Below are 111,967 nucleotides of genomic sequence, written 5' to 3'. Positions count from 1 at the left end.
GCCGGCCGTACACCACGTCGTACCCGGCGTCGGTGAGTCGTTCGTGCGTCGCCGGAACGTCGGTCACCTTGAACAGGACCATCCGGTCCGGGCCGGTCGGGGCGGCGCCGCGCGCCGCTTCGTGAAGCGCGACGCTCGATCCGGACGAGATCTCGACGCCGAGGGCGGTCGTGAAGGCGGTCACGGCGCTCACTCCGGGGACGACGTCGAGTTCGACCTCCGGGTGGAACGCCGAGAGCGTCCGCCGGAGGTGACCGAACGTCGAGTAGACGTTCGGGTCGCCGAGCGTGACGAACGCGGCGGTCCCCTCGCGCGCACGCGGTGCGATTTCCGCGGCGGCCTCCTTCCACGCCCGCCGGAGTTCGTCCTCGTCGCGGGTCATCGGGAAGTCGACGTCCCCGATTCGGTCCTCGGGGACGTGTTCGGTCGCCACCGACCGCGAGAGGCGTCCGGGCGAGTACACCACGTCCGCTTCTTCGAGTACGCGACGCCCGCGAACCGTCACGAGGTCGGCGTCGCCGGGGCCGAGTCCGACGCCGTAGAGCGTCATCGCCGTCTCCCGTCGGGGCGTCGCGCCGATTGCGGTCCGGAGCGTCGCCGTCCGCCGTCGGTCGCGACTTCGGCGGTTCCCCCGACAAGCATGTACACCGGGTTCTCCGAGTCGAAACTCGTCGCGCCGGCGAGTTCGTAGCCGTGACTCACCTGAAACTGGATCACCTCGTCGAGGAGGCCCCGTTCGCGGAACGCTTCGGTGGCGGCCCCGGCGACTTCGAGGCGCGAGACGTTCATCACGACGCGGTCGACGCCCGCTTCGACCGCGCGGTCGAGGACCGCCTCATAGTTCCGACTCCCGCCGAGGAACAGGACGTTCGCGTCCTCCGGGAGGCCCTCCGGCGCCTCGGCCTCTCGGAGGTCTACCTCGGCGGTCACATCGTTGGCGGCGAGGTTCTTTCGGGTGGTTTCGAGCCGATTCGGCTTTCGTTCGAGCGCGGTGACCCGGCCGGCGCGCCGCGCCGCCTCGATGGTGACGGCACCGGTACAGGAGCCGACTTCCGCGAAGTGGTCGGCCGGACCGAGGTCGAGTTTGTCGAGAAGGACGGCCCTGACCTCCGGTTTCGTCGGGCCGGCCTTCGCGTCGTGGGGGAGCGATACGTGCGCCATCGACGGAAACAACTATCGTGGAGCGTAAAACAATTTTGGTTGTTTTAGAGAAAACTGACTTGCTTAACCGGCCGCTGCGAGCTTCTCTCCTCAATCTAACGCGAACTAAGGCAAAATTACTTTAGTTTTCGACTCGAAGAAAGCGCAATGGCGAAGAATGGAGACGACGCCGAGGAGTTCGGCGTTCTCCGGAGCAAGCGGAACGCGACCAGATATCAGATTCTGGTACAGATCGCGAAGCGGCAGCCCGCGGTGAACCAAAAGGAGATCGCCGACGCGATCGGCATCACCGCCCAAGCCGTAAGCGACTACCTACAGGACCTGATCGAACACGAGTACGTCAACAAGCACGGTCGCGGTCGGTACGAGGTGACCAAAGAGGGCGTCGACTGGCTGATATCGCAGACGGACGAACTGCGCCACTTCGTCCAGCACGTCTCCGAGGACGTCATCGGACAGGTCGAAATCGAGACTGCCCTCGCCACGACGGACATCGAGGAGGGACAGACCGTCTCGCTGACGATGCGGGACGGCGTTCTGCGCGCCATGTCCGGGAGTACGGGGAGCGCAACCGCGGTTGCGGTGACCGACGCCGACCCGGGTCGGGACGTGGGGATTACGAACTTCGACGGCGTCGTCGACTACGACCTCGGGACCGTGACGGTGGTCGCGATTCCGAACGTCCGGGACGGAGGCAGTTCGGCGGTGTCGACCGAGCGAATCGTGGAGATGGCCGACGACCACGATATGGTCGCCGTCGCCGGCGTCGAAGCGATCGCCGCGGCCGATACCGCGAATCTCGACCCCGACATCCGATTCGGGAGCGCCGCCGCCGTTCAGGAGGCGGCCGCGAAGGGACTCAGCGTCCTGTTGCTGGCCGCGACGGACGTGCTCTCGTCGCACACGGACAAACTCCGCGAACAGAACGTCAGCTACGAGGTCGTAGACGTCGCCGAAGAGTAGCGTTTCGAAGGATACGGAGGACCGTCTCGCGTCTTCGTTACGTCGTTCGGAAAATGCTCTGTCGAGGATGGGTGTATTTATAGTCGTTCGTCGTGATTTGTGGTCGCTCCCGACGACACTACTGGTAGCGAGGTGAGCGAACAGCCGATTGAGAAGGAGGGCTACAACCGATACGTAGCGAAGTCTTCCCCGAGTTCACCGTCCACGTCCATCTCGCCTAGCGCGTCACGTAGTTCGTCGGTCGTCATCCGCTGGAGGTGTTCGTTGAGATTGAGAAGCACGGTCTGATCCGCGTCAGCGCTCCGGAGCGCCGACCGGAGATCGGACTCCGCTCCGTGGCCGAACGTCCGGAAGAGTGCCGCACCTTCGGCGAAAAGAACATCTGCACCTTCGTGTTCCTTGTCGTCCGCGAACTCCCACATATCCGGCGCGTAGACGACCTTTGCGCCCTCGTGGTAGACGGCGAACCCGAGGGTGTCGAACGCCGGGCGTGCGTGCCGCACGGGGAACGGGACGACTCGGATATCCCCTACTTCGACTGACTCTCCGTGTTCCATCGTCCGTAGTTCGAGCGAATCCACGAGATGAGCGGACGAGCTCTCGAAGATATCGAGTCCGCGCTCGGAGAAGTAGACCGCGAATGTAGGGTCGTCCGGCTTTTCCGAGTCGGTGAACGTCTCCGAGTCGAGGTATCCGCCTTCGATACCGACGTGTTCGTCGAACGTCATCGCGGCGTGGTGGAGTTCGTTCATCCCGCCCACGTGGTCGAAGTGATTGTGGGTGACGAAGAAGGCGTCTACGTTTGTCGTATTCGTGGCATGGAGTTGGTCTTTGATGTCCGGAGAAACATCGAGGACGACGGTTGCCTGTTCGCTTTCCACTAACAGTCCGGGGCGTCGCCGCGTGGGACTCTCATCGCAGTATCGGCACTCGCAGAGCGGAGCAGGAACACCGACAGCCTCTCCCGAGCCGAGGAGTGTGACTTTCACAGTGTCATTACGGAAACAAATGGGATAAAAGAGTATTCTCACCCGAAGAGGAGAGCGGCAAAGCCCCGTCTACGACACTCTCCTCAGAAGCAGTATAGCGATATTTTGGCGGTGAACTACAATATAGACGAACTAGTAGAGCACGAAGCCAGAAAATGCTCCGTCAGGGATTCGAACCCTGGTCCTTGCCGTGAGAGGGCAAGATGATTGGCCGGACTACACCAACGGAGCGTCTTGCAATTCTGGATATTGGTGGGACGTGTAAAACGGTTCCGTTTCGAGACGACCGTGCCGTTCCGTGACGAGCGACGAACCGGCATTCGACGGGCAGAGACGGAGGCGCTTACGAGGAGAGTTCCGCTCGGTCCAGCGGAGACGCCGACTTCCAGTACTCGTCGAAGGCGTCCTGCGCCCACGACCGAACCGTCTCGTCGTCGGTGTCCACCGACGCGCGCAGGACGCCGTTCTCGTCGCGCACCAACAGGTGTACCACGTCGTCGACGATAGTCACGGCGAGCGGGATGTCCTCGCTCCGGGTGCGAATCTCCGCGGCGTCGGCGTCGAGGAGGGATTCGAGCCGTCGCCGGAGCGTCGAGTCCTCCGCGAGGGCCGAAACGGCGTGTTTCGAGAGGACTGCCTCGAACGTCTGCTCGCCCGCTGTGGTCCGCTCTTGGACGACGGTGAGGCTCTGTTCGTTGAACGCGTGGGAGAACGCCCGCACCTCGTCGGCGTCGTCCAACAGGTCGAGGACGCGTTGGACCGGCGCGTTCGGCCGCGTCTCGCTGGGGACGGTGATGGTGGCGTCCGCGAGGTGTCTGAGGTCGAAGTCCATCGCCTGCGTCGGCAGGTAGCGGACGATACCGCGCAGTTCCCCCTCCGTCTCTAAAATCTCCAAGAGGTCGGTGAACCCCCGCGAGACGAGTCGTCCCGTCGCCGTCGCCTCGTACTCGCCCCCGTCGCGTCGCACCCACGACCGCTCCTCGAAGTCGCCGAGAATCCGGCCGAGCGTCGCCTGCGACGCGCCGGTCTCCGACGCGAGTTCGTTCCGCGTCCGCGGCCCCTCGGAGAGCAGACGAAGCACCTCGACCCGGTTCGACGAGAGCGCGAGAAACTCTATCTCCTCCAGCGCGGATTCCATACCGCCTCTGGTGGCCGTCGCGGTAAACCACTTTCGCACCGTGAAAACGTTTCACCCCCCGAAGCGCTGTCGCGCGTCCGCGATATTTCTTGCCGTGAAAGGATTTCTGAATTAAACTATAAGCGTGAGGCCCCTATCGAAGAGTAAGATGATTCTTCCCTCTCACGAGCCGTTCTCTGCGGACACGGCGCACGCGTTCGGAATCGACGGGGGGTGGGCGTAAGTGGTCGAACGCCGCACGCTCGCCTTCTTCGCCCTGACGAGCGTCTTCTTCGGCGGGACGTTCGTCGCGGCGAAGGCCGGACTCGGCTACTTCCCGCCGCTTCTGTTCGTCGCGCTCCGGTTCGACGTGGCGGCCGTCGTACTCGCGAGTTACGCGATTCTCACGACGTCGCGAGACGGACTGCTCCCCCGGACGCGCGGCGACGTGGTGGGCATCCTCTCGACGGGCATCCTCGCCATCGGCCTGACGAACGCGCTCCTGTTCGTCGGCCAGCAGTACGCCACGAGCGCCGTCGCCTCCATCGTCTTCAGCCTCAACCCGGTCCTGACGCCGGTGTTCGCGGCGGCTCTCCTCTCGGACGAACGCCTCTCGGCCCGCGGCGTCGCCGGGATGATTCTCGCGCTCGTCGGCGTCGGACTCGTCGTCAACCCCGACCCGGCGAACCTCCTCGCCGGCGGGTTCGGCAAGGTGATTCTGCTCACCGGCGCCGTCGCCGGCGCACTCGGGAGCGTCCTCATCCGCTGGGCCGACGGCGGCCTGTCGAGTACGGTCCGCACCGCGTGGGGCCTCCCGTTCGCCGCGGCGCTCTGTCACCTCCTCAGTTGGTCGGCGGGCGAGTCGGCGGCGGCCATCGCGTGGACGCCGACGGCGGTGCTCGCGCTCGCGTACGTCGGCATCTTCGCTGGCGCGGTGGCGTACATCACCTACTTCGGACTCATCGACGACACCGGGGCCATCCGGGCGAACTTGGTGTTCTACGTCGTGCCCGTCGTGGCGACGCTCGGCGGGGCGGCGTTCCTCGGCGAGACCATCCCGCTCTCGGCGCTGGTCGGGTTCGGCGTCATCTTCGCCGGGTTCGCGGTGCTCGGAAGCGAGTCCGTGGACGTGGACGGCCTCCGCGCGAAGGCGCGCCGGACCGTCTCCGTCTCCTCGCGGCGGCACCTCCCCGCGACGTTCGTCAACCGCGCCCCGTCGGACGACTCGCGGGACGTGACCGAAGAACGCCGGGGCAGAGTGTTCGACTCCGACTGAACGCGTTCGGTTCTCTTCTCACCGCCGCCGACACCGGCGGAGCACGTCCGCGACCTCCTTCGCGTCGTCGGCCACCGACCGGTCGAACCGGTAGGTGACGAATCGCGGGAACGCCCGACGGACGAGGACGGTGTCGCCGTCCACGTCGACGGCGCGGACGCGATGCCACGGAACGAGGGAGTTGCCCTTCGAACCGCGCCGACTGACGACGAGTCCCGAGTCGATGACCGTCGCCTCGAACGACTGGTCGCCGCTGGCGAAGGCGAAGGCGACGAGGGAACCGAGAACGGTCCCGGCGGTGACCGTGTCGTCGAAGGCCAAGTGAACGAGGACGCCGAGGGCGACGCTGAAAACCATCTCCGCGAGGTGGTACCGGCGAGAAATCGTCCCCCTGAGAGCGAGGTGTTCCGTCTCCGCCGAGAGGAACTGCTCCGCCCGCCGGGACGACCCGGTTCCGACGACGAGCAACCCGACGAGGGCCAGCCCGAGGGTCGGCAGGACGAACGGTTCGACTCGCTCCGGCCGCCCGGCGAGACGGGCGGCGACGACGCCGAGGACGGGGAGAACCGCGAGGGCACCGACGGCGAGATACCCCCGCGCGAGGACGAACTCGTCCACGAGATTCGGAATCTGTTCGACCGCTCCCCACGCGAGGAGTCCGAGGAGAACCGCCGCGGGGAGTTCGTCTGCGGGAGCGACGGCGAAATCGAACGTGGAGAGCCCGAAGTACGTCGTGGCGACGGTGAAGACGCCGACGGAGATGGCGAACCCGTCGCCGGAGGGGAAGCGGGGACGCATCGCCCCTAACTTTCGCTCAGTTGATACAAAAACGTACGCATCCGGCCGAACTGTCGCTCCGACACACAGTCACTTCGGCGGCCACTATCCATTTTACCGTCTGCTCGGACTGTTGTAATATGGTTGATTGGAAGAAATACTGGGCCGCGATAGGTGTCGGCGAACTGATTGTCATCGGCGCGTTGCTGTTCTTCTTCCCGGAACCGACCACGTCGGTCATCGGAATCGCCCTCATAGCGACGGCCGTCGTCGTGTGGCTGGCGGGATGGCTCAGGGGCGGCGACGACAACGACGGCGACGAATACGACGACGAGTACGCGGAGACGGAAACGACGTACTGAGCGTCGCGCGTCTGCATCGCCGACGCCGAGCGATGCCCACCGGCGACGCTCGGCGAACCGATTCGAACTCGTTCTCGCCGCACGTGTAGTCTCCACCGATAGTCTCTCCGGCGGCCACTATCCATTTCACCGTCTGCCGGATTAGTTGTAATATGGTTGACTGGACAAAGTACTGGGGTGCGGTAGGCGTCGCGGAACTGCTAGTCATCGGCGCGTTGTTGTTCTTCTTCCCGGAACCGACCACGTCGTTCATCGGGATGGTGCTGATTCTGGTCGCCGCAGTCACGTGGTTGGCGGGTTGGTACGGCACCCGCGAGAAGGAGACGGGACGCGAGGAGACGGACAGAGAGACGACGTACTGACCGCCTCGGAACCGTCGCTTTTTTAGACGATTCGTTCGCCCGCGGCGAAGACGGCCTCCGACTCGCGCCACGCGGAGGCGTCTTCGGTCGGGTCGGCGTCGAGGACGACCACGTCGGCGCGGTAGCCCGGTTCGACGAGGCCGGCATCGTCGAGTCCGAGCAACTCCGCGCCGGTCACCGTCGCCGCCTCCAACGCCGCCTCCGGCGACATGCCGTACTCGCACATCAGTTCCATCTCCCGGAGGGCGTTCTCGCCGTGGAAGTTGAACGGCGTCCCCGCGTCGGTTCCCATCGCCACGGTGACGCCCGCATCGAGGGCGTGTTCCCACGCGCGTTCGAACCTGTCTCGGGCGTCTTCGGCCTTCTCGACGGCCTCCTCGGGGATTCCCCCCTCGACGCCGTTCTCGACGATACCTTCCAGAGCGCTCGCGGTCGGCACCCAGTAGGTCCCCTCCTCGGCCAGCAACTCGGCCGTCTCGCGGTCCATGAACGTCGCGTGTTCGACGCTCGATATGCCCGCGCGGACGGCGTTCTGAATCCCTCGCTGGCCGTGGGCGTGCGCCGCCGTCGGGACGTTCTTCGCCGCCGCCGTCTCGACGACCGTTTCGAGTTCCTCGGGCGTGAGTTCCGGCGCGCCGGTCTGTGCGCCCTCGGTGAGGACGCCGCCGGTCGCCATGCACTTCACCACGTCCGCGCCGCGTTTCAGTTGCTCTCGGACCGCCTTCCGAACCTCGGCTCTGCCGTCGGCCTCCCGGCCGAACCAGTGTCCGTGCCCGCCGGTCATCACCACGTTCTCGCCGCAGGCGACGACCCGCGGACCGTCCAACACGCCCGTCTCGACGGCGGTTCCGGCGTCGAGTGCGAGCGTTCCCGGCGCGCCCAAGTCGCGGACGGCGGTGACGCCCGCCTCGACGTTCGCGCGGAGGTTCGCGGCGGCGCGGTAACTCAGAAGCTCTCGGCTCTCGGCGTTCGCCGTCGTCACGTCCGGGCGGCCGTCCATCATCAGGTGGACGTGCGCGTCCACCAGACCGGGCGCGACTACCTTCCCCGAGACGTCGACGGTCTCCGCGTCGTCGGCGTCGGCGGCCGCGTCCTCCGCGTCGTCGCCGACGGCGACGATTCGACCCTCCGCCGGCGAGAGAGCGACGTCGGCGTCGCGCGTTCCGTTCGCGTCTGCGACGCGGCCTCCGGCCAGTACGTACAGGCTACTCATACTGCCGGCGGTTCGCCACCGGCCGGCCTAAACCTCCGGGTAGCGGTAGCGCGGGTCGCAGAAGAGAGTCGTCGTCGGACTCTGTCCGACCGACCGAAACCTCCGTCGCCGTCGGCGGAGTCCCGCCGTCGGTCGCGGTTACTCCTCTTCGTCGTCGTCGGAACCGCCGAACTCCTCGACGATGGCCGCCACGTCGTCCTCTTCGACTTCGTGGTAGCCTTCGCCGGAGATGGTGGCGATGGCGATTTCGCCGGCCGCCAGTTCCTCCTCGCCGACGAGGAGGGCGCGGATGGCCAGCGTGACGCCGTCGTCGACGGAGAGGTTGTCGTCCCACTCCTCTTCGAGGAACTCTTGGATGTCTCCGCGGTTCGCGCCGATGGCGACGGCCTTCCACTCTTGGGGCGCGCCGGAGGGGTCCGTCTGGAACAGTCGGGCCCGGACCTCTCCTCGGTCGGTGTCCGCCTCGCGGCCCGGCGGACTCGGCTGGCCGAGGTCGCCCTCGACGCCGCCGATGAGAAGCGACGCGCCGAACGGGCGCGTCCCGCCGATCTGCGTGCTCTCTTGAATCTGGTCGGAGAGCGACTTCGTCAGCGTCTCGACGCCGAGCGGTTCGCCGTAGCGGAGTCGGTTCCGCTGGGCCTCCGTCCGGGCGTCGTCGACGAGTTGCCGGGCGTCGGCGACGTGACCCGCGCTCGCCGCGCCGAGGTAGTCGTCGAGTTTGTGTAACTTCTCGATGCTCTCGGTCTCCATGAGGCTCGAACTCGTCCGTCGCTGTGCGGCGAGGACCACGCCGTCCGTCGTCCGCACGCCGACGCTCGATGCGCCACGCTTGACCGCCTCGCGGGCGTACTCGACCTGATAGATACGTCCGTCGGGGGAGAACAGAGACGTCCCTCGGTCGTACGCCTGCTGGTCGTTACGGTTCATCGCTTACCCATCCGGCCCGAGTACTGATAAAGCCACCACCGGAGCACGATATTACCGCATCTCGCCGAAAACCGCCGCTTCAGATATCACCGCGACGACTCACCCCGCTACGCGACCGTCACAGCTCTTCGATGGTCGCCTCCGGCGCGTTCGACTTCACGCTCCGGATGCCCTGTTTCGCCTTCTGCTTCGAGGCGTACCCCTCTCCGCTGTCGGCGATGACGTTTCCGTTGTCGTGGACGAGCCGCCATCGGTACTGTCCGACCGTGTCCTCGTAGAGCTCGAACGTCGCTGACACGCCTCGCTGTTGGGCGCGGGCGAACTAAAACGTCGGCGGCGGTGACGACGCGAGGCGACTCCGGACGGCACCGCCACCTTAGATGCGAGGGCGACGGCTTTTACCCGTCCGTCGCCGGACTCCTCAGAGAAATTATGGCAGCGTACGAAATCGGTCTCCTGTTCGTCGGCATCGCACTGTTAGGGACCGCCGTCCTGCCGCGACTGCTCGAACACCAACCCCTGTCGTTTCCCCTCGTGTACGTCGCCGTCGGAACGCTCCTCTTCGCAGTCGTCCCCGGCGCACCAGCCCTCGACCCGGTCGCGAACTCCTATCTGACCGAACGGCTCACCGAACTCGTCGTCCTGATATCGCTCATGGGCGCGGGGTTGAAGATAGACCGCCCCTTCTCCCTGTGGTCGTGGTCCGCGACGTGGCGGCTACTCGGCGTCGCACTGCCGCTTACGGCCGCGGCGGTGGCGGTTCTCGCGTGGGGACTCCTCGGCCTCCTGCCGGCCACGGCCATCCTACTGGGGGCCGTCCTCGCGCCGACGGACCCGGTGCTCGCGTCCGGAATCGAGGCCGGCGCACCGCTGACGGAGTTAGAGGAGGAGGCCGACCCGCGCTACAGGTGGGGGTCGGTTCGGTTCGCGCTCACCTCGGAAGCCGGCCTCAACGACGGGCTGGCGTTCCCGCTGACGAACTTGGCCATCGTCGTCGCCGGGGCTACTGTCGCCGGGGGGTCGCCGGCCGACGGGCAGTCGTGGCTGTTGGAGTGGTTCCTCGTCGACGTCCTCTACAAAATCGGCGCGGGACTCGTCCTCGGGTACGTGATCGGACAGGTCATGGCCCGGTTCCTGTTTCGCCTGCCGATTCCGGAGAGCGTCGCCGAGATGATGCACGGACAGGACGTGATGGCGGGCGTCGAGGCGTTGGCGACGACGCTCATCGCGTACGGCGTGACCGAACTGCTCGGCGGGTACGGCTTCATCGCCGTCTTCGTGGCCGCACTGGCGCTTCGACGCTTCGAGTGGGAGCACGACTACTACGTGGAGCTTCACGACTTCGCCGTGCTCACGGAGCGAGTGTTGATGGCGACGGTGCTCCTCCTGTTCGGGGGTGCCATCGCCGGCGGACTGCTCTGGCCGCTGACCGTCCCGCAGGCGGTCGTGGGTCTGGCTCTCCTGTTTCTCGTCCGACCGCTCGCCGGCGCTCTCAGCTTCGTAGGAACTCCCGCCTCGTGGCCGGAACGGGCCATCATCTCCTTTTTCGGCATCCGGGGCATCGGGTCGTTCTACTACCTCTCGCACGCGTTGGCGGAAGCGTCGTTTCGGGAACGGGAACTCGCCGTCGCGGCCGAGGAACTGTGGGCGTTGGTCGGGTTCGTCGTCCTGCTGTCGATAATCCTGCACGGCGTGAGTTCGAGCCCGGTGATGGACGCGTTCGACCGGTGGGCACAACGGGGCGAAAACGCCGTCGTCGAGGGCGACCCTCGACCGTAACGGCCTCGAAACGTCGGTATCCGGTCGGACGCGTCGGCAGAAGCGCGCGACCGAGTCGGCCCCTTACTGCCGTCGGAACGCCCGGAACGTGTCTCTCTCCAGCGAGACGGTTTCGACCTCCGCGAGGCCGAGGTCGGTGAATATCTTCCGCCAGTTCCGGTAGTACAGCGGCATCTGCTCGTCGACGTAGTTCACCGCCGGGCCGTCACCGTCGCCGGATGTGGACGCGCCGTCGCGTTCGCTTCCGCCGCCCTCGTTCTCCACGGTGACGACGAGTTCGTCCGCGATTCGGGCTATCTCCTCGAACACCCACTCCTCGTCGGGGTGGACGTGTTGGAGCGTCTCCACCGAGTAGACGACGTCGAACTCCCCGTCTTCGAACTCGCCGACGCGTCCGGCTATCGAGTCGGCGTAGAACGTCCCCTCCGCTTCGAGTTCGGGGTACTCCTCGGCCATCACGTCGAAGGAGTCCTCGTTCAGGTCGATGCCCGAGAGGTTCCGGTAGCCGCCCTCGCGGAGGTGCGCGAGGTGCCGCCCCGCGCTACAGCCGAGTTCCAAGACGGACCCGTCGGGACCGACGACCGAATCGATAACCTCGCGGAGGCGTTCGCTCGTCTCGTTCGGGCCGTAGTACGCGTAGTAGTCCGGAGAGTACTCCCCGGAGAGCGTTTCCCACCGCCGCCGAACGTCGTCGGCATCCATTCGTACCCGGTTGGACCCCAGACGTAAAGAATCGTCGCCGGTCGGCGGGGGAACGCGAACCGCGGAGACGCGAGGCGGTTCGGAGCGCCGGGGACCGCGAACGCTACTCCGGCGTCGCCCACCCGCCGACGGGCATCGCCCGCCGCCGGGCGGTGACGACGCGGTTCTTCGCGTCGTACGCGACGATTCCCGCGCGGTCCAGTCGGGGGAGGTGGTCGTGGTGGAGCGACAGTTCCAGCGCCGTCCTGTCCGCCTCGCTCAACGGTCCGTCGGCCGTCGCGCCTTCGAGGGCGGCGACGCCGAACGCGAGTTCGGTAAGCGAGAGGGGCGGCGTCGCCCGACGCAGGACGGCGAGCGCGTTCCGTTGCCGCGACTCGGCGGGACGATACCGCGGTGTACCGGCGTCTCGGGCGGACGACGAGTTGGACATACCGCCCGACACGTCGCTCTCGGACCTGAACGTAGCGCCTCCATAGTTTGGTCGCGCGGCGGCGTCGCCCCGCGGCGAACGCCCGAAGAGAATCCCGTTCTCGCTCCATTCGGCTCCGAATCGGCGTCAGCCGTCCGGTTTCGGGCGCTTGAACACGAGCGCCGTCGCGCCGTTCGCTCCCGCCGACGGGCGGCCGTCCGAGAGGGTGGCGACGAGTTCCCACTCGGCGTCGCCCAGTTCGTTGAGTGCGTGCTCCATCGGCCCGGTGTCGCCGCTGAACAGGCCGCCGTCGGAGGTTCGGATTATCTTGTACTCCCACTTCATCGATTCTCACCCCCCGAAGCGTCGGAGTCGGCGTCGGCGTCCGCCGCCCGTTCGTAGGTGACGAAGTCGAACGCCTCGCGTCCGTCGCGTTCGACTTCCTCCCACGCGCTCTCGTCGAACTCGGGGAACGTCGTCTCGCCCTCGTAGTCGTCGTGCAGTTCCGTGAGCACCATGCGGTCGGCGCGCGGGAGGAACGCCTCGTAGACGGTCGCGCCGCCGACGACGTACGCCGTCTCGACGCCCATCTCCGCGGCGGCCGCCTCCGCGCGCGCAGTCGCCTCCGCGACGGAGTTCGCCAGCACCGCGCCCTCCGGCAAGTCGAGGTCCCGCGTCGAGAGGACGACGCTCGTCCGCCCGGGGAACGGTTCGCCGAGGGCCTCGACGACGTTCTCGTACGTCTTCCGCCCGAGGACGACCGGATGGCCCGTCGTCGTCCGCTTGAACTGCTTCATGTCCTCGGGGAGGTACCACGGCATCTCGCCGTCGCGCCCGATGACGCCGTTTCTCGCCACCGCGGCGACGAGGACGTACTCGATTTCGCCGGCGTCGGACCCCTCGGCGTCCGTCCCGGCGGAGTCGTCGGCCATCACTCCGCCACCGCGAATCGGATACCCTCCGCGGGGTCGTAGTCGCGGAGTTCGATGTCGTCGTACGTCAGTTCGTCGAGGGGCTTGTCCGCCACCTCGATGGTGGGACGTTCGCGGGGCGTCCGCGAGCACTGTTCGAGGAGGCCGGGGACGTGGTCGTAGTCCTGCGCGTCCTCGGATTCGGCGGGCGCGGACTCGACCAACCACTCGCGAACGTCGAGGTACTCCGAACGCTCTTCGACGTCGGCCAGACGCGACTGGAGTTCGGAGAGGTTCTCGGCGTACCACGCGCCGCGTTCGCCCTCGCCGCAGTAGATGTGGGCGTCCACGACGGTGTGGGCGAACGTCCCGGGTTCGAAGCCGGTTCGCTGGGCGACGGCGGTGAGCAGAAGCGAGTAGGCGGCGATGTTGAACGGGATTCCCAGCGCGGTGTCGCCCGAACGCTGGGTGAGGTGGAGGTTCAACCGGTCGCCCTGCACGTTGAACACGAACGAGTAGTGACAGGGAGGCAGGGTAGAGACGGCGGCGTTGGCGGGGTGCCACGCGTTGACGACGAGGCGGCGCGAGGAGGGGTTCTCGCGCAGTTGGTCGATAATATACTGAATCTGGTCGAACGTGCGTTCGTCGTCGTTCATCCAGCGGTGGTCGTCCTCGGGCCACGCCTCGCCGGGCAGGCCCTCCTCGGGGACGGGGAAGCGCCGCCAGAACCGCCCGTAGGCGGTGTCGAGGCGACCCTCCTCGTCGGCCCACGCGTCCCAGATGCCCGTCTCCTCGCGGAGCGTCCGGATGTGCTCCTCTCCGGAGAGGTACCAGACGAACTCGTGGATGAGCGAGTTCCAGCGGAACCCCGAGAGGTCCTTCGTCGTCAGGAGCGGAAAGCCCTCCGCGAGGTCGATTTCGTAGTGCTGGCTGAACGCCGAGATGGTGTCCACGCCCGTTCGGTTCGGTTTGTGCTGCCCCTCCGCGAGGATGTCCGTCACTAAGTCGAGATACTGGCGCATGGTGGACTCGGGTTACGGTGTTCTCCAGCGTACTGGTCTAAGAGGATGACGTTTCTGCCCCTCCCTTACCGGTGTCCCCGTCCGTAGGTTTATGTTCCTCTCTAGGAATATCTCGCCGATGCCTTCCCGCCGCCACGTACTCGCCCTTCTCGCGGCCGCGCCGTTCGCCGGATGCGGTGCAGAATCGGACGAGTCCGAGCGAACGACCGACGCTCCGCTCTCCGGCCGAACCGTCGGCGTCGCCGGAGACGTGTCGTTCCCGCCGGTGTCCGGCGTCTCGGTGACCTCCCGTCCCGCGGACGCCGACGCGTTCGTCCTCCCGGCGTCGGACGCCCACTACGAGTCCGCGCTCGACGCCCTCGAACGGGGGACGCCCGCAATCGTCGCCGGAGACGACGCCCCTCTGTACGCCCGACGCGTCTGCGAACGGAGTGGGCGTCGGTACGGTCTCCCGAGCGACAGTTGGTCGCCGATAGACCGAATCGCCGCCGTCGTCCCGGTCGAGGACCGACTCGACGTGCAGTATCTGCGACCGCGCCGCGACGCCGCCCTCGAAGCGCGACTGCCGTGGGCCGTCGGCGAGATTCTCGACGGTCGACCGCCCGAGTTCTCGATTTCCGACCCGCCGCGCCCGGACGGGGGCGTCGAACTCGGCGAGGTGCGGACGCGCGGCCGCGTGAAGGCGGGCGACTACGACCGGTGGGACCGCGTGACGCTCCTGCCGGACCGGTCGCAGGCCGTCGTGGAGACGACGGCGACGGTGACCACCGTTGACGCGTCGTTCCCCGACGGGTATCTCGTCGACGACGTGTCGATTCAGACCGCGTTCGAGGGGGTGCCCGTCGACGCGACCGGTCCCGCGGGGAAGACCACGGACGCGTACGCGGTCACCGAAGAGACGAACGAGGAGGAGAACAGGGTGACGCACACGTTCTCCGCCGAGAACGCGGACGCGCGCCGGTCCCTGACGGTCGGCGCGCGAACCGTCGTCTCCCTCGAAGACCGCCCGTCGTCGTTCGGGTACGTCGGTAACGCCCGCTTTCGGTGGCGACGGCGGACGCTACTCGGCGACGACCCGTGGGTCGCTCACACGCCGGGACGGTCCGTCTGGCGAACTCTCCCTTCGTCGTAGCGACTCCCGTCCCGTCCGGCATGGAAAGAGGAAAGGCCCGTTCCCGCCTACCTCCGCCCGTGATAACCAACCTCGCCCGCGGCGTCGACGCCTTCACCAGCAACGCCTTCCTCGTCACCGGCGAGACGACCGCTCTCGTCGATACCGGCGCGAACTTCGACGTCGTCGCCGCGATTCGAGAGCACGCGGACGAACTCGACCGAATCTACCTCACCCACACGCACGACGACCACGTCGGCAACGTCGATGCCGTCCGCGACGCGTTCGGCGTCGAGACGTGGGGGTTCGACGCGGACAACCCCCTCGTCGATAACGAAATCGAGGACGGCGAGACGGTCGAAATCGGCGACGACGACTACCTCGCGATGCACACGCCGGGTCACAAGGACGACCACCTCTGCTTTTACTCCCGCGAGGCGGGGACGCTGTTCGCGGGCGACCTGATATTCGCGAACGGAAGCTTCGGCCGGACCGATTTAGCGGAGGGACACCGCCCGACGCTGATAGAGAGCATCGACCGCGTCCGCGAGACGGTCGGGTCCGACCTCGGGGCGATGCACACCGGCCACGGCCCGAGCGTCGAGGACCGCCCCGCCGAGGACATCGAGTTCGCCGGCCGCGCGGCGCGGATGGGGTGACTACTCGTCTGCGCCCTCGGGAATCTCGTCGGGTTCGCGGTCCTCGGAGACGACGCCGAAGTAACCGGGTTCGTCGCCGACGGGGTCGTTGATGACGAGTTCGTCCGCGTGCTTCATCAGCCACGGAATCGTCCACGCGACGACCCGTTCCTCCGTGTCGGCGTCTAACTCCGCGTCCGCGGGAAGGCCCTGAAGCAGGCGCGCAATCTCGGACACCGTGTACATCATCTCCTCTTCGAGGATTTCGCGGGGTTCGTAGAGGCGGTACGGGTAGAGCGTCTCGAAGTCGTCTTTCGGTCTGGGCATGACCGCTCTTTCTCCGCCCGCGCGGAAAATCCCGCCGCTCCACCCCGGAGAATCACAACCGTTAACAGGAGTCGATAGAGTCCTGTTGCCATGACCCGTCCGAAAGAGCGCCTCGTCTCGGTGTTCGAGCAGTTCGCCGGTGACGCCCTCAGGGACGTGTGGGCGTTCGACGAACGCGACTTCGACGAACTGTACGTCCGCCCGGACGTGGCCGAACGGCTCGAATCGGACGGCCTCGACGTCGCCCGCTTCGTGGACAACGAACGCTACGGGTTCGTCACCCGCCAGACGTACGAGTCCCTCTACTACGCCGACTACGGCTACACGGTCCGCGGCCTCTCGGCGTTCGAGCAGTTCCGGACGTTCCTCGGCGACGAACCCGTGGGCGTGTTCGCCAGTTTCGACCCGGCCGACGACTGTTACGACTACGCCGCCCTGCACGAGTCGATACAGTCGGTCGCCCGGGAGTTCGACGCCGGCGCGTTCGCGCCCTCGGAGGACTGACGCTCCCGTCCTCGCGCTTCCGCCTCCGCCTTCGTCTTCTCGAACCGCTCTCGGACGACGGAGCCGACGCTTCCGGGCGAGTCGCGAAGAAAAAATCGGGGTGTACGAAGTCGTCTACTCGAAGAGTTCGACGGCCTGCTCGTAGCGCGCGGACGGCTCCTCCCAGTCGACGACCTCGAAGAAGTTCGAGACGAAGTCGCCGCGGGCCGGGCCGTAGTCGTGGTAGTAGGAGTGTTCCCACACGTCGAGCGCGAGGATGGGGTGGGTGCCCCAGAGCGCGCCCTGGTCGTGCTTGTCGACGACGACGTTGCGCAGTTGGTTCGAGAACGAGTCGTAGACTAAGAGCGCCCAGCCGCCGGCGTTGCCCGCGGCGGCCTCGAACTCACCCTTCCAGGCGTCGTAGGAGCCGAAGTCCTCCTCGATTCGGTCGCGGAGTTCGCCCGAGGGTTCGTCGCCGCCCTCCGGCGACATCGAGTTCCAGAACAGGTCGTGGAGGATGTGCCCCGACCCGTTGTGGGTGACGTTCCGAATCGCGCCGGGCGAGGAGGAGAAATCGCCGTCCTCGCGGTTGGCTTCGAGCGTCTCCTCGGCGGAGTTCCAGCCGTTGACGTAGCCCTGGTGGTGGGTGTCGTGGTGCCACGTCAGCACCTGCTCGGAGATGTGCGGTTCCAGCGCGTCGTAATCGTACGGAAGGGGGTCGAGTTCGTAGCTCATAGTAATACCTCGCCCTATTGTACGTTGACAATTCTGATAAAGTTTGAGAAGTCGTATGGTAACGTATGGCGTAATATGGTCCGAACCGCCGGTGATCGCCGCGCCACGGTACAGGCTGGAAGGCGGTTCGGGAATCCGTCCGTCGGGCTACACTTAGCGGTCGCGGTGTAATGTCACAAACGCCACACTTCGGGGTGACCCATTCAGCCGCAACCGGTCGCAAAAAAGCGGAGCGCGGAGGTGTTAGTGGGTGTGCTGGCCGACGACGTCGGCGTTCTGGGCTTGTTCGTACCGCTGAGCTACGTCGTCCCAGTTGACGACGTCCCAGAAGCTATCGACGTACTCGCCGCGGTTGTTCTCGTACTGGAGGTAGTACGCGTGCTCCCAGACGTCGAGGACGAGAATCGGCGTCGAACCGGACGCCTGCTGGTTCTGGTGGTTCTCGACGGCGGTGACGATGAGTCTGTCGGCGGCGTGGTCGTAGACGAGCTGTCCCCATCCGGACCCTTCGACGCCCTTCGAGGCGGCCGCGAAGTCGGATTTGAACTGCTCGAACCCGCCGAACTGCTCGTCGAACGCGTCGGCGAGTTCGCCGCCGGGTTCGCCGCCGCCGTCGGGACTCATGTTCTCCCAGAAGACGGTGTGGTTCACGTGCCCCGAGAGGTTGAACGCGAGATTCCGCTTTACCGCCTTGATGTTGCCCATGTCGCCGCTTTCGCGCATCTGTTCGAGCTGCTCCAGCGCCGAGTTCGCACCGTCCACGTATCCTTGGTGGTGCTTGTCGTGGTGCAGCTCCATGATTCGCTCGTCGATGACCGGTTCGAGCGCGTCGTAGTCGTACGGAAGCTCCGGAAGTTCGTAGGTGGCCATGGGTACTTCGAACGAACCCACGACGGACACCCGGTTAAATGTTAACCAAATTATACTTTCGGGCCACTTTCACCGTCGGGGAACAGTCGTCTCAGTCGTCGCTTCGATCGACTTCGACCGCGTCCGACGACGACTTGCGGCGGTCGTACTCTATCTCCCGGGCCACCTCGGCGGCGATGTCGCTTCCGAACTCCCGTTCGACGACGTGAAGCGCCAAGTCGATGCCCGAGGTGACGCCCCCGGCGGTGAGAACGTCGCCGTCGTCGACGAACCGGGCGTCGCGCACCTTCGCCCCGGCGTCTTCGAGGTCAGAGAGCGCGGAGTGGTGCGTCACCGCCGGCCGGTCCTCGAGGAGGCCCGCGCGGGCCAGAAGCATCCCGCCGGTGCAGACGCCCGCGACGGTCATCCCGAACTCCGAGAACGCCGCGAGTGCGCCGGGGATATCGCCCTTCTTCGCCTCCATCCCCGCGCCGGGTTTCGTGGCGTCGCTCCACCCGCCCCCGGGGACGAGGATGAGGTCGGTCGACACCGAGGATTCGGGGTCCAGTTGGCCGCCGACGACCACCTCCATCCCGTGATTCGCGGTGACCGTCTCCCGTTCGTCGAGGGTGACGAGTCGTACGTCGCAGTCCGCGCCGAACCCGGCTGCCGTCCGAAACACCTCGTACGGCCCTATGGCGTCCAGTTCGTCGAACCCGTCGTAGAGCAGGATGCTAACGTTGTACACGATAGGTAGTGGCCGCGCAGCGGTAAATTCGTTCGCCTACCCGTCGCCGCGGGCCGCCTCGAACGTCGCAATTCCCTCCTCGCGGCTTCCGCGTGGTCCGCGGTGGGCCGGGGTACGACTCGGCTAACTCCTCGCGCCGCGTCTGCGACAGTCCGGGTCACCGGTGAATCTCCTCGGCGTGACGCCGCGCAGTTCCGGCACGTACTCGTTGATGTACTCCGCGTTCGGGTCGTACCGCTCCCCCCGCGTTCGTCGTTATCGAACCCTGTTCGTGGACGACGGCGTCGCGGAACGACCGCCCGCAGGTCGCGGCGGCGCCGGTGAACCTGCCTCGTCGCCTGAAACAGTTCGGATATCCTTACCGTCCGGCGGCCGTCTCCGCGACGCCGTCGTTCGTATCGCGGGCCTGTCAAGTTTCGTGAGCTTTACGGCCCCGCTAGCGAGAGATTAGCGGCCGGTCTCTCGGTTCGGTCGCCGTTAAGAACCGATAGGGGCGGACAAAAATCCGACGACATGTCGGGAATCGTGGGTATGCGGTCCATACCTATCGGCGGGAAACGCTTCTGGGGGAGACGTAGTGGACAGAACTATCGACGACGTGGCGCGGCGCATCGCGTCTCTGTTCGGGTCGATTCGGTCGACAGCGACGGCGATGAGGCGTCGCAAAGATCCGCGCGTCATCGTACTCGCGACGGCGACGCTCGCCGTCGTCGCGGGCGTCACCGTGGGACTCGTCGCGCGGTGGCCTCTCGCGGGCGTCGTCCTCGCGTTCGTCATCGCGGCGACGCTCGCGGCGGTGTACGCGGCCCCCGGCGCATCGGAGTTCCGGAACGGGACGCTCCGGGCGTTCTCGGCGACGTTCCGGCGACGGGTCGGCGGCCGGACGGCAGGCGAGCCGACCTCCCCTTCCGAGTCGGAGGGGAGCGACACCTCGGCCGAACGACTCCTACACGAGGCGGGACTGCTCGCGGACGACGCGAGCGAACGAGGCTCGTCGGCCCCCCTGTCGGCGGCGGGCGACATCGCGGAGCGACTCTCTTCGGACCGCGGGGTGCAGTCTCGCGACACAGCCGAGGCCGCCGCGGCCGACCGAACGTCGTCGGAGGACACCGACTCCCTGCCCCGTCTCGCGCGGGACTTCGAGTCGGCGTGGCGGCGTCGAATCGTCGAGATGGACGGGCGGGAAGGCGACACCGCGGCGCTGGCGTCCCTGCTTCAAGTCCCCGAGGAGGACGTGGAACTTGAGTGGGACCCCGCCGAATCGGCGCTCGTCGCCTTCGTCCGCGGCGAACGCGCCGGAAACTGGCCCTCGCGGGCGGCGTTCGTCGCAGACGTGACCGCCGTCGCGGAGTTCCGGTCCGCGTTTCCGAAGTGGTGGTCGCTCTCTCCGTCGATGCGGACGCGCGTCCTCGCGGCGCTCAGACTCTGTCTCGACTGGTGTCCCGTCTGCGACGGGTCGCTCAGAATCGACCGCCGACCCGCGCGAACCGGCGACGTGGACGAGACGCGACGCATCTCGTCTGCCAACCGGAACGCTTCGCGTTCCGGCGACGCCGACGGGCGTCGTCCGTCGGGCCGCCGAGGTTCCCTCGGCGACGCCATCGTCCTCGCCTCGACGTGTCAGGCCTGCGGCGCGGACGTGTTCGCGGCAGAGATAGCCGACGGACGCGTCGACCCGCAGAGCCGACACGCCGACGCGGATATCGAACTGTAGGTTACGGTCGCGGGAGGGGGTCGATGGCGTCGCGCCGTCCGTCGAGAACCCCGAACCGTTCTCCCCGGAGACGCTCCAACAGGTGGAGCAGACGCTCCGCCCACCGCAACTTCTGCGCCTTCGACTCCGAGACGGCGGCGTCGTCGAACTCCCACCCGACGAACCGGAGTTCGTCCGCGCCGAAGGCGTCGGCGGCGAACGCCGCGCGGTCGCCGTCGGTGAATCCGCCGAAGTTGTAGACCGCATCGACGGGTGCCGCCTGCGTCGTCGCGAGGACGTGTTCGGACTCGAACCGCGGGACCCACTCGCGCACCGCGGGCACGTTGTCGCCGTGGGCGTGGGCCGCGACGGGCGTCCCCTCGCGCGTCAGTTCACGCGCCGTCTCGGGATTTTTGTCCAAGTCCGTCACCATCAGGTCCACGTCGAACCCGGCGTCTCGAACCGCGTCCGCGGCGGTGGAGGCGGCGAACACCCGGTCGGCGTCGCCGACGCGTTCGACTTCCTCGGAGAGGGACGGGGCCGCGCCGACGACGGCGACGGTCCGGCCGGTACAGTCGAGTCGCTCGACGTCGAACGGCGTCGCGTACTCCGCGAGGACGTCTCTGGCGCGTTCGTCGCCGCTCCGGGGGTAGCCGAACGCCGCGAGGATCGACTCGTACACCGGTTCCCAGTCTTCGAACCGCACGGCTACTGCTCTCCCAAGATAATACGGTGTGGGCCGGAATGGCACCAAGTACCCCTACCCGTATGCCCTTCCGGCGTCCAGTGGTGCGTTTTAGGTCCGTCCGACATAAGTTTTCTCTTAACTGAGTCCTCGTATCCGGGACGAACGCCCGTTTGGCGGGGGTTATCCGCGGTAACCCCTGACACGCGTCTGACACGCCCCGGCGGCCCCCGGCCGGTGTCGTTCGCGCCCCGGCGTCGTCCGCATCGTTCGGTCACCTCGTCTCCGAGACGACGGCGTCGAGTGCGGCCGCCGCCGCGTCCGAGGGCGAGTCCGCCGCCGCGCGCGTCGCCCGCAGGGCGTCCGGCGTCCCGAACAGGAGTGCGCCGCCGTCGCTCCCGCGAACGAACGTCGCGCCGCCGTCCGACGCCGCCGCGGCCACGGTCCGTTCGTCGGCGGCGGAGAGGCCGTCGAGTTCGAAGACCCTGACGACGGCGTCGCCCGTCACGTCGTCCTCGACGCCGAGGCGTTCGAGGTGGCGTTCGACCTCTCGGGGCGTCGTCGCGTCGAGTTCCTCCACGGAGACGCCGCCGCCGGTGCGCACCCTGTCGCGGGCGAACGCCTCGCCGATGAGGGCGGCGTCGCGCGTCTCCCGAACGTCGTGGGTCCGAATCACGTGCGCGCCGCGTTCGACGGCCATCGACGTGGCCGCGAGCGACACCGGCAACGCCTCCTCGGTCGAACGCCCGGCGAACTCCCGGAGGAAGTTCTTCCGGTTGATGGAGACGAGAATCGGCCGGTCGAGGCCGCGGAACTCCCGGAGGCGGCGGAACGTCTCCCGGTCGTCTTCGAGCGTCTTCGCCTCGGACCACCCGCCGAAGGCGGGGTCGACGATGGTCTTGTCCGTGAGGCCGTTCATCTGCAACGCCTCGTAGATGTCGTCTACGTCCTCGACGGCCCCCGGTCGCTCTAAGTCCGGCGGACTCGCCATCTTCGCCACCGCGGCGTCGAACTCCTCGCAGACGCGCGGCATCTCCGGGTCGGCGAACCCGCAGATGTCGTTCACCATGTCGAACCCACGCGAGAGGGCCTCCTCGGCGACTTCGTGGTAGCGCGTCTCGATGGAGAAGACGGCGTCGCCGGAGACGCTCTCTACGACGTCGAGGGCCGTGTCGAGTCGGTCGAGTTCCTCCTCGGCCGACAGCACCTCGAACCGCTTGTTCGCCGACTCCAAGCCCACGTCGACGATGTCTGCGCCCTCGTCGATGAGTTCGGCGTCGACGTACTCGGCGGCGTCGCCGGCGTCGTTGAACACGCTCGGGTCGTACGGCGACTCCTCGGAGACGTTCAGGACGCCCATGATTCGGGGCGGGTAGTCGTCGCCGATGCCGAGTCCGGCCGCGTCGACGTTCTGCATATCGGGGCGGAAGGACGGCGGTTACATAGTCCGCACGGTCCCGGTCGCTCCGCGAGGCCGCCGAGTCGCGGACCCGCGAACGCCCCGCGGAAGCGGTCTCTGATGCGGCCCGAGGCGGGGAAGTCACGCTCTTTTTATCCGTCCGTCGGTTACGGTCGGCCAATGGCGAAGGTCAGTATCGGACTCCGCGGGTGGCGCTTCGAGGAGTCCGAGGTGTTCACCGAGAGCGAGGAGTTCAAACCGCTCGACGAGGTGCCGGAGGACGCGCGGCGGCGACTCATCCGCCTCAGCTATCTCGTGGGGAAACCGTGCGACGCCTGCTATCTCGTCCACGGCGAGGCGGAGAAACGCCGGTGTAATCAGGCGGCTATCGTCTACGGCGAACCGATGGAGGAAGTGCTCCTCTGTGCGGACCACGAGGCGGACTTCCTCTACTGGTACCGCGAGGCGGGGGGCCGCGAGTTTCGCGGAGAAGAGGAGTTCCGCGACGAGTTCCACGAGTGGTTCGCCGACGGCGGCCGCGCCCCGGAGGGGTACGGCGGACTCGAACACGTCGAGACGGACCCGAGCGAACTCCCGTCGCCGCCGGACCCCGACGAGTTGAACCGCCGACTCAACGAGAACTACGGCGGGAAGCGAAAGCGCATCGACTTCGAGTCGGGAACCGTCACCTACGACGAACCCGGCGCGGAGGCCGACGACGAAGACGACTCCGCCGAGGCGATGGACGACGTGGACATCGACTTCGACCGAGAGTACCCCACGAAGTAGATGCCGCCGAGACAACGGAAACCCGTCGTCGTCGTCGTCGAACCGAAGACGCCCGGCAACATCGGGACCATCGCCCGCGCGATGAAGAACTTCGGGCTCACGGACCTGAAACTCGTGGACCCGCCGGAGATGGACCGCGACAGCGAGGCGTACGGCTTCGCCGGCCACGCCCGCGAGGACGTCCTCCCGAACGCAGAAGAGGTCACCTTCGAGGAAGTCGTCGAGAACTACCACACCGTCGGGACGACGGCGATAACGAACGAGGACAGTCGCCGGCACGTCCGCTTCCCGTACAAGACGCCCGTCGAGGTGCGCGAGAGCCTCGAAACCGTCGAGACGAAGACCGCGCTCGTCTTCGGACGCGAGGGGAAGGGCCTCAACAACGAGGAACTGGCGCAACTGGACGAGGTGTGTTCCATCCCCGCGAGTTCGGAGTACCCCGTCCTGAACCTCGGGCAGGCCGCGACCGTACTCATGTACGAACTGCGGAGCCTCACCGTCGAGGAGACGCAACTGCCCGACGTGGAACGCGAACGCGCCGACGAGGCGGACATCGACCGCTTCTACGACTTCTTCTCGGAGTTCCTCGACTCCGTGGAACACCGCGACCACAAGCGCCCGAAGACGATGCGGATGATGCGCCGACTGCTCGGCCGCGCCCACCCGACCGAACGGGAGGTACACACCCTCATCGGCATCTTCCGCCGGGCGAACCGATACCTCGGCGAACGCGCCTACCCGGACGACTCGGACGCCGCCGATTCGGACGCCGCCGACGCGACGCCGGACGCCGGGACGAACGCCGAACCGCGACCGGACGACGACTGACCGCGGCGTCCTCGATTCGCCGCACCGTCGCCGACTCAGTTCTCGCCGTCGCTCCGGTCGCCGTTCCCGCCGTCGCGCCGGGCGAACATCGTCAGCGCCACCATCGAGCACGCCTCCTCGCCGTCCCCGTTCAGGGTCGTGATCCGCACGCGAACGAGTCCGCGACTCGGCGTCTCCTCGACTTTTTCGAGCACCTCCGTCCGGACCGAGAGCGTGTCGCCCGGTTCGACGGGTCGCCGCCAGCGGAGTTCGTCGACGCCCTTCGCGCCGAGCGACGCCGACTCCGAGAGGAACTCCTCGACGAGCATCCGCATCGTCATCGCGGCGGTGTGCCACCCGCTGGCGATGAGGCCGCCGTACATCGACTCCGCTTCGGCCCGTTCGGGGTCGGTGTGGAACCACTGCGGGTCGTACTTCTCCGCGAACTCCAGAATCTCCTCCTCCGTCGCCTCGTACTCGCCGAACTCCTCTTCGTCGCCGACGGAGAGGTCCTCGAAGAACGTCGTCATGCGAGACGCGTCGTCCGCCGCCGGCAAGTACGTGCGGGTGACGAACGGCGACGCCGGATGTCCGCCCCACCGAGGGCAGAAGTCCGCACCGCCGACGGTGCGACGGACGGAATCCCCGCCAGAAGCGCCTCTCGGTAACCGTTTTGCACGTCCCGACCCTACCGAGCGAGTATGAGCAGGCGTCCGCCCCGGCGACTCCGCCCCTTGATGCTGTTGGTGGGCGTGTCGATTCTGGCGTTCTACTCGCTCCTCTCGTACGGGAGTTACGTCCTCATCGTCACCGTCTGGCGGTTGCGCCCCGACCCGGTGACGACCGGACTCGTCGTCGGCGCGACGGCCGTCCTCTTCGGGTACGCGAGTCTCCGGTTCGGAACGCGCCGCCTCCTCTCGCGCCTCGACGCGCGCGAACTCCCGAGGGTGCGGTATCCGGGCGTCTACGGCATCTTGGACCGCTTGACGGCGGAGATGTCCGTCGATACGCCCCGGCTTCTGGTGACGCGGCTCTCCGTCCCCAACGCGTTCGCACTCGACACCGCGGGGCGCGACACCGTCGTCCTCGACGCCGCCCTGTTCCGACTGTTGGACCGCGAGGAGTTCGAGGGACTGTTGGCGCACGAACTCGCACACTTAGAGAGCAGAGACAGTCTCGTGCAGACGCTCGCGTTCACGACGCTCCAGACGGCCGTTGGAATCCTCTCGCTCCTCGTCGCCCCGCCCGTCTTCCTCGTGACGGGACTCGCCCTCGCGGCGGCGTGGGTTCGCGGCGACCCCTCGTCGTGGCCGCGGACGCTTCCGGGTCGCCTCAGGAGGCGAATCGAGGAGGCCGTCTCCGTCCTCATGCTCGGTATCACGCTTTTCACGCGTGCGCACTCGCGTCGCCGCGAGTTCGCCGCCGACGACAGGGCTGCCGAGGTGACGGGGCGACCGTTGGCGTTGGCCCGCGCCCTCCGGAAGATAGAGCACACCGCCGAACCGCAGTTCGGCCTCCTCTCTCCCCTGTGGGTGTACGGCGACGTCGAGTCCGAGGAGGAACACAGATTGCGCGACCTGTTCTCGACGCACCCCCGGACCGAGGAACGCGTCGAACGGTTGCGCTCGCGCGCCGACTCCGGCCGCGTCGGGGTGGATGTGCGGTAGCGAACACTATCGGGAGAACACCCAATACCGTCCTCGTCCGACGTTCGGCCATGTCCGACGCAACCGACGCCACCGCTCGAACCCTCGACGTCAGAGAGATAGACGGCGAACCGTTCTCTCACGTCACCGACGCCCTCGACGAACTCGGCGAACGGGAGACGCTCCTGTTGGTGAACAGTTTCGAGCCGGAACCGCTGTACGCCGTCCTCGAACGCCGCGGCTTCCACTACGAGACGACCGAAGTCGCACCCGACGAGTGGCACGTGGAAATCACGCCCGCCTGAACATATTCGGGGTAATCGACTCCCCGCCCGGCGCGGAATCTCCGACCGCATGTCGGACCGAAAACTCGACTTACGCGACGTTCCCCCGCCGGAGCGGCACCCGAAAATCTTCGAGGCGTTCGAGGGCCTCGACAGCGGCGAGCGTCTCACCATCGTCAACGACCACGACCCGAAACCGCTGTACTACCAGATGGACGCCGAGGTGGAGGCGTTCGACGCCGAGGCGTACGAGGTGGACCGAGTCGGCCCCGACGAGTTCGTGGCGACGATTCCGAAGAAGTAGCGCGGGTCAGGCGCGCTTTTGAATCTCCTCGCGGAGCACGTCGCTGACGATTTCGCCGTCCGCGCGCCCGCGAAGCGCGCCCATCGCTTCGCCCATGAGGGCGGAGAACGCGCCCATCCCCTCTTCTTTCACCTGCCCCTCGTTCCGTTCGACGACGCCGGAGACGGCCTCGCGGACCTCCTCCTCGGAGACGCCAGAGAGTCCGGCCTCCTCGATTGCCTCCTCGGCGGTGAGCGTCGGGTCCTCGGCGACCGTTTCGAGGACGTCGTTGACGCCCTCCTTGGCGAGTTCGTCGTCCTCTACGAGGCGCATCACGTCGAGCAGGTGGTCCTCGGTGACGTTTTCGACGGGCACGTCGTCGCGCCGCAACTCCGTCATCGTGGACTCCAACAACCCGGCCGCGAACGTGGCGTCGATGCCCTCCGAAACCGCCTGCTCGAACAGCGGCATCCGCCGGCCGTAGGCGACCTGTTCGGCCAGTCCCGGGCCGAGGCCGAACTCGGATTGGTAGCGTTCGACCTTCTCGGTGAGCAGTTCGGGCGTCTCCACCTCGCTCTCGTCGAGTTCGACCGGCGGCACGTCCGTCTCGGGGTACATCCGCGCCGCGCCCGGCAGGGGACGGAGGTAGCGCGTCGTGCCGTCCTCGTTCGCGCCGCGCGTCTCCTCGGGGACGCCGTCGAGGGCCGTCTCCGCGCGTTCGGCGACGGCCTCGATGGCGAGTTCGGCCGTCTCGGCGTCGGCGGCGACGATGGCGACGGCGTCGTCGTCGCCCGCGCCGACGGCCTCTTTCAGGTCCGCGACTTCCGCCTCGGTGACGCCGTAGGCGGGGAGTTCGTCCGTGTGGAAGATGCCGCCCGCGCCGTGACGCTTCGCGTGGTCGGAAAACTCCGTGCCGAGGCGACGGTCGGGCTGAATCTCCCGGCCGACGAGTCCGTCGAAGCCGTAGAGGGGGACGGCCGTCACCTTCCCGCCGGAGTTCACCGCGCCGCCGACGACGCCGCTTTCGGTGTCCTCGAACACGTCGGTCACGTCCGTCGTCTCGCCGACCGAGGCGTCACGCGAGTCGAGTTCGTCGCGGATGTCGAGCAGTTCGACCTGCCGGCCGACTTCGAGGCGGACGATTTCGTCTATCTGATCCAGCGCCTGCACGCCCTTGATTTCGACGCGTGCGCCGTCTTCGATGGAGACGTTCACGTCCTGCCGGATGGTGCCGAGTCCGCGCTTGACCGTCCCGGTCGAACGGAGGAGCATGCCGATGGTTTCTGCGGCCTCGCGGGCCTGTTCTGGCGAGGAGATGTCGGGTCGGGTGCCGATTTCGACGAGGGGGATGCCGAGGCGGTCGAGCGAGTAGACGACGCCCTCCTCGGTCTCCTCGACGCGTTGGGCCGACTCCTCTTCGAGCATCAGGTCCTCGACGCCGACGGGACCGTCGCTCGTGGAGATTTCGCCGTCCTGCGCGACGAGCGACGTGCGCTGGAAGCCCGAGGTGTTCGACCCGTCGATGACGAGTTTCCGCATGACGTGGGCTTGGTCTACGGTCTCCATGTCCAGAAGCGAAGCAATCTGGAGGACCACCTCGCGCGCCTCCTCGTCGAGGCGGTGCGGCGGTTCCTCGTCCTCCTCGACCAGACAGGTCGTGTCGTACGCGAGGTACTCGAACTCGCGTTCGACGCGGCTCTCTTCGAGGGCGGCCTCGTCGAGTTCGCCCAGTTCGCTCTTCGTCGGGTGCAGAAAGCGGGTGAACCGATGCTCGGACTCCGAGGGCTCTCGAATCTCCGTCGGGCACTCACAGAACAGCTTCGTCTCGGTGTCGAGTTGCTGGTGTATCTCCAACCCCGCGACGAGCCCCAAACTCTCGTAGTCGTACTCGCTCATTGGTGCCAACTGCGAGTGCGGGGAGTAAAAAAGGATTCAGTCCGCGACGCGGGCCGCGCGGGAGGGCCGGCGGGAAGGACCCGACGGGAGTTCCGTCGGACCGTCGCACCGTGGGGGGCGAACTCGTGCGAGCCGTGTCGTTCGATTCCGGGTCGTCGGCCGACGATTCAGACGCGACGCAGCCCTTGACCGATTCCTCGGCCTTCGTCGCACTCGGGACACTCGAAGTGCCATCCGTCGTTCGTCGCTCGCCCCTCCGGGAACGTGGCTCCGCAGCTTCGACATTCGAGCATGTCTCGGCCGCTTTCCCGCCGGTACTGAAGGCTCGGCATGATTCCAATTTTGAGTGATTGTATCTTGAAAATATCGGTTCTTCGCCGGATGTGTGACTGATTCTCTCTCCCGGACATTCGCTCGCCGACGAACTCTCAGGCCGGTTCGAAAAACGGGGGTCGTCGTCCCCCCGGCGGGCGATTCTCCGACGGCAGACGGACGACAACCGGCGGACGCGAGGGGTCGGCGAGGTTCGGATCGTCGTTCAGTCGTCGCCGAGGATGCCGCGGTGGGTCATCTTCTCGGGGTCGAGCACCTCGTCGGCCTCCGCCTCGGTGAGGTAGCCCTCGTCCACGGCGACTTCCTTGACCGTCTTGTCCTCCGCGAGCGCCTTCTTCGCGACTTTCGACGCCTTGTCGTAGCCGATGGCGGGGTTGAGCGCCGTCGCCAGCGCCATGCTCTGTTCGACCTGCGTCTCGCAGTGCTCCTCGTTGGCCTCTAACTTCGCGACGAACCGCTCTGCGAACACCTCCGCGGAGTTCGAGAGCAGTTCCGCCGACTGCAGGAAGTTGTGCGCGAGGACGGGCTTGTAGAGGTTGAGGTCTATCTGCCCCTCGGCGGCCCCGGCGGAGACGGCGGCGTCGTTACCGACGACCTGCTTGTGGACCTGATTGACCGCCTCGGCGACGACGGGGTTTATCTTGCCGGGCATGATGGACGACCCGGGCTGGTTCTCGGGCTGTTCTATCTCGCCGAGGCCGTTACGGGGGCCCGAAGCGAGGAGTCGCAGGTCGTTCGCGATCTTGTTCAGCGAACCCGCGACGGTCCGAAGCGCGCCGTGGGCCTCGCTCATCGCGTCGTGGGCCGCCTGCGCCTCGAAGTGGTCGTCGGCTTCGCAGAACTCCACGCCCGTCTCCTCGGACATGTACTCGGCGGCCTTCGCGGGGAACTCGGGGTGGGTGTTGAGGCCCGTCCCGACGGCGGTGCCGCCGAGTGCGAGTTCCGAGAGGTGCGGTTGGACGTTCTCGGCGCGTTCGATACCCTTCTCGACCTGCGTGCGGTAGCCGCCGAACTCCTGCCCGAGGCGGACTGGCGTGGCGTCCTGCAGGTGGGTCCGACCCGTCTTGACGACGCCGTCGAACTCGTCTTCCTTCTCTTCTAACGCGTTCCGAAGCGTCTCCAAGGCGGGCACGAGGTCCTTTTCGACCGCTTCGAGGGCGGCGACGTGCATCGCCGTCGGAATCACGTCGTTGGAGGACTGCCCGTAGTTGACGTGGTCGTTCGGGTGGACCACCCGGTCGCCGATGCCCTCGCCCATGAGTTCGGCGGCGCGGTTGGCGATGACCTCGTTCGCGTTCATGTTCGAGGAGGTGCCGGACCCCGTCTGGAACACGTCCACCGGGAACTCCTCGTCGTGTTCCCCGGCGATGACCTCGTCGGCCGCCTCCACGATGGCGTCGGCCACGTCGTCCTCGACGAGGCCCAAGTCGCGGTTCGCCTGCGCGGCGGCCTTCTTCACCACGCCGAGTGCGCGGACGAACCGCCGCCCGAACGTGATTCCGGAGATGGGGAAGTTCTCCACCGCACGCTGGGTCTGTGCGCCCCAGTACGCGTCCGCCGGCACTTCCATCTCGCCGAGACTGTCCCGTTCGATGCGATAGTCGTCGTCGCTCATGTCCGGGGGCACGACGGGCGGGCGCGTAAAACCCATTGATACGAATCTATCGTCAGGGTACGACCCCCGCCCGAGTCGGCCCGGCGACGAAGGCACAGAGAGGCGGTGAACGGTCCCCTCACGGATTCGACGCGCGGGTGCAAAAACTGTACGAGGATTTATAATGGGACGAATCGTTACTCGGCCGTGCGCTCGCTGGGCGGACGACCCTAAATACGCCGTAAAACCGTCTCTATACCCACAATATTCCCTTCTCGGAGCCGGAACTAAAAACTGACTCACAAATAAGTAAACTAGTAGAAATCTTTAAGTTAATCGTGTGGAATGGTAGAGTGAAACTCCTACAGAGGAACGATTATGAAGGACAATCACGATGCGGACGACGGCGTCTCCCGTCGGACGTACATCAAGCTGAGCGGTATCGCGGGTGCCACAGGAATCGTCGCAGGCTGTGCGGGCGGCGGTAACGAAGGCTCCAGCCCGACCGAGGGCGAGAACACGCAGGGCGGCGGCGAACAGACGACCGAAGGCGAGAACACGCAGGGCGGCAGCGGCAACGCCCTCGAAATCGTCCACTGGTGGACGGCGGGCGGCGAGCAGGACGCTCTCAACGCCCTCCTCGAAGGATTCAAAGAGAAGCACCCCGACGCGCAGGTCAACAACAACCCCGCGCCCGGCGGTGCGGGCTCCGCGCTGGACACGGTCATCAAGAACCGCGTCCTCAACCAGAACCCTCCGAGCACCTTCCAGATTTGGCCCGGCAAGGCGCTGACCGAGTACGTCGACGGCGACGTGCTCCGCGACATCAGCGATTCGGTGTGGAACGACGACATGCGCAACGCCTACCGGCAGGGCGTACAGGACCTCTCGAAGCCCGGCGGTAACTTCGTCGCGGTTCCCATCAACATCCACCGGCTCAACAACCTGTTCTACAACGTCTCCGTCCTCGAAGAGGCGGGCGTGGACCCCTCGAGCATCTCCGACCCCGGAGCGTTCACGGACGCCCTCAAGAAGGTCTCCGAGAACACGGACGCCGTGCCTCTGGCCCACCAGACGCAGTCCCCGTGGTCGTCGGTCCAGCTGTGGGAGAACATCTTCCTCGGCTACAACGGACTCGACGCCTACACGTCGTTCACCGAGGGGAACGTCTCCAAACAGGAGGACGCCGTCAGGGAGTCCCTGCAGACGCTGAAGGACTACAGCCAGTACTTCAACGAGGACGCCGGGTCCATCGCGTGGGACCAGGCGAACGGCAAGGTCGTCAACGGCAACGCCGCGTTCATCCACCAGGGCGACTGGGCCGCGGGACAGTACCAGTCCGCCGACGGCTTCGAGTACGACTCCGACTGGAGCATGGTGCCGTTCCCCGGAACCGAGGGGATGTACTCCGTCGTCACGGACTCGTTCGTCTTCCCGAAGAACAACCCGTCGCCGGAGACGACGAAGAAGTTCCTCCAGTACTGCGGCACCGTGGACGCCCAGAAGCGCTTCAACCCCATCAAGGGGTCCATCCCGCCGCGAACCGACGTGCCGACGGACCCGTTCGGTCCGTTCCTGCAGTCGCAGATTGAAGCGTTCAAGAACTCCGAATCGCAACCGCCGACCATCGCTCACGGGACGGCCGTCACGCCCGAAGTCCACGGCAACATCGACGAGGTGTTCGCCAGCTTCAACGGGCAGTGGAACGTCGACTCCGCGTACAACGGCCTCGTGAACGCGTTCTCCGAATAGAGGACGGGTCACGCAATGTCCAACTCACTATTTAAAAGGCTCGTGAGCGACCGGTGGGGGGACGACAGTGACGAGAACGGCGTGCGAACCGACGGCGGAACCGTGACCGAATCACCCGCGACGGGCGCGACTACCACACAGTCCGACCGGTCGTGGCGCGACAGCGAGTTCGTCCGGTCGCTTCCGTTTTGGCTACCGCCCGCGCTTCTGATGGGACTGTTCGTCTACGGAGCCATCGGCTGGAACGCCATCATCTCCCTCACGGAGTGGGAGGGCTTCGGGACGCCCGACTACGGTTCCCTCGACTTTTCGATGTACACGCGGATGCTCGCGGACCCGTCGTTCATGGCGGCCGCGCGCAACACCGTCGTGTTGCTCGTGGTGTTTACGGTCGTCTCACTCGTCGCCGGCCTCCTCATCGCCATCCTCATCGACCGGGGGATACGGTTCGAGAACACGCTCCGGACCATCTATCTCCTGCCGATGAGCCTCTCGTTCGTCGTGACGGCCATCTTCTGGGCGTGGATGTACAACCCGGAGATAGGCCTCGTCAACGTCGTCCTCCGAGGAATCGGACTCGACTTCGTCACGACGGCGTGGATAAGCAACCCGCAGACCAAACTGGCGGCGGTCATCTTCGCGCTGATGTGGCAGTTCAGTGGCTACTGCATGGTCGTCTACCTCGCCGGTCTGCGCGCCATCCCGAACGACCAGTTCGAGGCGGCCCGCATCGACGGCGCCTCGACCGTGCGGATGTACTGGCGCGTCATCATCCCGCAACTGCGGGCCTCGACGATGAGCGCCGCCGTCGTGCTGATGGTGTTCGCGCTCAAGGCGTTCGACTTCCTGTACGTCATGTTCGGCGACACGCCCGGCCCGGCGGCCGACATTCTCGCGACGATGATGTTCAGACAAGCATTCAGCAACTCAAACTGGGCGTACGGTGCGGCGATAGCCACGGTCCTGTTCGGATTGGCGCTGGTCGTCATCGGACCGTACCTGTACGTGCAGTACAAGCGGGGTGACCTATGAGCGTCCGCGACAGCGTTCGGTCCGTCGCCGCGTCGAGGGCGGCGCTGTACACCGTCCTCCTCGCGATGGCGGCGTTCTACCTCGCGCCCTTGGAGAGCGGTCTCATGACCGCCATCAAGACGCAGGACGCGTTCTTCTCGACGACGCCGTTCGTCCCGCCCCTCGGGGAGGGCTTCACCCTCGACCCGTGGTTCGAGGCGTGGGCGCGCATGCAGGGACCGCTGACGAACTTCTCCGGCGCGATGTACAACAGCATGTTCGTCGCCGTTCCGGCGACGGTGCTTTCGGGGTTCATCGGGTCCGTCGCGGCGTACGGCCTCACGAACCTCAACTGGCGCGGACAGGCCGGCGTGCTGATGCTGTTCGTCGCGGGGATGTTCGTCCCCTACCAGTCCGTGCTCGTTCCGCTGACCCGGTTCTGGAGCATCGTCGGTCTCAGGGACATCCTCGCCGGCGTCCCGTTCCTCAGCACGCGCGTCGGACTCATCCAACTCGTCGTCACTCACACCGCCTACGGGATTCCCATCTGTACCATCCTGTTCCGGTCGTACTACTCCGGCTTCGACAACTCGATGCTGGAGGCGGCCCGGATAGACGGCGCGACGTTCACGAGCATCTACCGTCGCATCATCTTCCCGCTGTCGAAGCCGATGTTCGCGGTGGTGCTCATCTACCAGTTCACGCAGGTGTGGAACGACTTCCTGTTCGCACTCGTCCTCGTATCGTCGCCGAGCAACGAAGTCGCGACCATCGCCCTGAACAAACTGCAGGGGTCGATGGTCCAGCAGTACAACATCCAGATGGCCGCCGCGTTCGTCGCGGCGCTTCCGACGCTTCTGGTGTACGTCCTGTTCGGTGAACAGTTCGCAGAAGGAGTCGCAGGTAACACATAATGTCAGAACTCGTACTAGACAACGTAACGAAGGTGTTCGACGACGGCGGGGAGGACATCGTCGCGGTCGACGAAGTCTCCGTCGACATCGCGGACGGTGAGTTCCTCGTCCTCGTCGGCCCCTCGGGGTGTGGTAAGTCGACTACCCTCCGCATGATTGCGGGGTTGGAAACGGTGTCGCGCGGCGAGATTCGTCTCGACGGCCAAGTCATCAACGGACGGCCGCCGCGGGAACGGGACATCGCGATGGTGTTCCAGTCGTACGCGCTGTACCCGCACATGACCGTCCGGCAGAACATGTCCTTCGGGCTCGAAGAGTCCACGGAGAAGTCGGACGACGAAATCGAGTCGCTCGTCACGGAGACGGGCGAGATGCTCGGTATCTCGCCGCTCTTGGACCGGAAGCCCGGCGAACTCTCCGGCGGGCAACAGCAGCGTGTCGCCCTCGGGCGCGCCATCGTCCGCGACCCGAAGGTGTTCCTGATGGACGAACCGCTCTCGAACTTAGACGCGAAGCTCCGCTCGCAGATGCGGACGGAACTGCAGCGTCTGCAGGAGGATTTGGACGTCACCACCGTCTACGTCACGCACGACCAGACGGAGGCGATGACGATGGGCGACCGCATCGCCATCCTCAACGACGGCGTCCTCCAGCAGGTGGCGACGCCGTTGGAGGCGTACCACCAACCCGCGAACCTGTTCGTCGCGGGCTTCATCGGCGAACCGTCGATGAACTTCTTCGAGACGGAACTGCAGGGCGACAGACTCGTCGCGGAGAACTTCGACTACCCGCTCTCGCAGGAGACGCGGGAGGCCGTCGGCGACTCGACGCACGTCACCCTCGGCGTCCGACCCGAGGACATCGAACTCCTCGATTCGGGGTCGGCTTCGGGCGACCACGACTTCGAGACGGTCGTCGACGTGGTCGAACCGATGGGCAACGAGAACAACGTCTACCTCTCGTTCGAGTCCGGCGGCGACGCCGACTTCGTCGCGACGATAACCGGGATGCGTTCGATGGAGGGCGGCCAGCCCGCCGTCGCGCGTTTCCCCGAGTCGGCGATTCACCTCTTCGATACGGACAGCGGCCACGCGCTGAAGAACCGGTCGCTCGACGAACTCGAAGAGACCGAACCGCGACTCTGAACTAGCGTTTACGCCCCCTCGTACTCTTCGGGCGTGAACGTCTTCATCTCTAAGGCGTGGATGTCCGTCGTCATCGCGTCGCCGACGGCGTCGTACACCATCTGGTGCTGTTGCACGAGGCTCTTACCCTCGAACGCCGGCGAGACGACGACGGCGGCGAAGTGAGCGTCCTCGTGTTCCTCGTCGGGCGCGCGGGGCAACGTCACCGTCGCCTCCGCGTCCTCGATACCTTCCTCGATGAGACGTTCGACGTCCGCGGTGTCCATGTCCGTACCGTACGTCGCTCTCGGATAAAACCCTCCGGAGTCGACGACGACGGCGGCGACGGAACGCCCGCCCGTCTACATCTGGTAGCGGCGTTCGTCGTCGCGTTGCGGGTACTGGTTCTGGCCGGTCATCTCGTCGTACGTCATCCCCGAGAGGTACTCGTCGTACGTCACGTCGTACCCCTGTCGGAGGTGGAAATCTAGGTTTCCGCGGTCCACGGTGGTCTGAAACAGCAGGTGGACCGCCCGGCGGACGAGTTCGTCGGTGCCGTCGGTGTCGAAGACGGCCGCGAGCATCGCCAACTCGTGTCGCGTCTCCCGGTCGAGTCCGACGGCTTCCTCGTCGTCTATCTCCTTGAACGCGGTTTCCACGTCGGCGGTGAGTTCGTCGAGTCCCATGTCGCGGCCCGAGGGCCGGTCGGCGGATACCGTTTTCGCCTCGCGCCCGGCCTCGGCGGTTCGCGCGCCGCGCGTCCGGTCGAACCGAGGGGGATAAACCGCCTCGCGCCCACGAACCGACGATGACCGACGACGACGAACGCCGTTCGTCGGGCCGCCGGACTACGTCCGGCGACGCCTCCGACGCTCTCGAAGACGGCGACGCCCCCGCCCTCCCCGAAGACGTGGATGCCGTCCGCGAGGCACTCGTCGAGTGGTACGAGGCGGACCACCGCAAGTTCCCGTGGCGGCGGACCGAGGACCCCTACGAGATTCTCGTCTCCGAGGTGATGAGCCAACAGACGCAACTAGGCCGCGTCGTCTCCGCGTGGGAGGACTTCCTCGATCGGTGGCCGACCGTCTCGGAGTTGGCGGCCGCCGACAGAAGCGAGGTGGTCTCCTTCTGGACGGACCACTCGCTCGGATACAACAACCGCGCGAAGTACCTCCACGAGGCGGCCCGACAGGTCCGCGACGATTACGGCGGCGAGTTCCCCGAGACGCCCGAGGAACTGTCGGAACTGATGGGCGTCGGCCCATACACCGCAAACGCCGTCGCCTCGTTCGCGTTCAACAACGGCGACGCGGTGGTGGACACGAACGTAAAGCGCGTCCTCCACCGCGCCTTCGACGCCCCCGATGACGACGCCGCCTTCGAACGAGTCGCGTCGTTCCTCATGCCCGAGGGCGAGTCCCGCGTGTGGAACAACGCCGTCATGGAACTCGGCGGCGTCGCCTGCGGGAAGACGCCGACGTGCGACGAGTCGGGGTGTCCGTGGCGTCGGTGGTGTCACGCCTACGAGACGGGCGACTTCACCGCGCCGGACGTGCCCGAACAGCCGAGTTTCGAGGGGAGCCGGCGGCAGTTCCGGGGGCGCGTCGTCCGAACCCTCGGCGAGTACGACGAACTGCCGTTGGACGAACTGGGGCCGCGGATTCGGGTCGATTACGGCGGGGAGTACGGCCGAGAGTGGCTTCGCGAACTGGTGGCGGATCTAGACGACGACGGACTGGTCGAAATCGAGGACCGCGACGGCGAGACGTTCGCTAAACTCCGCCGGTGAGAGACGGAGACGGCGGCGTTCGAGTCACTTCCCGTCCTCGCCGTCGGCGGGGAGCGTGAACGTGAACGTCGCTCCCTCGCCCGGTTCGGACTCGACCCGGATGTCGCCGCCGTGTCGTTCGAGTATCCGCTCCGAGAGGGCGAGGCCGATTCCCGTCCCCGAGTGTTCGTCGGGGGCGTGGAGGCTCTCGAACACCTCGAAGACGCGGTCGGCGTCCTCCGGGTCGATGCCGATTCCCTCGTCAGCGACCGAGATTTCCCACCGCTGGCCGTCCCGTTCGGCCGAGACGTGCACCCGCGGCGGTTCGTCGCCGCTGTACTCGAGAGCGTTGTCGAGCAGGTTCTGAAACACTTGGCGCAACTGCCCGCCGTCGCCCTCGACGCGGGGGAGCGACTCGGCGGTAATCTCGGCGTCGGTCTCCTCGATCCGAACCTGTAGGTCGTCGCGAACGTCCGCGAGAACGGCGTCCAACTCGACCGGTTCGAGGGGGTTTCCGCGGGAGTCGACCCGGGAGTACTGGAGCAACCCCTCTATCATCTCGCGCATCCGGTCGGCCCCGTCGACGGCGAACTCGACGAACTCCCGGCCGTCCTCGTCGAGTTCGTCGGCGTACCGTCGCTCCACGAGTCGGAGGTAGCTCGACACCATCCGCAGGGGTTCCTGCAGGTCGTGGGAGGCGGCGTAGGCGAACTGCTCTAACCGCTCGTTGGACTCCTCCAACCGCTCTATCAGCTCTTCGAGTCGCCGTTCGCGCTGTTTGCGATCGGTGACGTCTTGGGCCGCCCCGCGGAGGGAGACCACGTCGCCGTCCACCGTCTGCGGAACGCCCTGAAGCCGGAGCCAGCGCACCTCGCCGCTGGCCGCCGTTCGGAGTCGAACCTCGGCGTCGAACGGCTCGCCGGAGGCTAACGCCTCCTCGACGGCGTCCTCGACTATCGGCCGGTCCTCCTCGTGGTACATGTCGAGGGCCTCCTCGAGCGGCGGTTCCTCGTCGGCGTCCACCTCCAGGAGGGAGAAGATGTGGTCGGTCCAGAACACGTCCCTCGTCTCGGGGTCTATCTCCCACCCGCCCACGTCCGCTATCTGTTCGGTCCGCCCGAGCAAGTCGAGCGCCCGTTCGAGTTCGGCCTCGCGTTCGACCCGTTCGGTGATGTCCTGCGACATCCCCATCGCGCCGAAGACGGTACCGTCGTCGTCTCGGACGGGGAACGTGCGGAACTCGGTGTACCTCCCGTCCTCGTGCGCGTACTCGAACGTGTTCGCCTCGCCGTCGAGCGCAGCCTGGTACCGCGGCGCGAGGTGGTCGGCCAACACCGGCGACAGCACCTCCCGCACCGGCCGCCCTTCGAGGTCGTCGGCCGTCAGGTCGGACTCGGTGAGCGGGTTCCCGCCGATGGTCACGTACCGCATCTCCTCGTCGACGAGGCCCACGGCACCGTTCGGGAAGTTCTCGACGACCGTCCGGTAGCGACGCTCGCTCCGTTCGAGTTCGCGTTCGCGCTCGACTCGCTCAGTGACGTCCTCGCCGATGCCCACGATGCGGGACATCTCCCCGCTCTCGTCGTACACGCGGGCTCCCCGCGCGTGGACCCACCTGACCTCGCCGTCGGGCCGGACGACCCGGAACTCCTCGTCGTAATCCGTCTCGGGGAGCGCGGTGAACCCCTCTCGGACGCGGCTGCGGTCGTCGGGGTGGACGGCGTCGAGGAAGGAGAGCGGCTCGTCGTACAGGGTCTCCCTGTCGATCCCCCACACCTCCTCGAACGCGGGGTTGATGTAGACGAACTCCTCGCCGTCCTCGGTCGCCATCCAGACGATTTCGTCGAGGTTCTCGGCGAGCATCCGGAACTTCGCTTCGCTCTCGCGGAGTTCCCGTTCGGCCTCCCGGCGTTCGGTGACGTCTTGGACGACGAGCATCCCCGCGTTCACCTCGTCGTCGGCGTTCCTGACGGGCAGGGTGTACGCGAAGAGCTGGCGGTCGTGGAACTGGACCTCGAACGAGTTCGTCTCGCCGTCGAGCGCGGCCCGGAAGTACGGCTTGATGTCCTCGAGGAGTTCGTCCGGATATATCTCGTAGACGCTACGTCCGATTCGGTCCGACTTCGGAACTCCGACCTCGTCCAAGAGCTGTCCGCCGACGGCGGTGTACCGGAACTCCTCGTCGAACAGTCCCACCGCGCCGTTCGGGAAGTTCTCCACGAGCGCCCGGTAGCGCCGTTCGGACTCCTCGATTCTGCGTTCGGCCTCCTTGCGCTCGGTGATGTCGGTGAGCGCACCGGGGAACACCGCCGGGAATCCGTCCTCGTCGCACTCGACGTGACCGCGGGCGACGACCCACCGAATCTCGCCGTCGGCGTTGCGGACGCGGTACTCCGACTCGTACTCGCCGCAGGACTCGATCGCCTCCGCTATCTCCCGTTCGACGCGCTCACGGTCGGCCTCGTGGATAGACGAGAGGAGGCGGTCGAGCGAGACGCCCTCGCGCGCCGCCTCGGGGTCGACGCCGAACGTCCGCGCGAGCGAGGCGTTCGTGACGAACTCGTCGTCGGGGATGTACCACTCCCACGTTCCGACCGCACCGGCCTCGGCCGCGGCTTCCAGTTGCGACTTCGCGTCGCGCAGATACCGCTCGCGTTCCTTCTGCTCCGTGACGTCCCGAACGGTTCCCACGGCGCGGACGGGTTCGCCGCCGTCGTCGTCGTAGAACTCCCCGTCCGCCGATATCCACCGTCGCTCGCCGTCGGTCCGGACGATTCGGCACTCGAACCGCCACTCGCCCGTCTCGTGGGCCTCCTCGAAGGTCCGGGCCACCCGCTCTCGGTCGTCCGGGTGGACGTGGTCGAGGAACCGCTCGAACCCCCAGTCGTCGATCGGTTCCTCGTAGCCGAAGAGACGGTCGTGCTGCGGCGACCGGACGGGCGACTCGCCGGTCCGAAGGTCGAGCTCCCACATCCCCATCTCCCCGGCTTCGAGGGCTATCTGCAACCGCGTCTCGCTCTCGCGTAACTCGCGGACCGTCTCGTCGAGTTCGCGTTCGCGTTCCTTGCGTTCGGTGATGTCTTGGGCCATCGTCATGCCCGCGAAGACGTCGCCGCGTTCGCCGGTGACCGGGACGGCGTGGACCACCCACTCGCGGTCCGCGTAACTCACCTCGACCGTCCCCTCCTCGCCGTCGAGCGCCCCGCGGAACAGGGGTTCGAGCGCGTCGGCGGCGGCCCCCTCCCAGACTTCGCCGACCCGGCTGCCCTCGACCGCTTCGGGTTCGAGGGGAATCCGCTCGAACCCCCGGCCCGCCGCCAGCGTGTACTCCAAGTCGTCGTCGAACAGCGTCACGAACCCGTTCGGGAAGTGCTCGGCGAGCGTTCGGTACCGACGCTCCGACCGCCGGAGTCGACGCTCGCGCTCTCTCCGTTCGGTGATATCCCGGACGAGGCAGATGAGTTCGCCCTCCCCGGTGGAGACGAGCGAATGCTGACTGCGGAACGTACTCCCGTCGCTCCGGACGCAGGTCGTCGTCCCCGTCCACTGGCCCTCCTCCGAGATAGTCGGCAGAATCCGGCCGTAGAACCGCTCGGGGTCGGCCTCGATGCCGAGTTCGTCCCAGTGTTCGCCGACCATCTCCTCGGGGTCGTATCCGAACGTCTCGGCGTAGGCGTCGTTCACGTAGACGAACTCGCCGTCGGCGTCGAGCAGGCTGATACCTTCGCGTGCGGCTTCGAGCGCTTCGACCATGCGCTTTCGGTCTATCCCTCCCTCGTCGGTCTCGCGTCCCTCGCGGCCGGCCCGTTCCCGGACGATGCCGACGGCGCCTTCCACGGTACCGTCGGATTCGAGCGCGCTCATCCGCACGTCGCAGGGAACTCGTTCGCCCTCCGCGGTCCGGGCTGTGAGTTCGAGACGGGCGCTTCGCTCGCCGGGGGTCGTCCGGAGGCGGTCGAGTTCGCGTTCGACGGCCGACCCGCCACCGTCGCCGAAGACGACGGAGGCGCGTTCGCCGAGTAGTTCCTCGCGCGTCCGTCCCGTCAACTCCGCGAGAGAGTCGTTGGCCGCGACGACGGTCCCCTCGGCGTCGAGTTGGTAGATACCGTCGTCCACCGCGTTCACGAGGGTCCGATAGCGTTCGCAGGCCCCTCCGTCGTCTCCGTCTCCCCAAAACGCCGACCCGGTGCCACCAGCCCGGTTGCTCATACCAGCGGTAAAGAGCACCGAACAGGATAAATTCACGGTCCTAACACCGTCGTTCGTGGTGTAAGAAAACGATATAGTTCCGTCTGACTACAGTATCGTCCGTTTCGACTCCCTCTTCGCTCTGCCGAAGCGGATACGCCCCACCTCGGTCCGACGGACGACGCGTCCCGACTCATCCTCTTAGTACGTTCCCGTTTTTCCGAACGACACGAAAACTTGCTAGTGGTTTCTCATTCTCAGATATTGCCATTTCATTGCCACTAGTTGCCGATTTCAGCCCACAATTTGAAATGGCGCCGGGGTTTATGGAACTAATCCATGGGGGCGGCTACTCGATGATCGTCGCGGCGGGAGTGACAGTTCTCGGTCTCTTCGCCGTCGCGGTGACCACGCAGGTGTTCGGCTATCGTCTCTCGGGGACCATCACCATCCCCGTACTCGCAGTGTACACGCTCAAGAACGTCGTCACGCTCCCGGTGTTCGTTCTGAGCACACTCATCGCGTACTTCGGGCTCGACCTCCTGAAGAAGCGAACGCTCATCTACGGGCGCGACGAACTCCTCGCCGCGATACTCATCGGGAGTGCGATACCGTTGGGGCTGTTGCTCCTCCTCGAGGCGTTCGTCGCGGAACGTATGCGAACGGTGCTCTTCATCGGGAGCATCCTCCCGGGCTTAGCGGCGTTCAACTTCCACCAACTCAAACCGAAGTACCGAAAGGCCGACATCGTCACGTCTGTCGCGCTCTTCGCCGTCCTCACGGCCCTCGGAGTACTTCTCGTGTCGCCGGAACTCCGACCCGTCGTGGGGTCGCTGACGCCGCCGGTGTTGTACAGCGAAACCGCGGACGTGGCGCGTTGGCGCGGCGCAGTCGTCTCCGAGCAGTTACAGCCCATCATCCTGCCCCGGGAACTCCTCGTCGGCATCTTCGGTGGCGCGCTGGCCGCCTCGGAGGGAATTCGTCGACGGTACGACGTCCGAATCGGCGTCATCGCCGTCGGACTTCTCGCCGTGTACGCGCTGGCGTCCGTCTGGCTCGTCGTCCTCTACGTCGTCATCTTCGCGCTGACGTACGTCGCCATCTCGGCGATACACCGATCTACGATGCTGTACGGCCGAGTTCTCATCGGCATCTCGGCCGGTCTCGGACTCGTCGCCGCCGTTCCGTTAGTCCTGCAGATTCCGATAGTCCGCGGCCTCTCGGCGTACTTCGTCGCCATTCTGGCGGGGATAAACGCCTACAGCGCACACGTGACGGCACCGAAGTACCGGGTGTTGATTCCGCCTCTGCAACTGGCGGCGTTCCTCCCGATGCTCGCCGCCTCGCGGTATCTCGGGACGGTCCTTCCGAACGGCATCCCGCAGCGACTGAGTGTCGCGGAACTCGCCGTCGGTGCCGGTATCGTGGTGGTCTGCGTGGCGTTCGCAGAACTGTACACCGTCCACCGCCCGTCCGACGAGGACGTCTTCGAGGCGTCGATTCTCTCCGGAGGTGGGGACGCGTGATACAGCAGGCCGCCTTCGAAATCGTCGGGCAAGAGGGCTGGTGGCGGTGGCGACTCCGCGACGGCGAGACGTATCTCGCTCACTCGGCGGAGACGTTCGACTCGCCGGAGGAGGCCCGCGAACACGTCGAGCGGACTCGGCTCTACGCTTCGAAACTGAACCGGCGCTCCCTGCGCAGTCGGCACATACAGGTCGAGAAGCCGGTATCGCTCCCCATCGTGGAGACGGACGGCGTCTTCCGCTGGCAGTTGCGGGCGGGCAACGACGTCGTCGCCATCCCCCCGGCCACCTACGAGTCCGAAGCGCACACGCGGGCGGTCGCGGAACGCGTCACGCAACTCGCCGTCGGGACGGTACCCGTCCTCTACGGCGGAAGCGACGAGACGACCGAACGCCACCCGTTCGCCATCGACACGGACCGACTGAAACGCTCCGTGAGGTCGATTCTGAACCGGGGACGACGCCACGACGAGTTCTTAGACCAACTCGACGCGCGAATCGTCGTGATGGGCATCCGCGGGAAGTCCTCGACGACGCGCCGCATCGCGGACGTGTTCGACCGCCGGGGGTACGACACGCTGGTGAAGATAACGGGGAACCGACCGCACGTCCTCCACAACGGCGATTACATCCCCATCGAGCGAAAAGGCCCGCGCGTCACGCTGTACGAGAACATCAAGACGTTCTGGCGGTTCATCCCCGTCCTCGATTCGTACTCGCCGGAGGGCGTCGGCGTGTTCGAGAATCAGGGGATAACGGAGTACACGACTCGGATGTTCAATCAACGGTTCGTCGACCCCGACGTCATCCTCCTGACGAACGTCCGGCAGGACCACCAAGATACGATGGGGAAGACGCGCCAAGACATCGCGCGCAGTTTCGCGCGGTCGGTCCCGGAGGGCGCACACGTCGTCAGCGGAGAACAGCACCCGGTCCTGCACGAATACCTGAAGCAGGAAGTCGAGCGGGTCGGCGGAACGCTCAAACAGGTCGACATCCCCGAGAAGAACGCCTCTCTCATCGGGGCCGAGACGGTCCACGCCGTCAACGAAGTGTTGGAGTACCTCGGACAGGACCCGCTTCCGGAGGAGGAAGTAGCGGGGTATCTCGACGCGATTCAGCCCGAGTGGACGCCGCTTCCCGGCGGCGGGCGGATATTCAACGCGGCGGAGGTCAACGACATAGAGAGCACCGAGGCCGTCCGTCGGGCCCTCGTCGGCGACGACCCGATAGTCCCGTTCGTCTACCTCCGCGGGGACCGCCGGAGTCGGACCGCCTCGTTCGCCGACTACGTGAACACGCTCGTAGAGCGAGGGTTGGTCGAAACCGTCGTCGCCGCCGGCGACTACACGAACGTCTTCGCGGCGAACGTGAACGCGCCGGTGACGCGGTACGGCCCGGACGCCGACCCCGAAGAGGTACTCGACCACCTCCTCTCGACCGGACTGCCGATAGTGTCGATGGGCAACACCGTCGCGGAGTTCATGCGACAGTTCGAGGAGGAGGTAGACCGCCGGGCGCGGCGGGCCATCCACCTGTCCGATACCGAACCCGCGGCCCTCCCGTGGGAGACGGAAGCGGCGGAGGCCGAATCGGCCGCGACGGCGGTCAAAGCGGAGGCGACTGCGGTTGGAACGGAGGAAACGGCTGTCGAATCGGAAGCGAACGCGGGGGTGAACGCACCGGTAGCGACGCTGGAGGGGACGACAATGCACGACGATTCCGAGAACACCGACGAGACGACGGAGGTATCGACGCGCCGTTCGACGGCCGCGTCCGACTCTGCGAACGGGCGAGAAACCGCGGATGCGGCCGTCGAGAGCAACCCGCGGATAGAGAACAGAGGCGACGTGTTACCGGTGTTGCTCCACGAACTCGACGAGTACGACCTCTCTGAGTCGGAGACGGAGATACTGGCCGACAGCGTGGGCGCGGTTCCCGTCCACGAACGGGCGAAGATGCGCCACCTCCAGTCGCAGGTCGCCGACCTCACGGCGTACATCGACGCGTTGGAGGAGTTCCTCGACGAGGAGGGGACGGCGGGGGAGATACTCGGTTCTCTCGAATCCGACGTGGCGGCCCTCCGAAGCCGCGTCGAGAACCTCGAATCCGAGGTGGGCGAGGCGGCCGAGGCGGCCGAGACGGACGCGATACGCGAGGAACTGTCCGGCGTTCGGTCGGACGCGGAGACGAACGCGGACCGACTGGACGACGTTCGCGACGAGTTGGCGGAGATTCGGGAGCGAACGTCCGAGCGAGTCGGGAAACTCGAAGCGACCGTCTCCGAGAACAGCGATCGAATCGCGTCCTTGCAGGAGGTCCAACGCGAGCGACTCCTCCGAGAGATACGCGAGGAGTCGAAGCGGATAGACGACGTGGAGTCGCTGAACGCCGCGCTCTCGGAGATACGCCGGAAGCGTCCGGAAGGAGAGGTGTCAGCCGAGAAGTGACGAGAGGCGTTACAGGCGCGGTTCGTACACCTCGGCCACGGCGTCCGCGATAGTATCCCAGTCGTCCGACCGCGCGTCGCTCGATTGCTCTATCTGAACGCCGTTCCCGTCGGCGGTGAGCCAGTTGACGAAGTTCTCCGGGGAGTCGCCGCCGTAGGGGCCGTCCTCGTCGGCCAGACGGACGTCGTACCGCCCGCCGGTGGCCTCGTCGATCGCGTCGCGGACCGCCAGTCGGAGAGGCTCCGGTGCGCCGCCGCCGACGGCTATCGCGTCCGTCGAGAAGCCGTGGAAACTCACTGCGTGGTCGAACCCCCTGTCGGCTATCTCGTCTAACTTCGGGAACGACCGCCGGTCGATGTCGGTCGAACCGACGTGCCAGCGGTCGTACGCGCCGCCGCCGTCGTTGTAACCGACGCAGGACCACTCCGTCGCGTCCAGCGTCTCGGCGACGCGCGCCGCCTGCCGGTCGGTTCTGTACTCGATGTACCCGCCGTGGGGCGCACAGGCGACCAGACCGGACCCGCCGTCGCGGAGGAGTTCGACGTACTCGTCGTTCGCCCTCGCCTCCGCCCTCGTCTCGTAGGCGGGGTGCGGCGCGCCGGCGCGGACGCTCACCGCCGCCCCTCGGTCGAACGCCATCCGACGGAGGCCGTCCGTCCCCATCTCGACGGTGTCGGCCCGCCGGCAGTTCCCGGCGACGGTGTAGAGGCCGGAGGTGTACTTCGACGCGCCGCCCTCGTCCCGGACGCGAATCTGCTCGCCCGTCGAGACGCCCGCCTCGTCGAGGACGGCGTCGCTGACGTTGCACCGTTCCTCGTCGCTCCGCACGACGGCGTCGCCGTTGTTCTTCTCGACCGTGATTCCGGAACGGTCCATCTTCGCTTCACTCACTCCCGCCGCGCTCGCGCCGACTGCGAGACTCGCGGCGACGGCGGACAGTACGCTCCGCCTCCCGACACATTCGTTCGTATATTTATAGAACTTCACGGATCAGTACCGTTCGATGGGTTCTCTGGGCGAATATATGCCTTTTGGAGAATGTATGAGAAGGAACAGTACGTCCTCTCGGAGCGACGACGCGACGACGGGCGACGGACGGGACGGGCGGCGGACCGTCGGCTTCGCCGACATCCGACCCGACCCGGCGACGTTCTCCGCGCTTTCGAACGTCGGGACCGAAGGGGAGTAGTCCGACCGAGGCCAGAGGGTGTGTCACGGACACTCGAACGCCGACTCCAAGAGACAATCGTTTTGACCTTCCTTCACGCCCGAAGGAGATATGCACGCCATCACGAACAGTGGGTGGATAGAGGTCATCTCGGGGTCGATGTTCTCGGGGAAGACGGAGGAACTGCTCCGCCGTCTCCGACGGGCCGAAATCGCGGGGCAGGACGTCGCCGCGTTCAAGCCCGAACTCGACGACCGGTACGGCGAGACCATCGTCGGGTCCCACGTGGGTCGGGAGTGGGAGGCGACGGTCATCCCCGCCGAGGGCGAGGGAATCTGGGACGCCCTCGACGCGCTGAACGGCGAGGAAGTCGTGGCGGTAGACGAGGCGAACTTCTTCTCGAACGAACTCGTCGAACTGTGCGAACACCTCGCAGACGACGGCCGGCGCGTCCTCGTCTCCGGCACCGACCAGACGTACCGCGGCGAACCGTTCGAACCCCTGCCGCAACTGATGGCGGTGGCGGAGTACGTCGACAAACTGCAGGCCATCTGTACCGTCTGCGGCGAACCCGCGACGCGGAACCAGCGACTCATCGACGGCGAACCCGCCCACGCCGACGAACCGACCTACCTCGTCGGCGCCGAGGAGTCCTACGAGGCGCGGTGTCGGAACTGTCATACGTTCCGACGCGAATAGTCCGACGACGTGACCACGTGGGTCCAGAGTCCGGAGGGCGGGCGCGAACGCGGACCGCGCGGTGTCGCGCGGGCGTGGGTCGAGGTGTTGGTCCGCCCCCGCCGGTTCTTCCGAAACGGCGTCGCGCCGGGCGATCAAGCCCCCGGCCTCGTCTTCGCCGTCGCCGTCGCCGTCGCGTACGCGGCGGGTCTGTTCGCGTTCGTCCCCGGCAGACTCCCCGCCCTCGGCGGCGGCCCGGCCGTCTCGGCGTTCGTCGCCCTCGCCGTCGTCGCCCTCCTCGTCGCGCCCGCCGTCCTCCACCTGACCGCCGCGTTGCAGACGGTGCTTCTCATCGCACTCGTGCGGGACCGCGGGGGCGTCAGCGAGACGGTGCAGGTCCTCGCCTACGCCGCCGCGCCGTGCGTCTTCGCCGGACTCCCCGTCGCCGGACTCCGGGTCGTCTGTACCGTCTACGGCGCGGCGTTGCTCGTCCTCGGCGTCGCCGAGGTTCACGGGACGACGCTCCCCCGGGCGGCCGCCGCCGCGGCCGTCCCCGCCGCACTCCTCTTCGGATACGGATTCGGAGGGTTCGCCGCACTCGAAGCGGTCCTGCGGGCGGCCGGCGTTCTCTGACGGCTGAAAGTACGGCGACGGAACCGGTTCCGTCCGAGACGACGGCTCTCGCTGACGGAGATGTCGCACGTATGACGCTGTTACCGGCAATATACGAGGTTTTCGGGAAAATCGGTCGCGCCTCGGTACGAGGGCGTAGTTTTCGCAGATGTTTCGACAATCGTTTTAGGCCGCGGACTTTTGTAGCACTCAATGGATTGGATAACGCACGAAGAAGACGTGTGGTTCGATTTCAGGGGCGACTCCCCACAGCAACTCACTCCCGGGCGGTACTACAAGGGTACCGTCGACGGCTTCGCCGAATTCGGTGTGTTCGTCGACCTCTCTCCCGGCGTCACCGGTCTCCTCCACCGGAGCGAACTCGACCGCAGACTCGAGAGCCTCGATTGGGAACCCGGCGACACGGTGTTCGTGCAGGTGAAGAACATCCGAGACAACGGTAACATCGACCTCGGGTGGTCCATCCGCCAGAGCGAACGCGAGTTCCGCGGCGCGCGCGTTCACGACCCGAACAGCGACGCCGACGGCGAGAAGATAACCTCCACCGACGACGACGACGGCCCGGTGAAGACGAAGCCGAAGGGGATGTCCTCCTCCTCGTCTTCCTCTTCCCGTTCGCAGAACGGCGAAGACGAGGCGACCGAAGGCGACGAAACCGTCTCCGCCTCCGCTTCCGCCTCCGCGTCGGCCGAAGACGACGAGTCGGCGTCCGACTCCGACTCCTCGACCGCCGAGACGCCCGGCCGGTCCGCGGAACAGGTCTCCGAGTCCGAATCTGACTCCGACTCCGACGCGGACGCCGAATCCGATTCGGAGCCCGAATCCGACGCTGCGTCCGACTCCGAGGAGGTCCCCGAACGCGTCGGCATCGACTCCCTCTCGGACCGCGTGGGCGACACCGTCACCGTCGAGGGCATCATCGAGAGCGCTCGCCAGACCGGCGGACCGACCATCTTCGAACTGCGCGACGAGACGGGGACCGTCGACTGCGCCGCCTTCGTCGAGGCGGGCGTCCGCGCCTACCCCGAGGCGGGCGAGGGCGACGTCGTCCGACTCACCGGCGAAGTCGAACGCCGCCGCGGCGAACTGCAGGTCGAAACCGAGGACCTCACCGTCCTCTCGAGCGAGGAGGCCGACGAGGTCGAACAGCGACTCGACGACGCCCTCTCCGCGAAGGCCCGTCCCGACGGCGTGACCCCCCTCGCGGCGCACGACCCCGTCGACGCCGTCTCGGAGCAACTCCTCGACGCCGCGGAGGCCGTCCGCCGCGCCGTCCTCCAGTCGCGTCCCATCGTCGTCCGCCACGCCGCCACCGCCGACGGCTACGTCGCCGGTGCCGCGGTCGAACGCGCGGTTCTCCCCCTCATCGAGGACGAACACGCGCGCGACGACGCGCAGTACCACTACTTCGTCCGTCGTCCCCTCGACGAGTCCGTCTACGGCATGGACGCCGCGACGAACGACGTGACCCGGATGCTGCAGGACCGCGACCGTCACGACGAGAAGCTCCCCCTCGTCTTGCTCGTGGGCACCGGCGGCACCACCGAATCGCTCGACGGCCTCGGTCTCCTCGGCGTCTACGACGCCGAACGCGTCGTGGTCGAGGCGGCCGACGCCGACGAGGAAGTCGCAGAAGAGGCGGAAGTGCTCGTCAACCCCGGCCTGGCCGGCGCGGACGCCCACGACCTCTCGACGGGCGCACTCGGCGCGAACCTCGCGGCGACCGTCAACGACGAGGTGGCCGACGAACTCGCGCACCTGCCCGCGGCGAGCTACTGGGAGGACGCGCCCGAATCGTACGTCGAACTGGCCGAGAACGCCGGATACGACGCAGAGCGGGTCCGCGAACTCCGCGAGGCCGTCGCCTTGGAAGCGTACTACCAGTCCTACGAGGACAAGCGCGAACTCGTCACCGACCTCCTGTTCGAGGACGGCGTCGCGCCCGGCGCGCAACGCTCGGAGGGCGACGCCGTCGATAGCGACGGACTCGCCGGCCACATCGCCGAGCAGTTCCGCATCAAGCTGGACGACGAAGTCGAGACGGCGCAGGCGAACTTAGAGACGCGCGACGTGGAGGGCGTCACCGTCGCCGTCCTCGACGCCGACTCCTACACGCACCGGTACGACTTCCCGCCGACGTCGCTCCTCGTGGACGAACTCCACCGTCGCAACCGCGAGGGCGACCGGTACGTCACCGTCGCCGCCTCGATGGACGAACTGTTCGTCCGTTCGACGGCCGACATCGACGTGCGCACCGCCGCGGAGGCCGCCCGCGACGCCGTCCCCGAGGGCGGCGTGACCGCCGTCGGCGTCCGCGAGAACCGCATCGAGTTCCTCTCCGGCGCACGCGACGACGTCATCGACGCGGTCATCGACGCCGTCGTCGACCAGTTCTAACGCACGGACATCGCGTCCTCCGTCCGTTCGTCCTCTCTCCTTCCCAGCGACGGCTCCGCGACCCTCTCCGTCTTCGCTCTCAGTCTCCGCTCTCGGTCCACCGCGAGCGACACCCTTAACCCCGAAACGCGTCGATTCCCCGGTAATGAAACACGTCTCTCTGCTTGCCCCGTCCGCGGAGGTGAGTCGGCCGTGAGCGCCGACGCCGAACCCGAAGCGGACGACCCCACCGAGACGGAAGCGTTCCGCCGGACGTGCGAGGAACTCGTCGAACGCATCCTCGACGGCGAGATAGAGCGCGACGACCTCGAATCGGCGAAACTGAACGCCTGTTCGAACCACTCCTCGCCGAAGGTGCCGAAGAACTCGGACATCCTCGAATACGCGCCCGAGGCGCGCCGCGAGGAGGTCAAAGAGGTGGTCATGCGAAAGCCCGTCCGCACGGCGTCGGGCGTCTCGCCGGTGGCCATCATGACGTCGCCGCACATGTGCCCGCACGGGAAATGTCTCTACTGTCCCGGCGGCCCCGCCTCGGAGTTCTCCTCCTCGCAGTCGTACACGGGTCACGAACCCGCCGCCGCCCGCGGCGTCCAGAACGACTACGACCCCTACGGGCAGGTGACGCTCCGCCTCGAACAGTTGCGGAACATCGGCCACCCCGTCGACAAGGTTGAACTCATCCTGATGGGCGGGACGATGACCGCGCGCAGTCACGACTACCAAGAGTGGTTCGTCAAGCGCGCGTTGGAGGCGATGAACGACTACGACGTAGACTCCGAACCGACTCCGGCCGAGGACCAGTCGTTCAAGCCCGACCCCGAGGACGTCGAGTTCAAATACCTCGAAGACGTCATCGCGGAGAACGAGACGGCCGATGTGCGCAACATCGGGACGACGTTCGAGACGAAGCCCGACTGGTGCGACCCCGAGCAGATAGACCGGATGCTCGATTTGGGCGCGACGAAGGTGGAGGTGGGCGTCCAGACGACGTACGAACGCGTCAACCGCGAGATGCACCGCGGCCACGGCGTACAGGCCTCAATCGACGCGAACCGCCGCCTCCGCGACGCCGCGTTCAAGGTGGGCTTCCACATGATGCCGGGGCAACCCGGGATGACGAAGGAGATGATCCTCGAAGACTTCCGGCAGATATTCGAGAACGAGGACTACCGGCCGGACTACCTGAAGATATACCCGACGCTCGTCGTCCGCGGGACGCGCATCTACGACCAGTGGCGGCGCGACGAGTTCGAACCCCTCGGCAACGAGGAGGCCGCGGAGATAGTCGCGGAGGTGATGGGGATGATTCCGAAGTACACCCGCCTCCAACGCGTCCAGCGAGACATCCCCGCGGACTTCATCGACGCGGGCGTCTGGAAGTCGAACCTCCGGCAACTGGCCGCACAGAAAGCCGAGGAGAAGGGCATCGAGATAAACGACATCCGCGCCCGCGAGGTGGGGATGAACGACGAGGACCCCGACCCCGAGAACGTCGAACTCGACGTGATGGAGTACGAGGTGGCCGGCGGCACCGAACGGTTCGTCTCCTTCGAGGACCGACAGAAGGACCTTCTGGTCGGCTTCTGTCGCCTCCGGTTCCCGAACGACCCGGTTCGGAGGGAGTTAGAGAACGCCGCCCTCGTCCGCGAACTCCACGTCTACGGGAGCGAAGTCGGTATCGGTGGAGAAGGGGATTGGCAGCACAAGGGGTACGGCCGCAGACTCGTCGAACGCGCCGAAGAGATGTCCAGAGACGCCGGCTACGACAAACTCAGCATCATCAGCGGTATCGGCGTCCGCGAGTACTACAAGAACAAACTCGGCTACCACCAAGACGGCCCGTACGTCTCGAAGCGTCTGTAGAACGGGTAGCGTTTTTCCACCAGGTTTTCCGGCCGAGCGGAGTGAGGCCGGAAAAAGTGGGTTCGTACGTCTCGAAGCGTCTCTAAGACGGGTAGCGAGCGTTCCGTCGCTTTTTCTCGGGGCGCTACGCGCTCCCGCCAAGTCCCGGCAGAAAAATACCGCAACCGCGAACGTGGAGTACGCGCCTTCGAGGCGGCCCGTTCTCGTCCGACCGGAGAATTTCCGAACATCGGTAGTTTCTAGAGACTGTCTCTTTATGCAGAAAAAGGTAATACCGTAGACGTTTTGTAACCGCTCAAGAGGAGTACTGACGATGAAGGGGACGGGGGAAGCGGTACGTATCGGCAGCGAAACGGAGTGTGAAGCGTGAACCTTTCGACGTGGCTGACGTCGGTTCGGTCGGCGTTGGCGCAGTTCGCGTCCACGGAGGCGCGTCTGGCGGCGACGGCGGCGCTACTGGCGGTGGCGGTGTTGGCCAGCCTGCTGGTCGCGCCCAGAGTCGTCTCCCGGGTGGCGCGGGAACTCCGCGAACGGGTGATTTCGCACCCGAACGTTCCGGCCGTCATAGACGAGGTGACGTGGATGTTCCCGCCGACGGCCGTCATCCGCCTCCTGCAGGGCGGCGTCCTCGCGGCGACGAGTCTGGCCCTCCTCGTCGTCTGGGGGTTCGAGGAAGTCGCGTTCGGCGGCGCGGTGATTCTCGCGACGTTGGCGCCGTACCTCGCCCGCGCGGCGGTGACGTTGGTGCTTCTGGCCGCCGCCGTCGTCGTCATCGACCTCCTCGAATCGTGGCTCGAAGACTACGCCTCCGACTCCGAGCAGATAAACGAACACCAGGAGGGTATCGTCTTCCGCGTCCTCCAACTGGTCGTCCTGTTGACGGTCGGTCTCAGCACGATGGCCGTCTGGGGCGTCGAAATCGGCGGACTGCTCGTCGGGGCCGGGTTCCTCGGCATCGTCGTCGGGATGGCCGCCAGACAGACGCTCGGGTCGCTCATCGCCGGGTTCGTCCTCATGTTCTCCCGGCCGTTCGAGATCGGAGACTGGGTCGAGATAGACGGCGAGGAGGGCATCGTCTCGGACATCACCATCGTCAACACCCGCCTGCGGAACTTCGACGGCGAGGAGATCGTGTTCCCGAACGACCGGGTGACGAACGCGACGGTGACGAACCGGACGCGCCGGGGCCAACTCCGCCTGACCGTAGACGTCGGCGTGGACTACGGAACCGACCTCGAACGCGCGGAGGAAATCGCGGAGGCGGCGATCGAGGGCGCGGACATGGTCGCGGAGGTGCCCTCGCCGAAAGTCCTGCCCGCGACGTTCGACGACTCGGCCGTGGGGCTCAAAGTCCGGTTCTGGATACAGAACCCCTCCGCGCCGCGGCGCGCCCGCGCCCGCGCCGCCGTCGTCCGCGCGGTGAAGACGGCGTTCGACAGCGAGGGGATCAAGATCCCCTACCCGCAGCGAGAACTACAGGGCCGCGCGGAGACCGGCGGGTTCCGCGTCCGACGCTCGGAGGGGGCCTTCGAGGAACGACCCGACCGCGACGGCGAACGAGTGTCGAAGACGATCGACGACTGACCGCAGTTCTCAGAGCGGTTTTCGCATCTCGACGTGCGGAATGTCGGCCTCGACGAACTCCTCGCCGACCGATTCGTAGTTCAGCGACTCGTAGAACCCCTCGACGCGCGTCTGGGCGTGGAGTTTCAGTTTCTCGTATCCCTGCTCTCGGGCCGTCGCCTCTACGGCCTCCATCACGCGCTTGCCCCAGTCCTCGCCGCGCCGACGTTCGGCGACGACGACGCGTTCGACCTTTCCGACGCCGGGGTCGGCCTCGCGGAGTCGCGCCGCGCCGACGATTTCGCCGTCGTCGTAGGCGACGAAGTGGGTGGCGTCCGCTCCGGGTTCGTCGTACTCGTCGTACTCCAGTTCCTCGTCTACGCCCTGTTCCTCGACGAACACGTCCCGCCGGACGGCGAAGGCGTCCTCGCGTTCCGCGTCGGTGGTCACGACGCGCACGCCCGTCTCATTCATGCCCGCCCGTTTCGCGTCGGAGCACCTGACGGTTGCGGACCGAGATACGGGGCGATCCGACCGCCCGAAGCGACACCCCTTTTCCCCCGCCGCCGAAAAGCCAGTCCATGGACCCGAAGCGGGAGTTGACGAGCATCGACCTCGCGGCCCTCGTCACCGAACTGAATCGGTACGAGGGCGCGAAGGTCGACAAGGCCTACCTGTACGGCGACGACCTGCTTCGTCTCCGCATGCGCGACTTCGACAGGGGTCGCGTCGAACTCCTCGTCGAAGTCGGCGAGATAAAGCGCGCGCACGCGGCGAAACCCGAGAACGTCCCGGACGCGCCGGGGCGGCCGCCGAACTTCGCGATGATGCTGCGGAACCGCCTGTCGGGGGCGGACTTCGCGGGCGTCGAACAGTACGAGTTCGACCGCATCCTCACGTTCGAGTTCGAACGCGGCGACGAGAACACGAAGATAGTCGCCGAACTGTTCGGACAGGGCAACATCGCCGTCTTAGACGAGACCGGCGAAGTCGTCCGGAGTCTCGAAACCGTCCGCCTGAAGTCGCGGACCGTCGCGCCGGGCGCGCAGTACGAGTTCCCCTCCTCGCGGCTGAATCCGCTCACGGTGAGTTACGACGCGTTCAAACGGCAGATGGAGGAGTCGGACACCGACGTGGTGCGGACGCTGGCGACGCAACTGAACCTCGGCGGTCTGTACGCCGAGGAACTCTGCACGCGCGCGGGCGTCGAGAAGACCATCCCCATCGAGGAGGCGGGCGACGACGAGTACCGCGACGTCTACGGCGCGATGGAGGAGTTGCGCGCGACGGTCAAGTCCGGCGACTTCGACCCCCGCCTCTACGTCGAGGACGACTCCGTGGTGGACGTGACGCCGTTCCCCCTCGAAGAGCACGAACGCGAGGAACTGAACAGCGAGGCGTTCGACACGTTCAACGACGCCGTAGACGAGTACTTCCACCGCTTGGACCTCTCGGACGACGAACCCGAGGAGAACGACAACCGCCCGGACTTCGAGGCGGAGATAGCGAAGAAACAGCGCATCATCGAACAGCAGGAGGGCGCGATAGAGGGCTTCGAGGAACAGGCCCAACAGGAACGTCGCCGCGCCGAACTGCTCTACGCCAACTACGAACTCGTAGACGAGGTGCTTTCGACGGTCCGCGGCGCGCGCGAGGAGGGCGTCCCGTGGGACGAGATACGCGAGACGCTCGAATCCGGGGCGGAGCGCGGCATCCCCGCCGCGGAGGCGGTCAGAGGCGTCGACGGCGCGGAGGGCACCGTCACCGTCGAGATAGAGGACGCGACGGTCGAACTCGACGTCTCGACGGGCGTCGAGAAGAACGCCGACCGCCTGTACACGGAGGCGAAGCGAATCGAGGAGAAGAAGGAGGGCGCACTCGCGGCCATCGAGGACACCCGCGAGGACTTAGCCGACGTGAAGCGCCGCCGCGACGAGTGGGAGCAAGAGGACGAAGACGACGAGGAGGAAGAGGAGGAGGAACCCGCCGACATCGACTGGCTGAACCGCGAGTCGATACCGCTCCGAACCGAGGAGTACTGGTACGAGCGGTTCCGCTGGTTCCACACCTCCGACGGCTTCCTCGTCATCGGCGGGCGCAACGCCGACCAAAACGAGGAGATAGTCAAGAAGTACACCAACAAGCACGACCTGTTCTTCCACACGCAGGCCCACGGCGGCCCGGTCACCGTCGTGAAGGCGACGGGGCCCTCCGAACCGTCGAAGGAGGTGGAGTTCCCCGACTCCACGAAGCAGGAAGCCGCGCAGTTCGCCGTCTCGTACTCCTCCATCTGGAAGGAGGGGCGCTTCGCCGACGACGCCTACATGGTGTCGCCCGACCAGGTGTCGAAGACGCCCGAGTCCGGCGAGTACATCGAGAAGGGGTCGTTCGTGATCCGCGGCGACCGGACGTACTTCCGCGACGTGGCCGCCGAGGTGGCCGTCGGCGTCCAGTGCGAGGGCGAGACGCGCGTTATCGGCGGGCCGCCGTCGGCCATCGAGGGGCGGGCGGAGACGACTATCCGACTCCAGCCCGGCCAGTACGCACAGAACGACGCCGCGATGATGTGCTACCGGAAGTTCCGCGAACGCTTCGCGGACACCTCCTTCGTCCGCAAGATAGCGAGCGCCGACAAGATACAGGAGTTCCTCCCGCCGGGCGGGAGCCAGTTAGTCGAGGACTGAGACGAACCGCCGGCCGCTCTCCGGCGTAATCGTCCGTTATTTCATCGTTTCGTGCTCTATATTTATCACTCCGGACTGCGTATCTGAGTGGCAGAGCGCGTACGAAACCCAGTACGCAGCGTCGAACGCGGCAGTCCCGGTCAGGACCGAGAAGCCGAGGCGACGCCGTCGTGGGGCGACGCGAGCGCTCGGTGACACACCATGATTAGCGATTCACTCAACTACCTGCGCACCAGCGAAGACTGGGTCGAGACGGTCCTCATCGGCGGTATCCTCTCCCTCCTCGGCGTCTTCGTCGTCCCGGTCGTCTTCGTCCTCGGGTACTTCGTTCGCGTCATCCGCGCGACGATGCACGGCGACGAAACCGCCCCGTCGTTCGACGACTGGGGCGAACTCGGGATGGACGGCCTGAAGGCGGCGGCTATCTCCCTCGTCTACGCTATCGTCCCCACCGCCGTCGCGGGCCTCCTCATCGTCGGGGGCGTCCTGACCTTCAGCGTCGGCGGAAACGGCCCCTCGGGCGGCCTCGCGGCCCTCGGCGGCGTCGCCCTGTTCGTCGGCGTCCTCGCGCTGTTCGTCCTCGGACTCCTCGCGATGTACGCGATTCCCGCGGCCATCGCCAACTTCGCGGAGACGGGTGAGGTCGGTGCCGGGTTCCGCTTCGGCGAACTCCGGCCCGTGTTGACCTCCGGGAAGTACTTCACCGCGTGGGTGACCGGAGTCGCCATCGTCGTGGCGGGAAGTCTCGTCTCGGGCGCGTTAAACGTCGTGCCCTTCCTCGGCGTCGTCGTCGGCGGGTTCGTCGGCTTCTACGCCTCCGTCGCGGCGTACTACCTCGTCGGACGCGCGTGGGGCGACCTGCGCGAAATCGAACTGCGCGAGACGGGCGGCACGCCCGAGGAACGCCCCGCTATCTGAACGGCGGACGGCGGAGCGATACGGTATCTTTTGACAAGAGTTAACCCCGTTTGAAGAGTCATTTCTGTTGATGTTACGCCACGCCCTCTCGTACCCGCTGAACAGCGACGACCGAATCCCCACGATACTCATCGGCGGCGTTCTGACGGTGCTGAGTTTCGTCATCCCGATTCTCCCGCAAGCGATACTCCAAGGGTACGGCGTGCGCGTCCTCCGTTCGTCGGCGAAAGACGAGTCCGCCGCCCCCTCGTTCATCGACTGGGTGACCCTCATCGTGGACGGTATCAAACTGCTTTTGATCAACTTGGCGTACACCTTCGTCTTCCTCGTGCCCATCGTCGTCGCGTTGTTCGCGTTCGGACTCGGCGAACAACTCCTCTCCGGCGGTCCCACCCCCTCGGCAGTCGGGAGTGCGGTCGACAGTGCCCTCGCGGCGGCGTTCGTCCTGTTCATCGTCGTCCTCTCTGTGGCCGTCGCGTACATCGTCCCCGCCGCTTACGCCAACTTCGCCATCGAGGGGTCGATGGGTTCCGCGTTCGATTTCTCGACGATCAAGGAGGCGACGACGACGTCCGAGTACTTCACGGCGTGGGTACTCGCTGCGGTCATCGGTCTCCTCCTCGGTGCTCTCGGAATCGTACTGTCCGTGGTTCTGGTCGGGGTGCTCGTACTGTTCTACGTACAGGTGGTAGCGTTCTATCTGGTCGGCAGGGGGTTCTCGAAGGGCCTCGCGAAGAAGCGCCGCGCCGTCGCGGAGACGACCTTCTGACGGGGCGGGGCGAGTCGGCCGTTCTCTCTCGGATAGCAGGACACTTACCCGCGGGCGTCGCACCCGAACGTATGCGAATCTCGAGTCGCGGACGCGGCGAGGAGGGCCGCGAACGCATCACGCTCGTCCCCGAGAACGTGGACGACCTCTGGCACCTCTCGCACGTCCTCGAATCGGGCGATTCCGTCTCCGGCGACACCACCAGACGAATCCAACGGAACGAGGAGAACCTCCGCGACACCGGCGGGGAACGCGAACACCTGTTTCTCACCATCGAAGTCGAGGACGTGGAGTTCGCGCGGTTCGCCAACCGCCTGCGCGTCGGCGGCGAAATCGTCTCCTGTTCCCGCGAGGACCAACTCGGCCACCACCACACGCTGAACGTCGAGGAACACGACGAGATAACCATCGAGAAGCACTTCAAGCCGGACCAACTCGACCGCATCGAGGAGGCAGAGGAGGCGGCGGAGAACCCCGACGTGGCCATCGCCACCGTCGAGGAGGGCGAAGCGCACATCCACACCGTCGCGCAGTACGGCACCGAGGAGCGCTTCTCCTTCACCGCGCCGACGGGCAAAGGCGAGTACGCCCGCCCCCGGTCGGAGTTGTTCGCCGAACTCGGGCAGGCCCTCGGCCGGATGGACGTCGACGCCGTCATCCTCGCCGGTCCGGGGTTCACGAAGCAGGACGCCCGCGACTACATCCAAGAGAACCACCCGGACGTGGCAGACCGGATGACCGTCGTGGACACCGCCGGCGTCGGCGACAGGGGCGTCCACGAGGTGCTGAAACGCGGCGCGGTGGACGAGGTGCAGACGCAGACGCGCATCTCCCGGGAGGCGGACCTGATAGACGACCTGATGGCGGGCATCTCCAAGGGCGAGAAGGTCGCCTACGGCATCGAGGAGGTCCAAGAGGCCGCCGAGTTCGGGGCCGTCGAGACGCTTCTGGTCGTGGACGAACGCCTCCGCGAGGAACGGCAGGGCGAGGGCGACTGGGACGTGGACGTCAACGACGTCATCCAGAACGTCGAACGGCAGGGCGGGGAAGTGACCGTCTTCTCCGGCGAGTTCGACCCCGGCCGCCAACTCAGCAACCTCGGCGGCATCGCGGCGCTTCTCAGGTATCGGCTTCAGTAACCGTCGGCGGCGTCGCTGTTCACCCCGAGACCGCCGCCCGAGTCGGCGTCTCAGCCACTTCGAGCCATCCGGCGGCGACGGCGAACAGCAGGATACTGATCGAATCCCACGGCGAACTCCCGTGAGCGGCGAGTCCGACGCTCGACCCGACGAGCAGAAGGAGCGGCAGTACCGGCGCGCCGTTTCGCCGCCGGACGGCGGCTATGGCGACGACTGCGACGAGGTACCCGACGGTGCCGACGAGGGCAAACAGCCCCGCGAGGCCGTTCACCGGGTCCCCGTATATGACGCCGACGACCGTTTCGATACCGGCTCGCTGTTCCGCAGGGAGGCGGTGTGCCTCCCGAATGAGCACTCCCGTCGCGACGCCGGCGATAGATTCGAAGGCGATGTAGAAGACGAGGTAGACGGCGACCCCGATTCGGCCGACCGTCGGGAGAACGCCGCGAAAGTCCATCAGGAGCACGTAGAGACAGACTCCGAGCAGACCGAACAGCAGTAAGAGAAGGACGTGGACCGCGAGCCACGTATCGACGACCGGACCGAGATTACCGTAGACGTCGTCGCCGGCGGCGGGGTGAAACCACAGCGACGCCGCCAGGGCGAGCGGTGTCAGCAGAAGTATCAGTTGGCGACCCCTCTCTCCGAGGGTACGGCTCAGCGAGCCGCCCCTCTCCGGACCGTCTGATAACTCAGTTGTCACGTCTCCCGCTTCCCGCTCTATGTCAGTAATATTGCCGGAGGGGCGTCCGCCTCGTCACGGGGGCGCGTCCGTCGCTCCAGAGACGACCTAGCGGGGAACTACTCCCCGGTGAGCGATTCGCTGGCGGGCGAGAAGTCGATGGTCGTCCCGAGGCCCTCTTCGACGGCTTTCTCGTAGAGGAGGTACGCTCCGGCGACGGTTTCGATGCCGGTACCGCCGCTATCGAAGACGGTTATCTCGTCGTCGTCCGTGCGGCCCGGTTCGGCCCCCGCGACGACGTCGCCGAGTTCGGCGTGGACGTGGCCTTCGTCTACGACGCCCTCCTCCATCGCGTGCAGGAACGACCCGGCGTCCTGCGTGACGCGGTCCCGCAGGTCGGGGACGTACGTCGCCTTCCGGATGGTCTCTGTGTCGAGTTCGCGCTTCTTCGGGTTGTACTGTCCCACCGCCGTGACGTGCGCGCCGGGTTCGAGGTTGTCGCCGTCGAACACCGGTTCCGACGCCTTCGTCGCGGTGATGACGATGTCCGCGCCTTCGACCGCCGCGGCCGACGAGGCGACGGCGGCGACGCTGGCGTCGAGCGTCCGGTCCATCTCGTCGGCGAACTCCTCTCTACTCTCTTTCGTCGGCGAGTACACCCGGACGGTGTCTACGTCTCTGACGGTGACCGCCGCGCGGAGTTGGCCGCGGGCCTGCGACCCGCTTCCGATGAGCGCTATCGAGGAGGCGTCCTCGCGGGCGAGTGCGTCCACGCCGACGGCCCCCGCCGCGCCCGTCTTGAAGGGGTTCATGCTCGCCCCGTCGATGAGCGCCAGCGGTTCGCCCGACTCGGCGTCGAAGAGCGGCGTCATGAACCACGCGTCCTTCGCACCGAACCCCGCCGAGTAGGTGTACCCGCCCATAGCCCCCGTCTCCGGGAGGACGGCGGCGTACGTCGTCAGAAAGCCCGGCGGGTCGGCGTTCGTCAGTTTCGTCCGGGGTTCCGCGGGCGCGCCTTCCCCTCGCTGACGGTACCCATCGCGGACGGCGTCGACGAACTCAGCGGGCGTTGCGAGTCCGGCGACGTCGTCGCTCGTCAGAAACAGCGTCTCCGTCATGTACGGAAAGTGGTCGCCCAGCGTGAAAACCGTGCGGAAGTTCGGTCGGCGGCCGTCCTGTAACGCGGTCCTGACCGGTCGGGTCGAGAGTCGAAGTGAGGAAACGAGACGCGCGTGGCGCGCGTAGACAGGGTAGGTAGTTCAGTCCGCGTCGACGGGTGCACCGGAACTCGCGCGGGAGCGCGGTTCGGCGGTGGCGGTGGATTCGACGGTGCGAACGGGAGTTTTCGAGACGGGCCCGTTCACGAAGAGTGCGTGGCCGACGATGCCCGCCGCGACGCCTGCGGCGATGGGCACGGCCTGCGTCACGCCCAGTCCGGCGACGTAGAGCGTTCCGGTGAGGCCGAACAGTGCGAGCGGAATGAGACCGAGGACGTAGTCGTAATACCCTGTCATAATACATGAATATATACGGATCGGGGTCATATAATTCTTTCCCGTGGGGGATGGATATCCCCTGCATCCGTACTCCAAAGGATTTCTATAACTTATGAGACGCAGATGGCCGACTGAAGGGAATAAACAGCCCGATTTCAGCACTTTCGGGATTTCGAGGAACGTTTACGAAATCCTATACTATCGACGAGTCGGTTCGTCGCCGCGCACCGCGCCGCAAAGCGGAAGTGGGACGCGCGGCCCGGGTCGGCGTTCGCGCGTTCGCTCTCGTCCGCCGCGTTCACCCGCGCCGACTGCCCCCACCGGTGGGTTGAATTGGCCGCTCGTGCGTACAACGCACGTGAACCGGAACGACCGCGCCATCGTGGCTCTCGTGATGCTCGCGCACGGGATGGTGCACACGTACGAACTGTCCATCCCCATCTTCGTCTCCATCTGGCTGACGGAGTTCGACGTGGTGAACCTCGGGTTGACCCAGTTGGAGGTGACCGCCGCGACGCTCGGACTGGTCGTCACCGCCGGCTACGGCCTGTTCGGCGTCGGCGCGCTTCCCGGCGGTATCCTCGTCGATAGGGTCGGCTCGCGGCGACTCATCGGCCTCTGTCTGTTCGGGATGTCGGCGTCGTTCCTGCTCCTCGGACTCGCCCCCAGCGTGGTGGTCATCACGCTCGCGCTCCTGCTTTGGGGTGCCGCCGCGAGCGTCTACCACCCCGCCGGGTTGGCGCTCATATCGAAGGGCGTCGAAGAACGCGGCACGGGCTTCGCCTACCACGGCATCGCGGGCAACGTCGGCATCGGACTCGGACCGCTCCTGACCGCGATACTGCTTCTCTTCTTCGAGTGGCAACTCGTCGCAGGCTTGCTTGCCGTCCCCGCCCTCGTCGCCGGTGCGTACGCCACGCGCGCGCAGTTCGACGAGACGGCCGCCGTCGCCGCCGACGGAGGCGGCGGCGACTCGAAGGCCGACAGCGGCGTCGATTCGCTGGCGGAGTTCCTCGGCGAATCGAAGCGCATGTTCGCGGGCGGGTTCGCCGTCGTCTTCCTCGTCGTGATGTGCTCGGGGCTGTACTACCGCGGCGTCCTCACCTTCCTGCCGAACCTCTTGGAGGGTATCCCGACGTTCGAGCCGATTCCGCTGGCCACGCTCCTGCCGGCGGGCGTGGCGGACGCCCTCGGCGTCGAAGCCGGCTCCGGTCGGACGCTCAAACCGGAGCGGTACTTCTATTCGGGGCTGCTCATGGTCGGCGTCGTCGGTCAGTACGTCGGCGGCAAACTCACCGACCGCATCCCCGTCGAGTGGGGCATCGTCGGCTCCTTCGCCGTCCTCGCCGCTCTCGCCGTCGTCTTCCTCCCCGTGGCGAACGCCGGACTGGTTCCGCTGTTGGCCCTCGGCGCGGTGCTGGGCTGTTTCCTCTTCGTCATCCAGCCGTTCTATCAGGCCACCGTCGCCGAGTACACGCCCGCCGGGACGCGCGGCCTCTCCTACGGCTTCACGTACCTCGGCGTGTTCGGCGTCGGCGCTCTCGGCGGCGCAGTCGCGGGAACTATTCTGACGTACAGCACGCCCGCCGTGCTGTTTCTGACGCTGGCGGGGTTCGCCGCCGTCGGCGCGGGACTCGGTCTCTACCTCGTCCGCCAGCGCGGGACGCGGGCCGAGGCGGGCGCGACGGCGGACTGAGCGGAATCGAGCGCGAGCGACGGGTCGGAAGAAGAGTCGGGTCGGTTCGGCCGGTCAGCCGGCGATTTTGAAGTACACCCACCGCCAGACGCCGAGCGCGACTGCGCCGGTGACGAGGGTGATGAGCGCGAACACGAGGGCGACGCCGCCCTCGAAAAGCGGCGTCCACCGCAGTCCGAGTCCGATGACGGCGGCGAGAATCCACCCGCGCACCGCCAGTGGAACCGCGGCCTTCGCTGACTCCGCGGCACCGGCGGAGTACGCGCCGATGAGCGGTCCCGCCAGCGCCCACCCGATGAGGAACGGGACGAGCGTCAGGAGCCACGCGACGGTGAACTTCGTGAGGTAGCCCACCCCGTTGTGTTGGACGACGCCGACGGTGAGAATCGCCGACAGCGCTACCACGTCACCCACCGCGAGTGGAAGCGCCCCGGGATCGATACGGCGGTCGATGAACGACGCGACCGAAGTTGCCATATCGGAGGGAATTACCCGGACCCTAATGTCTCTCCCGCTTTCGTCCGTCGTCGGTCGGCCGCCCGGGTGACCGACGCCCTCTTTCCGCCGCCGGGCGTACGTCCGGGCATGGAGTTCGCCCTCCTCGGGTGGCCCCCCGACGGACCGACGCTCCGCCTCGACTACCGTCGGTTCGCCTACGCCGGGAAGTTCGTGATGTCGAACACCGGCAAGGCCGTCGTCGCCGACCGAACGGAGCGGACGGCCCCCCTCCCGAGCGAGGAGTACGAGGCGGACGCGGACGTTCTCGCTGCCGTCGCGTTCAACGAGGACCGCACCGACGAGGGGGTGTTGTGGCTCCGGTACGTCACGGTTCGCGACGACCGGAAGGGCGAGAACCTCGGCCCGCGACTCTGCGCGTTCGTCGTCGCCCGCGCGGCCGAACGGGGCTACGACCGCCTCCGCATCGCCGTGAACAACCCCTTCGCCTACGAGGCCCTCCACGAGGCGGGGTTCGCGTGGACCGGAGAGACGACGGGCATCGCCGAACTCGTCCTCGAACGCCCCGCGGACGCCAACGCCGACCGGAGCGGTGACCGCTACCGGCGCGGACTCGACGAGTTCCGCGCGCGCGACCTGAGCGACGCAGAGGTGGCGTTTCTCGCCGACCGCCGCGACGCCGACCCGCCGGAACCGGTCGGGGGGCCGGCCGGCGGCGACGACCCCAACGCGGGATATTAAAGCGAACCGGGTCCCAACGGGGGGTAATGGGAAACGCAGACCTCCGGAGTCTGGCCTCGCTCTCGGACGCGTCGTTCGACGACGTATCGGGGAGCGTCGTCGCCGTCGACGCGCACAACTGGCTGTACCGCTATCTCACGACGACCGTCAAGTTCACGCGCGAGGAGGCGTACACGACCGACGACGGAACCGAGGTGGCGAACCTCATCGGCGTCGTGCAGGGCCTCCCGAAGTTCCTCGACCACGACATCGTGCCCGTCTTCGTCTTCGACGGCGGCGTCACCGACCTGAAGGACGACGAGGTGGAGTCGCGACGCGAGCAACGCGAGAAGGCCAAGGAGTTGCGGAAGGCGGCGGAGGAACGCGGCGACTCCGTGGCGGCGGCGCGCCTCGAAGCGCGCACCCAACGCCTCACCGCGACGATTCACGAGACGACCCGCGGCCTCCTCGAACGACTCGACGTGCCGATGGTCGAAGCGCCCGCCGAGGGGGAGGCGCAGGCGTCCTACATGGCAAAGCGGGGTGACGCCGACTACGTGGGGAGCGAGGACTACGACACTCTGCTCTTCGGCGCGCCGTACACCCTCCGGCAGATAACCTCGAAGGGCGACCCGGAACTGATGGACCTCGAGGCGACGCTCTCGAATCTCGACGTGACCCAAGAGCAACTGATAGACGTGGCCATCCTCTGCGGGACGGACTTCAACGAGGGCCTCTCGGGCGTCGGCCCGAAGACGGCGCTGAAGGAGGTCAAAGAGCACGGCGACCTCTGGGGCGTCCTCGAAGCCCGGGAGGCGTACATCGAGAACGCCGACAGGGTAAGGGGCCTGTTCGTCGACCCGCCTGTCACCGACGAGTACGAGTTCGACACCGACATCGACCCGGACATCGACGCCGCGCGGGCGTACGTCACCGAAGAGTGGGGCGTCGCCGCCGACGAAGTCGAACGCGGGTTCGAGCGAATCGAGGAGGCGGCGGTCCAGACCGGCCTCGACCGCTGGACCTGAACCGGGACGAAAACCTACTTGTCACCGCGGGGGAGAGTCCGTGCTATGGTCCCCGACACGGATTTCACGCGCCGGCGACTGCTCGTCGGCGCGGGCGCGACGGCGGGTGCCGCCCTCCTCGGTGCGGGCGTCTTCGCCCCCGAGTGGCTTCCGAACGCCCTGACCGACCCGCTCGTCGTCCACTACCCCGAACCGCCGAACCACCTCTGGCGACAGTCCGTCACCGACGACCACGCCGACGAAGCCGTCTCCGCCCTCGAATCAGCAGTCGCCCGCGCCGAGGAACTGCGCTCCCGCGTGGACGACTCCGAACTGTCCGACGACATGCGACACCGCCTCGGCCACGACCCCTCCGGCGGGTGGATAGACGACGCGCGGTCCGAGTCGGACAACTGGACGCGCCTGTTCAACGCGACGTACGGCCTCCAGTTCGCCGGCGAGGCCATCGGCTACGCCCGCGTCGCACTCGGCGAAGAGGACCCGGGAGCGTTGGTCGAACGCGGGCGGCGGTTCCGGACGGCGGCCGAGGAGATACGCGACTCCGTCGGCGACTACCTCGTCTCCGACCCCGGACGCGACCTGGCGGCCCTGTACGCCGTCGAGCGCAACCTCTCGTTCGCGAAACTGAACTCCCACCGCGACGGGGTGTACACCGGCGGGGAAGCCGACGCGTCCGAGTACTCGGACCACTCCGTCGCCTCGACGTGGGGCGCGCACCTGCAAGCCGAACAGTACCTCAGGAACGCCAGACACTTCCGCGAACGCTACCGCGAGGCCCTCGGCGACGACGCGCGATCGTCCGCCGACGAACTCGAAACCGCGCTGAACTCGCTCCGAAGCGACGTCGAGGAGTTCCCGACGCGACGGGAGATGCGGGGCCGGTTAGAGACCGACGATTTGGGGCAGTCGACGCCGTACGGGGTGGTCCGGTGGAAACTGACGACCTACTGTTTCGACGACGACTTCCGGTTCGACGCCGACGGGGTCCGCGCGGACCACACCGTCGAACGCGCCGTCCGCCTCGCGCGGGCGCTTTTGGCCCGCCGAGCCCACGGATACGCCCTCGACGAACTGAGCGTCACGCCGGACGACGCGGACTACGACGCCGGACGGACGCTGACGGCGAAGCGCGACGCGATGCGGACGTTTCGGCGGGTGCGCCGGACGCGCGACTCGCCGTTCGAGAGCGTCCTCGCGGAGGCGGCGGCGAGTCGAATCCGCGCGGGCGACGTCGGACTCGACTCGGCGTTCCGGGACGGCGACAGGCCGGCGTGGCGGCCCCGCGTCGAGGCGTCCGTCTCCTTCCTCGTCGGCGAGGGGGAGATGCGCGAACTCGGCGGCGTCGCCGACCGGTTCTCGGCGGTCCGCGGGACGTAGTTTCGCGATATCGCGGAGACGGTGCCGGAGCGAAACCTCTCGCTTACTCCCCGAACCCGTGCTCTGCTTCGATGAACCGGAGCCAGTTTTCGATTCGCTCGCTCGGGCGGTAGCGGAACTCGCCGGCGTCGGCGTCGAAGGCGACGAGTCCCGCCTCTTCAAGCTTCGGCAGGTGGGCGTGGAGCAGCGTAATCTGGAGGTGGTCGCGACTCGGCGTCTCGCCGGGCCGCCGTCGCTCCCGTTCCAGCAGGTACTCGACGGCTTCGTCGGAGTCGACGGCGCGCGTCGATCGGTCCCGAAAGAGACGTAACAGGGTGCGTCTGTGCCGGTGGCCGAGCGTCTCCAACACGGCGTCCAGCGTCAACGCCGCTTCCTTCCCGCCCGAACCGCCGCCGTCTCCACCACCGTCACGAAAACCCATGGTTACAACTGACACAGGCGGGTGAGCCGCATAAGTGTACGGGAGAGATGACAGTAAAAAACGTCAGACGATCGTCGGGAATCGGACGTACGCCGGGGTACTCGCGGTTTTTCGCATCGTCTCCACCGTGCCGCACCGGTCGTCGGGTTCGGATTCGAGCGTTCGGTTCGGCGCTCAGGCGCACTCCTCGATGGAGTCGAGAAGCAGGGTCGCGCCGAGTTCTATCTCCCGTTCGGTCACGTCGAGGGGCGGGAGGATTCGGAGCACCTTGTAGCCGCAGGAGAGGGTGAGAAGTCCGTTCTGGAGGCACGCCTCTTGGACGGCGTCTCTGCGCTCTTTGGTGTCGAACTCGACGCCGAGCATGAGTCCCTTCCCGCGCACGTCCTCGACGGGTTCGAGGGCGGCGTCTTCGACCGTCTCTTTGAACTGGCGGCCCCGGACGACGGCGTTCTCCATCAGATCGTACTCGCGGATGGCGTCGATGGTGAGCGCACCCTGTAGCGAGGAGATGATGTCGCCGGCCCCCCACGTCGAGGAGAGGCGGGACTTCTGTTCGGGGAACACCTCCTCGCGGGAGACGGTCGCGCCGACGCGAAGCGCCTTCGCGGAGGTGATGACGTCCGGTTCGATGGCGAAGTGGTCCGACCCCCACATCTCCCCCGTCCGGCCGACGCCCGACTGAATCTCGTCGGCGACGAGCGTGATGTCGTACTCCTCGACGACGGCGGCGAGTTCGTCCATGAACGCCTCCGAGGGGATTCTGTAGCCCCCTTCGCCCTGAATCGGCTCCAAGATTATGTACGCCACGTCCGCGGGGTCCACGTGGCCCGTCTCGGGGTTCAGTTTCTTCCGGAGGCGGGAGGTGCCGTCGGCGAAGAAGCCGCAGGAACACGTCTCCGCAGAGCAGGTCCGGTCGTCGCAGAACGGCAGGTCGATGATGCCCGATATCTCCGGGAACTTCCGGCGGTACACCGGCTTCGAGCGGTTGAGCGAAAGCGCGCCGAGGGTGCGGCCGTGGAACGCCCCCTCGAACGTGATGCCGTACTTCGCGCCGCCGGAGTGGTCGTAGGATATCTTGATGGCGTTCTCCACCGCCTCCGCGCCGGAGTTCGAGAGGAAGACGGTGTCCATGTCGTAGTGGTCGGTGATGTCGACCAGTCGCTGCATCAGACCGGCCGGGCCGGGGAGTTCCTCCTCCCCGGGGTCGTCGCCGCCGGAGACGTAGAAGTCCTGTCCGGCGATTTTCAGCGGGTCCACCAGGTCGAACTCCCGCATCCGGTCCATTATCTTCGGGTTGTTGTACCCGAGGGGGGCGGCGGCGACGTGGCTGGTGAAATCGAGGAGGACGTTCCCGTCGGCGTCGGTGCAGAAGGGACCCTCCGCCTCGGCGGTGATATCCCAGACGAAGTCGTAGACGTAGGTGCTCGGGGCCGCCGTCTCGTGGTGGTAATCGACCCACTCGCGCGCGCGTTCGCCGGGGAGGGACTCGACCCGCGGAACGGCCGTATCTCGGTCCATGGCCCGGCGTACGTCTACTCCCGGGTTAAACGGTTCGTTCCCCGAACTGTCGGGCGTTCGTCGCTACACCACGCCCGCCCAGACGACGAGTCCGGTGAGTGCACCCGCCCCCGCGAGGAGTCCGGCCGACCACCCCGTCACGCTCCGGGCGAACTCTCTGGGACCGGTCGCGGCGAGAAACACCTTCACGCCGACGCTGGCCGCCGTCGCCAGCAGGATGGACACCACCGCCGGGGCGGTGCCGATGGTTCCGCCCCGGTAGAGAAGCACCGCCGTCGTCGTCGCGCCCGCCGAGGAGACGAACCCCGAGAGGAGGGCGCTGACGTACAGGCCGTACGTGCCGAACTCGCTCTGTGCGGCCGTCCCCACGACGAGGATGAACAGAAACACCAGCCCGAACGCGAGGGCGTTCCTGAGCGAGAAGGGGCTCTCCAGCGGGATATCGACTTTCTCCCGCCAGTCCGTGACGTACCACGCGGCGGCGACGCTCCCGACGACGAGAGCGCCGAGGGGGACGACGACGCCGACGAGCGTCTGGTCGGGGAACGTGAACGCCAGCGCGATAGCGAGGTTGCGAAGCGCCATCGCGGCGTCCGCGAGGAGGACGGCGGCGACGCCGTACATCCGGGCGTCGGGTTGCTGTTTGACGTGGTCGAGCATCGTCCCGACGACGGCCGACGAGGAGGCGAGTCCGCCGAAGAAGCCGGTGACGGCGACGCCGCGGCCCCCGTACTGCTGGACGACGGCGTAGTTGACGATGCCGATGCCGGCGACGGTGACGACCATCAACCACGCGACGCGGGGTTCGAAATCGACGCCGAGAACGGTGACCGACCCCGCCGGAAGCAACGGGTACGCGACGAACGCGAGGATGGCGAACTCCGTCGTCGAGCGGAGTTCCTGCCGGTCGAGACGCCCGGCGAGACTGTGGAGTTCTCGCTTCAACACCAGAAGCATCGACGAGACGACGGCGACGGTCACGCCCGCGAGCACCTCCCCCGAGGCGACGAGAGCGCCGACGCCGTACGCCGCCATGAGCGAGACGGCCGTCGTAAGCGAGAGGGAGTCCTTGCCCTCCCGTCTGAGTCCCTGCACGGCGAGGAGGATGCCCTGCACGATGACGAGGACGCCCCCGACGCCGAGGAGGACGCCGCCGAAGGGGTACTCCACCGCGACGAGGGTGAAGACGGCGGCGACGAGACTCGTCAGCGAGAACGTCCGAATCCCGGCCGTCTTCTCCGACCACTCGCGTTCGAGTCCGAGGAACAACCCCAAAAGCGCCGCGAGGACGAGGCGCACGACGGGGTTCGTGAGGGGTCTCGCGCCGATGCCGTCGAGTTGGAGAACGTCGCCGAGGGGAGCCGACACGGAGACGGCGAGGAGAGACATGTGGGTTCGTTGAACGAATCGGCACTTGAACCCGCTGGCTGGTCGAGTGACTGGTCAGTTGCGCGATAGACTTTTGCACTGCGGGGGTTCGTACTGAAACATGACACTCTTGGAGATGGAACGGTCCCGGCTGGCGTGGTGGTCGTTCGGGACGCTCCTCGCCGCCGCCCTCCTCTACGTCTTCTACTCGTTCGTCGGAACCGTGGTGTTCGGGGTGTTCATCTACTACGCCACGCGGCCCATCTACCGGCGCTTGCGGCGGCGCGTCCGCCCGCCGAGTCTCGCCGCCGCCGTCGCCCTGTTCGCACTCGCGTTGCCCGTCCTCTCGTTGGTCGCCTACGCGCTGGCGATTGCGGCCGGTGAGGCGCTGAAACTCACCGACAGCGGCGTGTTCGACCTCTCGAACTATCCCATCACCGCCGACCAGTTCTACCGGTTCGCCGACCCCTCCATCCTCCTTTCGCTCGAACCGACGGACCTCTCGCCGGAGCAACTCCGCTCCGTCTTCGAGTCGTTGAACTCCGCCGCCGGAACCGTCGCCTTCCTCGGCGTCGGCGCGGTGCACCTGTTCGTCATGATCGCGATGGCGTTCTACCTCCTCCGCGACGACCACCGCCTCGCGAAGTGGACGCGCGTTCGCTTCGCGGACGACCGGGGGGTCTTCGAGGCGTACGCGAAGGCCGTCGACCGCGACTTCCACAGCATCTTCTTCGGAAACATCCTCAACGCCGTCCTCACCGGCACCATCGGCGTCATCGCCTACACGGGGTTGAACATGGTCGCCCCGCCGGGCATCGCGATTCCGGCGGCCGCCCTCGTCGGCTTGCTCGCGGGCGCGGCGAGTCTCGTCCCCGTCGTCGGCATGAAACTCGTCTACGTCCCCGTCGCGGCGTACCTCGGCATCACCACCTACCTCTCGGACCCTGGGACGCTCTGGTTCGTCGTCACCTTCGTCGCCGTCTCGTTCGTCGTCGTCGATACCATCCCGGACCTCGTTCTGCGACCGTACGTCTCGGGTCGGTCGCTCCACGTCGGCGCGGTGATGATAGCGTACACGCTCGGCCCTCTCCTCTTCGGGTGGTACGGCATCTTCCTCATGCCGATGGCTCTCGTCCTCCTCGTGAACTTCGCGAAGTACGTGCTCCCGGAACTTCTCAGCGGAACGCCCGTCGAACCGTACGCGGTGGACCCCGCGACGATCGAACTCGACGAACCGGCGAAGTCGGACGCCGAACCGGCGGCCGCCGTCGGTAGCGACGGTGCGGCGGCGGCCGGAGGAGAAGAGACGGAGGCGGTATCCGACGCCGGCCTCGGCGCGGACGCCGAGGCGGACGACGGCGCCCACACGCCGGAGACGGCCGGAAACGCGGAACGAATCGGACAGACGGACGACGACGGCCCGACGCCGTCGTGAACGGCGATTGGAGGTGTCATTCCAGCAGAGACGTCGCTCCGGGACGCTCTCGTTCGGACGAACCGCTCGCCGCTTAAACGGAAGCGGGCGGTCTCACCGCGAACGGTCGGTTACGCGCTGATGCCGTCGTACTCGATGTCGATGTAGTCGCCCTCCCACTCCTTTCGGGCCTTTATCTCGCGACGGCCGCGGCGGGTGAGCGTGTAGTAGTTGGTTCGCCGGTCGCGCTGACCTTTGTCTACGAGTCCCTTCTCGACGAGGGTGTCGAGGTTGGGGTAGAGACGCCCGTGGTGGATCTCCTTCTCGTAGTACTCCTCTAGCTCCTCTTTGATAGCGAGTCCGTGCGGTTCGTCCAGTCCCGCAATAACGTACAGCAAGTCCCGCTGGAACCCTGTCAGGTCGTACATCGGTAAATTCAGATGTTGTGTTACTGTGTGGTTGAAATAAACATATCGGACTAGACGTCGCCAATCGGACCGAGTACCGCCGCCTCGTTCGGGATAGATGTCGTCACCGGCGTGACAACTGCTAACTTTCTATTCGGCGAGCGAGCGGCGTGCGCGCTGAAGTGTCTCCGAACTAACTACACTGTCCGGTTCGGCGACCGGTGTACGACTTATGCCCTCCCGGTACGTGTACGTCGGTATGCCGGAAGAAGTACTCTTCGAGACGGAGTCGACGCACAGTCGCGCCGAAATCGCCGCCTACCTGCGGTCGGTGGCCGACCGCCTCGACGACGACGGGAGCGTCTCGTTGCGCGCGGGCGAGGAATCGTTGGAGATGCAGGTCCCGGGGAACCTGACGTTCGAGGTGAAAGCGGAACGGGAGACGTCGAGCGGAGCGTCCGCGGACGAACTCAGCCTCGAATTCGAGTTGGAGTGGGACGAGGGCGCCGACGGCGGCGACGCGAGAGGCGGCGAACTCAGCATCGAGTAACCGCCGCCGCGGCAGTTCCCGTCTGGACGGTGTCGTTTCTCGGGTCGGTACAGAACAAAGCGACCGCTCGTCGGTGGTAGTTATCGGAAAGGAAGCAAGACACGCGGAAAAGCCGCGTGTTGCTTGCCGCCCTGAATTGGTCCCCGCTGACGCTTCGGCCCTCCAAAGCGAAGCGTCGATATCAACTATCGGCCGGTTGGGCTTAAAGATACCGACCGATGTCAATGTTTGTCATAGAATTGCACTCTCTCGGAGACAGAACTGTCGGTTCGTCGCATTCGGCTCACATGTGTTCTTCTTCCAGTACCCACCCGAGCGCGCGCTTGTAGTGGGTGAAGAGCTCTCGGACGCCTTGATGGCGCATCTCCTCGGACTCCAACTGTTCTGCCAGGAACTCGTACTGGTCGCGGACGTCCTCCTCGGAGCGCATACGCCTTCGTAGGCGTCTCCGAGCCAAGAAGGTGGCGCGCCTGCGGGCCGTGGCGTCGGGCTTTTCATCCGGGAAGCCCCACCCACACGTATGCGCATCCGGGGCCGCAGGCGGTGCAAGGACTGCGAGCGGGAGTGGTCGTACTACGACACGGGGAGCGTCACCTGTCCGAACTGCGGAAGTCTCCGGAGCGTCGGCGTCGGCGAACGGGAGCGTCACACGGACGCCGCGGCGGAACTCGACCTCTCGCCGCACAGAAGCGCCGTCGGGGAGTTCGACGAGGAGGCGTCGACGGGCCGCCGCGCGCTTCCGGAGGACGTCCTCGACGACCTGAAGTCGGACCTCCGGGCGTACGTTCGCGAACGGGGGTTCGTCAGCGGCGGCGAACTCCGCGACTTGGACGACGCCTACCTGGCGGCGAACGAACTCCTCCACGCCGGCGACGTGTACGCCCGCCTCCGGGACGTGAGCGAGGACGAACACCTGTACGTCATCTCGCTCCTTCAGGGCGCGGACCGCGGCGAACGTCCGTCCTCCGAGGCGGTGCCGCCCTCGATGACCGCCGCGCGCGGACTGGCCTACGCCGAGGCGCTCTCCGCGTTCCGCCGGGACGTCTCGCTTTGGCTCGACGACAACCCGGACCCGGACGCGCGGCGGACGCTCGAAACGCTCGGCGACCACGTAAAGCGGGTCGACGCCCTCGAAGGCGACGTTCCCGTCGAGAAGTCGGAGTCGCTCGTCCGCGCCGCGCGGGAACTCGCGGCGTACGCCCGCGACGGGGACGAGACGGCGCTGACCACCGCGCGCGACAGACTCGCTCGGCTTTCCTAACCTCTTTCTACCGGGAAGACGCGTCTGGACCGATGGCCGACCGATTCGACCAGCACGCGGTTCGTCACCGGATGAAACTGCTCCGAGACACGGGCGAGACGACGCTGTACGAGAACAGAGACGGCGTCGCCTGCCCGGCCTGCGGCGACCCGTTCGACCGACTCCTGCTCTCGGAACGGGACGCGCACAGCTTCGATATCGACGGCGGAACGCTCTGCGTGCGGCGCGAAGAGGGGCGGTTGGTCGTCGCGATGCACGAGTAGTCGGTCCGTCGCCGCGTTCAGGGCAGGTCTACGTCCACGCCCGCGGCGTCGCCGGCGGACTTGACCGTGTTCCACAGAAGCATCGCGCGCGTCATCGGGCCGACGCCGCCGGGGACGGGGGTGATGGCGCTTGCTTTCTCCTCGGCGGAGTCGTACTCCACGTCGCCGACGAGTTCGTACCCCTTCTCGTTGTCCGCGTCCACGCGGTTGATACCCACGTCGATGACGACGACGCCCTCCGAGAGCATCTCGCCGGTGACGAGTTCGGGGACGCCGCAGGCCGCGACGACCACGTCCGCCTGCTTCGTCTTCGCCGCCAAATCCTCGGTCCGGGAGTGACAGACCGTCACCGTGGCGTTGCCGCCCTCGGCCTTCTGGATGAGGAGGTTCGCCATCGGCTTGCCGACGATGTTCGACCGGCCGACGATGACCACGTCCTTCCCCTCGGTGTCCACCTCGGCGGCGTCGAGGAGTTTCTGGACGCCGTGGGGCGTGCAGGGCTTGAACCGGGGGTTACCGGCGACGAGGCGCCCCACGTTCTCCGGGTGGAAGCCGTCCACGTCCTTCGCGGGGTCGATGCGACGCAGTACCTCGCGTTCGTCCACGTGGTCGGGGAGGGGCATCTGGACGAGGACGCCGTGAACCGAGTCGTCCTCGTTCAGGTCGTCGATGAGTTCGTACAGTTCTTCGGCGGGGGCGTCGGGGTCGAGTTCGTAGTCGAAGGCGTCGATTCCCACCTCCTCGCAGTCTCGCTGTTTCATCGAGACGTAGGTCTGACTCGCGGGGTCCTCGCTCATCAGCACCGTCGCCAGACCGGGCGTCACGCCCGCGTCGTCGAGAGCGTCGATGGCGTCGGTCAACCCTGCGCGCACGTCCTCGGCCACCGCGTTGCCGTCGATTATCTCCGTCATACCTACATCCGCGTCCCCCTCGCACTTCAAACTCGCGGATTCGTGCATACATGGGTGTTGGAATCGTCGGATGTGGGCACGTTCGTGGATAGGGATCAGCAGATACCGTCGGCGGCGTCCGGGTCGAGGTTCGACCCCTGCCGGACGGGCGTCGTCTCCCCCGTCTCCAGGTTCACGACCATCGCCTGCCCGCCGAACCCGTGCGTCTGGTCGTGGCCCCGGACGACGACGCAGGTGACGTCGTCCGGCAGATCGACGCTCTCGGAGCGCGTGAACTCGCGCGTCCCGTGAGAGTGCAGTAGGTCGCGGCGGACGAGTACCGTGCCGTCGGTCGTCTCTATCTGCCACCAGTCGGCGTACCCCTCCTCGCCGTCGTCGTCGTGATAGAGCGTCACGTCGAACCGGTGGACGCCGTTCATCACGCGCCAATCGACGGCCGTGACGTTCGCCTCCCGGAGGTCCAACCCCTCCGGCGTCTCGGTTGCGGTGGCCGTCCCGTCCGTCTCGTTCGTCGCGGTTCCGTTCGTCGCCGTCTCGTTTTCGGGCGTCGTCTCCGTCTCGGTTTCCGTCTCCGTCGGCGTCTCCGTCGCCGTTTCCGTCACGGTTTCGGAGGCGCTCACCCCGGTAGCGGTGTCGTCCAACGGCGTGCCGAACCCGCCCGGCGGGTCCTCCGTCCCCGGCGTTCGACGTTCGCGCTCGGAACACCCGGCGAACGGAACGCTCGCCGCGCCGAGCAGAGCGAGGAGGCGTCTCCGAGTCACCATGCGTTCGCTTCGTGCCGACGCCGCAAAAAGCAGAGGAGACACGTCAGCGCGTGCAAACGAGAGAGACTGCACGAGAGCGACGACGGAGACGAGCGGAGACGCGGCGCGGAGTCGCGTCCGGCACGCCTCAGAGGCCGTTTACTCCGCTTCGTACAGGGGGAACTCGTCGCAGAGTTGTTGTACCCTCTCGGACACCTCGGCGACGACGTCCTCGTCGTCGTAGTTGTCGACGACGCGGGCGATGAGTTCGCCCACCTCGCGGGTGGCCGCCTCGTCGAACCCGCGGGTCGTCAGCGCCGCCGTGCCCGCGCGGATACCGCTGGGGTTGAACGACGAACGCGTCTCGCCGGGGACGGTGTTGGCGTTGAGGACGATGCCGGCGTCCTCCAACGCCGCCTCGACGTCCTTGCCGGTGGTGTCGGGGTTCGAGGGACGCAGGTCCACGAGGACGAGGTGGTTGTCCGTGCCGCCGGAGACGACTTCGAGGCCCTCCTGTTTGAGCGTCTCCGCGAGGGCCCGCGCGTTGGCGACGGTCCGTTCGGCGTACTCCTCGAACTCGGGTTGAAGCGCCTCGTGGAAGCCGACGGCTTTGCCCGCGATGTTGTGCATCAGGGGACCGCCCTGCCCGCCGGGGAAGACGGCCTTGTCGATGTCGTCGGCGTACTCCTCGGAGGACATGATGATGCCGCCGCGGCCCGCGCGGATGGTCTTGTGCGTCGAACCGGTCACGAAGTCGGCGACGCCGACGGGCGAGGGGTGGACGCCCGCGGCGACCAGACCCGTGATGTGGGCGATGTCCGCGAGGTGGTAGGCGTCCGCGTCGTCGGCAACCTCCTGGATGCGCTCCCACTCCACCGCGCGCGGGTACGCGGAGTACCCGGAGACGATGATGTCGGGGTCGAACTCCTCGGCTTTCGCTTCCAAGTCGTCGTAGTCGATGTAGCCCGTCTCGGGGTCCACCTGATACTGCTCTACCTCGTACAGTTGGCCGGTGAAGTTCGCGGGGTGGCCGTGACTGAGGTGGCCGCCGTGGCTCAGCTCCAAGGAGAGAATCTTGTCGCCGGCGTCGAGCATCGCGAGGTAGACGCCCATGTTCGCCTGCGTCCCCGAGTGCGGTTGGACGTTGACGTACTCCGCGCCCCACAGTTCCTTCGCGCGTTCGATTGCGAGTTCCTCCACCTCGTCTGCGTACTCGCAACCCGCGTAGTACCGAGAGCCGGGGTACCCCTCGGCGTACTTGTTCGTGAGGGTGCTCCCTTGGGCTTCGAGCACCGCGCGGCTAACGTGGTTCTCGCTCGCTATCATCGCGAGCGTGTTCCGTTGTCGTTCGTCCTCGCCCGACAGCGCATCTGCGACGGCGGGGTCGACGTCGCGGACGTGACTGTAATCCATGTGTGAGACGGGACGCGTTCGGCCAATAAGTGTGTTCACTTTGGCGACGACTGCCCCTTCTTCTGTACACGTCGGTGCAACGGACGTCCGGACGGGCGACGCCGAACGCCGCTCCCGACGGACGACAGATTCAAATTACGAGGTAACGAACAACTGAATACTCTCACGTACTCGGTTTATTAATTCACTGTTCGAACAGTATACTTTCTCGGAGCGAGAACAGAATTTCTTCGTGTTGGGCTTGTTACAAGCCCGTACGAAGGTGATTACGACCCACCTACTGCGTTAATATTAAATAATCTCGAGCTCATATTGTGGGTATGGCTATCCGTTCTAATATGCTCGCAGAGGGGGTAGAGGAGATTCTCCGCTCCGCTCTCTCGGCGGGTGGCGAGGAGGTTCTCGTCGTCGACCCGACGGCGGACGTGGTCGAGACGCTCGTCAGCGTGGCGTCCGAACTCGGCGGAGACACCCCCACCGTCCGAATGGTGGCCGAGGAATCGCTCCTGAAAGACGTGATGGACGACTTCATCGTCGCCAGCAACGCCGCCGACCTCGTCGAGTCGGGCACGCTGTCGATGCGGACGACGACGGAGGGAGCCGAGAACGCCCTCCTCGTGACCGGCGACTCCGTCGTCGCACTCGTCACCGCGGGCGACCGGGTGGCCGGACTCGTCACCGAAGACGAGGAGTTCGTCTCGCAGGCGCGCGAGACGTACCGCACCCAGTGGGAGGAGTCCCCGACGTTCAAACTCCGCACGCCGCCGCTATCGAAGGTCCGCTCGACGCTCGAAGCCGACATCGGGCCGGAGGCGCGCGACGACTTCGACGCCGTCCTCTCGTCGCTTCGGACCGCCCGCGGCGACGGCGACGGACTCGACGAGGTGACCATCAGCCTCCTCGTCGCCGCGAAGAACGACGTCCTGCTCTACGACGTCTCGAAGTGGGGCGAAGACGTCGGCATCGCCAGCAAGGCGACGTTCTCCCGGACGAAGACGAAACTCGAAGACATGGGCCTCATCGACACCGAGAAGGTGCCCATCGACGTCGGCCGACCCCGACTCCGCCTCAAACTCGGCGACGACCGACTGGTCAACGCCGACCCGACGCAACTCGCCGGCGTCGCCCAGAACCTCCTCTCGTAGGCGTCGTCCGTCGTCTCCCCGCTCTCCGCCCGAGTTCTCCGTCTCGCCGTCTTTCGATTTCGGCGTCTCGTCCCGACGCCACGACCGCACATCCCCGCGCTTTTTCCCCGGTTCGTCCGTCTGTCGACCCGTGACATCCAACGACATCGCTCTCGTCGGGAGTGGCCCCGCCGCCGAGGCGGTTCGCGCGGCGTTCGAGGACGTGGACGCCGCCGTCTCCGACGCCTCGCCGGACGAGGCGGGAGACGCGCACCTGAGCGTCGTCGTCGCGCCCGCGGGGGCGAACGCCCCGCGCGCGGTGGATGAACGCGGCGGCCGACTGGTCGTCGTCGAAATCGGCGGCGTCGGCGGCCGTCCGGTCGCGGACGTGGACGCCGCCGTCTCCGCGTTCGACCCCGGCGGAGCGCGGTTCTCCGACCTCTGCGCCCGCGTCGCCGCGACGACGGAGGGCGAGGAGTCGCCGTCGGGAGAGCGAAGCGCCGTCCGACTCGCGGGCGCACTCGCCGGTCGGCGGGCCGTCGCCCTCCTCGCGGACGACGAGTCGGTGGTCGGTACGGTCGCGGAAGTCGCCGGAACGGGCGTCGTCGCCGAGCGACCGATTCTGCCGGTGCCGGACCCTTCGACCCGCGACCGGCGGGTGCGGCGGGAGTACCGCGAGGCGAGCGTGGACGACTCGCTGGCGCGTGCGGAACGCGCACTCGACGACCGAACCGGCGTCGTCGCGCAGGTGGGCGAACGCGAGTCGTTCCCGGTCCCCTACTACCTCGCGCAGACGACGGAGACGAGAGGGTTCAGCGACGTCCGCGCCGCGGAGTTCGCCGCGGGCGTGGACCCCGACTGGGACGCCGCGTTCATGAAAGCCCTCGGCGAAGGCCTCGAACGCTACTGCGCGGGCGTCTACCGGTCCTCGGAGTTCACCGTCGCGCCGGAGCGAACGCGCGCGAACCCCGTCTCCCCGTCGCGGTTCGTGCGCCCCGATTCCTACCGGGCGCCCGACCCCGAGGAGCCCATTCCGTGGGTCGAGGGCGAGCGACTCGAAACCGGAGAGGAGGTGTCGCTCCCCGCCGAGTTCGTCCACTACCCGCCGCCGAACGAGCGACACAAACCCTCGATCACAACCGGGTTGGGACTCGGCAACTCGGGCGTAGAAGCGCTTCTCTCGGGTCTCTACGAGGTAGTCGAACGCGACGCGACGATGCTGTCGTGGTACTCGACGTTCGACCCTCTCGCCCTCGACGTCGAAGACGAGGGCTACGCCGAACTGGAGAAACGAGCGCGCGCGGAGAATCTGACCGCGACGCCGCTTTTGGTCACGCAGGACGTGGACGTTCCGGTCGTCGCCGCGGCGGTCCACCGCGACGGCGAGTGGCCGAACTTCGCCGTCGGGTCGGGGGCGTCGCTGGACCCCGCGGACGCCGCGCGGTCCGCGCTGGCGGAGGCGTTGCAGAACTGGATGGAACTTCGGGCGATGGGACCGGAGCAGGCGGCCGAGGAAGGCGGCGCTATCGGCGCGTACGCGGACTTCCCCGAGGCCGCACGGGAGTTCGTCGACGCCGGTCCGGCGGTTCCGGCGTCGAGCGTCGGCCCCGACGAGATGCCGACGGGCGAGGCGGAACTCGACGCGGTAGTCGAACGCGTCGCAGACGGCGGGTTAGACGCCTACGCCGCGCGGACGACGACGGCGGACGTGGAGCGACTCGGGTTCGAGGCCGTCCGCGTCGCGATTCCGGAGGCCCAACCGCTGTTTCAGGGCGACCCCTTCTTCGGCGACAGGGCGGCGTCGGTCCCCGAGGAGATGGGATTCGAACCGCGACTCGACGGCCCGTACCACCCGTATCCGTAAGCGAACAGCCGACACGATTTCCGCCCGCACGGCGGCGTGTCGGACGCCCGCGAGTCGCCGTGCGGTGATTCCGCGGCGGATGCGGCGAGTGGCCGCCCCATCCGAGAAAAACTCTCGTCCGTTCAGACGCCGAACGTCGCCCGGAGCATGTCGCGCGTCCCCGGGCCGAGTCCGACGGCGAGGACGGCGACGAGGAGCAGAATGGAGTAGCGGGGGCTCTCCTCGAAGATACCCTCCTCGAACACCCAGACGACGAACGTCGCCGCCGCGAGTTTGATGATGAGGAACGGCCACGTGTCGCCCGTCACCGCGAGAACGCTCGCGGGGAGGACGTTCGACGTGACGTCCACGACGAACTGGTTGACGGGGTGCTTCGGCACGAGGTTCCGCCCGGCGTTCAGCGCCGGCATCCAGTCGAGGCCGATGACGTTCGCCACGCCGTCGACGGCGTGGCCCCAGATGATGACGAAGCCGATGAATCCCGTCCCGGCGTTTATCTGCGGCGCGAAGCGCTCGATGAGCCACCACGTCGCGCCCGCCGAGAGCGTCGCGCCGACGAGCGTCGCGACGAGCACCTGCGGGTAGAACTCCACGCCCGGCGCACCGGTGACGACCAACGAGACGAAGTAGCCGAGCGTGAGTGCGAGGACGCCCGTTCCGATGCCGAACAGCGGCTTCTCGTACCCGTCGACGAGTCCGGCCCGGTCGGCCGTGACGCTCGCGAGGACGGCGGCGAGCGTGATGCCGAAGACGGTAAAGTAGATTATCGGGCTGATGACGAGCGTGTTCCACGGGTAGCTGATGAGTGCGTCCGTCGCGCCGGGCGTGTCGTTCGCGTCCTCGACGACGCGAAGCGCGCCGCCGAAGAACATGAACGGCAAGAGAGCGTAGAAGAAGCGCCGCTCCGTGCCGATGTCGAGGCGGCGGAGGAGGAAGACCAGTCCCGAGAGGGCGACGAGCAGGGTGACCATGTACCCCACCTCCGAGACGAGCGTGTAGCCGGGGTACGCCACCGGTTCCGGGGCGGCGGCGCACGCCTGCGCACTGTCGAGGTACTGCGTGACCCCGTTCGTCCGAACCGCACAGACCGCCGAGTTGGCGTCGGCCTGCACCGGGCCCCAGAAGTAGTGCCAGATGAAGCGGTCGTAGACGAGTTCGGGGAAGGCGAGCCATCCGCCGACCAGAATCGCGAGGATAGCCGCCACCGAACCGCCCCACAGACGTTCGGGGTCGGCGCCGACCCGTTCTGCAACCGTTGCCATACCTCAATGGCCGGCGTCGGTGGTGTTGAGGATTCCGGTCTCTGACGCGGCGGCGGACCGGCGAGCGCTCGATTCCGCGGGGACGCCCCTCAGATGGGGAGCGAGCGGTCCTCGAAGTCGGTCCCGAGGATGACCATCGTCTGCGACCGCGAGAAGCCGTCCATCTCGGCGATTTCGTCGAACATGAGTTCGCGGAGGGCGTCGGTGTCCTCGGCGAACACGCGGAGCATCACGTCCCACTCGCCGGTCGTGAGGTGGACCTCTTGGACGCCCTCGATCTCGCGGAGGCGTTCGAGCGCGTCCTCCTCGCGGCCCTGTTGGACGCGGAGACCGACGAGCGCGGAGGTGCCGAAGCCCACCTCTCGGGCGTTCACTTTCGCGTGGTACCCCTCGATGACGCCCGACTCTTCCATCCGACCGACTCGGTCGTGGACGGTGGCGCTGGACATGTCGATTTGACGCGCGATTTCGCTGAACGGGGTTCGCGCGTCCGCCTGGAGGATGCGGAGAATCGCCCGATCCGTCTCGTCGAGTTCCATAGTAATGCGTGGAGGACCCGCGACTTTTGGTTTGCGAATCGCACACTCGATCCGCCGACCGAACCCAGCAGATTTTACCCTCGCTATCGCGTCCTTCTCGGACGTGTCCGAGGAGTTGCCGCCAGACGTCCGCGCGACGCTCGTTCGACTGTTCGAGGAGGCCGCCGAGGACGCGCGCACCCGCGACGAGGAGTCGGTTCGAACGCGCCTCGAAACCGTCGAGGCGGTCACGGACGACGACGTACCGCCCGGCTCCGGGAAGGAACGACTCCGGCACGGGTGCGCGCAGGTCCGAAAGACTGTCGAGAACGAACCGCTCGTCGCCGCCGAGTACCTGCAGGCGATGCGGCGACTCGTCGACGAGGACGCCGACGGACCGGGAGTCGACGTCGACTCCCGGGACGGCGACGACGGAGGCGAAGAGAGAGACGAAGGCGAAAGCGGACTCGACGGCGGAACCCCCGACGAAGACGAGGAGGAGGACGCCGACGAGGACGCCGCGCCCGACGGCGGAACCGACGCCGACTCCTCCTGACGACGATTAACTCAATTTCGAGTCCGAGTACCTTTTTGTGGCTTCCGGTCTTGCATCCGGATATGCGCCCCGCCGATGCAGTCCGACAACTCGAGTACGCGGTTGCACCGACCACCGGTACGTACGACTACGAACTCACTCACTGGGCGAGCGCGTACGAGGAGGCGTTTGCCGACGTGACGGAGCGCGGCGACCTCCACGACGTGATGAACGTCATCGAGCAGGTGTGCGAGGAGTGCTCCGAGGACTCCCGTCCGTCCCCCGAGCAGGTGGAGGTGGTGGCCGACTCCGTCCTCACGAGCGGCGGACGCCCCATCACCGACGGCGGTGACGACGCGGACGCATCGGACCGGTAACGACTTCTTTCTCTTCGACTCGGTCGCGTTTTCGTCGCGTTCGACGCACTTTCTTCGGCCGTAACGCGTATCACCGTCGGCCCGCGTCTACGTAGACGCTCCCGCGAATTGGCTCTACCTCTCTCGCGGGAGTTGCGACGCTCGTCGCCGGATGGCTCCGTCGTTGCGGGCGTCGCGCTCTCGGTCCCCGCTTCCGAACCCGGTAGCGACCGCTGTCTCCACGTTCGGACGTGTAGAAGGGAGGAGGGAGTTTAACTTCCGAGACTCGCTGACGCTCGTCTCGGCGTTCAAATCCTCCGTCAGATTCACGCTCCTCGCTGTCGCTCGGAGACGTAGAATGCGAGGGGAGGGATTTGAACCCACGGACTCCTACGAGAGCGGATCTTGAGTCCGCCGCCTTTTCCAGACTCGGCCACCCTCGCGCGTGTACTCGTGGGGAACCGCGCCGCTAAAACGTTCCGAATCCCGCTCTGCCGAGAGCGTTCGGCGGGGCGAAACGTCGCCTCACTCGCCCGCCGTCCGTCCCTCGACGACGGACTCGGACCGTTCGTCGAACCGCCGAGGCTCCGACGAACCGAGTTTCTCGCGGAGGAGGCTCGGCACCTTCTCCTTGGCGAGGAGGAACCCCCCGACGCCCGCGGCGGGGAGGACGACGGCGAGAAGCACCGTCAGGAGTCCCGCCCCGAACGGGCCGAACCCGACGCCCGCGCACGCGAAGACGAACACCGCGACGCGGGGGAGATTCTCCTCTAGGACCCCTGCGATACCCGCCGCCCAGTCCGCCGCCGCGGTCGGAACCTCCGCCAGACGCTCGCCGGTCGTAGCCATACCGGTACGATGAACGACGGGACCCATAGCCCTTGGCCCGCCGCGCCGCCTCGTCGCGCTTCGTCGCGCTTCGTCGCACCTCGTCGCCTCTCGGTCGCCGGTTCGAGCGATGGGATTACGTGAGTCACGGACGGAGGAGTGGTATGGACGAACACACCCGCGACCCGAGCGTCGCCCCGCCGCTCGGGAACCCGACGGGGTGGCGAACGGACGAACGCGTGTGGGAGCACGCGACGCTCCGCCGCGCGGTCGAACACGGCGTCCGCTTGTTCAACTCCGGAGAGTTCCACGAGAGCCACGACTGCTTCGAAGACGAGTGGTACAACTACGGATCCGGGAGCGCCGAGTCGGCGTTCCTCCACGGGATGGTCCAAGTCGCCGCGGGCGCGTACAAGCACTTCGACTTCGAGAACGACGCGGGCATGCGGTCGCTCTTCACCACCGCGTTGCAGTACCTCCGCGGGCTCCCGGACGACTTCTACGGCGTGGACGTCGCGGACGTGCGCGAGACGCTCGAAGCGGCGCTCGAAGACCCGACGGTGCTCCACGGCTGGCAGATCACGATAGACGACCAGCAACCGGAGGCGTACGACGTGGACTACGAGTACGCCGAGAAGCTCGACTAGCGCCGTCCGTCCGTATCGGCCCGAATCTTAACCCATTTCCCGCTCCGCCGTTTGGGTGTCTCCATGCGAATTTACGAACTGGGGGAGGGAAAGCCGGAGGTGGCCGTCGTCGGAACCATCCACGGCGACGAACCCTGCGGCGTCCGGGCGATAGAGCGCTTCATCGCGACGGAACCCGACGTGGAGCGCCCGGTGAAACTCATCGTCGCCAACGAGGAGGCCCTCGAAGCGAACGTCCGCTACGTCGAAGAGGACCTCAACCGCGTGTTCCCCGGCGACCCGGACGCCGACAGTCACGAACGCCGCCTCGCACACGACGTGCTCCGGGAGGTTCGCGACTGCACGACGCTCTCGCTTCACTCGACGCAGTCGTACGGAAAACCGTTCGCGCTCGTCGACACCGTCGGGGCCGCGTCCCGCGCTATCTGCCCGCACCTCCCCATCCAAGAACTGGTCGAGACGGCCGAGTTCGTCGGCGGCCGCCTCATCGACCACACCCACAACATCGACGTCGAGTGCGGTCTGCAGGGGACCGACGAGGCCGCCGAGAACGCCTACTGGCTCGTCCGGGCGTTCCTCGCCGCGACGGGCGTCCTCGCCGCGCCGTTGGAGGAAGGGACCGAAGCGCCCCTCTCCTTGGAACGGCGCAACGCCGACGAGGTGTCCGTGTACCGCATGCTCGAACGCATCCCCAAGGAACCGGCGAGCACGTACGAGGTGTTCGTGGACAACTTCGAACTCGTCGAGCGAGGCGACCGCTTCGCGGCGGCCGACGAACGGGAGTTCACCGCCGACCGCGACTTCTACCCGGTGCTGCTCTCGGCGTACGGCTACGAGGACGTGTTCGGCTACGCCGCGGACAAAGTCGGAACGCTCGCCTGAGTCGCCGCGGCTCCCTCCCTTCGTCACCTCTCGGCTTCGTTTCTCTGCGCCTCCGCTACTCCTCTTTCGGCGCGAACTCGACCATCGTCAGGTCCCTGTCGAGGTGACAGACGTCGTGCGGGGGGTCGCCGAGAACCTCGCTGATGCGGTACTCCTCGTCGAACTCCGCGCCGTCGGGGACGCAGTACTCGTGACTCGGACACTGCGTGTGCGGGCACGGCCCTTCGAGTTTCGCTTTGCTTCCGGCGTAGGACCCCTTGGCGGCGACGTTCGCCGTCACCGAGGCGGGTTCGACTTCGACCGCTCGGACGCCGGTGTCGTGGACGGCGCAGTCGAGCAGTTGGGCGTTCTCCCGGACGTCGGTCACCCGATAGCGGGTCCCCTCCGCGAGGTTCAGACACTGTTTGCGGTACGGGCACCCTTCGCACAGTTCGGACGGACCCTCGTACACGAACTCGCGTCCGATATCGGCGAGGCGGTCCCCGATGAGCGTGACCTTCGTCATTCGTCGTCGCCACTAATCGAGCCGTCCGCATAACGTTGTGCGTCGCGCCCGGTCAACTCGTCGAGTCGCTCGAAGTACTCCTCGCGCGGCACCTGATACAGCGACCGGTAGTCCACCTCGCCGGCGTCGAACTCCCGGGCGAGTTCCTCGGCGGCGGCCACCGCCTCCTCGCGACTGTCGTACGTCTCCGGGGCCGCCTCCACCTGCGGTTCGAGGTACAGCGTCACGTTCCACGTCGTCCCCTCCAGTTGGGCGGCCCCCGGACGCCGCGCGCGGGACCCGTTCGAGACGAAAATCGTCGGCAGGCACTCCGCGGGAAACTCCCCTTCTTTGAACACGTCCGGGCGGTAGACGAGAATTCTCCGCCCGTCCGGTTCGTCGTTCCACAGCGTCCACCCCGCGGGGGCCTCCTCGTCGGCGCCCTCGGCGGCGTCCGCCGCGTCGTCTGCGTTCATGCGCGTCCGTTCGTGACGGACGGGGAACACCCCTTCGGTCGCCCGCGCGCCCACCCCGTCGGACTCCTGTCAGACATAAAGGAACCGAACTGTGGGTAGATTCTGAGGGTTCACCCCTATCAGGTGCCGCATTTAGACGTGTGGCAAAAATTACTCGCGGAAAGACTTATGTATGTCGCTCACTCACACACATTTAGTCTCGGTCGACCGGACCGAGCGACCGACCCTCTCCGGACGGTCCGCCGAAACCCAGACGTTCTGTCGCTATTCGTCGACTCGTCGCCGTCGCCCGTCGAAGACTCGTCGCGCGTCCGAGGAGGGTGGTATGGACAAGCATGCCACGACACCGGGCTTCGACGAGCCGAACTCAGACGACCGGGAGCGAGAGCTCCGGCGCTGAGCGTCGCTCGCCGGGGTCTACCAACGTTCGATGCGACGCACTCCGGGCGCGTCCCGGGCGTACGGTCGCTCAGTCCCGTCGGGACTCCGTCTATCAACAATGAACGGTGATATCGAAACCCTCGCAGACCTGAGCAAGCACTACAAAGACTCCGTGCCCGCGGACCTCCGCGAGGCAAAGAGCTTCGACTGGTACCTGCAAGAGGTCTACGACGACCCCAGAATCGCTCGCAACGCGCACCAGCGCGTTGCCGACATGTTCGACCACTACGGCACCGCTTACGACGAGGAGGCCGGCGTCGTCGAGTACCTGATGGCCTCGGAGGACCCCATACACGACGGGGAGAACACCTTCTACGGCCGCGAAGTCCACGAGTCCATCCACGAGTTCGTGAACAAGGTGAAGTCGGGCGCTCGCGGCCTCGGGCCGGAGAAGCGCATCAAACTGCTGCTCGGCCCCGTCGGCTCCGGGAAGTCGCACTTCGACTGGATGGTCCGCCGCTACTTCGAGGACTACACGATGCGCGACGAAGGCCGGATGTACACCTTCCGGTGGACGAACCTGACCGACGTCATCCGCGACCAAGACCCCGCGGACGCCGTCGTGCAGTCGCCCATGAACCAAGACCCGCTCGTGTTGATTCCGCAGGAACAGCGCGACGTGATAATCGAACGCCTCAACGAGCAACTCGACGCGCCGTACACCATCCGCAACGACCAAGCGCTGGACCCGGCGTCGGAGTTCTACATGGACACCCTGCTGGCGTACTACGACGACGACTTACAGCAGGTGTTGGAGAACCACGTCGAGATAATCCGCCTCGTCGCCTCCGAGAACAAGCGTCAGTGCGTCGAGACGTTCGAACCGAAGGACAAGAAGAACCAAGACGAGACCGAACTCACCGGCGACGTCAACTACTCGAAACTCGCCGTGTACGGCGAGTCCGACCCGCGCGCGTTCGACTACTCCGGGGCGTTCTGTAACGCCAACCGGGGACTGTTCTCCGGGGAGGAACTGCTGAAACTGCAACGGGAGTTCCTCTACGACTTCCTGCACGCGTCGCAGGAACAGACCATCAAGCCCTCGAACAACCCGCGCATCGACATCGACCAGGTCATCGTCGGCCGGACGAACATGCCGGAGTACCGCGAGAAGAAGGGCGACGAGAAGATGGAGGCGTTCAACGACCGGACCAAGCGCATCGACTTCCCGTACGTCTTGGAGTACGAACAGGAGTCGGAGATCTACCGCAAGATGCTCCGGAACGCCGACGTTCCGGACATGCACATCGAACCGCACACCTTGGAGATGGCCGGCCTGTTCGGCGTCCTCACCCGCATCGTCGAACCCGACGGCAGCAACATCACGCTCACGCAGAAGGCGAAAGCCTACAACGGCGAAATCGACGACGCCGACGACGTGGACGTGAAGAAGCTCCGCGAGGAGGGCGAGTCGAAGGCCGACATCGCCGAGGGGATGGAGGGCATCTCCGCTCGCTTCATCGGCGACGAGATAGCCGAAGCCATCATGGACTCGACCCACCGCGGTCGGTCGTACCTCTCGCCGTTGAACGTCTTCGGCCACTTCGAGGAGAACTTAGAGAACCACGGGTCGATCCCCGAGGACAACCTCGAACGCTACCACCGCTACCTCGAGATGGTGCGCGAGGAGTACAAGGAACGCGCAATCGAGGACGTCCGCCACGCCTTGGCGTACGACTTAGACGAGATTCAGCGGCAGGGCGAGAAGTACATGGACCACGTCATGGCGTACATCGACGACTCGACGGTCCAGGACGAACTCACCGGCCGCGAGCAGGAACCCGACGAGAAGTTCCTCCGCTCCGTCGAGGAGAAACTGGAGATTCCCGAGGACCGCAAGGACGACTTCCGCCAAGAGGTGTCGAACTGGGTCTCGCGGCGCGCCCGCGAGGGACAGGCGTTCGACCCGCAGGACAACGACAGACTCCGCCGCGCCCTCGAACGCAAACTCTGGGAGGACAAGAAGCACAACATCAACTTCTCGGCGTTGGTGTCGGCGAACGAACTCGACGACGACGAGCGCAACGCGTGGATAGACGCCTTGGTCGAACAGGGCTACTCGCGCGAGGGCGCACGCGAAGTGCTCGAATTCGCCGGTGCCGAGGTCGCAAAGAGCGAACTCGAGGCCTGATATCCTGATGGGACCGAAGAAGAACTACATCCGTCGGGCGGACGAACGCCTCCGCAGCACCTACGAGGAGCCGATGAGCCTCGGGGAGTACGTCGACGCGGCGTTCGAACAGCCGTCCATCGCCTCGCACGCCTCGAAGTACCTCGTCGAGGCCATCGAGTCGAAGGGCACGCGGACGGTCATCGAGGAGGGCGAGGAGCGACAGCGCTACCGCTTCTTCGACGACCCCGCCAACGACGGCGAACACGCCATCCTCGGCAACACCGAGGTGCTCAACCGGTTCGTCGACGACCTGCGGACCATCGCCGCCGAGCGTGGGAAAGGAGAGAAGATAATCTGGTTCGACGGTCCCACGGCGACGGGGAAGTCGGAGCTGAAGCGCTGTCTCGTCAACGGCCTCCGCGAGTACTCGAAGACGGAGGCCGGCCGACGTTACACCGTCGAGTGGAACGTCGCGACCGCTTCCTCCGACACGCGCGGCCTCTCCTACGGCGGCGACACCGACGAGCAACGCGAGGACGACTGGTACGAGAGTCCCGTGCAGTCCCACCCGCTGTCGGTGTTTCCGGACGACGTGAAGCGCGAACTGCTGGCGGACTTGAACGACCGGGGCGGCGACCACATCCCGGTGTCCTTGAACGAGAGCCTCGACCCGTTCTGCCGGGAGGCGTACGACTACCTCGAGGAGATGTACCGCCGGTCGGGCAAGCGCGAACTGTTCAGCGAGGTCACCGACCCGCAACACCTGCGCGTGAAGAACTACGTCGTCGACGTCGGGCAGGGCATCGGCGTCCTCCACTCGGAGGACGACGGCACGCCCAAGGAGCGACTGGTCGGGTCGTGGATGCCGAGCATGCTCCGCGAACTCGACTCCCGCGGGCGGAAGAACCCGCAGGCGTTCAGCTACGACGGCGTCCTCTCGCAGGGCAACAGCCTCCTGACGATAGTCGAGGACGCCACCCAGCACGCCGACCTGCTCCAGAAACTGCTGAACGTCCCCGACGAAGGCCACGTGAAGCTCGACAAGGGAATCGGGATGGACATCGACACCCAGATGCTCATCATCTCGAACCCGGACTTGGACGTCGAACTCGACAAGTACGCCGACAGGAACGGGCGCGACCCGCTGAAGGCGCTGAAGCGCCGCCTCGACAAACACGAGTTCCGGTACCTGACGAACCTCTCTTTGGAGACGGAGCTCATCCACCGCGAACTGACGAACCAGCGGCCGGTGTGGGACATCGAGGACGAAGAGGAGATTCGGGAGCGCATCGAACAGCCCGTCTTCCTCGACGTGCGCGAGGGGCCGGGGTCGATACGGCGACGCGAACTCGCCCCTCACGCCGTCGAGGCCGCGGCGATGTACAGTGTCGTGACGCGCCTCGAATCCGAGGACGTGCCCGGCGAGTACGACATCGTGGACAAGGCGCTGCTGTTCGACAGGGGCTACATCCAAGAGGGCGACACGCGCGTCGAAATCGACGAGTTCGACTTCGACTCCGACGCCGAGGGGACGCACGGCATCCCCGTGACGTTCACCCGCGACATCATCGCCGACCTCCTGCACGACGACAGGGATAGACACCACCCCACCCTCGACGTGAGTGCGGTGGTGATGCCCGAGGACGTGTTGGACGCGATGGCCGAGGGGCTCCACGACGCCCCGGTGTTCTCGCGGGCGGAACGCGCCGAGTACGAGGGCCGCGTCGCACTCGTCAAGGAGTACATCCTCGACAGACAGGAGGAGGACGTGCTGTCCGCGGTGCTCGCAGAGAAGAACGTCGAACAGGAGACGGTCGAACAGTACGTCGAACACGTCTACGCGTGGGCGGCCGACGAACAGGTGGAGACCGAACGCGGGCCGGTCGACCCCGACCCGCTCATCATGAAGCTGTTCGAGACGGAACACCTCGGGCGGTTCGACGAGAGCGCGTACGCCGGGAACACCCCCTCCTCGACCGTCGAGGAGTTCCGCCGCGAGAAGGTCATCACGGCGCTGAACCGCTACGCGTGGGAGAACCGCGACGAGGGCTTCACCGTCCAAGACGTGGAGCTCTCCGAGATTCCGGTCATCCGCGCGGTGCTCGAATCGCACGACTGGGACGACGTTCGCCGCCTGTTCGAGGACTTCGACCCCGCCCAGTGGGACGACCCGCCGGCGAACACGGAGACCGAACAGGTGAAAGAAGACACGATAGAGCGGATGGTCGACGCCGGCTACACCGAGGCGTCGGCCGAGCTCACGAGTCGCGCAGTCATGCGCGAGGTGCGTTACAGATGGGACTGAGAGAAGACCTCGAACGGTTCCGAGAAGTCGGCGAGGAACGCCGCGAAGACCTCCAAGAGTTCATCAGCTACGGCAACCTCGGCGGTTCGGGACCCGAGAGCATCCAGATACCGATAAAGGTCGTCGACCTCCCGGAGTTCAAGTACGACCGCCTCGATCAAGGCGGCGTCGGACAGGGGAAAGGCGACACGCCCGACGTCGGCCAACCCGTCGGTCCGCCGCAACCCGGAGACGGTGACGGCGACGGCGACGAGGACGGCGACCCGGGCGAGGAGGGCGCAGAGCACGAGTACTACGAGATGGACCCCGAGGAGTTCGCGGAGCAACTCGACGAAGAGCTCGGGTTAGATCTCGAACCGAAGGGCAAGGAGGTCATAGAGGAGATAGAGGGCGACTTCACCGACGTGACGCGCACCGGCCCCAACAGCACGCTCGACTTCGAGCGCCTGTTCAAGGAGGGGTTGAAGCGCAAGCTGTCGATGGACTTCGACGACGAGTTCGTCCGCGAGGCGATGAAAGTCGAAGGCGAGACGCCCGAGTCCGTCTACCGGTGGTGCCGCGAGCAGAACATCCTCGTCTCCCACGCGTGGGTCCAAAACGAGTGGGACGACATCGACGAGGACGAACGCGGCACGTGGAGCTCCTTCGAGGAGATGGAGGAAAACGTCGACCGCCAGACGACGCTCCAGCGCATCCGCCGGGAGGGGCTCCGCGACGTGCCCTTCCGCCAAGAGGACGAGCGCTACCGCCACCCCGAGATAATCGAAAAGAAGCAGAAGAACGTCGTCGTGGTGAACATCCGCGACGTGTCGGGGTCGATGCGCGAACGCAAGCGCGAACTCGTCGAGCGGACGTTCACGCCGCTGGACTGGTACCTCACGGGCAAGTACGACAACGCCGAGTTCGTCTACATCGCCCACGACGCCGACGCGTGGGAGGTCGAACGCGAGGAGTTCTTCGGCATCCGCTCGGGCGGCGGCACCCGAATCTCCAGCGCGTACGACCTCGCAAAGGAGATTCTCGACGAGCAGTACCCGTGGAGCGAGTGGAACCGCTACGTCTTCGCGGCCGGCGACTCCGAGAACTCCTCGAACGACACGACCGAGAACGTCATCCCCCGGATGCGGGAGATCGACGCGAACCTCCACGCGTACGTCGAGACGCAACCCGGCGGCACCGCCATCAACGCGACGCACGCCGAGGAGGTCGAGCGCTCGTTGAGCGACCAAGAGAACGTCGTCGTCTCGTACGTCTCCTCGCCGGAGGACGTGATGGACGCGATATACGAGATACTGAGCACGGAGCAAGAATGAGCACGAAACGTTTCAGACTGACCGCGCGGCGCGAGGCAGAGTCGCTGGAGGAACCCGTCGAGGAGGCGGGCAACCTCGCGCGAAAGCTCGGATTGGAACCGTACCCGGTCAACTACTGGGTCGTAGACCACGACGAGATGAACCAACTCATCGCCTACGGCGGGTTCCAGCGACGCTACCCGCACTGGCGGTGGGGCATGACGTACGACCGCCAGCGCAAGCAGGACCAGTTCGGCATGGGCAAGGCGTTCGAAATCGTCAACAACGACAACCCGAGTCACGCCTTCCTGCAGGAGTCGAACTCGCTGGCCGACCAGAAGGCGGTCATCACGCACGTCGAGGCGCACGCCGACTTCTTCCGCAACAACGAGTGGTTCGGCATGTTCGTCGGCGACACCGAACTCGACGCCGCGGCGATGCTCGAACGGCACGGCGAGGCCATCCAGAAGTACATGGAGGACCCCGAGATAGACCGCGAGGAGGTCGAGAAGTTCATCGACGCCGCGCTCTGTCTCGAGGACACCATCGACCAACACCGGACCCTCGCAGACGCCGTGGAAGGGCGCGAACGCGTCCAACCCGAGGACCTCCGGAAGCGCCTCGACGACATGGACATCTCCTCGGACGTGCGCCGACAGGTGTTCGACGAAGAGTGGTTGGACGACTTCGCCGAGGCCGAAGCCGAGGCCGCAAAGCTCGACGAACCGCGCAAGGACGTGCTGGCGTTCGTCCGCCAACACGGCATGCGCTACGACGAGGAGGAGGGCAAAGCGGTCGAGATGGAACCGTGGCAGAAGGACGTGTTGGACATGCTCCGCACGGAGGCGTACTACTTCGCCGCCCAGAAGATGACGAAGGTGATGAACGAGGGCTGGGCCGCCTACTGGGAGTCGCTCATGATGGGCGAAGAGCAGTTCGCCGGCACGGACGAGTTCATCACGTACGCCGACCACCAGGCCCGCGTTCTCGGGTCGCCCGGACTCAACCCCTACAAGCTCGGGAAGGAGCTGTGGGAGTACATCGAGAACACGACGAACCGCGCGGAGGTGGCCGACAAACTGCTCCGCGTGAAGGGCGTCACGTGGCGGAACTTCCACGAGGTCATCGACTTCGATGAGGTCCAAGAGCTCATCCAGCCGAACCCCGCCATCGACGCCGTCCGCCCGGAGACGCTGGACGAACTCGCCGAACTCGACGAGGACGACCCGCGCATCGACTGGTCGGCGCTCGACGCCGCCCTCTCGGAGGACGGTGACGTGGACGTCGAGTCGTACCCCTGGAAGGTGCTGACGTACGAGGGGCTGGCGGAGCGGCACTTCTCGCTCGTGAAGCCGCAGAACCGCGGCTTCCTCCGCCGCATCCGCCGGTCGGAGCTCGAACAGCTGTCGCGGTACATGTTCGACGACGAGCAGTACGACACCGTCGAGGAGGCCCTCGCCGACGTGGACTACGCCGCCGGGTGGGACCGGATGCGCGAGATTCGCGAGAGCCACAACGACGTGACGTTCCTCGACGCGTTCCTCACGCAGGAGTTCGTCACCGACAACAACTACTTCACCTACGAGTTCACGCGCTCGACCGACCAGTTCCGCGTCGCCAGCGTGGACTACGAGGACGTCAAGAAGAAACTGCTCTTGCAGTTCACGAACTTCGGAAAGCCGACTATCGCCGTCTACGACGGCAACTTCCACAACCGAAACGAGCTGTTGTTGGGCCACCAGTACAACGGTATCATGCTGGACGTCAAGGAGGCGAAGGGCGTCCTCGAACGCCTCTACGACATCTGGGGCCGACCGGTCAACCTCATGACCATCGTCAAGGAGTTCGACGAACACGAGGTGGAAGTCGCCCGCCGCCGCAACCGCGAACCCGTGCCCAAGGAGGTCGGAAAGCGCATCCGGTACGACGGGTCGGCGTTCGAGACGTACGACCTCGACCCGGAACTCGAAGAGCGCATCCAAGCGACCGACATCGACTACGACACCAAGCCCGACGAGTGGCAGTCGTAGTCGGCCACCCCGTCTCTCCCGTCGAACGTCAGTCTATTCTGCTGAATGTCTCCATCGGATACATTATTAACCCCTGAGCCGAGAGTCTGAGACGAACATGTCTGCGGGTGGGGCCGAGTCGAGGGGGTCGGCAGACGACGGTGACGGAGAAACGCTCGCCGAGACGGAGATACACGACGTTCTCAGGAACGACCGGCGCAGGCTGGTCATCGAACGTCTCCGCGACGAGAGCGGCGAGGAAACCGTCGCCGACTTAGCGGAGTGGATAGCGAGCATCGAGTCCGGCGAGTCGCCGCCGCCCCGCAACATCCGACAGAGCGTCTACGTGTCGCTCCACCAGACGCACCTGCCGAAACTCGACGAACTGGGTATCGTCAGGTACGACGACGACGAGAAGCGAGTCGCCATCGCCGACGGCGCGGACGAAGTCGCCGTCTACATGGAAGTCGTCCCGAAGTACGCCATCTCGTGGGCGGAGTACTACCTCGGCGTCGGCGTCCTCGGCCTCCTGTCGGTGCTCGGGCAGGCCGTCGGCGTTCCGACGCTGGCCGCACTCGACCCGACGCTCGTCGCCACCGCGTTTCTCGTTCTCGTCGTCTGCTCGGCGACGTACCAACTGCTCGACCAGCGGAGTTCGGTCCTCCACCGACTCCGGGAGTGAGCGTCGCGACGGCGCCGGCTTTCGTCGTTACGAGATGCTTCGCCGGGCGTTCGCCGCCCACGCGTCCTCGCGGGCGAACGCGAGCGTCGCCGTCAGTCCCGTTATCAGGACGAACGCCACGAGCGAGAGGCGCGGAATCGTGAGCAGTCCGCCGAGCATCGTGTACTGAATCGACGCGCACCCGCCGCCGAGCGAACACGTCCCGCCGCCGGGCGCGACTTGGAGGTAGACGTGGTACGCGGCGACGACGGCGCCGAGTCCCGACAACGGGAGCACGGTTCGGTACACCTCCGCGCGCCGTTCGACGGCGGCGACGCCGAGGACGACGACGAGGGGGTACATCAAAATTCGCTGGTACCAACAGAGTTCGCAGGGCACTAAACCGAGTCCGAGACTGAAGTAGAGGCTGCCGGCGGTGGCGACGGCGGCGACGGTCGTCGCACCCGCGAGGACGGCCCGCGTCCGACGTGTGGCCATACCTTCGACGGCGCGGCGAACGCTCTTGAACGTGTCGCCGATCAGTCGTCGCCCTCGCCGCCGTCGGTGACGGTTTCGTCGAGCGGATTCGGATTCGGGCGGGCGGAGTCGGGCGGCGCGGAGTCGGGGTCCACCGTGGCCGCTCGGACCTGATACGTGTGAACCGCCGCCGACGCGGCGAAGACGAGAGTCACGAGGGCGGCGTAGACGATGTCGGGGAGCATCGGGAACGGGAAGAGCCCGGCCCACGCGAAGGTGACGACGAGCGCCGAGAGACCCGCCAGCGCGAGGTAGTAGACGGACCACGACTCGGTGGGTTCGCTCTGGATGTGGAGGTACGGTTCCAACTGGCTCGCCCGTTCGGTCAGTTCGACCGTCCCCCTGTCTCGGTCGTAGACGACGACGCCGGTGTCGTCGAGTTTCGGGAGGTGCGTCTGGTGAAGCGACGTGTACACTCGCTTTCGCTGCTTGTACGTCAACTCCTCCGTCGGGACGCCGTTCTCCCAGGCGGCGACCTGCTGGGAGAGTTCTCGAACCGATGCGGTCCCGGACTGGCGGTGGAGGTGGTGGAGGACGAGGCGACGCCTGCGATTGCTCAGCATCGAGAAGATGTCGTCTTTCGTCAGACGCTCGTCGCCGGCTACGTGCGTAAACAACCGCTCGGTCTCTAGCACATCTTCCCTCCCCTCAATGTGAGTGTACATATTTTGGCGGTTGATATAAACCATCCCCTAAACCGTCACCCGCCGAGCTCGCAAACTCGTTCGGAGCCGGAAGTTTCCCTCCCGTCACCGTCGAAGGGATACCCTTGTATATTCGTGTAGGTTGCCGTGAACGTAACCGGACGCCCCGCGCCGCGTTCCGCGGAATCTCCGACGGCCCGGACTCGCCGGCCGTGTCGGCGTCACGTTCGCTTCGGACGTTCGGTGTCGGCCGTATCGAACGCGTAGAGGACGAGATGTATCGCGAGGGCCGCCGCGAGGAGGCCGCCGTTCCAGACGAACGCGCTGTAGTAGATGAAGTCGATGGAGATGGACCGAACGACGAACGGCCAGAGCGGTTCTAACGGCGGGTTTCCGCCGGACCCCGCCGACAGCATGTCGATGAACAGGTGGCTCAGACCCCCGAGGAGGAGGCCGCCCGCGACGAACAGGTACAGCGTCGTCGACGACGGCACTCCGCCCTCCCGTCGCCGCCACCACCGCCGGAGCGTCGGCCCCGCGAGGGGCGCGAGGACTGCACCTCCGAGGAGGGCGACTATCGCGACGAACAGCACGGTGTGCGTGAGGCCGTGGTGGACGACGCCGGGGAGATAGAGGTCGATGTCCGGAACCATCACCGTCAGCAGGACGGTACCGACGAACGCGAGACTGAGCCGCCTCCCCGAGAACGCCCACGCCGGAACCGCCCACAGGAGGCCCATCGCCACGTGTCCCAGTACGTCGACCACGGTACCGTAACACGTCGCAGGGCAGGCCAAAAACGAGTGCGGCCGTCGGTAGGGGATTCGAACCTCACTCGCAAATCAGAGATCTGTTCGCTGATTCGAATCCCCTGTTGCGCATCCACTCCACACAGCCGTCGCAGCGCGACGAGACGCGCTGCTCGGGAGTTTGTTTCGAGAGAAATGCTCGGTAGGGGATTTGAACCCCTGTCCTCGGCTCGAAAGGCCAAGATGATTGGCACGCGCCAAGGCGCGTTGAGTACCACCAAACACCCGAAATCGGGTTTGTTTCAGACGTGGACACTACACTCTAATAGTTGAATATATATATAAAACCCGGTTGTTCGGTTAATAGCCAAGTAAGGCTCATACAAGGTTGGGTATTCCTCTGTCTGTATTTTGATTCTCATCTATTTGGAAACTACACCAGGTAATCAATGGGGGTCGAGAGGATTATATCCCGGGAGACTATTACAATAGAACTCCGGTCCCAATAAGTAACCCACCAAGGACAATCAAGCCCAGGAACCTACAGAGGTAGTCTTGGTCCAATCTGTAAGGGAGAAGGAGACCGAAAGCGCTGAAAGCGACCATCAGACCGCCTGAGAACACCAATATTAACTTTGCTGCTACTTGAAATGAGGTCGCTGCCTGAGAGGTCTGAGCAGAGACGACAGCAATAGAAATTACTCCAGCAAAGAACGCAATATATTGGATTATATCTGACCGGAATCGGTTTACGGTTTGTTCTAAATCCTTCTGAACTTCATCAATCTGAGAAGTTGCGTCGTCAACATCATGTTCTATCTGTAAGGAATCTACTTTAAGAGATATATGTCGTAGTTTTTCGGCATCCATCAGCGCCCAGGCTTCAGCGTAGGTCTCTCTTGCACGTACTAAGGCTTCGTTTGCAGCAGAGAAATCACTCTTGAATGCTCTGAGTTGTGCTAATACTGAATAACACATACTAACTGAGACATACGGTGAACGGTTATCGGGCGGTTCATCATCGTCGGGAACAGATGACTTAGTTGGATAGAGTTTGATAGCGTGTGTAATCTCATCTACTGCTCGCTTGAGTAACTCCCTTTTCTCTAATGATGTTCCGTCCCTGATTACCTGCCAGTCGTCAATCTCTTCAATCCCTATCCGAACTGCTTCCGCAAATTGGTAGAGGACATAGAAATTGTCTGAACAGCGCTTAATGGCCTCAACGCCCTGAAGGATTGACGTTGAGATGTTCTCTTCCACACTATTTCCAAACCGAGTTTCGAGATGGTACCAACATTCGAAGTACGGAAATAGGTCTCGTTCCTCAAACTGGTGTTTGTATTCGTTGTAACTTTCCCATTTACCTACTTGTGCAGCCTGGTTGACAGTAAGTGAGATGAACGCGGCATAACGGATATTTTCCTCTTTAATATTTGTGTTCATTTCGTTAGATTGTATTAGATTCACGGACACGCCAGCAGTAGGAACAGAGAGATAGTAGATAAATTCGGGACTGCTTTCGTTAAAGTGTCCCTCCTCAATGAACCTATACAGCTTCTCAATATACCCAACCATTTGCTCCTTATTGCTCGGGAGGTCGTCGAAAATTTTCTCCTCGAAATAAAAACTCATACCGATATGACATCTTAGACGAGCGGTATTAAAAATGTGTCACGCTAATCATTCGGCATGGAAATACCACAATGAGGGTCCATCGCGTAGGTGGCCTACAACGTATCTAATACCCTCTGTCAAACCTGAAATGATGGGAGAGAATCTTCAACTCCCTCATGATTCGTGGTGGTGATATTGTAGGAATATCTCAAGTGAATAAATTAACCATTCCCACTCGGTTCTACCAATTTGAAGGCAGATATTCGTGCCTGTAGCTGACTACGGCTTCTTCGACACATCGAAGGGGGCTTGCATACCCCATCTTCGTTTTCGGATGACAACCCGCGCTTGTTTTTCCTGCGTCTCCGTGAAGGAATCCTCACAGTTCTCTGCTATCGTTGCAAGAGAATCCATATCCGGTTTGGATGAACGCTTCTTAGGTTGGTCTTCTTCATCGTCCTCCCGGCACTCGTAATCCTTTGGTTCGGACCTGCTTATTTCGGGTGCCCCGTGAGTCCTCGGGTCGAAGTCTCTGTCGTGTACCGTTTCCGTGGCTGAACTCATTGAGCGGGTCTTACCGACTGACTGCTCTTTTTCGAGTTTCCTCGTCCGAGATACCGTTTTGATAACGTCGGCGTAGTAGTTGCCGTGTTTCTTATCGGTTATTCTGACTTTCACGACGTCGTCCTCTCGATAATCTACTTCACCGAGATTAACGTGTTTCGTCGTCCCCTCCGGCTCAGCGATACAGTTCCCACTCTTACTCTCTCGGTCGATAGTGACCTCTAACTCGTCGCCGGGGGACAAGGCAACCATATACACATATCACCTCGAAATAACAAATAAGTATCCCAACAGGGGATTTTCTATGCATCGAGGGAGTTCTGTTCTATATCTCCTCTACAGGAACTCTCCGTCGTCTCTGACTTGTTCTCTGAACCACCAAGGAAACTACCTACTGCATCCTTCGCATCGTCTACTGCCTTTTCCGGGTCCTTTGAAGCGTCAGAGACGTTGACCTCGGAGAGACAGCCCTCAACGCCATCGAACAGGTCAGTTCCCCACTCAATTCCATCCTTCTGAAGCCGGGAGGCTAATTCAACCATCTGCGATTTATTCAGTCCCTGTCGTTCAGCGAGATACGTAATGTCCTCCCCCGTGAGAGTCAAGCCACTATTAGCGGCGAACTTGGCGGTGTCGTGAATTCCACTAACCATTTCTCCTCGAATTATCCAATGCGTCTCGCTCCACGCAAGCCCCCAACAGCGGTTTCCACAGACATACCGTAGCCGATACAGGCCAACCTGACTGCCCTTGTTCATCACGAACCGCGTACCCTTGAACGCAGGACTGTATCCGACTCCCGAGTACGCCAATACAAGGTCAACACCGACCATCATGGCGGCGACCTGAAAGTCCCGGAGTTTTTCTTCGCTGTTCGGATTCATCGAGGCGGCGCAGGAAGCCTCGAAGAATCGGTTAACGCTCCCAAGAACAGGAACGTACTTCGTCGCTTTGTCGGTCCCCTCACGAAGACGCTTGAAGTTAGAAACAGGCACGTCGTCGGTGAACCGTTCGTTGACTATCTGTGAAGAGTAGGAGAGACGCCGAGCGAGTTTCTTCGCTTCTTTGCTATCGTTCTCTACCTGACTGACGTTGACGCTCTCTGTGAAGTTCTGCCGACTCATCCGGCACGTCTCATCGGCGGTTGCGAGAAGAGCATCTCTCCGCTCGCTCTCGTTCTCAGGGAGGTTCTCAGAGAAATTAGCGAGAACGCCCCTGACACGCCTCTTGGTGGATTCGTTGAGACCTACTGCATCGACGCCTTCCTCCTCTGCAAGAGTCTCAAGGGAGAGTTCCTGCGTCGATGTACTGTTACCCTCGGAAAGTGGTGTAGGAGTAGACGTCGGCGTAGAGGTCGCTGTTGGAACGGGGGTCGGTTCGGGAGTTGGTTGTTCTGTTGGTTCCGATGACCCGCCTGCTGTCACAGCAGAGCCGCATCCAGCAAGAGGAATCAGGACTGCCATTACAACACAAACCGTTTGTCTTCTGGACAACCAATTCACAGATACTTCCTATCCTTCTAACTGGTTAGGAAGCGTAAAAGAAGTTCTGCAACGACACGGGGGAGTGGTACCATATCTTGCTTCCATGCGCGTTGTTCCTGTGTTTCCCCTAACTGCTCATTTCCGACGTTTCAGCAACCCGAATTGCGCTGAAAACTGGAAATTTCTCGCGGCGGCTTACCAACTGTGCGCGTTGGCGGAGGTCTGAATGTTCTAACTTGTTTCGACAATTGACGAGCCTATGGCGGTGATTTTCACTAAATCTGCCGTGTCTCACAGAAGATACGCAAGGCATCTCAGAGAGAACTTCTTAATTGAGATGATGTTCCCCACTCGAATATAATTCAAACGCTACTGCCAGCCTGCTGTGGACTCTCATGCGATATTGGTACTGAATCTCTGACCGCATATCCAATTTGGCTCATATTCTGGATGTTCACAAGAGAATTATAACCAGTGCGGTAGAATCTGAACGGTTCAATGCATCGAGGCCTGTAATTCTCAGGGTAGTATGCGGGGGATAGAATTCTCGTGGGAAGTAGTACAGCACAGCAACTACACAGTAACAGCACAGCAGAGCGCGCGCTGCGCACGTGTGTTGAACATAGAAAATACGTCAATTGTCGAATCATCTGCAGTTCGGTTGACAAGATAGTTTTTCAAGGAGACGAGTAAGAGGCATCGTATGGCAGATACGTCGGCTCTCCTCGAAGCCCTCCACGGGATTGGGGAGCGCATCGACGAGGGGATGAGCGAGAAGGACGTTGAGAATGCGTTCCTCAATGAGGACTTCTACGAGATACTCGGATACTCCGGGGCGGGACATGACCTGCGAAGTGAGTGGACTCTCCCCGACAGCAAACGTCCGGACTACGTCACCCTCGATGCGAATGAATCCGTGACGGCTATCTACGAGTTCAAGACCTCGGGCAAGCAACTCGGCACAGCACAAGAGGACCAACTGTTCCACTACGTTGACGAACTGAAGGCTGACTACGGCGTTCTGACTAATGGTGAAGAACTTCGGCTCTATACTCCGGAGAATCACTCCCAAATACTCACTGTCTCTCTAACCGAAGCAACAGACAGCCACGCTGCTGACCTCGAAGCGGCACTCAAGAAGCCGGAATGGGACATTACCAACCCATCGAGCGTCAACGACTATCTCAACAGCCTCGATGAAGTGGAACTCTCAGGTGAACTCGGTCGCGAACACTTCTTTGATACGTTCCGTCTCGAACCAGACAGTCCCTTCGCCAACCTCGTTACTTCGATGGTTGACCTCCTCCACGAACTCCGTGACGAAGAAGAAGCGAAGTTCGTGAAGGGAGCATACGACTTCTGGGAAGCCAGTTACGCATCTGAACCGGACGAGGTTCCCGATTCGTGGGACGAGTTCATCGACGGGGGTAAAAAGGAACTTCGTGACTTCATGTTCGCTCTTGAAAGTGGACACGCACTTCTCGCCCGTCTACTCTTGGCTAAAGCGTCCCTCGACCACGAGTTCTTCCCTGATGAGAGAGGACTCCAACGGTACTTCACGGAACTCGGTGGCTTTGATGGGACTATTAGCCTCGACGCGTATCCCATCGCGGCGAATGGAATGATTGAGGATATGCGGAACCAACTCGTCGAGAGTCTATTCGAGGACGACATCTTCATTTGGTGGAGCGACGGGTACGCAGAGGAGACAGCAAGCCTCCACAAGAACCCGTACAACCGCTTCAAGGACGTGGCGAAAGAGGGGACTGAAGTTAGTCGTGTCTCCCCTGCGACTCGCGAACGGTTCAGCCGTTCCGTCGCTCAGGTTATCTTCTCCGTTTTGAAGTTCGACTTCTCCGCCGTCGAAGGTGACCCGCTCGGAGACTTGTATCAGCGGTACTTCGACCCCGAGACTCGGAAGGCTCTGGGGGAGTTCTACACGCCACAGGAGGTCGTGGACTACATCATGGACGGTGTGGGGTACGACATGAGTATCCACGATGAACGGCTCATCGACCCATCCTGCGGCTCAGGGACGTTCCTCGTTGAAGCGGTCGAACGATACATCGAGGACGTTGAACGGTACAATGACGACCCTGACTGGGAGACGCACCTGACGGAACTGTGTACTCGCCCTCACATTGTTGGCCTCGACATTCACCCCTTCGCCGTTCTGATGGCACAGATTCGGTTCATGGTCGCTATCCTTCCCAAGTATCGCGAGGCTAAGCAGAGCAACGGGGACTTCACTATCAGGCGTCTCCCAATCTTCCGAACTGACTCACTTCGAAACGAGCGGGAACTGAGCGGCATCGACCTCGGTGACGACGGTTCGGCTCAGATGACGTTCGACGCAATGACCGAAGACAGTCAGGACGTTCGTATTCCTGTTCCCTTACCGGTCGAAGTAGACGAGGACGAGGTCGATGAATCAGAGTACGAAGACGGGTTCCTGGTACAAAGAGTTCGGATGCCACTGTTCAAAAACATCCGGCTGAACACCGGTGTTCAGAACTTCGGAGAGTATTTCGCGGCTCTTCAGGGTGTTCTCGATGTCGCAAAGTGGTATCTCCACGAAGGGCAATGGGTGTATAACGGTGGTCTGAAACAAGGCATCGAACGGTACACTACAAGAGAGTACGACGGCATCGAAGAGTTCTTCGTACCCTACTTGGAGGAGATTCTCGAAACGGTGCGTTACCTCCGCACCGAACACGGCGACGGTCGACTGTTCAAGATATTCGAGGACACGGTTCTGTCGCTCGTCGTCAAGAACTATATGGAGTACGAGTACGTCGTCGGGAATCCTCCATACGTTGATATACAAAAGATACCGGGAACTCAGAAGGATTACCTCAAGGAGTTATACTCCTCAGCCTCCGGTCAGTTTGACCTCTACTGTCCATTTTACGAGAGAGGGATTGACTGGTTAACTGATGACTCAGGAAGACTTGGTTTCATCACCCCCAACCAGTTCATGGTCACGGATTACGGGAGAGGAGTTCGTAGGGAAATTCTGGAAAATACGGTGATTGATGAAGTATACGATTTCAGGGATTCAGGTCTGTTCTCTGACGCAACAAATTACCCTGCAATTGTGATTCTTCAGTCTGAAAGCCACGAAAAATCACGTTCCAGTAATCAGGTGAGGTGTGTACGGGCACGTCCAGCGATAGAAGATGACCAGGGCAATCAGATGGATGAGGAAATCGTCAAGTCTGTACGGGAACACAGAGGAGAGCCTGGATACAGCGACGAATTTATAGATGTTTTCGACGCAACTCAGAGGAATCTTACTCCAGACTATTGGGCACTCATGCCCCCTGAAGAACAGTCAATCTTCGACAAACTGGAATCAATTGGTGACGCAACTATGTCAGAAGTGACAGAAGCGATATTCCCCGGCCCTACCACAGGCGCAAATACGGTATATGTGGTTGATGTGTTAAATGCGCATCAGATTCTATCAGAAGATTCTGGGGAAACAGTAACAGTCAGACCAAGTGGTGGAGACGAGGAATTTCAGATAGAAACCGACCTGCTTCGACCGTGGCTCAGTGGAAGTGATGTACAACGGTGGAGATGTGAATGGTCCGGGAATCATGTTATCCTCCCGTATCTATCCCTTGATGAAGGAAGTCGAGGAGACCAACTCATCTCCAAGAGTACCCTGGAAAATAATTACCCATTGACATGGGATTATTTCAAAGCGCACGAGGACGAATTACGGAGTCGGCAAGGAGGACGTTGGGAGGATAGTAACGAATGGTGGGAATTCGCATACCCACGGAATCTGGAAAAGTTTGAACAACCGAAGACAATATTTGCACATATTACTGATGAACCGTCGTTCATGTTGGATGAGAAAGGCACGTGGTATTTCAAGACCGCATATGCGGCACTTCTAACTGAAAAATATCAGGATATTACGGAAGAGATTGCATCTCAACTTAATTCAAACCCACTTGAGTTCTATTTCAAGCATATTTCAACCGTTAAGGCTGGAGGCTATTACGAATACAGAGCCCAATATGTGAACCCCATCCCCTGCATCGTTGATAACCAGGGGTCTGCCTTCCCCAAACTCCGAAAAAAAGCCGGGAAGGTCGCAGATACAATTGACATCAGAGGCAAGACTAACCGATTCCCGGAAGCCTACCTCGGTGACTTCGACGGAGAACTTGGTTACATCGACTACCAATGGCAGACTCGCCGCTACCCGGTGAACGCCGACATTCAGGAACTCGCTGACGGTCGCTTCGCAGTGACCGCCGGACGTTCTGACGAAATTACCGCACCACAGATGGACAAAGGAGACCGCGACGACAGAAAACTCCGAGCGAAGTATGTTCATGCCGCCGTCGATGGACGGAATATGAAGAAGGGGGAAGAGCAGAATATCCCCATCCCGAAGCGTACCGAAGACGTGAAACAACTCATCGAGGCGTTGGAAGGCGACGAGCAGACCGTAGAGGAGACGAGCATCGAAGCGCTTGAAGCAGAGATAGACGAAGTGGTGTACGACTTGTTCGACCTAACTGAAGACGAACGGCAGGTCATCGAGGACTATCTCGAAGTATTCTGACTAACCGAACTGACTTTTAGCAACCCCGGTGAAGTCCTTCTCATGTCCGATACATCGAACGTGGAGATTGGGGATTGGGAGGGCGCTCTTGGCCCACAGTCAGAAGACGAACCGATGTTCTACGAACTTAGCGTCGATGGGGACCGCGTTCGCCTTGGTGGTCCGTCTCCGGGGATGGAGTTCGAATACGACCGAGAGGAGTTCGAAGAACTAATCGACGACGGCGAGTGGATTCTCGCTGACGACGATTGGGAAAACCAGCGGTATCTGACGCCTGCTGGCGAACAGCCGTACTGACGTCTCAATAAAGAAATGGAGGATGGTCTGCCCCTACGAAACCGGGGACTTGGATACCGGAGTGACTCCTCTCAATGCAAAAAATCCCCTGCGGTGTCTGGGGAGACACCAACAGGGGACTGCTTACGAAGGGGGAATTATTTGGCAGAATTGACCGAGGAATACTGATTTAGGTGGTCCAACGCATCGACGCTCCGAACTCTGGAACTGTGGCTCAGGATAATTCAGAATGGACTACCTATGACAAACCCACCGGGACTCTCGCCTGATTCTCCAATTCTTCTGGTAATCCTCTGTTTTGACCGAAGCGGTTCAATGCATCGAGGCGGGTATCCTTCTGGTTGAATCGAAGAGTCCACTTCAAAGATAAACTGGTTGTTTCCCGCCTCGATGCGTTGAACAACTCTGTTGATACTGTTTGTTCAATGCCCCGCGTTGTGTTTCCCCTTACTATTATTAATGGTAGACGGTACATATAGGGGGGTCTCCCCTTATATACTAAGTAACAGTTAAAAAACATATAAGTATTCTATTATATGCATGTATGGGGGGTATATTGGTATTCAGAATTCCATTTTTTGACATAGGTGTGCATATATAATAGAAATTATAGTTTTCGCGCGCGTTTGCCGGTAAATTGGAATTGAGGAAATTGAACTACGAGATTTTTCGCTCGATGAACCGAGAATCAGAGAAGTGCCGTTGAGGACCGAGTTCCCTCCTGTTATCTCGGTTAATTCATCCCATCCGGTCCAAAGCGTCTCGACGGTGTCGGAGTTGCGACCAGGCGGCAGCGAGGTTGTCTTCGGAGCGTCTGTGAACCGCCCTACGCCGAATAGGAATCCCGAGCGGTCAAACGCATCGAGGCTTTCGGACACACTTAGCGAAGACGGAGGTCCAACGACCGAAGCAGTCGGTAAGGGGTCCACCCCTCGATGCGACGGAATCCGACAAGTGTTACTCTACGGAACTATCTGACGACTCGCTCTACTGGCCGTGTGAGAGAAAGACGAAAAAACTCCCCGAGTAATTCGTCAGTATCGGCTCTGAACTTCCCGGGTATGTGGTTAGATGGGCAGTTAGAGCCAGTCCACCTTGCTCTTGAGCATCCAACCCACTCCGAGAAGGAATAAGAGTTCGAGGACCCGACTGGCCTGTACGAAGGCAGAGGGGACGAAATACTGGCCGACGCTTGGTAGGCCCGCCCAAAAGACGAAGCCTACTACGACGAAGCCGAACGCATACCACGAGTTCCAGTATCTCGCGGACGTATAGATTCCGAGAAGCGGAAGTGCGGAAAGCGCAAGATACGCGAAGCCTGCTTCTTGGGGGCCATACGTAGTCCTGAGTACGATAACGATACCGAGGAGGACGACTGACGGGATGGCTAACTCTTCGATAGTACGACGTATACCATCGGTTAGGGAGGGCGCGGCCATTACCCCATATATGAACGTAAAGAACTAAAAAATAATGGAGATTGACAGTCTCTCCCGATTGTATTTATCCGTACTGGTGATATTCCGTCTGCGAAATCTGAGGAGGGGATACCTGTAATGAGCCTCCGGGTTCGCAGTCAGTCAGACGAGTCCTGTTCCTTGCTGGCTTCCACTGCTACCTGAGAGTAGAGTCCTCGTGAATCAACCTCGTCACCTATCTTGCGACGAACGGGGAGTGAGACAGACTCCCGTCCCTCATTCTGACAGTCAATCCACCGCTCGATGAGTTCGTCATCGGAGAGTTCGTCCAGACGAGTCCCATCGGGAAGCATCTTCTCTGCGTGAGCAAGCGTTACTCCGAGGAGCATCTGTTCGAGTTTATCTGCCGCCCCGTGCTTGCCTGTATCCTTAGCCTCTCGGTACGCCTTGATTATCTCGTCGACTCGCTCAGGGTCGTGAATGTATTCGTCGCTCATTGGGTTATCCCATCCGGTCAAGCGCTTCTCGTCGGTCCTCAACGGGCGCTTGGTCGTACTTCATCGTCGTCTGTTCGCTCTTGTGTCGCAACTGTGCCTTTGCCGCCGCGAGGTCACGTTCGTGGGTCATCGCTGTTCCCGTCGAATGCCGAAGTGCGTACCAACTCATCTTCCGGCTCTCCGTCGGAATACCGGCTATCTCGCAGAGTTTCACGAGTAGTCGGCGGAGACTCTGAGTCTGATACGGGTTCCCCTCTCGGGTCAACCACAGAGTATCGGTATTGTCGTACTTCTCGTACTGTTCTCGCTCACCCAACCACCGTTCGAGAGCGTCAGCAGTACGGTCGGAGAGGGCGACAACCCAGTTTCCCTCGTTCTTCGCGGAGTCTTCCTTCGGGATACGGAGTACGCTGTTCTCTACATCGACCCAAGATACCTTCGCGCGCTCGACCTCGATGGGTCGAAGCCCGCAATCGAGACTCGCCCACGTCATCGAGGTGAACTTCCAACTGTTCGCGCGGTCCCAATCCTCGGGTGTGACCTCGGACTTCGGCTTTCCGAACCGTTGTGCGAGGTGGGCCTTCCACGCGTCTCGGTCCTCAGTAGAGACGCTACTGTACGAGGGGATAGAGCCGTAGTCCAACGCCGCTTCTCGAATCTGCTTCCGCTCTTCGATGGTTAGGAACTCTCGCGGGCCAGTATCACTACTCATGTTACTGAACGTCCGCTCCGGTTCCCACAGTTGGCCGTTCTTCTCGTGCGCGCGCCATTTGAACAATCGTTTGAGAGCCTTCTGCGTGTTCGCCTTGTGGGTGGCCGAGTTGTCCGAGTACAGGAGTTCGGTCATGTATGCGTCGGCGTGGTCGTGGGTGAACGAAGCCGTGTAGCCGTCCTCCTGTTCCGTCCACACCTGCCGTGCGAACTGGTCAGTACGGTAGGCCGTCGCTCGGATAGTATCGCGTCCGTAGCCTTCAGCGAGGTCGGGGTTCTTTCCGAGATGAATGAGCCAGCGCACGAACTCGATGCGGTGAGCCTCGTAGTCGACGACCTGCTTTTCCTTCAGCAGTTCCCGGCTCTTGTCGGTCACGAGCGGGAAATCTTCGGGTTCGAGGCTCATCGAGATACTCCCGTCTCGTGAACTGAGCCTGATAGAAACGCTAACCGCTGTACGGCGGTGGGGTGGCTGTTACGTCGAATCGAATTGGCCTGTGGGGTGAACATGGTTTTGTCACTCCACGGCTGAAAACAGGCGGTAGAAGCCCTGAGATGCTCGGTAGGGGATTTGAACCCCTGTCCTCGGCTCGAAAGGCCAAGATGATTGGCCGGACTACACCAACCGAGCCTGCACTCTTTCGTCATTCGCAGAATTGTTTAAAGATTCCGTTCCGGGCTCGCCGAGGGTGTGAACCTCTTACTTGCCCTCGAACTCGGGTTCGCGGTCGCCCATGAACGCCGTGACGCCCTCCATCAGGTCGTCGGTGTTGTAGAGGAGGCCGAACGCCTGCGATTCGACTTCGAGGCCGGCGTCGGCGTTCTCCCATCCGCTCCGCATCGCGCGCTTGGTGTATCGCTGGGCGATGGGCGGGCCGGAGGCGAGGTCGCGGGCCAGTTCCCACGCCCGGTCGTCGAGTTCGTCGTTATCGACGACTTCGTTGAGGAAGCCGTACTCGCGCATCGTCTCCGCGTCGTAGCGTTCTGCGGTGAAGATTATCTCCTTCGCGCGGCCCGCGCCGACGATACGTTGGAGGCGGACGGTGCCGCCCCACCCCGGAAGCAGGCCGAGGTTGTGCTCCGGTTGGCCGAGTTCCGACCGCTCGGAGGCGATGCGGAGGTCCGCGCAGGTGGCCAGTTCCATCCCGCCGCCGAGGCAGTAGCCGTCGATGGCCGCGAGGACGGGCTTGTCGCTCTGTTCGAGTTTCCCGAACGTCCGTTGACCCTTCCGGGAGAGTTCGGCGGCGGCGACGGGTTGGCCGCCGCCGCTTGCCATCGACTGCACGTCCGCGCCGGCGGAGAACGCCCGGTCGCCCGCGCCCGACAGGAGGATGGCGCGAACCTCGTCGTCGTCGTCCAACGCGTCGATGGCGACCGAGAGTTCGTCCAGCAGTTCCTCGCTGACGGTGTTCATCCGGTGGGGGCGGTCGAGTTCGACGTGGCCCACGCTGTCGCGGATTTCGACCGAGAGCGTCTCGTAGTCGTGTTCTCCGGACCCCTCGACGGCGTCTCCCTCGCGGAACCCCTCGCCGGACTCGCCGAGTTCGCGGAGCAGTTCGACCGCCTCGTACCGCGCCGCGCCCGTCTCCTCGTGGAGTTCGTCCAGCGTCTCGACCAACGAGTCGAGGCCCGCGCCGTCGGCCATCTTCGACGGGCCGTCCGGGAACCCCGCGCCGAGCATCACGGCGCGGTCGATGGCGTCCACGTCGGCGACGTCGTTCTGGACGAGTCCGGCGACTTCGTTCGCCATCACGGCCAGCAGGCGGTCCTCGACGTCCTCGCGCACCTCGTCGGAGGGAATCTGCGCGCCCTCGCCGCCCTCGTAGTCGTAGAACCCCTTCCCGGTCTTCTTCCCGAGTTCTTCGGCTTCGACCTTCTCTTCGAGGAGGGGGCACGGTTCGTAGGCGTCGCCGAGAACCTCCTGCATGTAGTCGAGGACGTGATAGCCCACGTCGATTCCCACTTGGTCGGCGAGTTCGAACGTGCCCATCGGGAGGCCGATGCCGTACTTCGTCGTCGAGTCCACCTCGGCGACGGTGGCGTCGCCGGACTCGACTATCCACGCCGCCTCGTTCATCTGCGGGACGAGGATGCGGTTGACGATGAACCCCGGACTGTCCTTGTGGACGCGCACGGGCGTCTTCCCCATCTCCTCGGCCAAGTCGGCTATCAGGTCCATCGTCTCGTCGGCCGTCTCCGCCCCGGAGATGACCTCGACGAGTTGCATCCGCACCGGCGGGTTGAAGAAGTGCATCCCGCAGAACTGCTCGGGGCGGTCCGTCACCTCCGCGAGTTCGGTGACCGAGAGGCTGGAAGTGTTGGTCGCGAACACCGTCCTGTCGGGGGCGGCCGCCTCCAACTCCGTGTACACGTCCTTCTTTATCTCCATCTTCTCCGGTACCGCTTCGATGACGACGTCGGCGTCGGCGACGGACTCGGCGAGGTCGACGTACGTCGTGACGCGTTCGAGGGCGGCGTCGGCGTCCGACTCGGATATCCGCTCTTTCTCGGCCAACTTGCCGAGACTCCACTCTATCTGGTCGTACCCCTTCTGGACGAACTCCTCCTTGATGTCTCGGAGGTTGACGGCGTACCCCGCAAGCGCCGCGACTTCGGCGATACCGTGTCCCATGCTCCCCGCGCCGAGAACCGTGATACTGTTGACGTCGTCTATCTCCATGCTCGTATCCTCTCTTGCTCGGGGTTTCAACGTTTCCCTCGGGTAAAAAGAAAACTCGTAGTGAGTTCATTAATCGTTTTTCCTGAAACTGCTCGGGAGGGAATCGCTGTCCGTCGAATCGTTCGACGCGACGCTTTCGGCGCGTCACCGCGTCGGTTCGACGGGGTCGCCGGCGGCGAAGACGACTTCTCCGTCGACCGCGAACCGCGCGAGGGCCCGGCGGCCGATATCGAGCGAGCGAAGCCGTCTCGCCCGCGGGTGGTCGCCGAACTCGACGGACGCCGCGCCCGTGTACGGCCAGATGCCGACGTCGCCGTCCACGTCGACGGGCGCGCGGAGCAGTCGTCCGCCCGCGACCGAGTAGGCGTATCCGGACTCCCGCCGGCGAATCGCCCGCGGTCGCTTCACCTCGAACGCGAGGACGCGTTCGCCGTCCGCGGAGACGGTCGTCCGCCGCCGGGACGCGTCGTCCTCGTGGGTGACGTCCGCGACGACTTTCGGAAAGCCCCACACGTCGGTTCCGAGCGCTCTGGCCGGGTCGGTCGTCACCGGCAGAAACCAGACGTACCCGCTCGCGCCGCGCCGCAGTAGCGACGCGACGGGGACCGCAGTCGGGTCGTGGACCGCCGGAACGACGACCGCGAACTCGTCGTACGGCGCTATCGTTCCGTCGCCGACGCGGCGGTACGACGCGCTCAGAAACGTCACCGCGGCGCGGCGGGGCGCGACCCGAATCGGTTCGAGTCCCGCCGGCAGGAGCGCTCCGACTCCGTCGCGGCGCGCCGAGAACACCGCCCCGAGAAACGTTCCCTCGGTCGAGAGGGGGAGCGAGACGGTTTCGCCCGTCGAGAGCGTGACCGACCGTTCGCCCGGTCCGTCGCCCGACCCGCCGGTCGGCGAGTTCGGGTGGGTCACGCGAGGAGACTCACCGCGTTAACTCTCGTAGTGCTCCCAGACGTAGAGCGTCCCGTACGACCGGTACGGACGCCACGACTCGGCGATTTCGCGCATCTCGGCTCGGTCCGCGGCGCCGTACAGTTCCTCGATGCCGCGCCGGACCGCCAAATCGCCCAACGGGAGGACGTCCTCCCGACCGAGCGTGAAGATGAGGTACATGTGCGCGGACCACTCGCCGATGCCCTTGATTTCGGTGAGGGCGTCGATGACCTCCTCGTCCGTGTACTCCGCGAGGGCTTCGCGGGTGAAGTCGCGTTCGCGGAACGCCTCCGCGGCGTTGCGCAGGTACTCGACTTTCGTCCGGGAGAGGCCGGCCTCCCGGAGTTCGTCGGTGTCGGCCGCGAGGATGGTGGCCGGCGTCACGTCGCCGAGGAGGGCGAAGACGCGCTTTCGGATGGCCTTCGCCGAGGCAGTCGAGAGTTGTTGGTTGATGATAGCGACGCAGAGGCGTTCGAACTCGTCCTCCGCGGGGACGAGTTCGACGTTTCCGTGCCGCCGAACGAGGTCCGCCATCACGGGGTCGTCGAGGAGTGTCTGTTTCCACGGTGTCGTCTGCATGTGGTGACGGCCCGTACGTCGCGCAGACGTAAATGCCGTTCACCCCGCGAGCGTCGCCGTCGAGGGTCCTGCGGTGTCGCGACCGGCGGGCGTCTACTCCAAGTACTCCTCTTCGCGTTCGTCGTCGTCCTTCGAACCGGAGTCGGCGCGGCGGCGCACGTCCACGCGGTAGTGTTCGAGGATGTCCCGCCCGAGGAGTAGCGGGAAGTCCATGTGCGAGCGGTCTTCGACGCTGGCGGTCACGGTGTGTTGGGTTCCGCCGATACCGATGACGAGGTCCACGACGGGACGGGCCTTCCCGGACTTGTTGCTTCCCGACCGCACGCGCGTCAT

The 111,967-nt window shown here is 64.9% G+C and carries 109 protein-coding genes, 3 tRNA genes and 1 pseudogene (2 of these 113 cut by a window edge); 52 read left to right on the top strand and 61 right to left on the bottom strand.

Going from position 1 to position 111,967, the window contains the following annotated elements:
- Together BLS11_RS05785 and cbiT are read right to left on the bottom strand one after the other, a co-directional pair.
- Window positions 1-550 carry the 5' portion of a cobalt-factor II C(20)-methyltransferase gene (locus BLS11_RS05785; RefSeq protein WP_092534251.1) on the bottom strand. Its footprint begins 314 nt before the window's first position, so the window shows 550 of its 864 coding nt (coding positions 1-550); it begins with the start codon at window positions 548-550; its stop codon lies beyond the left edge, outside the window.
- Entirely contained in the window at window positions 547-1,161 is a 615-nt protein-coding gene (gene cbiT / locus BLS11_RS05780) for a precorrin-6Y C5,15-methyltransferase (decarboxylating) subunit CbiT (protein WP_092534248.1), read from the bottom strand. The genes BLS11_RS05785 and cbiT overlap by 4 nt, the downstream gene beginning before the upstream one ends.
- 147 nt (window positions 1,162-1,308) lie before the next feature.
- Here cbiT and BLS11_RS05775 point away from each other — a divergent pair, with 147 nt between their 5' ends.
- Window positions 1,309-2,124, top strand: a complete 816-nt coding sequence (locus BLS11_RS05775; RefSeq protein WP_092534245.1) for a DUF7839 domain-containing protein — start codon at window positions 1,309-1,311, stop codon at window positions 2,122-2,124.
- A 161-nt stretch (window positions 2,125-2,285) separates the two neighbouring features.
- Here BLS11_RS05775 and BLS11_RS05770 read toward each other — a convergent pair whose 3' ends face one another.
- From BLS11_RS05770 to BLS11_RS05760, 3 genes are all read right to left on the bottom strand, one after another.
- A complete protein-coding gene (locus BLS11_RS05770; RefSeq protein WP_092534242.1) occupies window positions 2,286-3,155 on the bottom strand; it encodes an MBL fold metallo-hydrolase in 870 nt (289 codons plus the stop codon).
- A 114-nt stretch (window positions 3,156-3,269) separates the two neighbouring features.
- A tRNA-Glu gene (locus BLS11_RS05765) sits at window positions 3,270-3,344 on the bottom strand.
- A 112-nt stretch (window positions 3,345-3,456) separates the two neighbouring features.
- On the bottom strand, window positions 3,457-4,251 hold the full coding sequence (locus BLS11_RS05760) for a helix-turn-helix transcriptional regulator (RefSeq protein WP_092534239.1): 795 nt from the start codon (window positions 4,249-4,251) through the stop codon (window positions 3,457-3,459).
- A 223-nt stretch (window positions 4,252-4,474) separates the two neighbouring features.
- Here BLS11_RS05760 and BLS11_RS05755 point away from each other — a divergent pair, with 223 nt between their 5' ends.
- Window positions 4,475-5,506 (top strand): DMT family transporter, encoded by a 1,032-nt coding sequence (locus tag BLS11_RS05755; RefSeq protein ID WP_092534236.1) that lies wholly within the window; start codon window positions 4,475-4,477, stop codon window positions 5,504-5,506.
- Window positions 5,507-5,524: 18 nt separating this feature from the next.
- On the opposite strand, the gene BLS11_RS05750 is transcribed toward BLS11_RS05755, so the two are convergent.
- On the bottom strand, window positions 5,525-6,304 hold the full coding sequence (locus BLS11_RS05750) for a hypothetical protein (RefSeq protein ID WP_092534234.1): 780 nt from the start codon (window positions 6,302-6,304) through the stop codon (window positions 5,525-5,527).
- Window positions 6,305-6,423: 119 nt separating this feature from the next.
- On the opposite strand from BLS11_RS05750, the gene BLS11_RS05745 reads away from it, so the two are divergent.
- Window positions 6,424-6,645, top strand: coding sequence for a hypothetical protein (locus tag BLS11_RS05745; RefSeq protein ID WP_092534231.1), 222 nt, complete (start codon window positions 6,424-6,426; stop codon window positions 6,643-6,645).
- 152 nt (window positions 6,646-6,797) lie between these two features.
- Window positions 6,798-7,007 carry a hypothetical protein gene (locus BLS11_RS05740; protein ID WP_092534228.1) on the top strand — a complete coding sequence of 70 codons (210 nt, stop codon included), beginning with the start codon at window positions 6,798-6,800 and terminating at the stop codon, window positions 7,005-7,007.
- Between the two features lie 22 nt (window positions 7,008-7,029).
- Here the strand turns inward: BLS11_RS05740 and BLS11_RS05735 are convergent, their stop codons facing one another.
- The 3 genes and pseudogenes from BLS11_RS05735 to BLS11_RS05725 all read right to left on the bottom strand — a co-directional run.
- Entirely contained in the window at window positions 7,030-8,220 is a 1,191-nt protein-coding gene (locus tag BLS11_RS05735; protein ID WP_092534225.1) for a metal-dependent hydrolase family protein, read from the bottom strand.
- 138 nt (window positions 8,221-8,358) lie between these two features.
- Window positions 8,359-9,147 (bottom strand): archaeal proteasome endopeptidase complex subunit alpha, encoded by a 789-nt coding sequence (locus tag BLS11_RS05730; RefSeq protein ID WP_092534221.1) that lies wholly within the window; start codon window positions 9,145-9,147, stop codon window positions 8,359-8,361.
- 118 nt (window positions 9,148-9,265) lie between these two features.
- Window positions 9,266-9,448: pseudogene (locus tag BLS11_RS05725) on the bottom strand (HVO_2922 family protein); the annotation flags it as partial.
- A gap of 131 nt (window positions 9,449-9,579) precedes the next feature.
- On the opposite strand from BLS11_RS05725, the gene BLS11_RS05720 reads away from it, so the two are divergent.
- Entirely contained in the window at window positions 9,580-10,926 is a 1,347-nt protein-coding gene (locus BLS11_RS05720; protein ID WP_092534215.1) for a cation:proton antiporter, read from the top strand.
- Window positions 10,927-10,989: 63 nt separating this feature from the next.
- Here the strand turns inward: BLS11_RS05720 and BLS11_RS05715 are convergent, their stop codons facing one another.
- The 5 genes from BLS11_RS05715 to thyA form a co-directional block, all read right to left on the bottom strand.
- The gene (locus tag BLS11_RS05715; RefSeq protein ID WP_092534213.1) at window positions 10,990-11,628 is read right to left on the bottom strand and encodes a class I SAM-dependent methyltransferase; all 639 of its coding nucleotides are present in this window, start codon (window positions 11,626-11,628) and stop codon (window positions 10,990-10,992) included.
- Between the two features lie 103 nt (window positions 11,629-11,731).
- A complete protein-coding gene (locus tag BLS11_RS05710) occupies window positions 11,732-12,058 on the bottom strand; it encodes a DUF7344 domain-containing protein (RefSeq protein ID WP_092534210.1) in 327 nt (108 codons plus the stop codon).
- Window positions 12,059-12,184: 126 nt separating this feature from the next.
- Entirely contained in the window at window positions 12,185-12,382 is a 198-nt protein-coding gene (locus tag BLS11_RS05705; RefSeq protein ID WP_092534207.1) for a DUF4177 domain-containing protein, read from the bottom strand.
- Complete coding sequence (locus tag BLS11_RS05700) at window positions 12,379-12,972, bottom strand: dihydrofolate reductase (protein ID WP_394327381.1); 594 nt, start codon at window positions 12,970-12,972, stop codon at window positions 12,379-12,381. Before BLS11_RS05700 ends, BLS11_RS05705 begins: the two co-directional genes overlap by 4 nt.
- Window positions 12,969-13,970 (bottom strand): thymidylate synthase, encoded by a 1,002-nt coding sequence (thyA, locus tag BLS11_RS05695; RefSeq protein ID WP_092534201.1) that lies wholly within the window; start codon window positions 13,968-13,970, stop codon window positions 12,969-12,971. Before thyA ends, BLS11_RS05700 begins: the two co-directional genes overlap by 4 nt.
- A gap of 118 nt (window positions 13,971-14,088) precedes the next feature.
- Here thyA and BLS11_RS05690 point away from each other — a divergent pair, with 118 nt between their 5' ends.
- Together BLS11_RS05690 and BLS11_RS05685 are read left to right on the top strand one after the other, a co-directional pair.
- Window positions 14,089-15,102 carry a hypothetical protein gene (locus tag BLS11_RS05690; protein WP_092534198.1) on the top strand — a complete coding sequence of 338 codons (1,014 nt, stop codon included), beginning with the start codon at window positions 14,089-14,091 and terminating at the stop codon, window positions 15,100-15,102.
- Window positions 15,103-15,161: 59 nt separating this feature from the next.
- Window positions 15,162-15,740 carry an MBL fold metallo-hydrolase gene (locus BLS11_RS05685; protein WP_092534196.1) on the top strand — a complete coding sequence of 193 codons (579 nt, stop codon included), beginning with the start codon at window positions 15,162-15,164 and terminating at the stop codon, window positions 15,738-15,740.
- Here the strand turns inward: BLS11_RS05685 and BLS11_RS05680 are convergent, their stop codons facing one another.
- Window positions 15,741-16,046, bottom strand: coding sequence for a DUF5827 family protein (locus tag BLS11_RS05680; protein WP_092534193.1), 306 nt, complete (start codon window positions 16,044-16,046; stop codon window positions 15,741-15,743).
- 90 nt (window positions 16,047-16,136) lie between these two features.
- On the opposite strand from BLS11_RS05680, the gene BLS11_RS05675 reads away from it, so the two are divergent.
- Window positions 16,137-16,550: a DUF7522 family protein gene (locus BLS11_RS05675; RefSeq protein WP_092534190.1), complete on the top strand. Its 414-nt coding sequence runs from the start codon at window positions 16,137-16,139 to the stop codon at window positions 16,548-16,550.
- Between the two features lie 114 nt (window positions 16,551-16,664).
- On the opposite strand, the gene sod is transcribed toward BLS11_RS05675, so the two are convergent.
- The 3 genes from sod to BLS11_RS05660 all read right to left on the bottom strand — a co-directional run bounded on the left by sod (window position 16,665) and on the right by BLS11_RS05660 (window position 18,861).
- The gene (gene sod, locus BLS11_RS05670) at window positions 16,665-17,264 is read right to left on the bottom strand and encodes a superoxide dismutase (protein ID WP_092534187.1); all 600 of its coding nucleotides are present in this window, start codon (window positions 17,262-17,264) and stop codon (window positions 16,665-16,667) included.
- 243 nt (window positions 17,265-17,507) lie between these two features.
- Window positions 17,508-18,134 carry a superoxide dismutase gene (locus BLS11_RS05665; protein WP_092534184.1) on the bottom strand — a complete coding sequence of 209 codons (627 nt, stop codon included), beginning with the start codon at window positions 18,132-18,134 and terminating at the stop codon, window positions 17,508-17,510.
- Between the two features lie 91 nt (window positions 18,135-18,225).
- Window positions 18,226-18,861 (bottom strand): DJ-1/PfpI family protein, encoded by a 636-nt coding sequence (locus BLS11_RS05660; RefSeq protein ID WP_092534181.1) that lies wholly within the window; start codon window positions 18,859-18,861, stop codon window positions 18,226-18,228.
- Window positions 18,862-19,438: 577 nt separating this feature from the next.
- Here BLS11_RS05660 and BLS11_RS05655 point away from each other — a divergent pair.
- Window positions 19,439-20,575 (top strand): DUF8054 domain-containing protein, encoded by a 1,137-nt coding sequence (locus BLS11_RS05655; RefSeq protein ID WP_092534178.1) that lies wholly within the window; start codon window positions 19,439-19,441, stop codon window positions 20,573-20,575.
- 1 nt (window position 20,576) lies between these two features.
- Here BLS11_RS05655 and BLS11_RS05650 read toward each other — a convergent pair whose 3' ends face one another.
- Both BLS11_RS05650 and folP read right to left on the bottom strand, forming a co-directional pair.
- Entirely contained in the window at window positions 20,577-21,260 is a 684-nt protein-coding gene (locus tag BLS11_RS05650) for a 6-hydroxymethylpterin diphosphokinase MptE-like protein (protein WP_092534175.1), read from the bottom strand.
- 253 nt (window positions 21,261-21,513) lie between these two features.
- On the bottom strand, window positions 21,514-22,656 hold the full coding sequence (folP, locus tag BLS11_RS05645) for a dihydropteroate synthase (protein WP_092534172.1): 1,143 nt from the start codon (window positions 22,654-22,656) through the stop codon (window positions 21,514-21,516).
- Between the two features lie 162 nt (window positions 22,657-22,818).
- On the opposite strand from folP, the gene BLS11_RS05640 reads away from it, so the two are divergent.
- Window positions 22,819-23,427 carry a DUF8114 family protein gene (locus BLS11_RS05640; protein ID WP_092534169.1) on the top strand — a complete coding sequence of 203 codons (609 nt, stop codon included), beginning with the start codon at window positions 22,819-22,821 and terminating at the stop codon, window positions 23,425-23,427.
- Window positions 23,428-24,255, top strand: coding sequence for an RNA methyltransferase (locus BLS11_RS05635; protein WP_092534166.1), 828 nt, complete (start codon window positions 23,428-23,430; stop codon window positions 24,253-24,255).
- A 35-nt stretch (window positions 24,256-24,290) separates the two neighbouring features.
- On the opposite strand, the gene BLS11_RS05630 is transcribed toward BLS11_RS05635, so the two are convergent.
- On the bottom strand, window positions 24,291-24,764 hold the full coding sequence (locus BLS11_RS05630) for a MaoC family dehydratase (RefSeq protein ID WP_092534163.1): 474 nt from the start codon (window positions 24,762-24,764) through the stop codon (window positions 24,291-24,293).
- Window positions 24,765-24,971: 207 nt separating this feature from the next.
- On the opposite strand from BLS11_RS05630, the gene BLS11_RS05625 reads away from it, so the two are divergent.
- The 3 genes from BLS11_RS05625 to BLS11_RS05615 are packed head-to-tail and all read left to right on the top strand — an operon-like array spanning window position 24,972 to window position 26,468.
- Window positions 24,972-25,901 carry a M48 family metallopeptidase gene (locus BLS11_RS05625; RefSeq protein ID WP_092534160.1) on the top strand — a complete coding sequence of 310 codons (930 nt, stop codon included), beginning with the start codon at window positions 24,972-24,974 and terminating at the stop codon, window positions 25,899-25,901.
- A 50-nt stretch (window positions 25,902-25,951) separates the two neighbouring features.
- Window positions 25,952-26,185 (top strand): DUF2249 domain-containing protein, encoded by a 234-nt coding sequence (locus tag BLS11_RS05620; protein WP_092534156.1) that lies wholly within the window; start codon window positions 25,952-25,954, stop codon window positions 26,183-26,185.
- A gap of 49 nt (window positions 26,186-26,234) precedes the next feature.
- Window positions 26,235-26,468, top strand: a complete 234-nt coding sequence (locus BLS11_RS05615; RefSeq protein WP_092534153.1) for a DUF2249 domain-containing protein — start codon at window positions 26,235-26,237, stop codon at window positions 26,466-26,468.
- Window positions 26,469-26,474: 6 nt separating this feature from the next.
- On the opposite strand, the gene gatE is transcribed toward BLS11_RS05615, so the two are convergent.
- The 3 genes from gatE to BLS11_RS05605 all read right to left on the bottom strand — a co-directional run bounded on the left by gatE (window position 26,475) and on the right by BLS11_RS05605 (window position 30,291).
- Window positions 26,475-28,343, bottom strand: a complete 1,869-nt coding sequence (gene gatE, locus BLS11_RS05610; RefSeq protein WP_092534150.1) for a Glu-tRNA(Gln) amidotransferase subunit GatE — start codon at window positions 28,341-28,343, stop codon at window positions 26,475-26,477.
- A 167-nt stretch (window positions 28,344-28,510) separates the two neighbouring features.
- A complete protein-coding gene (locus tag BLS11_RS19915) occupies window positions 28,511-28,675 on the bottom strand; it encodes an HVO_2901 family zinc finger protein (protein WP_309473054.1) in 165 nt (54 codons plus the stop codon).
- Between the two features lie 206 nt (window positions 28,676-28,881).
- A complete protein-coding gene (locus BLS11_RS05605) occupies window positions 28,882-30,291 on the bottom strand; it encodes a class II fumarate hydratase (protein WP_092534147.1) in 1,410 nt (469 codons plus the stop codon).
- Window positions 30,292-30,648: 357 nt separating this feature from the next.
- Between BLS11_RS05605 and BLS11_RS05600 the strand changes: the two genes are divergently transcribed.
- From BLS11_RS05600 to BLS11_RS05585, 4 genes are read left to right on the top strand one after another with little or no spacing between them, the layout of a single operon-like run.
- Window positions 30,649-32,022 carry an ABC transporter substrate-binding protein gene (locus tag BLS11_RS05600; RefSeq protein ID WP_092534144.1) on the top strand — a complete coding sequence of 458 codons (1,374 nt, stop codon included), beginning with the start codon at window positions 30,649-30,651 and terminating at the stop codon, window positions 32,020-32,022.
- A 15-nt stretch (window positions 32,023-32,037) separates the two neighbouring features.
- Window positions 32,038-33,054 carry a carbohydrate ABC transporter permease gene (locus tag BLS11_RS05595; protein WP_092534141.1) on the top strand — a complete coding sequence of 339 codons (1,017 nt, stop codon included), beginning with the start codon at window positions 32,038-32,040 and terminating at the stop codon, window positions 33,052-33,054.
- Window positions 33,051-33,947, top strand: a complete 897-nt coding sequence (locus BLS11_RS05590; protein ID WP_092534138.1) for a carbohydrate ABC transporter permease — start codon at window positions 33,051-33,053, stop codon at window positions 33,945-33,947. Before BLS11_RS05595 ends, BLS11_RS05590 begins: the two co-directional genes overlap by 4 nt.
- A complete protein-coding gene (locus tag BLS11_RS05585; RefSeq protein WP_092534135.1) occupies window positions 33,947-35,092 on the top strand; it encodes an ABC transporter ATP-binding protein in 1,146 nt (381 codons plus the stop codon). Before BLS11_RS05590 ends, BLS11_RS05585 begins: the two co-directional genes overlap by 1 nt.
- An 8-nt stretch (window positions 35,093-35,100) precedes the next feature.
- On the opposite strand, the gene BLS11_RS05580 is transcribed toward BLS11_RS05585, so the two are convergent.
- Together BLS11_RS05580 and BLS11_RS05575 are read right to left on the bottom strand one after the other, a co-directional pair.
- Window positions 35,101-35,358, bottom strand: a complete 258-nt coding sequence (locus tag BLS11_RS05580; protein ID WP_092534132.1) for a BolA family protein — start codon at window positions 35,356-35,358, stop codon at window positions 35,101-35,103.
- Between the two features lie 75 nt (window positions 35,359-35,433).
- Window positions 35,434-35,757 carry a ribbon-helix-helix protein gene (locus BLS11_RS05575; protein ID WP_092534129.1) on the bottom strand — a complete coding sequence of 108 codons (324 nt, stop codon included), beginning with the start codon at window positions 35,755-35,757 and terminating at the stop codon, window positions 35,434-35,436.
- Window positions 35,758-35,879: 122 nt separating this feature from the next.
- Between BLS11_RS05575 and BLS11_RS05570 the strand changes: the two genes are divergently transcribed.
- Window positions 35,880-36,860: an HhH-GPD family protein gene (locus tag BLS11_RS05570; protein ID WP_092534126.1), complete on the top strand. Its 981-nt coding sequence runs from the start codon at window positions 35,880-35,882 to the stop codon at window positions 36,858-36,860.
- Window positions 36,861-36,884: 24 nt separating this feature from the next.
- Here BLS11_RS05570 and BLS11_RS05565 read toward each other — a convergent pair whose 3' ends face one another.
- Window positions 36,885-41,048 carry a PAS domain S-box protein gene (locus BLS11_RS05565; RefSeq protein ID WP_092534123.1) on the bottom strand — a complete coding sequence of 1,388 codons (4,164 nt, stop codon included), beginning with the start codon at window positions 41,046-41,048 and terminating at the stop codon, window positions 36,885-36,887.
- 305 nt (window positions 41,049-41,353) lie between these two features.
- On the opposite strand from BLS11_RS05565, the gene BLS11_RS05560 reads away from it, so the two are divergent.
- Entirely contained in the window at window positions 41,354-42,553 is a 1,200-nt protein-coding gene (locus tag BLS11_RS05560; RefSeq protein WP_245698692.1) for a poly-gamma-glutamate biosynthesis protein PgsC/CapC, read from the top strand.
- Window positions 42,550-45,003, top strand: coding sequence for a hypothetical protein (locus BLS11_RS19305; protein WP_175454377.1), 2,454 nt, complete (start codon window positions 42,550-42,552; stop codon window positions 45,001-45,003). Before BLS11_RS05560 ends, BLS11_RS19305 begins: the two co-directional genes overlap by 4 nt.
- A 9-nt stretch (window positions 45,004-45,012) precedes the next feature.
- On the opposite strand, the gene BLS11_RS05550 is transcribed toward BLS11_RS19305, so the two are convergent.
- Complete coding sequence (locus BLS11_RS05550; protein WP_139172773.1) at window positions 45,013-45,879, bottom strand: poly-gamma-glutamate hydrolase family protein; 867 nt, start codon at window positions 45,877-45,879, stop codon at window positions 45,013-45,015.
- A gap of 166 nt (window positions 45,880-46,045) precedes the next feature.
- On the opposite strand from BLS11_RS05550, the gene BLS11_RS19300 reads away from it, so the two are divergent.
- From BLS11_RS19300 to BLS11_RS05525, 6 genes are all read left to right on the top strand, one after another.
- Window positions 46,046-46,192, top strand: a complete 147-nt coding sequence (locus tag BLS11_RS19300) for a hypothetical protein (RefSeq protein ID WP_175454376.1) — start codon at window positions 46,046-46,048, stop codon at window positions 46,190-46,192.
- Window positions 46,193-46,282: 90 nt separating this feature from the next.
- Window positions 46,283-46,870 (top strand): thymidine kinase, encoded by a 588-nt coding sequence (locus tag BLS11_RS05545; RefSeq protein ID WP_092534114.1) that lies wholly within the window; start codon window positions 46,283-46,285, stop codon window positions 46,868-46,870.
- 9 nt (window positions 46,871-46,879) lie between these two features.
- Entirely contained in the window at window positions 46,880-47,482 is a 603-nt protein-coding gene (locus BLS11_RS05540; RefSeq protein WP_092534111.1) for a YIP1 family protein, read from the top strand.
- Window positions 47,483-47,674: 192 nt separating this feature from the next.
- On the top strand, window positions 47,675-49,879 hold the full coding sequence (locus BLS11_RS05535) for a DHH family phosphoesterase (RefSeq protein ID WP_092534108.1): 2,205 nt from the start codon (window positions 47,675-47,677) through the stop codon (window positions 49,877-49,879).
- A gap of 192 nt (window positions 49,880-50,071) precedes the next feature.
- Window positions 50,072-51,742 carry a tRNA uridine(34) 5-carboxymethylaminomethyl modification radical SAM/GNAT enzyme Elp3 gene (locus BLS11_RS05530; protein WP_092534105.1) on the top strand — a complete coding sequence of 557 codons (1,671 nt, stop codon included), beginning with the start codon at window positions 50,072-50,074 and terminating at the stop codon, window positions 51,740-51,742.
- Window positions 51,743-52,108: 366 nt separating this feature from the next.
- Window positions 52,109-53,326: a mechanosensitive ion channel family protein gene (locus tag BLS11_RS05525; protein WP_092534102.1), complete on the top strand. Its 1,218-nt coding sequence runs from the start codon at window positions 52,109-52,111 to the stop codon at window positions 53,324-53,326.
- Window positions 53,327-53,335: 9 nt separating this feature from the next.
- On the opposite strand, the gene BLS11_RS05520 is transcribed toward BLS11_RS05525, so the two are convergent.
- Complete coding sequence (locus BLS11_RS05520; RefSeq protein WP_092534099.1) at window positions 53,336-53,779, bottom strand: GNAT family N-acetyltransferase; 444 nt, start codon at window positions 53,777-53,779, stop codon at window positions 53,336-53,338.
- 107 nt (window positions 53,780-53,886) lie between these two features.
- Here BLS11_RS05520 and rqcH point away from each other — a divergent pair, with 107 nt between their 5' ends.
- The 4 genes from rqcH to BLS11_RS05500 all read left to right on the top strand — a co-directional run bounded on the left by rqcH (window position 53,887) and on the right by BLS11_RS05500 (window position 58,815).
- Window positions 53,887-55,989: a ribosome rescue protein RqcH gene (gene rqcH / locus BLS11_RS05515; protein ID WP_092534096.1), complete on the top strand. Its 2,103-nt coding sequence runs from the start codon at window positions 53,887-53,889 to the stop codon at window positions 55,987-55,989.
- Window positions 55,990-56,190: 201 nt separating this feature from the next.
- Window positions 56,191-56,907, top strand: a complete 717-nt coding sequence (locus BLS11_RS05510) for a DUF4013 domain-containing protein (protein WP_092534093.1) — start codon at window positions 56,191-56,193, stop codon at window positions 56,905-56,907.
- Between the two features lie 70 nt (window positions 56,908-56,977).
- Entirely contained in the window at window positions 56,978-57,676 is a 699-nt protein-coding gene (locus tag BLS11_RS05505; protein WP_092534090.1) for a DUF4013 domain-containing protein, read from the top strand.
- 71 nt (window positions 57,677-57,747) lie between these two features.
- Window positions 57,748-58,815 (top strand): mRNA surveillance protein pelota, encoded by a 1,068-nt coding sequence (locus BLS11_RS05500; RefSeq protein ID WP_092534087.1) that lies wholly within the window; start codon window positions 57,748-57,750, stop codon window positions 58,813-58,815.
- Window positions 58,816-58,834: 19 nt separating this feature from the next.
- Here BLS11_RS05500 and BLS11_RS05495 read toward each other — a convergent pair whose 3' ends face one another.
- The 3 genes from BLS11_RS05495 to BLS11_RS05485 all read right to left on the bottom strand — a co-directional run bounded on the left by BLS11_RS05495 (window position 58,835) and on the right by BLS11_RS05485 (window position 61,011).
- Window positions 58,835-59,518, bottom strand: a complete 684-nt coding sequence (locus BLS11_RS05495; RefSeq protein WP_092534084.1) for a hypothetical protein — start codon at window positions 59,516-59,518, stop codon at window positions 58,835-58,837.
- Window positions 59,519-59,616: 98 nt separating this feature from the next.
- Window positions 59,617-60,615, bottom strand: coding sequence for an ornithine cyclodeaminase family protein (locus BLS11_RS05490; RefSeq protein ID WP_092534081.1), 999 nt, complete (start codon window positions 60,613-60,615; stop codon window positions 59,617-59,619).
- A gap of 141 nt (window positions 60,616-60,756) precedes the next feature.
- A complete protein-coding gene (locus tag BLS11_RS05485; protein ID WP_092534078.1) occupies window positions 60,757-61,011 on the bottom strand; it encodes a DUF8015 family protein in 255 nt (84 codons plus the stop codon).
- 376 nt (window positions 61,012-61,387) lie between these two features.
- On the opposite strand from BLS11_RS05485, the gene BLS11_RS05480 reads away from it, so the two are divergent.
- Window positions 61,388-62,689, top strand: coding sequence for an MFS transporter (locus BLS11_RS05480; protein WP_175454386.1), 1,302 nt, complete (start codon window positions 61,388-61,390; stop codon window positions 62,687-62,689).
- Between the two features lie 54 nt (window positions 62,690-62,743).
- Here the strand turns inward: BLS11_RS05480 and BLS11_RS05475 are convergent, their stop codons facing one another.
- Window positions 62,744-63,166, bottom strand: coding sequence for a DUF3054 domain-containing protein (locus BLS11_RS05475; protein WP_092534072.1), 423 nt, complete (start codon window positions 63,164-63,166; stop codon window positions 62,744-62,746).
- 108 nt (window positions 63,167-63,274) lie between these two features.
- On the opposite strand from BLS11_RS05475, the gene BLS11_RS05470 reads away from it, so the two are divergent.
- Genes BLS11_RS05470 through BLS11_RS05460 form a run of 3 tightly spaced genes read left to right on the top strand, consistent with a single transcriptional unit; the run spans window position 63,275 to window position 66,270 of the window.
- Window positions 63,275-63,886: a GNAT family N-acetyltransferase gene (locus tag BLS11_RS05470; RefSeq protein WP_092534069.1), complete on the top strand. Its 612-nt coding sequence runs from the start codon at window positions 63,275-63,277 to the stop codon at window positions 63,884-63,886.
- 26 nt (window positions 63,887-63,912) lie between these two features.
- Complete coding sequence (gene fen / locus BLS11_RS05465; RefSeq protein WP_092534066.1) at window positions 63,913-64,893, top strand: flap endonuclease-1; 981 nt, start codon at window positions 63,913-63,915, stop codon at window positions 64,891-64,893.
- Between the two features lie 45 nt (window positions 64,894-64,938).
- Window positions 64,939-66,270: a transcriptional initiation protein Tat gene (locus BLS11_RS05460; RefSeq protein ID WP_092534063.1), complete on the top strand. Its 1,332-nt coding sequence runs from the start codon at window positions 64,939-64,941 to the stop codon at window positions 66,268-66,270.
- 43 nt (window positions 66,271-66,313) lie between these two features.
- On the opposite strand, the gene BLS11_RS05455 is transcribed toward BLS11_RS05460, so the two are convergent.
- From BLS11_RS05455 to BLS11_RS05445, 3 genes are all read right to left on the bottom strand, one after another.
- Window positions 66,314-66,691 (bottom strand): DUF7344 domain-containing protein, encoded by a 378-nt coding sequence (locus BLS11_RS05455; protein ID WP_092534060.1) that lies wholly within the window; start codon window positions 66,689-66,691, stop codon window positions 66,314-66,316.
- A gap of 174 nt (window positions 66,692-66,865) precedes the next feature.
- A complete protein-coding gene (locus BLS11_RS05450; protein WP_092534057.1) occupies window positions 66,866-68,209 on the bottom strand; it encodes an aminotransferase class III-fold pyridoxal phosphate-dependent enzyme in 1,344 nt (447 codons plus the stop codon).
- A gap of 63 nt (window positions 68,210-68,272) precedes the next feature.
- Window positions 68,273-69,598, bottom strand: coding sequence for an MgtC/SapB family protein (locus BLS11_RS05445; RefSeq protein WP_092534054.1), 1,326 nt, complete (start codon window positions 69,596-69,598; stop codon window positions 68,273-68,275).
- A gap of 100 nt (window positions 69,599-69,698) precedes the next feature.
- Here BLS11_RS05445 and BLS11_RS05440 point away from each other — a divergent pair, with 100 nt between their 5' ends.
- Entirely contained in the window at window positions 69,699-71,012 is a 1,314-nt protein-coding gene (locus BLS11_RS05440) for an AI-2E family transporter (RefSeq protein WP_114936179.1), read from the top strand.
- 110 nt (window positions 71,013-71,122) lie between these two features.
- Here the strand turns inward: BLS11_RS05440 and BLS11_RS05435 are convergent, their stop codons facing one another.
- Entirely contained in the window at window positions 71,123-71,419 is a 297-nt protein-coding gene (locus BLS11_RS05435) for a PadR family transcriptional regulator (RefSeq protein WP_092534051.1), read from the bottom strand.
- Between the two features lie 238 nt (window positions 71,420-71,657).
- On the opposite strand from BLS11_RS05435, the gene BLS11_RS05430 reads away from it, so the two are divergent.
- Window positions 71,658-71,948 carry an amphi-Trp domain-containing protein gene (locus BLS11_RS05430; protein ID WP_092534528.1) on the top strand — a complete coding sequence of 97 codons (291 nt, stop codon included), beginning with the start codon at window positions 71,658-71,660 and terminating at the stop codon, window positions 71,946-71,948.
- Window positions 71,949-72,231: 283 nt separating this feature from the next.
- On the opposite strand, the gene BLS11_RS19295 is transcribed toward BLS11_RS05430, so the two are convergent.
- A complete protein-coding gene (locus BLS11_RS19295; protein ID WP_175454375.1) occupies window positions 72,232-72,378 on the bottom strand; it encodes a hypothetical protein in 147 nt (48 codons plus the stop codon).
- Window positions 72,379-72,468: 90 nt separating this feature from the next.
- Here BLS11_RS19295 and BLS11_RS05425 point away from each other — a divergent pair, with 90 nt between their 5' ends.
- Both BLS11_RS05425 and BLS11_RS05420 read left to right on the top strand, forming a co-directional pair.
- Entirely contained in the window at window positions 72,469-73,209 is a 741-nt protein-coding gene (locus BLS11_RS05425) for a DUF7117 family protein (RefSeq protein ID WP_092534048.1), read from the top strand.
- Between the two features lie 32 nt (window positions 73,210-73,241).
- The gene (locus BLS11_RS05420) at window positions 73,242-73,472 is read left to right on the top strand and encodes a DUF7385 family protein (protein WP_092534045.1); all 231 of its coding nucleotides are present in this window, start codon (window positions 73,242-73,244) and stop codon (window positions 73,470-73,472) included.
- A gap of 17 nt (window positions 73,473-73,489) precedes the next feature.
- Here BLS11_RS05420 and folD read toward each other — a convergent pair whose 3' ends face one another.
- From folD to glyA, 3 genes are all read right to left on the bottom strand, one after another.
- Window positions 73,490-74,383 carry a bifunctional methylenetetrahydrofolate dehydrogenase/methenyltetrahydrofolate cyclohydrolase FolD gene (folD, locus tag BLS11_RS05415; RefSeq protein ID WP_092534042.1) on the bottom strand — a complete coding sequence of 298 codons (894 nt, stop codon included), beginning with the start codon at window positions 74,381-74,383 and terminating at the stop codon, window positions 73,490-73,492.
- Window positions 74,384-74,478: 95 nt separating this feature from the next.
- Entirely contained in the window at window positions 74,479-75,147 is a 669-nt protein-coding gene (locus tag BLS11_RS05410) for a hypothetical protein (RefSeq protein ID WP_092534040.1), read from the bottom strand.
- 138 nt (window positions 75,148-75,285) lie between these two features.
- A complete protein-coding gene (glyA, locus tag BLS11_RS05405; protein WP_092534036.1) occupies window positions 75,286-76,539 on the bottom strand; it encodes a serine hydroxymethyltransferase in 1,254 nt (417 codons plus the stop codon).
- A 320-nt stretch (window positions 76,540-76,859) separates the two neighbouring features.
- Between glyA and tbsP the strand changes: the two genes are divergently transcribed.
- Window positions 76,860-77,684, top strand: coding sequence for a transcriptional regulator TbsP (tbsP, locus tag BLS11_RS05400; protein ID WP_092534032.1), 825 nt, complete (start codon window positions 76,860-76,862; stop codon window positions 77,682-77,684).
- 130 nt (window positions 77,685-77,814) lie between these two features.
- Window positions 77,815-79,527: a YcaO-like family protein gene (locus BLS11_RS05395; protein WP_092534029.1), complete on the top strand. Its 1,713-nt coding sequence runs from the start codon at window positions 77,815-77,817 to the stop codon at window positions 79,525-79,527.
- A gap of 122 nt (window positions 79,528-79,649) precedes the next feature.
- On the opposite strand, the gene BLS11_RS05390 is transcribed toward BLS11_RS05395, so the two are convergent.
- Both BLS11_RS05390 and BLS11_RS05385 read right to left on the bottom strand, forming a co-directional pair.
- The gene (locus BLS11_RS05390) at window positions 79,650-80,789 is read right to left on the bottom strand and encodes a DUF63 family protein (RefSeq protein ID WP_092534026.1); all 1,140 of its coding nucleotides are present in this window, start codon (window positions 80,787-80,789) and stop codon (window positions 79,650-79,652) included.
- An 89-nt stretch (window positions 80,790-80,878) separates the two neighbouring features.
- Window positions 80,879-81,328, bottom strand: a complete 450-nt coding sequence (locus BLS11_RS05385) for an Lrp/AsnC family transcriptional regulator (protein WP_092534024.1) — start codon at window positions 81,326-81,328, stop codon at window positions 80,879-80,881.
- Between the two features lie 103 nt (window positions 81,329-81,431).
- Between BLS11_RS05385 and BLS11_RS05380 the strand changes: the two genes are divergently transcribed.
- The gene (locus BLS11_RS05380; protein WP_092534021.1) at window positions 81,432-81,863 is read left to right on the top strand and encodes a DUF8101 family protein; all 432 of its coding nucleotides are present in this window, start codon (window positions 81,432-81,434) and stop codon (window positions 81,861-81,863) included.
- A 62-nt stretch (window positions 81,864-81,925) separates the two neighbouring features.
- Entirely contained in the window at window positions 81,926-82,219 is a 294-nt protein-coding gene (locus BLS11_RS05375) for a hypothetical protein (protein WP_092534018.1), read from the top strand.
- Window positions 82,220-82,557: 338 nt separating this feature from the next.
- Here the strand turns inward: BLS11_RS05375 and BLS11_RS05370 are convergent.
- Both BLS11_RS05370 and BLS11_RS05365 read right to left on the bottom strand, forming a co-directional pair.
- Window positions 82,558-82,641, bottom strand: a tRNA-Leu gene (locus BLS11_RS05370).
- An 82-nt stretch (window positions 82,642-82,723) separates the two neighbouring features.
- Complete coding sequence (locus BLS11_RS05365) at window positions 82,724-83,047, bottom strand: hypothetical protein (protein ID WP_092534015.1); 324 nt, start codon at window positions 83,045-83,047, stop codon at window positions 82,724-82,726.
- 143 nt (window positions 83,048-83,190) lie between these two features.
- Between BLS11_RS05365 and BLS11_RS05360 the strand changes: the two genes are divergently transcribed.
- Window positions 83,191-83,673, top strand: a complete 483-nt coding sequence (locus tag BLS11_RS05360) for a DUF309 domain-containing protein (protein WP_092534012.1) — start codon at window positions 83,191-83,193, stop codon at window positions 83,671-83,673.
- 63 nt (window positions 83,674-83,736) lie between these two features.
- Entirely contained in the window at window positions 83,737-84,555 is an 819-nt protein-coding gene (locus BLS11_RS05355) for a M14 family metallopeptidase (RefSeq protein WP_092534009.1), read from the top strand.
- A gap of 55 nt (window positions 84,556-84,610) precedes the next feature.
- Here the strand turns inward: BLS11_RS05355 and BLS11_RS05350 are convergent, their stop codons facing one another.
- Window positions 84,611-85,060 (bottom strand): UPF0179 family protein, encoded by a 450-nt coding sequence (locus BLS11_RS05350; RefSeq protein WP_092534006.1) that lies wholly within the window; start codon window positions 85,058-85,060, stop codon window positions 84,611-84,613.
- The gene (locus BLS11_RS05345) at window positions 85,057-85,515 is read right to left on the bottom strand and encodes a DUF5820 family protein (protein ID WP_092534525.1); all 459 of its coding nucleotides are present in this window, start codon (window positions 85,513-85,515) and stop codon (window positions 85,057-85,059) included. Before BLS11_RS05345 ends, BLS11_RS05350 begins: the two co-directional genes overlap by 4 nt.
- Window positions 85,516-86,014: 499 nt before the next feature.
- Between BLS11_RS05345 and BLS11_RS05340 the strand changes: the two genes are divergently transcribed.
- From BLS11_RS05340 to BLS11_RS05320, 5 genes are all read left to right on the top strand, one after another.
- The gene (locus BLS11_RS05340; RefSeq protein ID WP_092534003.1) at window positions 86,015-88,087 is read left to right on the top strand and encodes a PrkA family serine protein kinase; all 2,073 of its coding nucleotides are present in this window, start codon (window positions 86,015-86,017) and stop codon (window positions 88,085-88,087) included.
- Window positions 88,088-88,094: 7 nt separating this feature from the next.
- Window positions 88,095-90,374, top strand: coding sequence for a PrkA family serine protein kinase (locus BLS11_RS05335; RefSeq protein ID WP_092534000.1), 2,280 nt, complete (start codon window positions 88,095-88,097; stop codon window positions 90,372-90,374).
- Entirely contained in the window at window positions 90,365-91,687 is a 1,323-nt protein-coding gene (locus tag BLS11_RS05330; RefSeq protein ID WP_092533997.1) for a YeaH/YhbH family protein, read from the top strand. The genes BLS11_RS05335 and BLS11_RS05330 overlap by 10 nt, the downstream gene beginning before the upstream one ends.
- The gene (locus tag BLS11_RS05325) at window positions 91,684-93,696 is read left to right on the top strand and encodes a SpoVR family protein (RefSeq protein ID WP_092533994.1); all 2,013 of its coding nucleotides are present in this window, start codon (window positions 91,684-91,686) and stop codon (window positions 93,694-93,696) included. Before BLS11_RS05330 ends, BLS11_RS05325 begins: the two co-directional genes overlap by 4 nt.
- 97 nt (window positions 93,697-93,793) lie before the next feature.
- Entirely contained in the window at window positions 93,794-94,357 is a 564-nt protein-coding gene (locus tag BLS11_RS05320; RefSeq protein ID WP_092533991.1) for a DUF7344 domain-containing protein, read from the top strand.
- Between the two features lie 27 nt (window positions 94,358-94,384).
- On the opposite strand, the gene BLS11_RS05315 is transcribed toward BLS11_RS05320, so the two are convergent.
- From BLS11_RS05315 to BLS11_RS05295, 6 genes are all read right to left on the bottom strand, one after another.
- Entirely contained in the window at window positions 94,385-94,834 is a 450-nt protein-coding gene (locus BLS11_RS05315) for a disulfide bond formation protein B (protein ID WP_092533988.1), read from the bottom strand.
- A 41-nt stretch (window positions 94,835-94,875) separates the two neighbouring features.
- On the bottom strand, window positions 94,876-95,508 hold the full coding sequence (locus BLS11_RS05310) for a DUF7344 domain-containing protein (protein ID WP_092533985.1): 633 nt from the start codon (window positions 95,506-95,508) through the stop codon (window positions 94,876-94,878).
- 230 nt (window positions 95,509-95,738) lie between these two features.
- Window positions 95,739-96,284 (bottom strand): metal-dependent hydrolase, encoded by a 546-nt coding sequence (locus BLS11_RS05305; RefSeq protein WP_092533982.1) that lies wholly within the window; start codon window positions 96,282-96,284, stop codon window positions 95,739-95,741.
- Between the two features lie 465 nt (window positions 96,285-96,749).
- Complete coding sequence (locus BLS11_RS18995) at window positions 96,750-97,901, bottom strand: hypothetical protein (protein ID WP_139172772.1); 1,152 nt, start codon at window positions 97,899-97,901, stop codon at window positions 96,750-96,752.
- Window positions 97,902-98,162: 261 nt separating this feature from the next.
- Complete coding sequence (locus BLS11_RS19290) at window positions 98,163-98,699, bottom strand: hypothetical protein (protein WP_092533979.1); 537 nt, start codon at window positions 98,697-98,699, stop codon at window positions 98,163-98,165.
- 50 nt (window positions 98,700-98,749) lie between these two features.
- Complete coding sequence (locus BLS11_RS05295) at window positions 98,750-99,910, bottom strand: hypothetical protein (protein WP_114936178.1); 1,161 nt, start codon at window positions 99,908-99,910, stop codon at window positions 98,750-98,752.
- A gap of 724 nt (window positions 99,911-100,634) precedes the next feature.
- Between BLS11_RS05295 and BLS11_RS05290 the strand changes: the two genes are divergently transcribed.
- Together BLS11_RS05290 and BLS11_RS05285 are read left to right on the top strand one after the other, a co-directional pair.
- Window positions 100,635-104,516, top strand: coding sequence for an Eco57I restriction-modification methylase domain-containing protein (locus BLS11_RS05290; RefSeq protein ID WP_092533973.1), 3,882 nt, complete (start codon window positions 100,635-100,637; stop codon window positions 104,514-104,516).
- Between the two features lie 42 nt (window positions 104,517-104,558).
- A complete protein-coding gene (locus BLS11_RS05285) occupies window positions 104,559-104,813 on the top strand; it encodes a hypothetical protein (protein WP_092533971.1) in 255 nt (84 codons plus the stop codon).
- Between the two features lie 1,079 nt (window positions 104,814-105,892).
- On the opposite strand, the gene BLS11_RS05280 is transcribed toward BLS11_RS05285, so the two are convergent.
- The 8 genes from BLS11_RS05280 to BLS11_RS05245 form a co-directional block, all read right to left on the bottom strand.
- On the bottom strand, window positions 105,893-106,252 hold the full coding sequence (locus BLS11_RS05280; protein WP_092533969.1) for a DUF8216 family protein: 360 nt from the start codon (window positions 106,250-106,252) through the stop codon (window positions 105,893-105,895).
- Between the two features lie 137 nt (window positions 106,253-106,389).
- Complete coding sequence (locus BLS11_RS05275) at window positions 106,390-106,728, bottom strand: hypothetical protein (protein ID WP_092533966.1); 339 nt, start codon at window positions 106,726-106,728, stop codon at window positions 106,390-106,392.
- A 4-nt stretch (window positions 106,729-106,732) separates the two neighbouring features.
- The gene (locus BLS11_RS05270; protein WP_092533963.1) at window positions 106,733-107,845 is read right to left on the bottom strand and encodes a tyrosine-type recombinase/integrase; all 1,113 of its coding nucleotides are present in this window, start codon (window positions 107,843-107,845) and stop codon (window positions 106,733-106,735) included.
- Window positions 107,846-107,995: 150 nt separating this feature from the next.
- Window positions 107,996-108,070: transfer RNA gene (locus tag BLS11_RS05265), tRNA-Glu, on the bottom strand.
- A 69-nt stretch (window positions 108,071-108,139) separates the two neighbouring features.
- Window positions 108,140-110,119, bottom strand: a complete 1,980-nt coding sequence (locus tag BLS11_RS05260; RefSeq protein WP_092533960.1) for a 3-hydroxyacyl-CoA dehydrogenase/enoyl-CoA hydratase family protein — start codon at window positions 110,117-110,119, stop codon at window positions 108,140-108,142.
- A gap of 144 nt (window positions 110,120-110,263) precedes the next feature.
- Entirely contained in the window at window positions 110,264-111,034 is a 771-nt protein-coding gene (locus BLS11_RS05255; RefSeq protein ID WP_092533957.1) for an acetoacetate decarboxylase family protein, read from the bottom strand.
- 18 nt (window positions 111,035-111,052) lie between these two features.
- Window positions 111,053-111,634, bottom strand: coding sequence for a DNA-3-methyladenine glycosylase family protein (locus tag BLS11_RS05250; protein WP_092533954.1), 582 nt, complete (start codon window positions 111,632-111,634; stop codon window positions 111,053-111,055).
- A 93-nt stretch (window positions 111,635-111,727) separates the two neighbouring features.
- Window positions 111,728-111,967, bottom strand: partial view of a putative ATP-dependent zinc protease gene (locus BLS11_RS05245; protein WP_092533951.1) — the 3' portion only. The gene runs 1,119 nt beyond the window's last position; 240 of the gene's 1,359 nt are visible here — the last part of the coding sequence; the start codon falls outside the window, past its right edge — the gene reads right to left on this strand; the stop codon is at window positions 111,728-111,730.

Origin of the sequence: Halopelagius longus (assembly GCF_900100875.1) — an archaeon.
In the GTDB taxonomy this organism is placed as follows: Archaea; Halobacteriota; Halobacteria; order Halobacteriales; family Haloferacaceae; genus Halopelagius; species Halopelagius longus.
The sequence above is the reverse complement of the archived record's forward strand: the minus strand, read 5'-3'. Positions and strand labels throughout refer to the sequence as shown.

Bases quoted from the DNA above. Each gene is read 5' to 3' on its own strand.
- cbiT (WP_092534248.1), bottom strand. From the start codon at position 1,161: ATGGCGCACGTATCGCTCCCCCACGACGCGAAGGCCGGCCCGACGAAA.
- BLS11_RS05775 (WP_092534245.1), top strand. From the start codon at position 1,309: ATGGCGAAGAATGGAGACGACGCCGAGGAGTTCGGCGTTCTCCGGAGC.
- BLS11_RS05760 (WP_092534239.1), bottom strand. From the start codon at position 4,251: ATGGAATCCGCGCTGGAGGAGATAGAGTTTCTCGCGCTCTCGTCGAAC.
- BLS11_RS05750 (WP_092534234.1), bottom strand. From the start codon at position 6,304: ATGCGTCCCCGCTTCCCCTCCGGCGACGGGTTCGCCATCTCCGTCGGC.
- BLS11_RS05745 (WP_092534231.1), top strand. From the start codon at position 6,424: ATGGTTGATTGGAAGAAATACTGGGCCGCGATAGGTGTCGGCGAACTG.
- BLS11_RS05740 (WP_092534228.1), top strand. From the start codon at position 6,798: ATGGTTGACTGGACAAAGTACTGGGGTGCGGTAGGCGTCGCGGAACTG.
- BLS11_RS05735 (WP_092534225.1), bottom strand. From the start codon at position 8,220: ATGAGTAGCCTGTACGTACTGGCCGGAGGCCGCGTCGCAGACGCGAAC.
- BLS11_RS05730 (WP_092534221.1), bottom strand. From the start codon at position 9,147: ATGAACCGTAACGACCAGCAGGCGTACGACCGAGGGACGTCTCTGTTC.
- BLS11_RS05720 (WP_092534215.1), top strand. From the start codon at position 9,580: ATGGCAGCGTACGAAATCGGTCTCCTGTTCGTCGGCATCGCACTGTTA.
- BLS11_RS05715 (WP_092534213.1), bottom strand. From the start codon at position 11,628: ATGGATGCCGACGACGTTCGGCGGCGGTGGGAAACGCTCTCCGGGGAG.
- BLS11_RS05710 (WP_092534210.1), bottom strand. From the start codon at position 12,058: ATGTCCAACTCGTCGTCCGCCCGAGACGCCGGTACACCGCGGTATCGT.
- BLS11_RS05705 (WP_092534207.1), bottom strand. From the start codon at position 12,382: ATGAAGTGGGAGTACAAGATAATCCGAACCTCCGACGGCGGCCTGTTC.
- thyA (WP_092534201.1), bottom strand. From the start codon at position 13,970: ATGCGCCAGTATCTCGACTTAGTGACGGACATCCTCGCGGAGGGGCAG.
- BLS11_RS05690 (WP_092534198.1), top strand. From the start codon at position 14,089: ATGCCTTCCCGCCGCCACGTACTCGCCCTTCTCGCGGCCGCGCCGTTC.
- BLS11_RS05680 (WP_092534193.1), bottom strand. From the start codon at position 16,046: ATGCCCAGACCGAAAGACGACTTCGAGACGCTCTACCCGTACCGCCTC.
- BLS11_RS05675 (WP_092534190.1), top strand. From the start codon at position 16,137: ATGACCCGTCCGAAAGAGCGCCTCGTCTCGGTGTTCGAGCAGTTCGCC.
- sod (WP_092534187.1), bottom strand. From the start codon at position 17,264: ATGAGCTACGAACTCGACCCCCTTCCGTACGATTACGACGCGCTGGAA.
- BLS11_RS05665 (WP_092534184.1), bottom strand. From the start codon at position 18,134: ATGGCCACCTACGAACTTCCGGAGCTTCCGTACGACTACGACGCGCTC.
- folP (WP_092534172.1), bottom strand. From the start codon at position 22,656: ATGCAGAACGTCGACGCGGCCGGACTCGGCATCGGCGACGACTACCCG.
- BLS11_RS05640 (WP_092534169.1), top strand. From the start codon at position 22,819: ATGGCGAAGGTCAGTATCGGACTCCGCGGGTGGCGCTTCGAGGAGTCC.
- BLS11_RS05635 (WP_092534166.1), top strand. From the start codon at position 23,428: ATGCCGCCGAGACAACGGAAACCCGTCGTCGTCGTCGTCGAACCGAAG.
- BLS11_RS05630 (WP_092534163.1), bottom strand. From the start codon at position 24,764: ATGACGACGTTCTTCGAGGACCTCTCCGTCGGCGACGAAGAGGAGTTC.
- BLS11_RS05625 (WP_092534160.1), top strand. From the start codon at position 24,972: ATGCTGTTGGTGGGCGTGTCGATTCTGGCGTTCTACTCGCTCCTCTCG.
- BLS11_RS05620 (WP_092534156.1), top strand. From the start codon at position 25,952: ATGTCCGACGCAACCGACGCCACCGCTCGAACCCTCGACGTCAGAGAG.
- BLS11_RS05615 (WP_092534153.1), top strand. From the start codon at position 26,235: ATGTCGGACCGAAAACTCGACTTACGCGACGTTCCCCCGCCGGAGCGG.
- gatE (WP_092534150.1), bottom strand. From the start codon at position 28,343: ATGAGCGAGTACGACTACGAGAGTTTGGGGCTCGTCGCGGGGTTGGAG.
- BLS11_RS19915 (WP_309473054.1), bottom strand. From the start codon at position 28,675: ATGCCGAGCCTTCAGTACCGGCGGGAAAGCGGCCGAGACATGCTCGAA.
- BLS11_RS05605 (WP_092534147.1), bottom strand. From the start codon at position 30,291: ATGAGCGACGACGACTATCGCATCGAACGGGACAGTCTCGGCGAGATG.
- BLS11_RS05600 (WP_092534144.1), top strand. From the start codon at position 30,649: ATGAAGGACAATCACGATGCGGACGACGGCGTCTCCCGTCGGACGTAC.
- BLS11_RS05595 (WP_092534141.1), top strand. From the start codon at position 32,038: ATGTCCAACTCACTATTTAAAAGGCTCGTGAGCGACCGGTGGGGGGAC.
- BLS11_RS05590 (WP_092534138.1), top strand. From the start codon at position 33,051: ATGAGCGTCCGCGACAGCGTTCGGTCCGTCGCCGCGTCGAGGGCGGCG.
- BLS11_RS05585 (WP_092534135.1), top strand. From the start codon at position 33,947: ATGTCAGAACTCGTACTAGACAACGTAACGAAGGTGTTCGACGACGGC.
- BLS11_RS05580 (WP_092534132.1), bottom strand. From the start codon at position 35,358: ATGGACACCGCGGACGTCGAACGTCTCATCGAGGAAGGTATCGAGGAC.
- BLS11_RS05575 (WP_092534129.1), bottom strand. From the start codon at position 35,757: ATGGGACTCGACGAACTCACCGCCGACGTGGAAACCGCGTTCAAGGAG.
- BLS11_RS05570 (WP_092534126.1), top strand. From the start codon at position 35,880: ATGACCGACGACGACGAACGCCGTTCGTCGGGCCGCCGGACTACGTCC.
- BLS11_RS05565 (WP_092534123.1), bottom strand. From the start codon at position 41,048: ATGAGCAACCGGGCTGGTGGCACCGGGTCGGCGTTTTGGGGAGACGGA.
- BLS11_RS05560 (WP_245698692.1), top strand. From the start codon at position 41,354: ATGGAACTAATCCATGGGGGCGGCTACTCGATGATCGTCGCGGCGGGA.
- BLS11_RS05550 (WP_139172773.1), bottom strand. From the start codon at position 45,879: ATGGACCGTTCCGGAATCACGGTCGAGAAGAACAACGGCGACGCCGTC.
- BLS11_RS19300 (WP_175454376.1), top strand. From the start codon at position 46,046: ATGAGAAGGAACAGTACGTCCTCTCGGAGCGACGACGCGACGACGGGC.
- BLS11_RS05545 (WP_092534114.1), top strand. From the start codon at position 46,283: ATGCACGCCATCACGAACAGTGGGTGGATAGAGGTCATCTCGGGGTCG.
- BLS11_RS05535 (WP_092534108.1), top strand. From the start codon at position 47,675: ATGGATTGGATAACGCACGAAGAAGACGTGTGGTTCGATTTCAGGGGC.
- BLS11_RS05520 (WP_092534099.1), bottom strand. From the start codon at position 53,779: ATGAATGAGACGGGCGTGCGCGTCGTGACCACCGACGCGGAACGCGAG.
- rqcH (WP_092534096.1), top strand. From the start codon at position 53,887: ATGGACCCGAAGCGGGAGTTGACGAGCATCGACCTCGCGGCCCTCGTC.
- BLS11_RS05510 (WP_092534093.1), top strand. From the start codon at position 56,191: ATGATTAGCGATTCACTCAACTACCTGCGCACCAGCGAAGACTGGGTC.
- BLS11_RS05505 (WP_092534090.1), top strand. From the start codon at position 56,978: ATGTTACGCCACGCCCTCTCGTACCCGCTGAACAGCGACGACCGAATC.
- BLS11_RS05500 (WP_092534087.1), top strand. From the start codon at position 57,748: ATGCGAATCTCGAGTCGCGGACGCGGCGAGGAGGGCCGCGAACGCATC.
- BLS11_RS05490 (WP_092534081.1), bottom strand. From the start codon at position 60,615: ATGACGGAGACGCTGTTTCTGACGAGCGACGACGTCGCCGGACTCGCA.
- BLS11_RS05485 (WP_092534078.1), bottom strand. From the start codon at position 61,011: ATGACAGGGTATTACGACTACGTCCTCGGTCTCATTCCGCTCGCACTG.
- BLS11_RS05480 (WP_175454386.1), top strand. From the start codon at position 61,388: ATGCTCGCGCACGGGATGGTGCACACGTACGAACTGTCCATCCCCATC.
- BLS11_RS05475 (WP_092534072.1), bottom strand. From the start codon at position 63,166: ATGGCAACTTCGGTCGCGTCGTTCATCGACCGCCGTATCGATCCCGGG.
- BLS11_RS05470 (WP_092534069.1), top strand. From the start codon at position 63,275: ATGGAGTTCGCCCTCCTCGGGTGGCCCCCCGACGGACCGACGCTCCGC.
- fen (WP_092534066.1), top strand. From the start codon at position 63,913: ATGGGAAACGCAGACCTCCGGAGTCTGGCCTCGCTCTCGGACGCGTCG.
- BLS11_RS05460 (WP_092534063.1), top strand. From the start codon at position 64,939: ATGGTCCCCGACACGGATTTCACGCGCCGGCGACTGCTCGTCGGCGCG.
- BLS11_RS05455 (WP_092534060.1), bottom strand. From the start codon at position 66,691: ATGGGTTTTCGTGACGGTGGTGGAGACGGCGGCGGTTCGGGCGGGAAG.
- BLS11_RS05450 (WP_092534057.1), bottom strand. From the start codon at position 68,209: ATGGACCGAGATACGGCCGTTCCGCGGGTCGAGTCCCTCCCCGGCGAA.
- BLS11_RS05445 (WP_092534054.1), bottom strand. From the start codon at position 69,598: ATGTCTCTCCTCGCCGTCTCCGTGTCGGCTCCCCTCGGCGACGTTCTC.
- BLS11_RS05440 (WP_114936179.1), top strand. From the start codon at position 69,699: ATGACACTCTTGGAGATGGAACGGTCCCGGCTGGCGTGGTGGTCGTTC.
- BLS11_RS05435 (WP_092534051.1), bottom strand. From the start codon at position 71,419: ATGTACGACCTGACAGGGTTCCAGCGGGACTTGCTGTACGTTATTGCG.
- BLS11_RS05430 (WP_092534528.1), top strand. From the start codon at position 71,658: ATGCCGGAAGAAGTACTCTTCGAGACGGAGTCGACGCACAGTCGCGCC.
- BLS11_RS19295 (WP_175454375.1), bottom strand. From the start codon at position 72,378: ATGCGCTCCGAGGAGGACGTCCGCGACCAGTACGAGTTCCTGGCAGAA.
- BLS11_RS05425 (WP_092534048.1), top strand. From the start codon at position 72,469: ATGCGCATCCGGGGCCGCAGGCGGTGCAAGGACTGCGAGCGGGAGTGG.
- BLS11_RS05420 (WP_092534045.1), top strand. From the start codon at position 73,242: ATGGCCGACCGATTCGACCAGCACGCGGTTCGTCACCGGATGAAACTG.
- folD (WP_092534042.1), bottom strand. From the start codon at position 74,383: ATGACGGAGATAATCGACGGCAACGCGGTGGCCGAGGACGTGCGCGCA.
- BLS11_RS05410 (WP_092534040.1), bottom strand. From the start codon at position 75,147: ATGGTGACTCGGAGACGCCTCCTCGCTCTGCTCGGCGCGGCGAGCGTT.
- glyA (WP_092534036.1), bottom strand. From the start codon at position 76,539: ATGGATTACAGTCACGTCCGCGACGTCGACCCCGCCGTCGCAGATGCG.
- tbsP (WP_092534032.1), top strand. From the start codon at position 76,860: ATGGCTATCCGTTCTAATATGCTCGCAGAGGGGGTAGAGGAGATTCTC.
- BLS11_RS05390 (WP_092534026.1), bottom strand. From the start codon at position 80,789: ATGGCAACGGTTGCAGAACGGGTCGGCGCCGACCCCGAACGTCTGTGG.
- BLS11_RS05385 (WP_092534024.1), bottom strand. From the start codon at position 81,328: ATGGAACTCGACGAGACGGATCGGGCGATTCTCCGCATCCTCCAGGCG.
- BLS11_RS05375 (WP_092534018.1), top strand. From the start codon at position 81,926: ATGCGCCCCGCCGATGCAGTCCGACAACTCGAGTACGCGGTTGCACCG.
- BLS11_RS05365 (WP_092534015.1), bottom strand. From the start codon at position 83,047: ATGGCTACGACCGGCGAGCGTCTGGCGGAGGTTCCGACCGCGGCGGCG.
- BLS11_RS05360 (WP_092534012.1), top strand. From the start codon at position 83,191: ATGGACGAACACACCCGCGACCCGAGCGTCGCCCCGCCGCTCGGGAAC.
- BLS11_RS05355 (WP_092534009.1), top strand. From the start codon at position 83,737: ATGCGAATTTACGAACTGGGGGAGGGAAAGCCGGAGGTGGCCGTCGTC.
- BLS11_RS05350 (WP_092534006.1), bottom strand. From the start codon at position 85,060: ATGACGAAGGTCACGCTCATCGGGGACCGCCTCGCCGATATCGGACGC.
- BLS11_RS05345 (WP_092534525.1), bottom strand. From the start codon at position 85,515: ATGAACGCAGACGACGCGGCGGACGCCGCCGAGGGCGCCGACGAGGAG.
- BLS11_RS05340 (WP_092534003.1), top strand. From the start codon at position 86,015: ATGAACGGTGATATCGAAACCCTCGCAGACCTGAGCAAGCACTACAAA.
- BLS11_RS05335 (WP_092534000.1), top strand. From the start codon at position 88,095: ATGGGACCGAAGAAGAACTACATCCGTCGGGCGGACGAACGCCTCCGC.
- BLS11_RS05330 (WP_092533997.1), top strand. From the start codon at position 90,365: ATGGGACTGAGAGAAGACCTCGAACGGTTCCGAGAAGTCGGCGAGGAA.
- BLS11_RS05325 (WP_092533994.1), top strand. From the start codon at position 91,684: ATGAGCACGAAACGTTTCAGACTGACCGCGCGGCGCGAGGCAGAGTCG.
- BLS11_RS05320 (WP_092533991.1), top strand. From the start codon at position 93,794: ATGTCTGCGGGTGGGGCCGAGTCGAGGGGGTCGGCAGACGACGGTGAC.
- BLS11_RS05315 (WP_092533988.1), bottom strand. From the start codon at position 94,834: ATGGCCACACGTCGGACGCGGGCCGTCCTCGCGGGTGCGACGACCGTC.
- BLS11_RS18995 (WP_139172772.1), bottom strand. From the start codon at position 97,901: ATGAGTTTTTATTTCGAGGAGAAAATTTTCGACGACCTCCCGAGCAAT.
- BLS11_RS19290 (WP_092533979.1), bottom strand. From the start codon at position 98,699: ATGGTTGCCTTGTCCCCCGGCGACGAGTTAGAGGTCACTATCGACCGA.
- BLS11_RS05295 (WP_114936178.1), bottom strand. From the start codon at position 99,910: ATGGCAGTCCTGATTCCTCTTGCTGGATGCGGCTCTGCTGTGACAGCA.
- BLS11_RS05290 (WP_092533973.1), top strand. From the start codon at position 100,635: ATGGCAGATACGTCGGCTCTCCTCGAAGCCCTCCACGGGATTGGGGAG.
- BLS11_RS05285 (WP_092533971.1), top strand. From the start codon at position 104,559: ATGTCCGATACATCGAACGTGGAGATTGGGGATTGGGAGGGCGCTCTT.
- BLS11_RS05280 (WP_092533969.1), bottom strand. From the start codon at position 106,252: ATGGCCGCGCCCTCCCTAACCGATGGTATACGTCGTACTATCGAAGAG.
- BLS11_RS05275 (WP_092533966.1), bottom strand. From the start codon at position 106,728: ATGAGCGACGAATACATTCACGACCCTGAGCGAGTCGACGAGATAATC.
- BLS11_RS05270 (WP_092533963.1), bottom strand. From the start codon at position 107,845: ATGAGCCTCGAACCCGAAGATTTCCCGCTCGTGACCGACAAGAGCCGG.
- BLS11_RS05260 (WP_092533960.1), bottom strand. From the start codon at position 110,119: ATGGAGATAGACGACGTCAACAGTATCACGGTTCTCGGCGCGGGGAGC.
- BLS11_RS05250 (WP_092533954.1), bottom strand. From the start codon at position 111,634: ATGCAGACGACACCGTGGAAACAGACACTCCTCGACGACCCCGTGATG.